Genomic DNA, 108,338 nt, shown 5'->3' with positions numbered 1-108,338 from the left:
GCCCCTGCCCGCCCCCTTGCGCCGGTTGATCGAGTGGACGGCGGACTATTATCTCGCTCCCCCGGCCGCAGTGGTGCGGATGGCGCTGTCCTCGACCTCGGCGCTGGAGGGGACGCGTACCGTCACCGAATATCGCGTGACCGGCCATATCCCCGACCGCCTGACGCCGCAGCGTGCCCAGGCGCTGGAGCGGATCGGCGACCGGCAGGGCCTGATCCGCGAACTGGCGACGATGGCGGATGTCTCCGACGCGGTGATCCGGGGCCTCGTCAAGAACGGCGCGATCGAGGGGGTGGAGGTCGATATCGACAGCCCCTTCCCGCTGCCCGATCCCGACCATCATCGCCCGACCTTGTCGGAGGATCAGCGCGCGGCGGCGGACACGCTGGTCGCGGGCGTCGCGGCGCATGCGTTTCAGCCGGTGCTGCTCGACGGCGTGACCGGCTCGGGCAAGACCGAGGTCTATTTCGAAGCGGTGGCAAAGGCCATCGCGGAGGGGCGGCAGGTGCTGGTCCTGCTGCCCGAAATCGCGCTGACCGAACCGTTCCTTAAGCGCTTCCACGACCGCTTCGGCTGCGAGCCGGTGGCATGGCATTCGGGGCTTCGCTCGTCGCAGCGGCGGCGGGCCTGGCGGGCGATCGCCAGCGGCCAGGGGCTGGTCACGGTCGGCGCACGCTCGGCACTGTTCCTGCCTTATGCCAATCTCGGCCTGATCGTCGTCGACGAGGCGCATGAGACCAGCTTCAAGCAGGAAGACGGCGTCCATTACCACGCCCGCGACGTGGCGGTGATGCGCGGCAAGTTCGAACCCTGCCCCGTCATCCTCGCCTCCGCCACGCCCGCGATCGAGACGCGGCAGCAGGTGGCGCTGGGCCGCTATACCGAGGTCAAGCTGCCCGGCCGCTTCGGCCCGGCGCAGATGCCGACGATCGAGGCGATCGACCTGATCCAGAACCCGCCCGAGCGCGGCCGCTGGATCGCGCCCAAGCTGGTCGCCGCAATGAAGGAGGTGTTGGAGAAGCGCGAACAGTCGCTGCTCTATCTCAACCGGCGCGGCTATGCCCCGCTGACCTTGTGCCGAACCTGCGGGCACCGGTTCCAGTGTCCGAACTGCACCGCCTGGATGGTCGAGCATCGGCTGGTGCGGCGGCTGGCCTGCCATCATTGCGGCCATATCATGCCGACCCCGCGCGCCTGCCCCGAATGCGACGGCGAGGATTCGCTGGTCGCCTGCGGCCCCGGCGTCGAGCGGATCGCGGACGAGGCGACCGCGCTGTTCCCCGAGGCCAAGATCGCGGTCGTGACCTCCGACACCATCTGGTCTCCCGCCAAGGCGGCCGAGTTCGTCGGGCGGATGGAGGCGGGGGATATCGACATCGTCGTCGGCACGCAGCTTATCACCAAGGGCTATCACTTCCCCAACCTGACGCTGGTGGGCGTGATCGACGCGGACCTGGGGCTGGAAGGCGGCGACCTGCGCGCGGCCGAACGCACCTTCCAGCAGATTCGCCAGGTGTCGGGCCGCGCCGGACGCGGGGCCAAGCCAGGCCATGTCTTCATCCAGACGCACAGCCCCAAGGCGCAGGTGATGCAGGCGCTGGTGACGGGCGATGCCGAGGCCTTCTACACCGCCGAAACCGAGGCGCGCCGCGATGCCGATGCGCCGCCCTTCGGCCGCTATGCCGCGATCATCATCTCGTCAGAGGATCAGGGGGCGGCGCAGTCCATCGCCAACGCGATCGCGCGGGCGGCCCCCAAGGTCGACGGGATGCACGTCTTCGGCCCCGCCCCCGCCCCGCTGGCGATGTTGCGCGGGCGGCATCGTTACCGCCTGCTGGTCCATGCCCGGCGGGCACTGGCGGTTCAGGATGTGATCCGTGAGTGGCTGGGCGGAGTCGAATGGACGGCCAAGGTGCGGGTCGCGGTGGACGTGGACCCGTACAGCTTCCTGTAACGGCGTCGCTCAGAGGTCCAGAAAGGCCGGGTCGACCGACTGGTCGAATTTGCGACCGAACCACGCATCGCTTGGGCGGGCTTCCAGATCGGCGCGGGTCAGCGTCTTGGGGCTCCACTCGCCCGGTGCAAAGCGGACCATCCGCCGCGACGGCACGATACGGTCGCCAAAGCCTGCTGCCAGCAAGGCGGTAGGGGCGATATGTTCGTCGCTGGCCTGGGTATAGCGCAGCCGCCCGCTTGCCATCAGGCCGCTGGTAGCATCTCGGACCACAGCCGCAGCGTCCATCGGCAAGGACCACCACGTCCAGCCGGTCGCCCATGGCCCCAGCGGTTCGGGCCGAGGACCGCGCCACCGCTGCATTTGCCGATTGCCCCAGCCCGAGATCCGGCTGCGCGCCACCGCGATCCGCCACGACAGCGGCGTCGGATCGGCGCGCGGCCGCAAATGCCGGTCGATGAAGCACCAGTCGTTCATCCGCCAGGCCAGATCGTCGTCGCGAATATCCATGAAGCACGCCCCCGGCGGAGCCGCCGCGATCGCCGCGACCATCTGCGTGCGCGAGCAGAGCGGCCAGTCGCGACCGCTGATGACATGGACCAGATCGAAGGGCTCGGCCAGCGCAGCGTCGAGCAGGCGGGCGACAGCGACGGTCTGCGACCAGTGCGCCCAATAGACCGCGATGGCAGGGCTCACGATCGTCACGCGCGCCCGAATCGCATCAGATAGCCCGGCCAGGAAATCGGTCGGGGGCGTCACCTTGGCATCGATGTGAAGGCACACCCGGTCTTCGGGTGCATTCGCCAGCAGGCGGTGGATCAGCCGTTCGAGCTGATCGAAGGCATCATGGGCCAGTATTGCATAGACCAACCGCATGATGCCCCCATCATAATGTCATCGGCCGGGTGGCCGGATCAATCGGCCGTCGGATCAGCCCGCATGTTCCGCGAGCACCGTCAGGCCCTTCGGCCCCACCTCGGCAAAGCCGCCGCGGATCTGGATCGATTCCGGCTCGCCCTTGTCGGTGCGGTACACCTGGATCGCGCCGTCGCGGATGGTCGACATGAAGGGCGCATGCCCCTCCAGCACGCCGAAATCGCCCTCGGTGCCGGGAACGACCACCATATGCACCTCCTCCGAGCGGAGGAGCTTTTCGGGCGTGACGAGTTCGAAGTGCAGCATGGTCTATTGTCTCGCATCGCTCTCCCGCTCGGGGAGAGGAAAGAGGGGACGGCCGAAACCGTCCCCCCATATCATCAGGCGTCCTGCGCCATCTTCTCGGCCTTGGCGACGGCTTCGTCGATGCCGCCGACCATGTAGAAGGCCGCTTCCGGCAGATGGTCATATTCGCCGTCGACCACCGCCTTGAACGAGCGGATCGTGTCTTCGATCTGGACGAACTTGCCCGAGATGCCGGTGAAGACTTCCGCGACGTGGAAGGGCTGCGACAGGAAGCGCTGGATCTTGCGGGCGCGCTGGACGGTCAGCTTGTCCTCTTCGGACAGCTCGTCCATGCCCAGGATCGCGATGATGTCCTGCAGCGCCTTGTAGCGCTGGAGCAGCGACTGGACGGCGCGGGCCGTCTCGTAATGTTCTTGGCCGACGATGCGCGGCTCCAGCACGCGGCTGGTCGAGTCGAGCGGGTCGACGGCCGGATAGATGCCCAGCTCCGAGATGGCGCGGTTAAGCACGGTCGTCGCATCGAGGTGGGCGAACGAGGTGGCCGGCGCCGGGTCGGTCAAGTCGTCGGCTGGCACGTACACGGCCTGGACCGAGGTGATCGAGCCCTTGTTGGTCGAGGTGATGCGCTCCTGCAGTGCGCCCATGTCGGTCGACAGGGTCGGCTGATAGCCCACGGCCGACGGGATGCGGCCCAGCAGCGCCGACACTTCCGCACCCGCCTGGGTGAAGCGGAAGATGTTGTCGACGAAGAACAGCACGTCCTGGCCTTCCTGGTCACGGAAATATTCCGCGATGGCGAGGCCCGACAGCGCGACACGCGCACGGGCGCCCGGCGGCTCGTTCATCTGGCCATAAACCAGCGCGACCTTCGAGCCCTCGCTGATCGCGTTGCCCTCGGCGTCCTTGGCGATCACGCCCGCGTCGAGGAATTCGTGATACAGGTCGTTGCCCTCACGGGTCCGCTCACCGACGCCCGCGAAAACGCTCGTGCCGCCATGACCCTTGGCGATGTTGTTGATCAGTTCCTGAATCAGAACCGTCTTGCCGACGCCGGCGCCGCCGAACAGGCCGATCTTGCCGCCCTTGGCGTACGGCGCCAGCAGGTCGATGACCTTGATGCCGGTGACCAGGATCGCGCTCTCGGTCGACTGCTCGATGAACTCGGGCGCCTTGGCGTGGATCGGGGCGCGCAGGTCGGTGGCGACCGGGCCGCGCTCGTCGATCGGCTCGCCGACGACGTTCAGGATGCGGCCAAGCGTCGCGGGCCCGACCGGAACCTGGATCTGGTTGCCGGTGTCGGTCACGGACTGGCCGCGGGTCAGACCCTCGGTCGTGTCCATCGCGATCGTGCGGACGGTGTTCTCGCCCAGATGCTGCGCGACTTCGAGCACCAGACGGTTGCCGTTATTGTCCGTCTCCAGCGCCGACAGAATCGCGGGCAGGTGATCGGGGAAGTGAACGTCGACGACCGCGCCGATGACCTGGGCGATCGTGCCGACATTGTTGGTGGCCGTGGTCGGCCGGATGTCCTCAGCGGCGGTTGCCATCATTGCTTCCTTGGTTCGGTAGAGCCCGACATAGCTTCGGGGCGGGTAAAGGTCACGACCAGACGGCGGCCACCGTCGATCTTGTCACGGGTAACACGGTAATCGGCGCCGGTCAGGTGGCCGGTGGTGGCGCTTTCGGTCTGGATCGCGGCGGTGACCGCATCCTTGCCGTCCAGACCCAGCTGATCCATCGGCTTGGTGACCCAACGGATGAACTGCGCCTTGGCGAACGGGCTGGTGTCGAGATTGACGATGTCGAGCGAGAAGCGAAGTTCGTTCAGCCGCTTCGCATCGCCCTCGACGATCAGATTGCCCATGTTGATCGGCGTCACCGACGGATCGGCCATCGGCGTGGCTTGCGCGACCGCACGATACTGGCCCTGGACGGGCGCATAGCCGCTCATGCGAAAGCCCATCCGGTCGAGCAGGCTGACCGTCTCCGGCGCATCGCCGAACACGGTGGCCCAGCCGCCCGTCACGAACGGCGCGGGCGAGGCCTTGGGCGTCTCCTTCTGGTCGGACGCCCGGCCGCATCCGGCCAGCGCGACCGTCAGGCCCAGAAGGAGCGCGAGACGCATCAGAGCGCCTCGGCGCCCGAGATGATTTCGACCAGCTCGGTGGTGATCGCGGCCTGACGCGTGCGGTTATACTGGATCGACAGACGACGGATCATGTCGCCCGCATTGCGCGTGGCATTGTCCATCGCATTCATCTGCGAACCGTAGAAACCGGCCTGGTTTTCCAGCAGCGCGCGGAAGATCTGCACCGCGACGTTGCGCGGCAGCAATGCTTCGAGGATGTCCTCCTCGCTCGGCTCGAACTCCGCGACCGCCTCGACCGAGGTTTCCGCCTTGCTGGGCGCGGGCATCGGCACCGGGATCAGCTGCTGCGACACCGGGTCCTGCACCAGCGCCGAGACGAACTTCGAGTAGAACAGGTGCGCGACGTCGAACTCGCCGCGCTCGAAGCGGGCGATCAGGTCGTCGGCGATGGTCCGCGCGTCGTCGAACTTCGGCGCCTTGATCGTGCTCATGTCATGATCGGCGAGGATCGCGTTCGGGAAGAAGCGCTTCAGCACGCGCCCCTTCTTGCCCGCGATGTAGAACTTCACCGTCTTGCCCTGCGCGGTCAACTCTTCGGCCTTGCGGCGCGCGGCGCGGACGATGTTGGTGTTGAACGCACCCGCCAGGCCACGCTCCGAGGTGGCGACGACCAGCAACTGGACATCGTCCTTGCCGGTGCCCGCCAGCAGCGGCGACGCACCGACGCCGCCCACGCGCGCGGCCATGCTGGCCATCACCGTTTCCAGCCGCTCGGCATAGGGACGGCCGTTCTGCGCCGACTCCTGCGCGCGGCGCAGCTTGGCGGCGGCGACCATCTTCATCGCCTTGGTGATCTTCTGGGTCGACTTGACCGAGTTGATCCGGATCTTGAGGGCCTTGAGGGACGCCATCTTAGTCCTTCTTCTCCCTCTCCCCACTGGGGAGAGGGCCGGGGTGAGGGGCTGCCACGGGTGAGACGGCCTGTGCGGCGGGGCCCCCCCCCCCCCGCCACGGGTGAGACGGCCTGTGCGGCGCCCCTCACCCAACCCTCTCCCCGGAGGGGAGAGGGCTTGAATGCCGTCTTACGCGAAGATCTTCGCGAACTGGTCGAGCGCGGCCTTGAGCTTGCTCTTGGCCTCGTCGCCCAGATCCTTGGTGTCGCGGATCATCGCCAGCACATCGGCATGATCGTTGCGCAGATAGGCGAGCATCGCCGCTTCGTAGCGGACGACCTGCGCCACCGGCACATTGTCGATGTAACCGTTAGTGCCCGCGAAGATCGACGCCGTCTGCTCCTCGAAGGGCAGCGGGTTGAACTGCGGCTGCTTGAGCAGCTCGGTCAGGCGCGCACCGCGGTTCAGCAGCTTCTGCGTCGAGGCGTCGAGGTCCGAGCCGAACTGCGCGAAGGCCGCCATTTCGCGGTACTGGGCCAGCTCCAGCTTGATCGAGCCGGACACCTTCTTCATCGCCTTGGTCTGCGCGGCCGAGCCGACGCGGCTGACCGACAGGCCGACGTTGATCGCCGGGCGGATGCCCGCGAAGAACAGGTCGGTTTCGAGGAAGATCTGGCCGTCGGTGATCGAGATCACGTTGGTCGGGATGTACGCCGACACGTCGCCCGCCTGGGTCTCGATGATCGGCAGCGCGGTCAGCGAACCGGCACCGTTGGCGTCGTTCATCTTGGCCGCACGCTCGAGCAGACGGCTGTGCAGATAGAAGACGTCGCCCGGATAGGCTTCACGGCCCGGCGGACGGCGCAGCAGCAGCGACATCTGACGGTACGCGACGGCCTGCTTCGACAGATCGTCGAACACGATCAGCGCGTGCATCGCATTGTCGCGGAAATACTCGCCCATCGCGGTGCCGGTGTACGGCGCGAGGAACTGCAGCGGCGCAGGCTCCGACGCGGTCGCGGCGACGACGATGGAATATTCCATCGCGCCGTTTTCTTCGAGCGTCTTGACCAGCTGCGCCACGGTCGAGCGCTTCTGACCCACGGCGACGTAGATGCAGTAAAGCTTCTTCGACTCGTCGGTGCCGGCGTTGACCGTCTTCTGGTTGATGAAGGCGTCGATCGCGACGGCCGACTTGCCGGTCTGACGGTCGCCGATGATCAGCTCGCGCTGGCCACGGCCGACGGGGACGAGGGCGTCGATCGCCTTCAGGCCGGTCTGCACCGGCTCATGCACGCCCTTGCGCGGGATGATGCCGGGCGCCTTCACCTCGACGCGGCGACGCTCGGTCGCCTCGATCGGACCCTTGCCGTCGATCGGGTTGCCCAGGCCGTCCACGACGCGGCCCAGCAGGCCACGGCCGACCGGCACGTCGACGATGGTGCCGGTGCGCTTGACGGTGTCGCCTTCCTTGATCTCGGCGTCCGAGCCGAAGATCACGACGCCGACATTGTCGGCTTCGAGGTTGAGGGCCATGCCCTGCACGCCATTGGCGAACTCGACCATCTCGCCCGCCTGGACATTGTCGAGGCCGTAGATGCGCGCGATGCCGTCACCGACGCTCAGCACCTGGCCGGTCTCGCTGACCTGGGCCTCGGTGCCGAAATTGGCGATCTGGTCCTTGATGACCTTGGAGATTTCTGCGGCGCGGATATCCATGGGAACGTCAGCCTTTCATCGCGCTGGCGAGCGCATTCAAACGGGTGCGGATCGAGCTATCGATCATCTGGGAACCGATGCGGACGACAAGCCCGCCGAGCAGGTCGGGATCGACCGACAGGTCGACCGACACTTCGCGACCGACGCGGGTGCGCAGCTGCTGCTTCAGCTCGGCGACCTGCGCGTCGGTCAGCGGGTGGGCGCTCGTCACCTCGGCCGCGACCTCGCCGCGATGGCGGCTGGCCAGCTGGCGGAACGCGCGGATGATCTGCGGCAGCGCCGAGAGGCGCCGATTCTCGGCGAGGACGCCGAGGAAATTCTTGGTCACCCCGTCGAGGCCCAGCTTGTCCGCGACCGCGAGGATCGCCTTGACCACCTGGCCACGGGCGACGACCGGGCTCTTGGTCAGCGCGACCAGATCCTTGTCAGCGGCCAGCGCATCACGAAGGGTCACGAGGCTCGCCTCGATCGTGTCGATCGAACGGCTCTGTTCGGCCGTTTCAAACAGCGCGAGCGCATAACGACCACCCAGGCTCGCCTGGATGCCGCCTGTGCCGCTTATAGTACCGCCGGACATCTCCACGGATGCGAATTCCTCGAACAACGAACGGGTTGGCCCCATGGGGAACGGGGCGCGAAAAACGCGCCTCCGATGGGTTGGCGGGCGGTTAGCATCGGGAACCTTTGGATGCAAGCTGCGTGGCACATGTTGTGACAGGATGGTGACGCCATTTTAACGGCTTTGGCCGCAAGCCGTGGGATGAAAGCCACAATGGATTTTGCCAGAACGGTCACACCATGACCGACACCCTGACCGAAGCGCTCGACGAGGACGCCGCCTGGGCCGCCTTCATCGCGCGCGACCGCGCCGCCGATGGCCGGTTCGTCGTCGGGGTGAAATCCACCGGCATCTATTGCCGCCCGAGCTGCGCGGCCCGGCGCCCCAAGCGCGAGCATGTCCGTTTTCTGGACAGTCCACAGGCAGCGCGCGCGGCGGGATTTCGCGCCTGCCTACGCTGCCTGCCCGATGACGTGACGCGCGATCGGCAGGCGGTGGCGGCGGCGATCGCCCTGATCGACGCGGCGGAGGCCCCGCCCCCGCTCGACACGCTGGCGGCGGAGGTTGGCTATGCCCCGCATCATTTCCACCGGCTGTTCAAGCGCGCCACCGGCGTGACGCCCGCCGCCTATGCGCGCGCCCGGCGCACCGCCCGCGCCGCACAGGCGCTGGCCGCCGAACCGAGCGTCACCGCCGCACTCTATGGGGCGGGCTATGCCGCGCCCAGCCGCTTCTATGCGGATAGCGACCGGCGACTGGGCATGGCGCCGGGACAATGGCGGCGCGGCGGCGAAGGGGTGGTGATTGCATGGACGGTCGTGCCCTCGCCGCTGGGCGCGCTGTTGGTGGCGATGACCGAACGGGGGCTGGCGCGGGTCGCGTTCGAGGGAGACGAGCGGGCACTGACCCAGACCCTGCCCGCCGCCGACATCCGCCCTGCCGACGAAGCCATGCGCCACCATATCGCCCGGATCGTCGCCGCCACCGACGCCCCCGACCCGCTTCTGGCCGCGCCCGCCCGGCGCATCGCCTTTATCGAAGCGGTGTCATGCGCGCTGCTGTCATGGTCAGGAACCTGACAGCGCCGATCCCGTCATGGCGGGCGGTTTCGAAGCGCCCGGAACGGCCCCCGCTATTCCGCCTGGCCACCGGACGACGCATTGGCCAGCGCCGCCTTCACCTCGTCCGGCTTGCCGCTGTCGAGCAGCGTCAGCAGCGTCGCCGCCGGATTGTCGGACGGCATATGCGGATCATAGGCGAGCGGACGCAGCGTGCGCTTGGCCTGATCGATCTGCCCCGCCGAAATCTGTTGGCTGGCGAGCGTGAAGCGCAGCCCCTTGTCCTGCGGCACCAGTTCGAAGGCGCGTTCCAGCCCCTGCACCGCCGATTCGCGCGGACGCTCGTCGGCCATGACGAAGCTGCGGTAGAAGACGGCGAGCGGTTCGGCCGCATTGGGATCGGCACGATTGGCGCGCACGATCCAGCTGCGCGCCTCGCTCCAGCGGGCCGGGTCCTTGCTTGATGGCTGGGCGGCCCGGCGCAGATGGATCAGGCCCTTGTAGAGCAGCGCCTGCTGCGACGTGGGCGCGACCGCCAGCGCGCGGTCGGCCGCCGCCTCGGCCGCCTGATCCTGACCCGCATCCCTGATCCTGACCCGCATCATAGGCCATTTCGGCGAACCAGCCCTGCGCGACGGCGTCCTGCGGATAGGCAGCGGCCGCCGCCGATGCGCGCGCATAGACCTCGCCCGCCGTCTTGCGATCGACGCCGCGATCCGATTGCATGCGGAACGGGATCATCGCCTGCTCGCCCGCGCTCAGCACGCGCACCGACACCTCGGCCTTGGGCAGCCGTTCGAAGCGGATCAGGAAGCCCGGAATCTTGTTCTGGCTGAGATAGCGCTCCAGCTCTCGGTCGAGCTGTTTCAGCGATCCGAACGCCTCGTTGCCCGCTGCGATGCTGGGCGTGCCGTTGTTCAGCAGGGTGAGATAGCGGTTGAACTTGGCCACCCGCGCGGCATCGAACATCAGATAATGGGTGAGCAGCCAGCCCCGGCCATAAACCTGTTCGGTTTCCATATCGCTCAGCTTGCGCCGCGACGAATCGAACAGCGTCTCGATGGGCAGCTTGCTCGCCGCGAGCAGGCCATAGGCGCGGTGCTGCGCTGCGACGCCGAGCATGATCCCGTCGCGCTCGAACCGGGCGGTGCCGACGAACTCGGCCGCGCCCTCCGAATACCAGGCGGGATAGGCGACCTGCGCATTGCCGATCAGAAAATGATGGGCATATTCGTGGAACAACACCTGCTGCGGCTGCAGGGCATTGGCCCCCTCTCCGTCGCCGCGCATCGGGGTGAAGGCGACCGAACCCGACACGCGCCCGTCGTAGAAACCGGCGATATGGTCGCCGCCCTTGCCATAGAGCCGCCGCACCGCCGCCACGGTCGGCAGGACATAGACGGTGACGGGGTTGCTCTCCTGCCCCTCCACCTCGGGCTTGTGGTAGAGATAGCGCATCGCGCCGTCGAACTGTTCGAGCCGCACCGCCATCGCGCGGATCGCATCCTCCGACATGTTGCCGTAGAGGATGAAATGCTTGGCGCGTGCCTCGCGCCACTCCGCCTCGGCCGGTGCCGCCGCCCCCAGCGCCACCATGATCGTCATCAGCGCGGCCGCCATCCGGCGACGGGCGCGCATCCCCCCCTTGGTCATCTCCGGCCCTCCCAAGCCGCATCGGTCAGGCCGGTTATGTCGTCGAAACGATAGCAGAGGCGCAAGCCCCTCCATGCGCGTCCATGGGGATCAGCGGCCTGAACGGCAGCTATAGACCAGTTTCTCATTGGGCAGCGGCGGTAGCTGCTGGCGGATCTGGGCCTGTTCGCCCTCCAGATTCTGGAGCGCCCTGTCGGTCTTCACACAGGCCTTGGGCGTGCTGGGCTGATGCAGCTTGCGGATCGCGTCCATCGTCGCGGCGGGCAGCATATAGCGGGTCTGGGTATAGGTGCGCGTGACGGGGTCGAAACGGGCGACGGTCACGGTCGGCTCTTCCTCGGGCACGATGATCCGCTGCCAGCCGCCCTCGCTCTCCAGATACTGGACATGGCCATCGGCACAGCCATTGGTGCCCCAGTCCAGCCGGGTCTCGGCGGTGGAGGAGACCGTAATCCGGCTGCGGTCGGGGATCAGCGTGCAGATCATCGGCCCGATCGCGGCACCGGGGGCGGTGGGGCCGGGCGTCGTTGCCCCCATAGCCATCGCCATCGTCTCGCGCGGCAATTTGATCTCGGCCGAGGGGCGCAGCAGGAAGACGACCACCGCCGCGATGATCGCCACGCCGCCTGCGGACACGGTCCAGATCGCCGCGCGCCGGGCGCCGCGCGATTCCAGCAGTCCGGCCCCGCCGACCGCCAGCGCACCGCCGACCAGCAGCAACGCCGCGATCGCCATCACATTCTCGCGCAGCCGCTCGCCCTCGGCGCGTGCGGCGTTCAGCGCTTCCTCGCGACGCAGGGCGGCGGCATTGGCTGCCTCGCGCTTGGCGGCGGCGGCATCGGCGACGGCGCGGGCATCCGCCGCGCTATCCTCGCGCAGCCGCTCCTCGATCGAGGTGCAGGGCACGCCGACCGCGATATAAGGTTGTTTGGCGGCGCGCAGGAACGCCATCAGCTCGGTATCGGCGATCGCGAAGCCGAAGGTCGAATCGCCGTCATCGGCACGGGTCAGCGCGGAGTTGACCCCGATCACCCGCCCACACGGATCGAGCAGCGGCCCGCCCGAATTGCCCCGCGCGATGCTGGCGGTGTGGAGCAGCACCTCGATGCCCGTCAGCGCCCGGCGGCCCGACGCCACCCCCTGCGACCGGACCGGCGACAGCGGGCGGATATAGTCCGCCGCCGACTGCGCCGTCGCCAGATCGACATTGCCCGGATAGCCGAGCGCGATGACCTGATCCCCCTCGGTCACGGGGCCGGTGAAGAGCGCGACGGGCGGCAGCTTGGCCTCGCTCACCTCGATCAGCGCCAGGTCGCGGCGCGCGTCATAGGCGATGACCCGGCCCTGATAGGATTTGCTGCCCTCCGAGGGTACGACACCGATCACGACATTGTCGGGATAGCGCTCGGCCAGTTCGACGACATGCGCGTTGGTCACGATCCGGTTGGGTGCGACCGCAAAGCCCGAGCCATGGCCGAAGCCCGCCACCTGATCGTCGACCATCGCGATGGTGACGACCCGCACGACCCCGCGCGCGGTCGCGGCGATGTCGTCCGCCCGCGCCCGCGTGGGCGACAGTCCGACCAGGGTCAGGAGGACGACAAGGACGAACCGGCTGAACATCGAGACAGGGCCATATCCCGCCCATTCCGTCCCCCGCAACCGCCATCGATTAGGCATATGGTAAATCTTCGCATTTAGGGACGGAGGCCGATGCCATGGGGAATGTCGGGATGAATGCCTTCGGTCGCCGTCAGGGTTTGGGAAGTGCGGCGGGGGGTCGCCCGGCCTTCGGCGTCGCGCGGCCGATGCACGGCCCCGGCCCCGTTACCGGCTCCGTTGCTGGCCCCAACCCCGATTCGCCCGCCACCGGTGGCGCACAATTTCCGCCGCTGAGCGCCCTGGAGGGGGCCGCGCCCGCGCCACCCGGCACCGCCGCCGACGCCATGCAGCGCCTGGCCGAACGCCAGTCCGCCTCGATCGATCCGACGCCGGCGCGCGGCGAGGGATTCGAGGCGTCGATCCACCGGATCAAGGAACAGGTCCTCCCCCGCCTGCTCGAACGCGTCGACCCCGAGGCCGCCGCGACCCTGGGCAAGGACGAGCTGGCCGAGGAATTCCGCCCGATCATCGGCGAGGTGCTGGCCGAACTGAAGCTGACGCTGAACCGGCGCGAGCAGTTCGCGCTGGAAAAGGTGCTGGTCGACGAGCTGCTGGGCCTGGGCCCGCTCGAGGAATTGCTGGCCGATACCGACATCACCGACATCATGGTCAACGGCCCCGAGCAGACCTATGTCGAGCGCAAGGGGCGGCTGGAACTCGCCGCCGTGCGCTTTCGCGACGAGGAGCATCTGTTCCAGGTCGCGCAGCGGATCGTCAATTCGGTCGGCCGCCGCGTCGACCAGACCACGCCGCTGGCCGATGCGCGCCTGAAGGATGGCAGCCGCGTCAACGTGATCGTGCCGCCGCTGTCGCTTCGCGGCACCGCCATCTCGATCCGCAAATTCTCCGCCAAGCCGATCACGCTCGACATGATGGCCAGCGGCGGCTCGATGAGCCAGGACATGGCGACGCTGTTGAAGATCGCGGGCGCGTCGCGGTTCAACATCGTGATCTCGGGCGGCACCGGCTCGGGCAAGACGACGATGCTGAATGCGCTGTCCAAGATGATCGATCCGGGCGAGCGCGTGCTGACCATCGAGGACGCCGCCGAACTCCGCCTGCAGCAGCCGCACTGGCTGCCGCTGGAAACCCGCCCCGCCAATCTGGAGGGCCAGGGCGAGATCAGCATCCGCGACCTCGTCAAGAATGCGCTGCGTATGCGGCCGGACCGGATCATCCTGGGCGAAATTCGCGGCGCCGAGTGTTTCGACATGCTGGCCGCGATGAACACCGGCCATGACGGGTCGATGTGTACGCTCCACTCCAATTCCCCGCGCGAGGCGCTGGCCCGCATGGAGAATATGGTGATGATGTCGGACATCAAGGTGCCCAAGGAGGCGATCAGCCGCCAGATCGCCGACTCGGTCGACATGGTCATCCAGGTCAAGCGCCTGCGCGACGGCAGCCGCCGCGTGACCAACATCACCGAGGTCATCGGCATGGAAGGCCCAGTGATCGTGACGCAGGAGTTGTTCAGCTTCGAATATCTGGACGAAGGCACCGACGGCAAGATCATCGGCGAATATCGCTCGGCGGGCCTGCGCCCCTATACGCTGGACAAGGCCAAGCAGTTCGGTTTCGACAAGGCGCTGCTGGAGGCGTGTCTGTAAGGAATCGGCATGACGTCACCCTTCCCGCCATGTTTCCGATCCTGCGCACGCCACCTCGCGCGCAGCCTCCCGTTCGGTTAGGCGTTGGGGCGTGATGCGTTCGCTGCTCTATTTCGCCCCCATTCCCCTGTTGCTGACCGCCGCGATGATGGCCCCTGCCGCCCATCGCGACCCCAAGCCTGTCCCCGCGCAGGAGGATGTCGTCGCCGCCGCCGCGCGCGATCCGGGAGTCTCGACGCTCGCCGCCGATGCCGAGGATCGCTGGATTCCGTTTCAGCTGACGCCCGGCAACCAAATCCGCTTCGCCATGACCATCGACGGACAGAAAGTCACGGCGATCCTCGACACCGGGGTCAGCTTCACCCTGTTGTCGCAAAGCTCGCCCGTCGCGGCCAAGGCCAAGGTCCGCCCCGGTGGCGAGGCCAGCGCGATCGGTGGGGCGGTGGCGATCGGATGGATGCCGACCCGCACCCTCTCGCTGGGCGGGCTGACCCGCAAGGGCGGCGGCGTGGTGGTCGCGCCGCTGCCTGCGCTGGCGACGGGCGACGCGACGCCCGTCGACCTGCTGGTCGGGCGCGACGTGCTGGCCCCCCATGCGCTCGATATCGATTATGCCGCCAAGCGGTTTCGGCTGATCCCGTCGGGACGCATGCCCTTTACCGGCGCCACCGCGCCGCTGACCGTCTCGACCCAGCGGCGGGTCTATGAAAGCGTGGTCGGCCTGGGCGCGGCGCGACTGTCGCCGATCATCGTCGATACCGGCGACGGGTCCGCGCTGACCGTGACGCAGGCCGGATGGCGCGCGGCCCGGCTGACCGCGCTGCCGACCACCACCGCGATCGGCTTCGGTTTGGCGGGGCCGACCGTCAACGATCTGGCGATCGCGCCGACCGTACGGCTGGGCACACTGACCGCGCATGAGGTGGAGGTGCGGATCGAGCCGCCCCAGGGCTTCAGCGAATCGGTGGGCGCGGCCGGGCGGATCGGGTCTGGCTTCCTGCAACGCTATCGCGTGCTGCTCGACCCCGGCGCGGGGCGGATGATCCTGAAGCCCGGCCCCCATGCCGATGCGCCCGCCCAGCGATCGACCGCGGGCCTGTTGATGGGCGTCGCGGGCGATCGCCTGCGCGTGCTCCACGTCATGCGCGGCGGCCCGGCGGCGGCAAGCGGCTGGCGCGAGGGCGACACGATCTGCGCCATCGACGGACAGGCCATTCCCCGCGACTATGTCGACAGTCCGATCGCCCGCTGGACGGTGGGCAAGCCGGGCACGATCGTCCATTTGCGCACCTGTGACGGACAGGACCGGGCGCTGACGCTCAAGCGCTTCTACTGACGCCGCTTCCCCCATTCTCGCGCGGCGGTATAGCCCAGATAGCCGGTGCCGAAGAGCGCATAGAGCGGCTCGGGGATGGCGTTCAGATATTGCGCCATCCCCCGCACCATCGCCGCCGCCATGGCGGGTCGCACCCCCGCCAGCAGCCCCATCGGAATGCTCCACAGCAGCAATGCGTACATGACATAGAGGAAGGACGGTCGCGCCCGGCGGGTCCAGGCATCGGCGCTATCCGTGCCGCTCATGACAGCCGGTCCGCCAGCCAGCCATAGAGAAACGCCTCATTGGCGGGGCGCCGCTCGGCCAGCGTCAGATAGCGTTCGCCCTGCAACGCCTCGACCGCCTTCAGCAGCACGACCTCGCCCGCAGGGCCACGGTGACGCAGAAAGGCATCGAGTGCAGCCAGCGTCGCCGCGCCGATTTGCCCATCCGCCGCCAGATCGGGATAGTCGCGCGCGCCCCGATTCAGGGCGTTGAGCGCGCGTTGCAGGAACGCCGCCGCCACTGCGGGCCCCATATTGACGCCGGTATCGAACAGCTCTTCCGCCAGTCGCGGCGCGCGGATTGCCACCCGGTCGAAGCCGGGCGCGGTCCAGTAGAGCCGGTGATAGATCGCCTCGGCCCGCGCCAGTGGCAGGCGGCGCATCGGCCCGGTATAGCCGTCCGCCCGCGCCACCGCCTCGGTGATACCGAACCGCGTCGCGCCGCCGCGATCGGCGGGGTGATCGCTATAATCCCCCTCGCGCGCGATGACCTGCGCGATCAGCGCCTCGACCTGTACCTGCCCCATGTCGCTCTCCCCCGTTGACGGGAAAGCATGAACCATATCGGTTCGTTGTAGGACAGCGCTTTTTGGCATTCCTCCCCTTGCAGGGGAGGAATAATGGCTTCAGTCCAACACCGTGCGCGCCAGCGCCAGCGTGCCGAGCGGTCCGGCCTGGTCGCCCAGTTGCGCATGGACGATCCGGTTGGCGACCTCGGCGGTGGTGACGAAGGGCAGATAGCCCGACAGCTTCTCGACCGTCGCGCTGCGGATCATGTCGAGCAACTGCGGCTGGCCGACGCCGACGCCGCCGCCGATCACGATCCGACCGCATGCCAGCGTCAGGAACAGCCCGGCAAAGCTCTCCGCCAGCGCATCGGCGACGAACGCCCAGGCGGGATCGTCCGCCGCCAGCTCCTGCGCGGGCCGACCGGTGCGCGCGGCGATGGCGGGGCCGGCGACCAGCCCTTCCAGGCAGTCGCCATGGAACGGACAGGCCCCCGCAAAATCGTCACCCGCCACCCGGCGGACACGGACATGGCCAGCCTCGGGGTGCATCCGCCCCGAAACCGGCTGACCGTTGACGATAATTCCCATGCCGACGCCGGTGCCGACCGTGACATAGACATGGTCGGACAGGCCACGCGCCGCCCCCCATTGCCCCTCGGCCAGCGCCGCGCCGGTGACGTCGGTATGGATCGCGACCCGCTCGCCAAAGCCTTCGCCCAGCGCGCCGACCACGTCCGCGCCCGCCCAGCCGGGCTTGGGCGTGGCCAGCATATGACCGTAATCCATGCCGGTCTTGTCGAGCGCGATCGGGCCGAAGCTGCCGATGCCGAGCGCCTCGGGCTGATATTGCTCGCGCCATTCGGCCAGACGCTGACGCAGCGCAGCCAGAGTGATGGCGGGGGTAGTGGTCGGCAGGCGTTCGGACACCAGGATGTCGCGGCCACGCCCGATCAGCACGATCGATTTCGTGCCCCCCAGTTCGACCCCTGCGACAATCCGATCCTGTGCCTCGGTCATTCCATTCTCCCGCCAGTCGCTTTGCTTGATCGCAGCGCGCCTGCGCGAAACCGCGCGTCGCGGTCAAGGGGCGCGCCGCAAAAAGACCGGCGGGAGGAAAGGAGTGGCGGCGATCAGAAAATCGGCTGGGCGACCAAGGCCGCTTCGCGCTGGCAGGCGGCGGCATCGGGGCGCGGTGTCGCGGGGTTGCGGCGCAGCGCATCGACTTCGGCCCGCGCGGCGGCGAGGTCGCGCTGGAAGGCCGGGTTTTGCGACAGCGCGGTCAGCGTCACCGTCGCCGACAGCCGCCCCGCCTCCACCGCGCTGGCATTGTGCACGCCACAGACGATCCGGCTTTCACCGAATGCACGCCCACGCGCCAGGATCGGCGTCGCGCGGTCGGGCGCGATCTCGGCCAGCAGCATCGCCCAAGTCCAGCCCGCCGTGGTGTGGCCCGACGGATAGTCATAGCTGCCCTTCAGTTCGCTCGCAGGTTGGCAGATCGGCCCGCGATCGATCAGATAGGGCCGCTGCCGCTTGTAATAATTCTTGGCGATGCCCGATCCGCGCGCGGTGTCCGACCCCGCGCCGTCAATCAGCCGCATCGTCGCGGGCGCGTTCTGCGGGGTCAGGTCGATCCCCAACGCGCAGGAAAAGTCGCGCGCCATGTCCGCATCGTCCAGCTTCACGTCATTGGTCGCCATCGCCCAGCGCGGGCTGCCGACGAACCTGCGCGTCTGGCGAAAGATCGCCCGGTCGGCCCGTCCGCGTGCATCGTCGGGCTTGGGCGCGGGCGGCAGCACCGCGAGCAGGTCGAACCCGTGAGCGGGCAGATAATGCGACGGCTCATCCCCTTCGCGCGCATCCGCCACGACGGCGGTGCAGGCGGCCCCGATCAGGACCGCGACGATGGTGCGGACGACGGCTTTCGACATGGACGCATTCTCCTCGTTTACAGAGACAGTAATCGGTGCAGATTGGTGGCGCGCAGATTGGCGATGTGCGCGACCGCCAGCGTCAGGCCGCCTGCCACGGTCAGCGCGGTTCCCGCCATCTGCCCCTCGAAGGCCAGCCCGACGATCAGCAGGATCAGGCCAACGGCGCCCACCAATACCGGCAGACCCGCGCGATGCCGCCGCCATCCGCCGATCAGCGTCAGTCCGCTGAGCGGCACGGCGATCACCAGCATCACGATATGGAAGGTCTCGCCCAGATCGGCCCATTCGGCGATGGCGGGCAGGAACGCGATCAGCACCGGCAAGAGCAGGCAATGGATCAGGCAGAGGGTCGAGGCGGAGATCGCCAGCGCGTCCATATGCCAGTGTCGGCCAAGATCGCCGCCGGATGCGCCGTCGGCCATGGGGGTTTCGTCGATCATGAATGCCATCGTCCCATCAGGCCCCCTTGGCGCCCCTTTGATACTTTGTATCATTGCTGACAAGCCTTAAGTCGCCGCCCCTTACATTCGTATTCCGTATAATATAACGTGAGCCATCAACGAAGAGATGGAGGACAGGATGAAGACAGGCACCGGGCTATGGTTGAGCGCGAGCATGTCCGTCCTGATCGCCAGCGGCGCGGTGGCGCAGGGCGCGCCTGCCCCCACCCGTCCCGATTGGGAAAATCCCGCCGTCAATCATATCGGCGCGGAACCGATGCACACGACCTTTGCCGGGTTCGAGTCGCGCGCCGCCGCGCTGGGTAACGACACGGCGAAGTCGCGCTATCACCTGTCGCTCGACGGGATGTGGAAAGTACACATGTCGCCCAATCCCGAGGCGCGGCCGGTCGGCTTCGAGGACCCGGCCCGCGACGTCTCGACCTGGCGCACGGTGGCGGTGCCCGGCATCCTCCAGGCGCAGGGCTTGAGCCGCCCGGTCTTTGTCGGCAGCGGCTATCCGTTTCCCCGCAACGAACCGTTCATCGAGCATCGGTTGAACGAGGTCGCCTCCTATCGCCGCGATTTCACGGTGCCCGCCTATTTCGCCGGACGCCGCCTGCTCCTGAACATCGGTGCGGCGGGTGCGGCCTATTATCTCTGGGTCAACGGCCAGAAGATCGGCTATTCCGAGGACTCCAAGCTCCCGACCGAGTTCGACATCAGCCGCGCCGCCAGACCAGGCAGGAACACCATCGCGATCGAACTCTATCGCCATGCGGACGGCAGCTATCTGGAGGATCAGGATTTCTGGCGGGTCAACGGGATCGAGCGATCGATCACCCTGTACGCCGCGCCACAGACGCATATCCGCGACCTGCAAATCGACGCCGGGCTGACCCATGACTATCGCGACGGCACGCTGTCGGCTGAGGTCGATCTGGCGGGGGCGGCGCAGGCGACCAGCGTTCGCGCGACGCTGCTCGACGGCAAGCGGACGGTGCTGACCCGGACCGCGAGACCGACCGGCACCAGCGCGACGATCACCGCCGAGGTGCCGGGCGTGAAGACGTGGAGCGCGGAAGACCCGAACCTCTACACGCTGCTGATCGAACTGCTCGACAACAAGGGCAAGCTGATCGAGGCGACCAGCCGCCGCATTGGCTTCCGCACCGTCGAGGTGGCGGGCGGCGAGGTCCGGGTGAACGGCAAGCGGATCATGATCCGCGGCGTCAACCGCCACGAGCATGATCCGCACACCTTCCGCATCGTGTCCGAAGAGACGATGCGCAAGGACATCGAACTGATGAAGGCCGCCAATATCAACGCGGTGCGCACCTCGCACTATCCCAATGATCCGCGCTGGTACGACCTGGCCGACGAGTACGGCCTGTATGTGATGGACGAGGCCAATATCGAGAGCCACGGCTATCTCAGCCTTACCCAGGAGAAGGGCGATCCCACCCTGAACCTGGGCCACAAGCCCGAGTGGGCCGCCGCGCATCTCGACCGGGTGCAGCGCATGGTCGAGCGGGATCGCAACCACCCCTCGGTCATCTTCTGGTCGCTGGGCAATGAAAGCGGCGTCGGCCCCAATTTCGAGGCGGCGGCCAAATGGGTTCGCGACCATGACAAGACCCGGCTCATCAACTTCCTCGGCTACAGCATGAGCGGGTGGCGACACCCGACCAATTCGTATGTCGACATCTTCGCACCGATGTATGACGATGTGGAGAAACTGGCCGACTATGCCCAGCGGCCCGAATTCACCCAGCCGCTGATCCTGTGCGAATATGCCCATGCGATGGGCAACAGCCTGGGCGACTTCCAGGGCTATTGGGACGTGTTCCGCAAATATCCCAAGCTGCAGGGCGGCTTCGTCTGGGACTGGGTCGACCAGACGATGATCCTGAAGGACAAGCAGGGCCGCCCCTATTGGGGACAGGGCCTGGACTATGATCCAAATCGTGGAGATGACGGGCTGCACGGCGACGACAGCCCGGTCGGCGACGGCGTGATCCAGTCGGACCGCACCCCCGACCCCGAATATTATGAGATGGCGCATGTCCAGTCGCCGATCACCTTCACCCATGACGGCGGCGGCTGGCAGGTGGTCAACCGCCACGACCATATCGACCTGTCGCGCTTCACGCTGGACTGGGCCGTGCTGGAAAATGGCGTCGAGACGGCGCGCGGCAGCATCGCCACCCCGCCCGTGGCGGCCGGAGCCAGCGCGCCCCTCGCCTTCACCCTGCCCCCCGCCAAGGACGCCACCGCCGAACGCTCGCTGATCCTGCGCGCGCGAACCAGGGCAGGCGCGATCCCGCCGCTGCCCGCGGGCCAGGTCATCGGCTGGGAGCAGTTCGCGCTCACCGCCCCCGTCTTCGCCGCCGTCCCCGCCGGATCGGTCGCGCCCGAGGAAAGCGCCGATGCGATGACGCTGAAGGCTGGAAATGCGGTGCTGGCCATCGACCGCACGACCGGCCTCGTCCGCCGCTATGCCCGTGACGGCAAGATTCTGCTGACCGGCGGCGCGCCCAATTTCATGCGCGCGCCGACCGACAATGACGTGGGCGCGGGTGTGCCCAAGAGCCATGCGATGTGGCAATATTTCTCCGACCACCGCCGCCTCGACGATATCCGGCGGGAGGGCGATGCGATCGTGGTGGATCACGACATGGGCGTCGGATCGGTCAAGATGCAGACCCGCTGGACCATGGCACCGGACGGCGCGGCGACCGCGACGGTGCGCTTTACCCCGCTGCGCATGACGCTGCCCGATCCGCTCCGCGTCGGTCTCGCCTTCGCGACGCCGGGGCAGCAATTCACCCAGGTCAGCTGGTTCGGGCGCGGCCCGTGGGAAAGCTATGCCGACCGCAAGACCGGCGCGCTCATCGCCCGCTGGGACGGCAAGCTTGCCGACCAGTATCACGACTATGCCCGGCCGCAGGAGAGCGGCAACAAGACCGATGTCCGCTGGATTCAACTGACCGGCACCGGCGTCGGCCTGCGCGTGACCGGCGCGCAACCGCTGTCGGTCAACGCCCTGCCCTTCCCCTATGGCGACCTCGCGATGAAACCGCCCGCGCAGGCGCATAGTTCGGACATCCGCCCGCATGGCGACGGCACGCTGCTGATCGATGCCGCACAGGCTGGGGTCGGCGGCGATACCGGCTGGAATCTCGATGGCCGGGCGCACATGCCCTATCGCATCACGCTCCAGCCGCTGACCTATAGCTTCACCATCGGAGCCGCGCGTTGAAGCGATTGTTCACCCTTGCCCTGTTGCTGACCACCACCCCGGTCGCGGCGCAGTCGGTGCCCGACCGGATCGCCCAGTCGCTGGCGCTTCGCGAGCAATGGCAATGGCTGACCCGCGATATTGCCTTTCCGGCCGAGTGGGACGCCGATGGGTGGCATTTCCATTATCGCAAGACGGTGGCGGGCGGCTTCGCCTTCATCGATGTCGACGCCGCAACCCGCACGAAAGCCGCCGCCTTCGACGCCGCCGCACTGGCGCCCGCGCTGGCCAAGGTGACGGGCCAGGCCGTCGCGCCGATGCGCCTGCCCTTCGAGCATTTCAGCTACACGCCCGACCGTTCGGCGATCCGCTTCTCGATCGGCTATGACGACACCGTCTATCGCTGCACCCTGGTTCAGCCGGTCTGCGCGATCATCCCGCCGGAAAACCCCAGCCGCCCGCGCGGTTTCGGCGTGGTGCGCGACCTGCGCGTGCCTGCCGACAATCACCCGCGACTGTCACCCGACGGCAGGCTGGAGGCGCTGGTCCTCGACGACAATCTGGTCGTGCGGGCGGCGAAGGACGGCAAGGAGGTCTGGCGCTCTCAGGACGGCAGCCCCGCCAATTTCTACGATCCCGAAACCATCGCCTGGAGCCCGGACGGCCAGCATATCGCGCTCCAGCGCGTCCGTCCCGGCTATGCCCGCATGGTCACCCGCGTCCTCGCCGCGCCGCCGGGCAAGGTCCAGCCAGAGGTCGTCCAGCAACTCTACCCCAAGCCGGGCGATGCGGTGGACCAGGAAGCGCCCGTCCTGTTCCGCATTTCGGACGGCCAGCGAACCGAGATCGACCCGAGCCTTTTCGCGGGCGCCTATACGCTCTCCGCCCCCGAATGGCGTGCCGACGGCAAAAGCTTCGCCTTCAACGACCTGAAGCGCGGTTTCGGCGAGACGAAGATCATCGCGGTCGATGCCGATACCGGCCAAGCCCACGCCGCCGTCACCGAGACGACGAAGACCTTCGTCTTTCGCGACCGTATCTGGTCGCATGACGTGAAGGGGTTGGGCCGCGAAATCCTCTGGGCATCGGAGCGCGACGGCTGGCGGCATCTCTATCTGATCGACGGCGCGACCGGCCGGATCGTGCGCCAGATCACCAAGGGCAACTGGCTGGTCCGCGACATTGCCAAGGTCGACGACGACAAGCGGCAGATCTGGTTCTCGGCCAGCGGCTTCGTGCCGGGCGAAGACCCCTATTACAAGCAGTGGTTCCGGGTCGATTTCGACGGCCGCAACCTGACCCGGCTGACGCGCGAGAATGCGACGCACGAGGTCCGCTTCTCCCCCGATATGACGACCTATGTCGACGTCTTCTCGCGCACCGACCTGCCCGAAACCATGGAACTGCACGACGCGCGCGACGGCCATCTGATCCAGACGCTGGAAAAGGGCGACATCACGGCGCTGACCGCCGCCGGATTCCGCCCGCCCGAACGCTTCACCGCCAAGGGCCGCGACGGCAAGACCGACATTTACGGCCTGGTCGTCCGCCCGCGCGATTACGATCCCGCCAAGCGCTATCCGGTGATCGAGAATATCTACGCCGGACCGCACGACAGTTTCGTGCCCAAGGCCTTCTGGCCGTTCGGCGCTTTCTCCGGCGGCGACAAGGTCATGGGCATGCAGCAGCTTGCCGATCTCGGCTTCGTCGTCGTGATGATCGACGGCATGGGCACCGCCAACCGCTCGAAAGCCTTTCACGACGTCGCCTGGAAGAATCTGGCCGATAGCGGCTTTCCCGACCGAATCGCCTGGATGAAGGCACTGGCGGCCAAGGACCCCGGCGTCGATATCTCCCGCGTCGGCATCTATGGCGGCTCGGCGGGCGGGCAGAGCACGCTGAACGCGCTGCTCTTCCACCCCGATTTCTACAAGGCCGGGGTCGCCTATGCCGGGTGTTTCGACAACCGCATGGACAAGATCGACTGGAACGAACAGTGGCTCGGCTATCCGGTCGACCAGAGCTATCTCGATGCCTCGGGCGTGGTCCATGCGCACCAGCTCCAGGGCAAGCTGATGCTGGTCGTCGGCGAACAGGATTCCAATGTCGACCCCGCCAGCACGACTCAGGTGGTCGATGCGCTCATCAAGGCGGACAAGGATTTCGACCTGCTGGTCATTCCCGGCGGGGAGCATACGGCAGGCCGCAGCACCGGGCCGGTGGCCTATGCCATGCGGCGGCAATATGCCTTTTTCCTGAAGGCGTTGCGCGGGGAGGAGTAGGTCAACACTCATTCCTCCCCTGTAAGGGGAGGGGGACCATGCGCAGCATGGTGGTGGGGTGTCCCGCTCTCGATAGGGTGACACCCCTCCGTCAGGCCTTCGGCCTGCCACCTCCCCTTGCAGGGGAGGAATTATGGGAACCCCTTACTTCTTCCGCTTGAAATCCACCGCGACGACATTGCTGCCGTCCTCGACCGGCTTTGCCACCGGTTCGTCATTTTCGGCCGAGCCGTGCGGATCGGGATCGCTCTGGGGATCGTCGGCGACGTGGAAGCCCAGCTCGAACTGCACTTCCGGGTCCTGGAAGCGGGTGATTGCCGAATAGGGAATCACCAGCTTGGACGGCACCTGGTTGAAGCTGAGGCCGACCGAGAAGCGATTCTCGTCCACCGTCAGGTCCCAGAAGCGATTCTGCAGGACGATGGTCATCTCGTCCGGGAATCGCTCGACCAGCCGCTGCGGGATGTCGACACCCGGCGCCTGTGTCTTGAACGTGATGTAGAAATGGTGCGTGCCGGGCAGGTGCCCCGTCTCCGCCACCGGGCCGAGCACACGCCCCACCACGGCGCGCAGGGCCTCCTGCACGATGTCGTCATAGGGGATGAGGCTGTCGGGCAATCCTTCGGTCATGCGCCATGGACTAGCGGCCTTTGATCGCGGGTCAAGATTGCATGGGACGGATAGGTGTTTATGGGGATGCCATGCGCACCGCCACCGTCCACCGCGCCACCGCGGAAACCGTCATCGACGTCACCGTCAATCTCGACGGCACCGGCGTCTATCAGAACGCCACCGGCATCGGGTTTCTCGACCATATGCTCGACCAGCTGTCGCGGCATTCGCTGATCGACCTGTCGGTCAAGGTTCAGGGCGACCTGCATATCGACGGGCATCACACCACCGAGGACAGCGCGCTGGCGATCGGACAGGCCTTTGCCAAGGCGCTGGGCGACAAGCGCGGCATCCGCCGCTACGGCGAAGCGCTGTCGCCGATGGACGAGGTGCTGACCCGTACCGCGCTCGACATTTCGGGGCGACCCTGGCTGGTGTGGAAGGTGCCGTTCACCAATCCCATGCTGGGCACGCTCCAGACCGAGATGATCGAGCACTGGTTCCACAGCTTCGCGCAGGAAGCGGGGATCACGCTCCATGTCGAGCTGCTGCACGGCCACAACAACCATCACATCGCCGAGAGCATCTTCAAGGGCCTCGCCCGCGCCCTTCGCATGGCGGTCGAGATCGACCCGCGCAAGGCGGACGCGATCCCTTCGACCAAGGGCATGTTGTGACGCTGGCGCTGATCGACATCGAGTCGGGCAATCTCCACTCGGTCGACAATGCCCTGCGTGCGGCGGGGGCGAGCGATGTCGTCATCACCGCCGACCCGGACGTTATCGCCAAGGCCGACCGGATCGTGTTGCCGGGCGTCGGCGCCTTCGGGGCGTGCGCGGCGAATCTGCGCGCGGTCGACGGGCTGGAAGAGGCGCTGCGCGACGCCGCCCTCACCCGTGCGCGGCCCTTCCTGGGCATTTGCGTCGGCATGCAGCTGCTCGCCGAGACAAGCGAGGAAATGGGCGAGCATCGCGGGCTGGGCTGGATTCCCGGCCGAGTCGCGCGGCTAACCCCCAACGATCTTTCGGCGAAGGTGCCGCATATGGGTTGGAACGATGTCCGCCCGACGCGCGAGCATCCGTTGATCGTGCCGGGCGAAGCCTATTTCCTGCACAGCTACGCCTTTACCGGCGAGCATGTGCTGGCGACCACCGACCATGCCGGTCCCGTCACCGCCGCGATCGGCCGCGACACGGTGGTCGGCGCGCAATTCCATCCCGAGAAGAGCCAGCGTTATGGCCTCTCCTTCCTCACCCGTTTCCTGGAGTGGCACCCGTGAGCCTGATCGTCTTCCCCGCCATCGACCTCAAGGGCGGTCAGGTCGTGCGTCTCGCCGAGGGCGATATGGACCGCGCCACCGTGTACGGTGACGATCCCACCCATCAGGCGATGCTCTTTGCCGAAGCGGGGGCGCAGCATTTGCACGTCGTCGACCTCGACGGCGCGTTCGCGGGCGAGTCGGTCAATGGCGAGGCGGTGCAGGCCATCGTCAAAGCCTTTCCCGGCCATGTCCAGCTGGGCGGCGGCATCCGTAAAGCAGAGAATGTCGAGCGCTGGTTAGACCTGGGCGTGTCGCGCGTCGTGATCGGCACGGCGGCGCTGGAAAATCCCGACTTCGTGCGCGACATGGCGAAGGCCTATCCCGGCGGCATCGTCGTCGCGGTCGATGCCAAGGACGGCATGGTCGCCACGCGCGGCTGGGCCGATGTGTCGACCGTGTCGGTCGAGGACCTGGCGCGCCGGTTTGAGGATGCGGGCGTGGCCTCACTGCTCTTTACCGACGTGGGCCGCGACGGGATGCTGAAGGGCTGCAATGTGCCCGCGACCGTCGATCTGGCGCGGGCGGTGCGGATTCCGGTCATCGCCAGCGGCGGCGTCGCGGGGATCGGCGACATCCATATGCTGGCGCTCCATCATCAGGACGGGGTCGAAGGCGTCATCACCGGCCGGGCGCTCTATGACGGGCGGCTGGATCTGGCGGCGGCGCTGTCGGTGGCGGCGGCCGCATGACCGTCCGCGCGCGCGTCATCCCCTGCCTCGACGTTGCCAATGGCCGGGTGGTCAAGGGCGTCAACTTCGTCGACCTGATCGATGCGGGCGATCCGGTCGAACAGGCGCGCGCCTATGACGCGGCGGGCGCGGACGAACTCTGTTTCCTCGACATCACCGCCAGCCATGAGGCGCGCGGGACCATCCTGGACGTGGTGCGGCGGACGGCGGCGGTATGCTTCATGCCGCTGACCGTGGGCGGCGGGGTGCGCACGGCGGAGGATGCGCGCGCGCTGCTGCTGGCGGGGGCGGACAAGGTCGCGGTCAACTCCGCCGCCGTCAGCCGCCCGGAGGTCGTCTCCGACATCGCCGAGCGATTCGGCAGCCAGTGCTGCGTCGCCAGCGTCGACGCGCGGCGCACTAGCGGTGGCTGGGAGGTGTTCACCCATGGCGGGCGGCGCGCGACCGGGATCGACGCGGTCGAACACGCGCTGCGGCTGGCGGACCTGGGCGCGGGCGAGTTGCTGGTCACCTCGATGGACCGCGACGGGACACGGGGCGGCTATGACCTCGACCTGATCCGCACCATCGCCGACCGGACCAGCGTGCCGGTGGTGGCGTCGGGCGGCGTCGGCGGGCTGGACGATCTGGTCGCGGGGGTTCGCGACGGCCATGCTTCGGCGGTGCTGGCGGCGTCGATCTTCCACTTCGGCGATGCGTCGATCGCGGATGCGCATCGCGCGCTGGCGGCAGCGGGGGTGCCGGTTCGGGCGCATTGATTTTCGCGCGAAGCCGCTAAGCCGCAAAGATTTTTTGTTCGCGCGGAGGCGCGGAGATTCTGGTTGTGGGGTTGGCGATTGGCCTTCCACACGGCCTTCGCAGGTCTTCCGCTCGCCACCCGCCCTGCCTTCCATTCACGCCGAGCGAAGTCGAAGCGCACGCCTGGCGCTCTGCCAGTTGGCGGGGTTATCCCTTGGCCTTCGACTTCGCCCAGGCTGAACGGGGGGTTGAATAGTCTGCCCCATCGATCGGAAGACGCTCACCGCCTGATGGTGAAGGCCAGCGCCCGCCCGAAAACAAAACTCTCCGCGCCTCCGCGCGAATCAAAAAATCTTCGCGTCCTCGTGTCTTCGCGTGAACCAAATCCCCCGGATGACCCACGCCCGGACCGCTGCTAAACTCCCCTCATGCCCCTCGCCGTCATGACCGCCGCCAATGGCCACACCGATGTCATCACCCCGCGCACCCATCCGGAGCTGTCGGACATCGCGCTGTTCGTCTTTGCGATCGCGGCGATCTGGCTGCTGCGCAACCTGATGCGCCGTCGTAACCGCAAGGATTGACGCCGCCCGCCGCCTGCGCCACCCACGCCGTCATGGACATGCTCGACCGCCTCGAAGCCACGATCCGCGCGCGCCGGGACGAAGGCGACGCCGCCACCTCCTATGCCGCCAGCCTGTTCGCCAAGGGCCGCCCCAAAATCGCGCAGAAGCTGGGCGAGGAAGCGGTGGAAACCGTGATCGCCGCCATGGCGCAGCCCGACAAGATCGTGTCCGAGGCCGCCGACCTGATGTTCCACCTGATCGTGCTGCTGACCGATAGCGGCCACACGCTGGACGATGTTCGCGCCGAACTGGCCCGGCGCGAAGGCGTGTCGGGGCATGAGGAAAAGGCCGCGCGGCCCCGCTAAACTGACGGAGAGTTTCGATGCCGATCGACGCCACGCTGCCCTATGACGACCAGAATATCTTCGCGAAGATCCTGCGCGACGAAATCCCGTCGAAGCGGGTGTATGAGGATGACTGGGCGATCGCCTTCCACGACATCGCTCCCCACGCGCCGACCCATATCCTGGTGATCCCGCGCGGACCCTATGTGTCGTGGGACGATTTCTCGGCCCGCGCCAGCGAGGCGGAGATTGCCGGGTTCGTCCGCGCGATCGGCCATGTCGCGCGCGAGGCGGGCGCGGTCGAGCCGGGATACCGACTGCTGGCGAATATCGGACCGGATGCAGGACAGGAAGTGCCGCATCTCCACGTCCATATCCTGGCGGGCAGGCCGCTCGGCCCGATGCTCGCGCGCTGACATAGCGGCCAAGCGCGCCCCTTCCGCCTGCGGGAGGGGCTTAAAGAAGAGCGAGGAATCTCCCCTTTCCCCTCCCCATACCGCATCCCGCGCACCTTAGGGATTGCGCGTAATAAAATTGCAGCTAACTTCCCCGACCATTCACCAAACACCGGGCGCGCCCTTGATCGGGCCCGCCTTCCCTCGGGGGGATTGGACATTCATGATTTTCGGGCGCGTTAAGCCTCTGGACGCCATTTTGGCGACCGCCGAGAAGAAGGGGCTGCAACGATCGCTAGGCGCGTTCCAGCTCACCATGCTGGGTATCGGCGCCGTCATCGGCACGGGCATCTTCGTTCTCACCTCCGAAGCCGCGCAAAAGGCGGGGCCGGGGATGATGCTGTCCTTCGTGCTGGCGGGCTTCGTCTGCGCGGTCGCGGCGCTGTGCTATTCCGAACTGGCGTCGATGGTGCCGGTCGCGGGGTCGGCCTATACCTATACCTATGCGGTCATGGGCGAGCTGCTCGCCTGGATGGTCGGCTGGGCGCTGATCCTGGAATATGCGGTCGGCGCGTCGGCCGTCGCGGTCGGCTGGTCGGGCTATGTCGTCGGGCAGATCCGCAATCTGCTGGGCATCGACATACCGATGGAATGGGTCAACGGCCCCTCCTCGGGTGGCTATATCAACCTGCCCGCCGTCATCATCTCGCTGCTGGTCACCTGGCTGCTCGTCGTCGGCACGACCGAGAGCGCGCGCGTCAACGCGATCCTGGTCGGCATCAAGGTCGCCGCCCTCACCCTGTTCATCGCGCTGTCGGTGCCGGTGATGAACGGTGCGCATTTCGAGCCGTTCATGCCCACCGGCCTGACCGGCGTCGCGGGGGCCGCCGCCTCGATCTTCTTCGCCTATGTCGGCTTCGACGCCGTTTCGACCGCGGCCGAGGAGACCAAGAACCCGCAGCGCAACGTGCCGATCGGCCTGATCGCGTCGCTGCTGTTCTGCACCGTCTTCTATCTGCTGGTGTCGGCGGGTGCCATCGGCTCGCCGCTGGGCGCGCAGCCGGTGCGCGACGCCGCCGGTGTCGTCCTGTCGCCGGGCACGTCCGAACTGGCCGCGCAGTGCAAGGCGATCGTCGCCAGCGGCGCGCCCGAGCCGCTGTCCTGCTCGCGCGAGGCGCTGGCGCACGTCCTGCGCACCCTGGGCTGGGAAAAGATCGGCAATCTGATCGGCCTGGCCGCGACGCTGGCGCTGCCCTCCGTCGTCCTCATGATGATGTTCGGCCAGACCCGCGTGTTCTTCACCATGGCACGTGACGGCCTGCTGCCCGAAAAGCTCGCCTCGGTGCATCCGCGTTATCGCACGCCGCATGTCGTGACGATCGTGACCGGCATCGCCGCGACCATCGCCTCGGCCTTCCTGCCGGTGGGCAAGCTGGCGGACTATTCCAACTCGGGCACGCTGTTCGCCTTCTTCATGGTGGCGTTGTCGGTGATGGTGCTGCGCAAGACGGACCCGACCCGCAAGCGTCCGTTCCGCACCCCCGCCGTGTATATCGTGGCGCCCGCCGCGATGCTCGGTTGCGCCTATCTGTATTTCTCGCTGCCGCTGGTCGCGATCCTGGTCCTGCCGGGCTGGGGTGCGGTGGGTCTGGCGATCTACTTCCTGTACAGCCGCAAGCGCAGCCATGTCGGGCGCGGCGTCATCGACGTGGTCGACGATCCCGCAATGCAGCCGGAAGTCGCCAAGCCGCTCGATCGCTGATCGGTTCGGCCAAGACGTGAAAAAGGGCCGGGGGAGCGATCCCCCGGCCCTTTTATTTTGGGGTCTTCGCCCCTCCACCATCCTTCGGATGGTCCCCCTCCCCAAGCACAGCTTGGGGAGGATTGCGCGGTCAGAGGCTGGCGGCCAGCGCCTTCAGGTCGACCTGGGGCCGCGCGCCGAAATGGCTGATGATCTCGGCGGCACAGGCCGCGCCCAGTGTCAGCGAGGCCTTCAGGTCCTGGCCATGGGTCTGGCCGTACAGGAAGCCCGAGGCGAACAGATCGCCCGCGCCCGTGGTGTCGACCACCTTGTCGACCGGATGGGCAGGGACGGTCACGCGCTCGTCCCCGCGCTGCGCCAGGGCGCCCTTTTCGGCGAGGGTGACGACCAGCGTCTCGACCTTGTCCTTCAGCGCGGCGATGGCGGCCTCGACATCCGCCGTCTCGGTCAGTGCGACGATCTCGGTTTCATTGGCGAAGATCACGTCGATCATGCCGCCGTCGATCAGCGCGTGGAAGTCGGCGCGGTGACGGTCGATCACGAACTCGGCCGAGGCAGTAAAGGCGATCTTGCGACCCGCTTCGCGCGCGACCTCGATCGCGGCGCGCATCGCGGCGCGCGGCTCTTCAGGGTCCCAGAGATAGCCCTCGATATACAGATACGCCGCATCCGCGATCAGCGCCTTGTCGAGCGCTTCGGCGGGCAAATAGTGCGACGCGCCCAGGAAGGTGTTCATCGTGCGCTGCCCATCGGGGCTGACGAAGATCATGCAGCGCGCGGTGGTCGGCTGGCCAGCGCGGGCGGGCGTGTCGAACCGGACGCCGGCGGAACGGATGTCATGGCTGAACACCTCGCCCAGCTGATCGTCGGCGACCTGGCCGATAAAGGCAGTCTTGCCGCCCAGCGCCGCCATGCCCGCCAGCGTGTTTGCGGCCGACCCACCCGAAATCTCGCGACCCGGGCCCATCTTGGCATAAAGCGCATCGGCTTCCTCGGGCGAGAAGACGAGCTGCATCGCCCCCTTGGTCATGCCGTTCTCGGCGATGAAATCATCCTCGGCAGAGGCCAGGATGTCGACGATCGCATTGCCGATCGCCACCACGTCATAAGTGGGGTTGGTCAAGGAAGAGGCTCCGGGAAAATAGCTGTGATGCCGCCGCCCTAGTCAGCACGCTATCCCCGCGCAAGGGAGCCGCCCGCCATGCCCCCCGGCGCATTGACTTCGCAACCCAGCCCGCGCCATCGAGGGGCCATGTTCCGCGCCTTTTTCCTGTCGCTGGCCCAGCTTGGCGATCCGGCGATCCGCCGGGTGCTGATCCGTTCGCTGGGCATGACGCTGGCGATTTTCGCGCTGGCGGGGATCGGCCTGTGGTGGGGCGTACGCGCGGCGCTGACCGACTGGCTGGGCGCGCAGGCAGGCGGCTGGTCGGTGGCCTTCACGCTGGTCGTCGAGCTGCTGGCGCTCTGGCTCGCCTTTCGCGCGGTCGCGGTCGCCGTGGTGGGCGTCTTTGCCGACGATATCGTCGCCGCCGTCGAGGCGCGGCATTATCCGGATGCGCTGGCCAGCGGCAGACCCGTGCCCTTCGCGCGCGGACTCGCCATGGGGCTGGGCTCTGCCGCGCGTGTCATCGCGGTCAACCTGATCCTGCTGCCGCTCTATATCGTCCTGCTGGCGACCGGCATCGGGACGGCGGCGGCGTTCCTGCTGGTCAATGGCTGGCTCTTGTCGCGCGACCTGGGCGACATGGTCGCGGCGCGGCATATGGACCGATCCGCCATGCGTCGCTGGCGCAAGGCGACCGGGCCTGGACGCTTCCTGTTGGGGCTTGCCGTCGCCACCCTGTTCGTGGTTCCGGGTCTCAATCTGCTCGCCCCCGTCCTGGGGGCGAGCATGGCGACCCATTTCTTCCATAGGAGACGTCCGGCTTGACCCGCATCTCTGCACTGCCGCTGCTCGCCCTGGTCGTGCTGGCAGGCTGTACCGTGCCACAGACCGCCGCGCCCGTTCGCAGCGGCGGCATGGCGCCGGTTCCGGTGCCCTATACCAGCGTCGGGCTGGAGCGGGTGATCGGGCAGGACGCCGCCGGGCTGACCAAGTTGTTCGGCGCCCCCGATGCCGATGTCCGCGAAGGGACGGCGCGCAAGTTGCAGTTTCAGGGACGGTTCTGCGTCCTCGACGCCTATCTCTATCCCAAGGACGGGGCCGAACCCCGCGTGACCTATCTCGACGCGCGCGAGCCCGACGGCAGTTCGATCGACCGGGCGAGCTGCGTCGCGGCGCTGACCCGGCGCGACGGCGGACGCTGATGCGGCCCGACCTGTGGTTCGCCTTTGTCGCGGCGACCCTGGTCATCGGGCTGATCCCCGGCCCCGGCGTCGCGGCGATCCTCGGCTATGCGATCGGGTCGGGGCGGCGAACCGCCTTCGCCTCGGTCGCAGGCCTGATGCTGGGCAATCTGGCCGCCTCCACCGCCAGCCTGCTCGGCATGGGGGCGGTGCTGGCGGCATCGTCCTTCCTGTTCGGATTACTCAAATGGGCAGGTGCCGCCTATCTGATTGCAATCGGGGTCATCGGGCTGTGGCGGGCGCGCCATGCGGATGCGGTGGCGATCCGCCCGCGCATGATCTCCGCCCGCGCCGCCTTTCTTGGCAATCTGGGCGTCGGCACCTTTCATCCCAAGACCATCCTGTTCCTGGCCGCCTTCGCGCCCCAGTTCATCGATCCGCAGCGTCCCTATTGGGCGCAGGTGCCGGTGCTGGTGGTGACCTTCGTCCTTACCCTCGCGCTGACCGATTCCGGCTATGCCTGGGCGGCCTCCAGCGCGGGCGGACTGCTGCGGTCCCCCCGCGCCCAGATCTGGGCGCAGCGGGCGGGCGGCGGCGCATTAATTTTCGCCGGGCTGGCCACGGCGGCGATCCGTCGCTGATCCAGATGATTTCAATCATTTAGGCACAGAAACGATGGGGCCTTGCGAGCCCATTGCGACATTTGTTCCACGCTTCGCTACAAAAAATGATGCGCTGCGGGAACAAATTTACGCGGCCATGCTTTTGCGCTATCGGGACGATGAACACCACCGCGTCTTGGCGGTCGTTCGCCATGGGAGAAAATATATGATGAAGTTCCTGTCTGCCGTCGCCGCTACGGCCCTGGTTGCTGCTCCGGTCGCCGCTGCGCCGACCAACCCGGCTGCCAGCCTGTCGGTTTCGAAGTCGGTCCGCGCCTCGGCTCCGACCGCCAAGGGCAACAAGCTCGCTGGCGGCGGCATCCTCGCTGCCCTGATCGCTGCTGGCGTCGTCGCCATCGGCGTTGTCGCGATCGTCAAGGACGACAGCGCGGACAGCAACTGATCGTCGCGGGCGGGGATTACCCCGCCCGGACCATCACCGCTCCGGCGGACGGAAAGGGAGCCGGTTTCGGCTCCCTTTTTTGTTGCCCGGTTTACGCGCCCCAGTCGGGGCCTTCGGGATCGGGAAAGAAATCATCCTCGGTCCGCTCAGGCAACGGCTCGGCCAGCTGCGGCAGGGTCGGCGCACCGCCCCCGAAGCGGACCCGGATATAGGCGACCGATCCCCTGATCCCCTGAAGGATCGCCTGTACCTCTTCGCCGCGTCGCATCCGCGCGCCCACCAAGGGCGCTCGCTCGGCGGAGAGATAGCCGACCTGGACGCCGCGCGCGCTGAACACCGCCACCGCGTTCGGATCGTGCCGATTGCGCGGTTCAGGCCGTAACGTGACCGGATCGCCCGCCGCCGAGGCCAGCAGTTCGAACCGCCGGTTGCTCCGCGCCTTGTCCTCGTTGGGAAAGTCGATCCCGACCACCGCCAGCGTCATTTCATCCATGTCGCTTAACTGGTTACGCGACACCGCGACGTCCAGAGCCCTCCCATTCATCGGCAATCCGGCTATGGTGCAATCATCCTGTCCCATTCGGAGTGTCCATGACCGTTGCCGCCCTGGCGATGCTGCTCGCCGCCCAATCCCCCGCACCTGCCCCCGCCGTCGCGCCGGTGCTGACCAGCCCCGATGCCCGCGACGTGCACAGCCATGCCCGGCCGCTCGAGGCGCGGGTCACCCATGTCTCGCTGAACCTCTATGCCGATTTCGACACCCATGTGATGCGGGGCATCGCGACCCTCTCGGTCGATGCCAAGCCTGATGCCAGGCAACTGGTCGTCGACGATAACGGCCTGCGCATCGTCACCGTCACCGACGCGCAGAATCGTCCCCTGCCCTATAGCGTGGGCCAGGCCGACAAGGTCCATGGCGCGCCGCTGACCATCACGCTGAACGGCAATCGTACCGTCAAGATCGCCTATGCCTCGACGCCCGGTGCCAAGGCGCTGCAATGGCTGTCCCCCGAACAGACGGCGGGCAAGAAACAGCCCTATCTGTTCAGCCAGGGCGAGGCGATCCTCAACCGCAGCTGGATTCCGACCCAGGATTCGCCCGGCATCCGCCAGACCTGGGACGCGACCATCAACGCCCCCTGCGCCCTGACCGTGGTGATGAGCGGCGAGCGGACCGGCGAGACGCCCTGCGCCGATGGCCGCCACACCGCCAGCTATCGCATGGACAAGCCGGTCTCCCCCTATCTGATCGCGCTGGCGATCGGCGACTTGAAGTTCAAGCCGCTCAGCAAGAATACCGGCATCTGGACTGAGCCCGCGAAGCTCGACAAATCGGCCTGGGAGTTTGCCGGGCTCGACAAGTTCGTAACCGCCGCCGAGGGGCTGTACGGCCCTTATCGCTGGGGCCGGTACGACGTGCTGGTCCTGCCACCCAGCTTCCCGTTCGGTGGCATGGAAAACCCCATGCTGACCTTCGCCACGCCGACGGTGTTGGCGGGCGACCGCAGCCTCGTCAGCCTGATCGCCCACGAACTGGCGCATAGCTGGTCGGGCAATCTGGTCACCAACGCCACCTGGGACGATTTCTGGCTCAACGAAGGCTTTACCAGCTATTTCGAGAACCGGATCATGGAGTCGATGTACGGCAAGCGCCGCGCCGACATGGAGGCCGACCTCGCCTGGACCGACATGATGAACGCGGTCCGGGAAGCGGGCGGGCCGCAGTCGCCCGACACCAAGCTGCACCTCGATCTCGACGCCAAGCGCGATCCCGACGACGGCATGACCCAGATCGCCTATGACAAGGGCGCGACCTTCCTGCGCACCATCGAGTCGGTCGTCGGCCGCGCGCGCTGGGACGCGTATTTGCGCAGCTATTTCGACCGCCACGCCTTCCAGCCGCAGACGAGCGCCGGTTTCCTCGCCGATCTGCGCAAGAACCTGCTCAAGCCCGGCGAAGCGGAGAAGATCGGCCTCGACCAATGGGTCTATCAGCCCGGCATCCCCGCCAATGCGGTCCATGTCCGCTCCGACGCCTTCCCTGCGATCGACGCGGCGGCCAAGGCCTTTGCGAAGGGCGGCCCGGTATCGGCGGTGCCGGACACGGTCACGACCCAGGAATATGTCCGCTTCCTCGACCAACTGCCGCGCACATTGCCCGCCGAACGCCTGGCGGCGCTGGACGGCCGGTTCCACTGGAACGAGACAGGCAATAGCGAAATCCGCTTCGCCTGGCTTCGCCTGGCGCTCGCCAACCGCTATCCGCCTGCCACCGCCTCGGCCGAGCAGTTCCTGACCGCACAGGGCCGCCGCAAGTTCGTCGCGCCGCTGTTCCAGCAGCTTCAGGGACAGGGTGAATGGGGCCAGGCGCTGGCCAAGCGAATCTACGACAAAGCGCGTCCCGGCTATCATTCGGTAACGCAGGTGACGGTCGATCGCCTGCTCGGACGATAAGCCGAGCCTCTTGAGCGGCGAAACGAGGAACGAAAAACTCGTTTCGCCGCCGAATTTTCAAGTCACCGCCGCCGCAACACCGTTCACCGGATATGGTTCCGGCGGCGCTTTCCAATCGGTTTAGCCCCGGTTAATCGACACTCACACCGACATTCCGACCGGGGGGTCCAGTGAAGTTCAAGGCATTCGCAGTGCGATTCGCGCTGATGGCATCGTGCGGCCTGATGATGGCCACCCCCGCTGCCGCGCAGTTCTGGCAGTGTGCGACTTATGCCCGCGAAGTTTCGGGCATCGACCTTCACGGTAACGCCAACACTTGGTGGAGCCAGGCCGCCGGTCACTATGATCGCGGTCACACCCCGCAGGAAGGCGCCGTCCTCGCCTTCGAAGCCACCCGCCGGATGCGCGTCGGCCATGTCGCCATGGTCAGCAAGGTCGTCAGCGACCGCGAGGTCCTGCTCACCCACGCCAACTGGTCGCGCCGCGGCGGTATCGAGCGCGATGTCCGCGCGGTCGACGTTTCGCCGAACAATGACTGGTCGATGGTCAAGGTCTGGTACGGCCCCAATGGCGGCCTGGGCACCTCGGCCTATCCGACCAAGGGCTTCATCTATGCCAGCCACAACAAGGATGGCGTCGCCGACCTGCCCGCCACCCAGATCGCTTCGAACGACAGCGGCCGGGTCAGCGGTATCCTGACCTTCGCCGCCCCGACCGAGTAAGAACAGTCTGATCTAAGCGGCAGGCCGCATCAGGCCGCCCGGAACGTCATCGCCACGCCGTTCATGCAGTAGCGCTTGCCCGTCGGCTTGGGCCCATCGTCAAAGACATGGCCCAGATGCCCGCCGCAGCGGCTGCAATGCACCTCGACCCGCTCCATCATCAGCGACCGGTCGGAGTCCGTCCCCACCGCATGGGGCAAAGGCGCCCAGAAGCTCGGCCAGCCGGTGCCGCTATCGAATTTCGTCTTGGACGAGAATAACGGCTGCGCGCAGCCCTTGCAGGCGAAGATGCCGCTGCGATGCTCGTCGTTGAGCGGACTGCTATAGGGTCGCTCGGTCCCCTCTTGGCGCAGGACGTGATAGGCCGCCGGTCCCAGCTTCTGCTTCCACGCCGCATCGCTCATCCTGACGGGAAAGTGCTCCGCCGCCTCGGCCTCATGGCCACAGGCGGACAGGCCCACGCCCAAGGCACCCAGCCCGACCAGCGAGAGGAAATGGCGGCGATCGGAAAAGGATACGGTCATGGTGGCAAGATAGGGCGGACAGACCAGCACGATAAGGCCCCACCCTCAATCCTCCCCATCTCCGATGGGGAGGGGGACCGCCGGGCGTCAGCCCGGTGGTGGAGGGGCGGGTCGGCGTCCCCTTGCCCCTCCACCATCGCTGGCGCGATGCTCCCCCTCCCTAAGCATAGCTTGGGGAGGATCAGGCCCCCTTGCGCCGCCAGAAAGGCCGCGTGCTCCCCGATTGCAGTACGCCCCGCCGGAACAGCCGCGCGCCCAGCGTCACGAACAGCGCGACCCACAGCGCCTGCCACGCCAGCGCCACCGCGTGCGGCCAGAGCGAATCGCTCGCCGCCGCGACGCCCGCCATGGCGAAGGGCGAGGACAGCGGAAACACTTCCGCGACCAGCGCCAGCCAGCTGCCGGGCTGCGACAAGCCGCTCAGCGTCAGGGTGAACATGCCGACCTGCACGATGGTGATCGGCAGCGAGAGCATCTGGATCTCGCGCATGGTGGATGCCTGCGCCCCGATCGTCAGGAACACCGAGCCGAGCAGCAGATAGGCCATGGTGAAATAGGTGACGAACAGCAGCGTGAACATCGGCAGGCCAACGGCGGGCGACAATTCGCCGACCATCCCGGCAAAAGCGGGTGGCAGCATGCTCGTCACCTGACCCAGCACCGTGCCCCAGAAGGTGATGAACAGCACCGCCACGCCGAACATGCCGAGCAGCTTGCCCAGGAACACCGCCTCCAGCGGCACGGCGGCGGCCAGCACCTCGATCACCTTGTTGGAGCGTTCCTCGGCCATGGTGCCGACGACCTGCCCCGCGAGGAACAGGGTCAGGAAGAACACGCCGAAGACCGCCAGGAACGCGGTCTGGTTCTGCCCGCCCAGTGTCGCGCGCTGACGCGAGAAGGGCAGTTTTCGGGCTGTGACCTTGGGCAATTCGCCGCCCAACCGCTCGGCCGACAGCGCGCCGCTGGCCAGCACCGCCAGATAGTCCGCCGCCCGCGTACCCCGCGCGCCATAGAGGATCGTCGGCCGATCGAGCGGACCGTATAGCACGGCGGTCGCGTCATAGTCGGGCGACTCGAATGCGGCGCGTGCCTGGGCCGCCGGGTCGCGCGCGGGGGGCAGCGTCACCAGCTCGGGCGGCTCCTCGTCGCGGCGGAAGACGGTGCGCGACTGGCGATCGGCCGCGGCAAAGGCCTTGGCGACCGTATCGGGCACGATCGCGACGATGCGCACCCGGTCGGTGCCATGGTCCGCCGCCTGCGCCGCGCCCATCGCGCCGATGGTGCTGAACGCCACCATGATGAGCGGTGCGAACAGGAACAACAGGAAGATCGGCGTGTAGACGGTCGCGATGAAATCGCGCCGCGCGATGGTCATGGTCTGGCGGATCAATCGGCGGGTCGGGCTCATGCCGCTTTCTCCTCAACGGATTCGCCGACGATCCGGACAAAGGCTTCGTGAAGGCTGGGACGCTCGATCGACAGGTTCAGGATGCCCGCCCCCGCCGCCAGCAGCTGGCCCAGTATCGGCTCGATCCCGTCTTCGGGCAGCGGGAAACGCCAGTCCGCGCCTTCGCGTACCGCATCGGTGGGCAGCAGCGCGGGCGTCACCCGATCCGGGTCACGCGGGCGGTAGCGGACCCGCGCGGTCAGGGTGCTGCGCGCCTCGTCCACCGTCCCCTCGAACCGGCGACGTCCGCCCGCGATGATGGCAAGGCGGTCGCACAGCCGCTCGGCATGGGCCATGACATGGGTGGAGAACAGGATCGTCGCGCCCCGGTCGCGCTCGCCCAGGATCAGCGCCTCCAACCGTTCCTGGTTGACCGGGTCCAACCCCGAAAAGGGCTCGTCCAGCACCAGCAGCTTCGGGCGATGCACCACCGAGCCGAGCAGTTGGACCAGCTGCGCCATCCCCTTGGACAATTTGCGGATCTTGCTGTCTGCGGCATGGCCGAGCCCGGCCTGTTCGAGCAGTTCGACAGCCCGCGCACGGCCCGTCTTCCAGTCCAACCCGCGCAGCGCGCCCATGAAGGCGATCGCCTCGCGGGCCTTCATCGCCGGATACAGACCGCGTTCTTCGGGCAGATAGCCGACCAGATCGCTGGCATCGCGCGGATGGGCCTGACCGAGCAGGCGGCGCTCCCCCTCATCGGGTTCGATGATGCCGAGCAGCATGCGCAGCGTGGTCGTCTTGCCCGCGCCGTTGGGGCCGAGCACCCCATATACCGCGCCGGTCGGGACCGCGATGTCGACGCCGTCGACGACCCGCCGGTCACCGAAGCGTTTGGCGAGGCCCGAGGCGCTGACCGCCCACTGATTATCCACGCGCCCCTGATTATCCACGCGATTGTCCCTCCCTGATCCCCTGTGGTAGCGGGCGTATGTGGCGCAAGACAAGCTGGAAACCCGGATCAAGGCAAAGGCGGCCGAACTGGGCTTTGCCGCGGTCGGCATCACCCATGCCGATGCCGCGCCCCGGACCGTCGAACGGCTGCGCCAATGGCTGGCGGAGGGGCGGCACGGATCGATGATCTGGATGGCCGACCGCGCGCACCAGCGGCAAAGCCCCGCAAGCCTGTGGCCCGAGGTGAAGAGCATCATCTCGCTCGGCGTCAGCTACGCCCCTGCCGAAGACCCGATGCGGCTGGCGGATCGGGGGCGGATCGGGCGCATCTCGGTCTATGCGCAGGGGGCAGACTATCACGATGTCGTGAAGCGCCAGTTGAAGGCGCTGGGCCGCTGGCTGGCGCAGGAGGGGGCCTGCGACCTGAAGGTCTTCGTCGACACCGCGCCGGTGATGGAAAAGCCGCTGGCCGAGGCGGCGGGGCTGGGCTGGCAGGGGAAGCATACCAATCTCGTCAGCCGGGAACATGGCAGCTGGCTGTTCCTGGGCGCGATCTACACCACGCTGGCGCTGGAGCCCGATGCGGTCGCGCGCGATACGTGCGGACGCTGCGATGCGTGTCAGCGCGCCTGCCCGACCGATGCGTTTCCCGCGCCCTATCAACTCGATGCGCGGCGCTGCATCTCCTATCTCACCATCGAACATGCCGGGCCGATCCCGGAGGAATTCCGGGAAGCGATCGGCAACCGTATCTATGGCTGCGACGACTGTCTGGCGGTCTGCCCGTGGAACAAGTTCGCGGCCGCCGCGCAGGCGAACATGGCCTTCCATCCCCGCGCCGAGCTGACCGCGCCGGAGCTGGGGGATTTGCTGTCGCTGGACGATGCGGAATTTCGGCAGGTGTTTTCGGGGTCGCCGATCAAGCGGATCGGGCGCAATCGGATGATCCGCAATGCGGCCATCGCGGCGGGCAATAGCGGCGCGGCGGACCTGGTGCCGGTGTTGCAGCGGTTGTTGGGCGATGCCGATCCGGTGGTGGTGGAGGCCGCGGAATGGGCCTTGGGGCGGTTGAACGCATAACCCTCGTCATTGCGAGCGGAGCGAAGCAATCCAGATGTCCGGGCAAGACGCCCTGGATTGCTTCGTTCCGCTCGCAATGACGGAGGGGGCGTCAATCCACCCAGTCGAGCCCGATATCCTTGTAGACCGAGCGATCCTCGTCCCAGCCCGGCTTGACCTTCACATGCAGGTACAGGTGCACCTTCTGCCCCAGTAGTTCGGACAGCTGCGCCCGCGCCCGCGCGCCGATCTCCTTGATCCGCACGCCGTTCTTGCCCAGCACGATCGCGCGCTGGGTCGGGCGTTCGACCAGGATCTGCTGGTGGATCTCGACCGATCCGTCCTCGCGTTCCTTATACGCCTCGGTCTCGACCGCGCTGGCGTAAGGCAGTTCGGCGTGGAGCTGGAGATAGAGCTGCTCGCGCGTCACTTCGGCGGCCAGCGCGCGCTCGGTCGCGTCGGACACCTGATCCTCGGGATAATGCCACGGCCCCTCGGGCATCAGCGAGGCCAGCCGGGTCTTCAACTGAGGCAGGCCGTCGCCGGTCTGGGCCGAGATGAACCAGGTCTCGTCGAACTTCACGACATCGTTCAGCTTTTCGGCATGGGTCAGCAACCGCGCCTTGTCGGCGATGTCGACCTTGTTGAGGATCAGATGCTTGGGCTCGGGCCGGTGCGCGATCGACTCGGCGATGGCGTGAATCTTCGGGCCAATGCCGCCCTTGCCGTCGACGACCAGCGCCAGGATGTCGGCGCCCTCCGCGCCTTCCCAGGCGGCGGCGACCATCGCCCGGTCCAGACGGCGCTTGGGCTCGAAGATGCCGGGCGTGTCGACCAGCAGAATCTGCGCATCGCCCTCGATCGCGACGCCCAGCAGCTTGGCACGGGTCGTCTGCGCCTTGGGGCTGACGATCGCGACCTTCTGGCCGACCAGCGCATTGACGAGGGTGGATTTGCCGGCATTGGGCGCGCCGACGACGGCAACGAGGCCGCAACGTTGTTCAGTCATGACCGCCAGCGGTACAGGTCCCGCCCCCTTCCCGCAACGGTCCGCCCACATGGACAGAATGTAATGGCCGCATCACGGAACGGCCACCGCCCGTCGCGCATTTTTTCGGCCACGATTTCAACGTCAGGAGAGACGCCATGAAGACCCTTCTCACCGCCCTGTCGGCTGCTGCCCTGTTGACGGTCGCTGGCCCGGCTTCGGCCAAGGGCTGCCTGAAGGGCGCGGCCGTGGGCGGCGTCGGTGGCCATTTCGTCGGCAAGGGCCATGCGGTGCTGGGCGCGGCGGCAGGCTGCGCGATCGGCCATCACCGCGCAAAGGTTCAGGCCAAGAAGCAGGCGGCCGCCGCCAAGGGGCGCTAAGCCACCGCCTGTCGCGAGAGGCCTGAGCGCAAGACTCGGGCCTCTCTATCGAACCCGCCTTACGCCTTCAGCTTCGCCAGCAGCGCCTTGGCAGCGGCCGTTTCGGCCTCCTGCTTGTTGGCCCCCGACGCGCTCGCCTCGGCGGTGCGGCCGATCCGCACCGTCACGGTGAAGCGCGGCGCGTGATGCGGCCCCGACCGGTCGGTCACGACATATTCGGGTGCCTTGCGGTTGTGCGCGGCGGCCCATTCCTGAAGCGCGGACTTGGGATGCTGCGGCGCCTTGCCCTGCGCATGCACCCGGTCGCCCCAGGCCTTGCGGACAAAGATACGCGCCGCCTCCAGCCCCGCCTCGCGATACCAGGCCCCGATCAGCGCCTCCATCACGTCGCCCAGCACATTGTCGCTGTCCGAAGCGCCATCGTCACGCGCCTGCTTGCCCAGCCGCAAATGCTCGCGCACGCCCAGATCGCGGGCGACATCGGCACAGACCGCCCCCGTCACCAGCGAGTTGAGACGCCGCGACAGCTGCCCCTCGGGCTCGGCGGGGAATTGCTCCCACAACCATTCCGCCATGATGAGGCCGAGCACCCGGTCGCCCAGGAACTCCAGCCGCTCGTAATTTTCCGCCGCCTGGCTGCCATGGGTCAGTGCACGGTGGAAGGGCGCGGTGTCGCCGGGCGCGCGGCCGAGGATCTGCGCCAGCCAGTCATCCACGCTGCTCAAAACCCGCCTCCGATCCGATCCCAGCGGGCGGCCGACACCCAGGTCCAGGGCTTGATCCATTCGGCCGAACCATCGGTCGAGAAGAAGACGACGGCGGCACGCCCCTCCAGCCGGTTCATCGGGATCATGCCCATGCCACGCGGCGGCGCGAAGCGGCTGTCCGCCGAGTCGTCGCGATTGTCGCCCATCAGGAAGACATGGTCGGCCGGGACCCGGTACACGCCGGTATCATCGGCCTCGGGGAAATTGCCCTGGTCGAGCACATTGTAGCTCTTGCCATCGGGCAGCGTCTCGCGAAACTGCGGATAGCGGCAGACCGGCTTGCCCGCGATCGTGTCGAGGAACGCCCCGCATTTGTCGGCGGTGAAATTCGGGGTCAGCGGCAGGATGAAGTCGGCGATCCGCTGCTTCGGCACCGGGCGGCCGTTCAGGATGACCTGGCCGTTCGTAACCTGAATGGTATCGCCCGGCAGGCCGATCACCCGCTTAATGACGTCATGATCGTCGGGCTCCGGCGAGCGGAACACCACCACGTCGCCCCGCGCCGGATCGCGGCCCAGGATACGGCCGGGCAGCAGCGGCAGGCCGAAGGGAAAGGACCAGCGCGAATAGCCGTAATTCCACTTCGTCACGAACAGATAGTCGCCGATCAGCAGTCGCGGCAGCATCGATTCCGATGGAATGACGAACGACGTCACGATGAAGCTGCGCAGGATGAAGACGAACAACGCCAGTTTCAGAAAGAAACGCAGCGTATCCTTCGCCTCGGACTTTTGCGGCGATGTCGGAGGAGTGTCGGCCATGGCCAGCGGGTTCGCGCAAGCCGTCCTTTACGTCAAGTAGCGCCGTCGAGCGGCCCGCCCCCTTTCGTGCCGCTTCGGTCGCGGCTAGGGGAACCGCCCCTGTCCTCATCGGTACATCCCTGCACGCATGACCGATTTCATCCTCAACCTCATCGCCTGGGGCGGCTATTTCGGCATCTTCCTGTTGATGGCGCTGGAAAATATCGTGCCCCCTATCCCGTCCGAGGTCATCATGGGCCTGGGCGGCATGGCGGTTGCGCGTGGCGACATGGCAATGATCCCACTGATCCTGTGGGGAACCGCAGGCACGACGATCGGCAATTATGCCTGGTATGCGGTCGGCCGCTATATCGGTTACGAGCGGTTCCGGCCCTTCGTCGACCAATATGGCCGCTGGCTGACCATGGAGTGGCGCGATGTCGAGCGGCTGCACCTGTTCTTCGTGCGGCATGGCGGGTGGGTGGTGTTCGTGTTCCGCTTCATGCCCGCCTTTCGCACGATGATCTCGCTGCCCGCCGGGATCACGCGGATGCCGCTGGGCAAGTTCCTGCTCTGGACCTTTGCGGGCAGCACGATCTGGAACGCGATCCTGGCCTATGCCGGACTGTGGCTGGGTGCCAATTTCGAGGCGATCAACCGCTATGTCGGCCCCGCCGCGATCGTCATGACGGTGGTGATGATCGGCGGCTATCTGTGGCGGGTGTTTACCTGGAAACCGCGCGGGGAACGCTAGTCAGGCGCGCGGATGCGCCGTCCGATAGATGTCGAGCAGATGCGCGGCATCGACCGCCGTATAGATTTGCGTCGAGCTGAGGCTGGCATGGCCGAGCAGTTCCTGAAGCTGGCGCAAGTCCGCCCCGCGCCCCAGCAGATGCGTGGCAAAGCTGTGGCGCAGCGCGTGCGGCGTGGTTCGTGCGCCCAGCCCCAGCCGCTCGCGCGCCGCCTGGACCGAGCGACGGATGATCGCGGGCGATAGCGGCCCGCCCTTCGCCCCCCGGAACAGCGGTTCGTTCGGCGACAGCGGATAGGGGCTCTGGGCAGCATAGGTCTCGATCGCCACCCGCAATTCGGGCAGCAGCGGCACGATGCGGGTCTTGCCCCGCTTGCCGGTCACCCGGATCGTCTCGCCCAGCGGCAGGATGCTGGCGGGCAGCGCCATCGCCTCGCCGATGCGCAGGCCCGCACCATAGAGCAGCAGCAACACCGCCCAGTCACGTGCCGCGATCCAGGGCTCGGCGGCATTCTCGGCGATATCCTCGCCCAGTGCCATGATATCGGCGGGCGCCTGGGGACGCGGGATGCTCCGTTTGCGACGCGGCCCCTTGAGGGCGGGCGGCGCGACCCCGGCCCAGTGCAGGAAGGTCCGCACCGCCGACAATTCGCGTGCCGTGGACGCGGCGGTCAGCCCATCCCCCCGCCGTGCGGCGAGAAAGGCGCGCAGATCGGCAGCCGTCAGGCGGGCGAGCGCCGCGCCGTCGATGACCTCGCCCCAATGCTCGCGAAGGAAACCGCACAGCCGCTCGGCAGTGGCGACATAGGCGCGTACCGTATGGTCGGACCGGCGCAGGTCCACGGTCAGATGGCGGTAATAATCGGCGATCAGCACGGTCATGGCTGCGAAACGATGGCAGGCGGCGGCTTGGCGGCAAAGATAAATCGGTTAGGATTCAGATGAAACGGCCGTCATAAAGTCCATGATTACGCCCATTTCCTCCGCCTCTCCGATCCGCTTCGATCCGCAGTCGAGCCGAGACGCGTCGGCGTCGGCGTCGGCGGCATCGCCATCGCCGTTCGACAAGCCGATCGGACCGACCACCATCTCGATCTCCCGCGAGGCGTTCGAGGCCCTGAAGGCTCTGGAGAAGGGGTATGTCGCGGAACCCGAAGACCCGGTGACCTATGACAAGAAGGTCAAAGCGCTGCTTGCCGCCCGTCAGGAGGTGATCGAGCGTGAGACCGCACCCGACATCGCTGCCCCCGCCGCTCCGCTCTTCGACAATCCCGATACCGCCCCGTTTGCCGCCGATGCCGAGCCGCTTTTCAAGATGCTCCGGGACACCCCCTATGGAAGTCAGGATCTGGCAAACGCGCTCGTCAACACCCTGCCTCGGGACGGACAAGGCAGCGATACGACACGAGCTGCCGACTTCGCGTTGATGCGCGTGAAGTTCGCCACGATCACCGACCGATTGATCGCCCCCGAGAATCGCAAGGCGGCGAGCGCCATCTTCGACAAAATGTATGACATGGCGACCACCGCAAAGACCATCGACCAAGGCCTCCTCGCCAAGACGACGAAGATCGCCACTGGTCCGGGCTCGCCCGATCAGCGGGCCACCGCCATCATCAACGAGGTTCGAAGCGCGATCGGTGGAAATCCCGCCACCGATCGGCGCCATGGCGAATTGATCGACATGGCCCTATCCTGGCAGGTATTCGAGAGCAGCTTCCAGGGTAGCAATAACCCGAAAGCCTGAGCGACCGCACGGAAGACACAAAAAAGGGGGCACCTTCCTATGAAAGCGCCCCCTTTTCATGAATCGTAAAAAGGCTCAGTCGCGATCGAGGATCGCGTCTATGGCCGCGCCGACTTCCTCCATCGCCGCCATGCCGTCGACCCGCGTCACGATACCGCGCGCTTCGTAGATCGGCAGGATCGGTGCGGTCTTGGCGCGGTACTCGGCCATGCGGGTCCGCACGGTCTCGGCATTGTCGTCGGGGCGGCGCTTGAACTCGGTCGAGCCGCACACGTCGCATACACCTTCGACCTGGGGCGTCTTGAAGCTGTCGTGATAACCCGCCCCGCACGAGGCGCAGGTGAAGCGGCCGGTGATGCGCTCGACCAGCGCATCCTCGTCGACCGCCAGCTCGATGACATGATCGAGCGACTTGCCACGCTCGGCGAGCAGCACGTCCAGCGCCTCGGCCTGCGCCTCGGTACGCGGATAGCCGTCGAAGATCGCGCCGCCTTCGGCCTCGGCCTGGTCCAGCCGCTCGCCGATCAGCGCCGAGACGATCGCGTCCGACACCAGCTCGCCCGCGTCCATCACCGCCTTGGCCTGGAGGCCGACGGGGGTGCCCGCCTTGACCGCCGCGCGCAGCATGTCGCCGGTCGACAGCTGCACCATGCCGCGCTTGGCCACCAGCCGCTGCGCCTGGGTCCCCTTGCCCGCGCCCGGCGGACCCAGCAGGATGATGTTCACGCTCACGTCACTCTCCCCTCTTGTCCCTGCGATCCGCCCGCGCGCTTAGCGCAGACGGCCACCCTTCAGCTTGGCCTTTTTGATCAGATCGCCATATTGATGCGCCAGCAAGTGGCTCTGAATCTGGGTCACCGTGTCCATCGTCACGTTGACGACGATGAGCAGGCTGGTGCCACCCAGATAGAAGGGAATTTGCAACGCCGAGACCAGATATTCGGGCAGCAGACAGATGATCGTCAGATAGGCCGCGCCGATCACGGTGATGCGGGTCAGAACATAGTCGAGATAGGTCTCGGTGTTTTTGCCCGGACGGATGCCGGGGATGAACCCGCCATAGCGCTTCAGATTGTCGGCCGTCTCCTCCGGGTTGAACACAACCGCGGTGTAGAAGAACGAGAAGAAGACGATGCCCGCACCATAGAGCAGCATGTACACAGGGCTGCCGTGCTGCAGATACTGGTTCAGGCTGATGATGAAGTCGCCCCAGCGGCTCTCACCCGCGACGCGCTGGCCCGCAAATTGCGAGATGGTCAGCGGCATCAGCAGCAGCGACGAGGCAAAGATCGGAGGGATCACGCCCGCCGTGTTGATCTTCAGCGGCAGGTGGCTGCGATCGGCCTGCATGCCCCGCTGCGTCGCGCGCTTCGGATACTGGATCAGGATGCGGCGCTGCGCGCGCTCCATGAAGCAGATGAACAGGACGAGGACGATGACCGCAACGACGATGCCGATCAGACGGACCGGATCGATGCTGCCGGTGCGGCCGCCTTCGAGCAGGTTGACCAGCGTGGTCGGCAGATGGGCGACGATGCCCGCCATGATGATGAGCGACACGCCATTGCCGATGCCACGGCTGGTGATCTGCTCACCCAGCCACATCAGGAACATCGTACCGCCGATCAGCGAGATGACCGCTGCGATGCGGAAGGTCATGCCCGGCTCGATCACCGCCTGGATGCCCTGGCTGGCACCCAGCGTCTCCAGACCCACGGCAATGAAATAGCCCTGGATCGCGGTCAGTAGCACCGTACCGTAGCGGGTATACTGGTTCAGCTTCTTGCGGCCGCTCTCGCCTTCCTTCTTGATGGCGGCGAGCTGCGGTGACAGCGAGGTCGCGAGCTGCACGACGATCGACGCCGTGATGTACGGCATCACGCCCAGCGCGATCAGCGACATGCGGCTGAGCGAACCGCCCGAAAAGGTGTTGAAGAAGTCGAGCACGCCGCCCGTGGTCTTCTGGCTCAGCAGGCCCAGCGCGGTCGGGTCGACGCCCGGCAGCGGAACATAGCTGAGCAGGCGGAAGACGATCAGCGCGCCGATCGTGAACCACAGCCGCTTCTTGAGGTCGGTGGCCTTGGCGAATTTCGCCAGGCTGATGCTTTGCGCCATCTGGTCGGCTGCGGATGCCATAGCTGTTGCGTTATCCTGGAAACGAAAAACGGCGGGATGCGTTTTGAACCGCCCCGCCGCTCATATAGGCGCGAAGACGCGCTTGTCTAACCCGGATGCAAAATCCGCCGCTGTCATCGTGAGCCAGGGCCCTGTGACAGCGGCGGATCTTATCCGGTTCAGGCCTTGGCGGCGAGCTTCGCGGCGCGGGTCTGGCCCTTCTTCGCGGCAGCCTTTTCGGCGGCGGGCACGACGTGCGGCACGTCGACCGAACCACCGGCCTTCTCGACGGCTTCACGCGCCGAGGCCGACACGCCCTGCACGACGAACGACAGCTTGGTGGTCAGCTCGCCCTTGCCGAGCAGACGCACACCGTCCTTGCCGCCACGGGCCAGGCCAGCGGCCTTCAGCGCGGCGTGATCGATCGTGCCGTCGGTCTTCAGCTTGCCCGAATCGACCGCCTTCTGGATCGCGCCCAGGTTCACCTCGGCATAATCCTTGGCGAAGATGTTGTTGAAGCCGCGCTTCGGCAGACGCATGTGGAGCGGCATCTGACCGCCCTCGAAGCCCGCGATGGACACGCCCTCACGGCTCTTCTGACCCTTGACGCCGCGACCACCGGTCTTGCCCTTACCCGAGCCGATACCGCGACCGACGCGGATCTTGGACTTGCGGGCACCCTGGTTGTCGAAAAGTTCGTTCAGCTTCATGATTTGCACTCGCTTTCGCTTGTTTCGCGCATGGCCGTCATTCGGGAAGAATCACGGTCGCTGGATAAAAGGAAGGGGGCCGCATAGCCCCCTTCCCCGTGTTTGTCACTGTTCAATGTGACGGATATGAGTCTGTCGTGACGACAGGGCTCAGTCCACCACCTGAACCATGTGCTGCACCTTGCGGATCATGCCGCGGACTTCAGGGCTGTCCTGAAGCTCGGAGACCTTGTGCATCTTGTTCAGGCCCAGGCCGACGAGGGTCGCGCGCTGGTCCTTGGTGCGGCGGATCGGCGAACCGGTCTGCTTGATCTTGATGGTAGCCATGGTCGCTTACTCCACGACGGCCGCGGCTTCCGCCTCGGCAGTCTGCTGGGTGGCACCGTGACCGCGACCCAGCAGGTCGGCGATCTTCTTGCCACGACGCTGCGCCACCGCCTTCGGCGAAGTCTGGTCGCCCAGCGCTTCGAAGGTGGCACGGATCATGTTGTACGGGTTCGACGTACCGACCGACTTCGTCACCACGTCAGCGACGCCGAGCGATTCGAAGATGGCGCGCATCGGACCACCGGCGATGATGCCGGTCCCCTGCGGGGCCGAACGCACCGTCACGCGGCCCGCACCGAAATGGCCGTTGCCATCATGATGCAGCGTGCGACCGTCCTTCAGCGGAACGCGGACCATCGCCTTCTTGGCGGCAGCCGTCGCCTTCGAAATGGCTTCCGGCACTTCGCGCGCCTTGCCATGACCGAAGCCCGCACGTCCCTTGCCATCGCCGACCACGACGAGCGCGGCGAAGCCGAAACGCTTACCGCCCTTCACGGTCTTCGAGACGCGGTTGATGTGGACGAGCTTTTCGATCAACTCTTCGCCCTGCTCCTCAGGTCCACCACGACGATCGTCGCGACGACCACGGTTGCCGTCACGGCCACCACGGCCGCGGTCACCGCCGCCCGGACCACGGCCACGGCCGCCCCGGGGACCACGACCCTGGGTCGCGTCCTGCGCGGCGCCTTCGGCACCGGCAACGGCCACGTTGTTCTCGTCAGCCATATTAGAACTCCAATCCCGCTTCGCGTGCCGCCTCGGCCAGCGCCTTGACGCGACCGTGGAACAGGAAGCCGCCACGGTCGAAAACGACCTGCGTGACGCCGGCGGCCTTGGCCTTCTCGGCCACGCGCTTGCCGACTTCGCTCGCCGCTGCGACGTTCGCGCCCGACTGGCCGCGTGCGTCCTTTTCCAGCGTCGAAGCCGAAGCCACGGTACGACCGGCCTCGTCGTCGATCACCTGGGCATAGATATGCTTGCCCGAGCGATGCACCGACAGGCGCGGACGGGTGCCCGCACGCGCACGCAGCGCGGTACGGTTGCGCCGACGGCGCTTCTCGAAAAGAGAGAGACCCTTGGTCATTACTTCTTCTTCCCTTCCTTGCGGAAGATGAACTCGCCGTCGTACTTGATGCCCTTGCCCTTATACGGCTCGGGCTTGCGCCAGCGGCGGATCTCGGCGGCCAGCTGGCCGACCTTCTGCTTGTCCGCACCGCTGATTTCGACGGTGGTGGCGTCCGGCGTCTTCACTTCGAGGCCTTCCGGCACGTCGATGTTGACGTCGTGGCTGTAGCCGAGCTGCAGCTTCAGGGTCTTGCCCTGCGCGGCGGCGCGGTAGCCGACGCCGGTGATGACCAGCTTCTTCGAGAAGCCAGCGGTCACGCCGGTGACGAGGTTCTGCACCATGGTGCGCTGCATGCCCCAGAAGGCGCGGGCGCGCTTCGTGGCGTTGGCAGGCTGCACCGCGATGGCGTCCGCCTGGACGTCATAGGTGATCTCGTCGGCGAGCGGCATGGAGAGGGTGCCCTTGGGACCCTTCACGCTCAGCACCTTGTCGGCGATGGTCGCGGTGACGCCGGCCGGAACCGGGACCGCCTTCTTACCGATGCGGCTCATCAGAACACCTCCGCCAGGACTTCGCCACCGACATTCTGCTCACGCGCTTCGGCGTCCGACAGAACGCCACGCGGCGTCGACACGATGGTGATGCCCAGGCCGTTGCGAACGCGGGGAAGATCCTGCGCGCCCGAATAGATACGGCGGCCGGGCTTCGACACGCGCGCGACATGCTTGATCGCGGGCTGGCCTTCGAAATACTTCAGCTCGATGCGGATGCCGGCCGCGGGGCCCATCTGCTCTTCGCTGTAGCCACGGATATAGCCCTCGCGCTGAAGCACGTCGAGCACGCGGGCCCGCAGCTTCGACGCAGGCGTCAGGACGGAGTCCTTGCGCGCGCGCTGGCCGTTGCGGATGCGGGTGAGCAAGTCACCCAGGGGATCGGTCACTGCCATCTCAAATGGTCCTTACCAGCTCGACTTGGTGACGCCGGGGATCTGGCCCTTGTTGGCCAGTTCACGCAGCATGACGCGAGCGAGACGGAACTTGCGGTAATACGCACGCGGACGACCGGTGATCTCGCAGCGATTGCGGATACGGGTCGGGTTGCCGTTGCGGGGGATCTCGGCCATCTTCAGGCGCGCGATCAGACGCTCGGTCTCATCGAGGCTCTGGTCGTTCGCGATCGCCTTCAGCTTCGCGTACTTGCCCGCATACTTCTTGACGAGAGCGCGACGCTTCTCGTTCTTATTGATTGAACTCAGTTTCGCCATGGACTTAAGCTCTTTCTGTAAGGACCCCCTCCCCGGCGTGGAGAGGGGGCAGTCCGGTTACGCCGCCTTCTTCTCGTCGGCAGCGTCTTCCTTGGGGAACGGGAAGCCGAACAGACGCAGCAGCTCGCGCGCTTCGTCGTCGGTCTTCGCCGAGGTGGTCACGATCACATCCATGCCGCGCACCTTGTCGATGCGGTCATAGTTGATTTCGGGGAAGATGATCTGTTCCTTGATGCCGCAGGCATAGTTGCCGCGACCGTCGAAGGACTTCGGATTCAGGCCGCGGAAGTCGCGAACGCGCGGCAGCGCGATCGTGATGAAGCGGTCCAGGAATTCGTACATGCGCTCGCGACGCAGCGTGACCTTCACACCGATCGGCATGCCTTCACGCAGCTTGAACTGCGCGATCGACTTCTTCGCCTTGGTGATGACGGGCTTCTGACCCGCGATCAGCTCCATCTCGGAGGCGGCCTGGTCGACGCGCTTCTTGTCCTGCGTCGCTTCGCCCACGCCCATGTTGAGCACGATCTTCTCGATCCGGGGGATCTCGTTGACGTTCTTGTAACCGAACTTGTCGGTCATCGCCTTGATGATGCTATCGTCATAGATAGCCTTCATGCGGGGCTTGTAATCAGCCATCGATCTTCTCCCCGGTCTTGACGGCCACGCGGACCTTCTTGCCATCCTGCGTCTCGAAACGGACGCGGGTCGGCTTGCCATCGGCGGTCACGTGCGCAACCTTCGAGATGTGCAGCGGAGCAGCAACGCGCTCCAGGCCACCCTGCGGGTTCGCCTGGGTCGGCTTGCGGTGACGGGTGGCGATGTTGACGCCGTCCACGACGACCTTGCCGTCCTTCGGCATCGCCAGCGACACGGTGCCGGTCTTGCCCTTGTCCTTGCCGGACAGGACGATGACCTTGTCGCCCTTCTTGATGCGTGCAGCGGCCATTACAGAACCTCCGGCGCCAGCGAGATGATCTTCATGTGCTTCTTGCCGCGAAGCTCACGCACGACCGGGCCAAAGATACGGGTGCCGATCGGCTCCTCGTTCTTGTTGACCAGCACGGCGGCGTTACCGTCGAAACGGATCACCGAACCGTCGGCGCGACGGATGTCCTTGGCGGTACGCACGATCACCGCGCGGTGAACGTCGCCCTTCTTCACGCGGCCACGCGGCTGCGCTTCCTTGACGCTGACGACGATGATGTCGCCGACCGATGCCGTGCGGCGCTTCGAGCCGCCCAGCACCTTGATGCACTGCACCCGCTTCGCGCCGCTGTTGTCAGCGACGTCGAGATTGGACTGCATCTGGATCATAGATCCGCTTCCTTCTCTCTATCTGGGGAGGATACCGACCCTACCCCGCCTTAAAAAACGACCCCCGGCGCAGGGTGACCCGCGCCAGGGGGAGAGGCCCCATAGCCACTCCTGGTTCGAAAGGCAAGCGAGTCGCCCCGCCCCTTTCGACCAATCCGCTCTTTGCCCCGAAGGGCGCCTTCACATCCGAACCCCGCCCCTCCGATCCGGAGAAGCGGGGCCCGACGTCAAAGGGTTCAGCCCTCGGCCGAGGCCCGTTCCGGCGTCATGTGGGTATCAACCCGCTCGACGACCTTCCAGGTCTTCAGCTTCGAGATCGGGGCGGTCTCTTCGATCCGCACCGTCTCTCCGGCCTTGTACTCGTTCGCCTCGTCATGGGCGTGGTACTTCTTCGACCGACGGATGATCTTGCCGTAGAGGGGGTGCTTAACCTTCCGCTCCACATTGACGACGACCGTCTTATCGGTCTTGTCCGAGACAATCACCCCGGTCAGCACGCGCTTCGGCATGTGTCTCGGTCCTTACTTGGCAGCCGCAGCGGAGCGCTGCGCCTGGATGGTCTTGATCCGCGCGATGTCGCGACGGACTTCCTTGACCCGGCTGGGCTTTTCGAGCTGGCTCGTGGCCGCCTGGAAGCGCAGGTTGAACTGCTCGCGCTTCAGGTTGCCCAGCGCCTCGACGAGCTGGTCGTCGCTCTGGCCGGTATATTCAGTCTTGGCCATTACTCGCCTCCGAGGTGCGAGGTGTCGCCCAGGCGGGCAACGACCTTGGTCTTGATGGGCAGCTTCATCGCCGCGCGCTCGAATGCCTCAGCGGCCAGCGGGCCGTCGACACCGTCGAGTTCGAACAGGATGCGACCCGGCTTCACGCGGGCGGCCCAGAATTCCGGCGAACCCTTACCCGAGCCCATGCGGACTTCGGCAGGCTTCGACGAGACGGGCACGTCCGGGAAGATGCGAATCCAGAGACGACCCTGGCGCTTGATGTGACGCGTGATCGCCCGGCGAGCCGCCTCGATCTGGCGAGCCGTGATACGCTCCGGCTCCATGGCCTTCAGGCCATAGGAACCGAAGTTCAGGCTGGTGCCGCCCTTCGCATCGCCGTGGATGCGGCCCTTGAAGGCCTTGCGGAACTTGGTGCGCTTTGGTTGCAGCATGGTTTATGTTCCTTAGCGGCGATGATCGTCGCGCGCCGGGCGCACGCCGGAGGTCTGAGCCTCCATCATCAGCCGGTCCTGCGCCATGGGGTCATGGCCCAGGATCTCGCCCTTGAAGATCCACACCTTCACGCCGCACACGCCATAAGCGGTGTGGGCCTGCGCTTCGGCATAGTCGACGTTCGCACGCAGCGTGTGCAGCGGAACGCGGCCTTCACGATACCATTCGGTACGCGCGATTTCCGCGCCGCCCAGACGGCCGCCGCAGGTGATACGGATGCCTTCGGCGCCCAGACGGAGCGCGGACTGCACCGCACGCTTCATGGCGCGACGGAACGCGATACGGCGCTCCAGCTGGTCGGCCACGCCCTGGGCGACGAGCTTGGCGTCGATCTCGGGCTTGCGGATTTCGACGATGTTCAGCGACACGTCGGACGAGGTCATCGAACCCAGCTTCTTGCGAAGCTTTTCGATGTCGGCGCCCTTCTTGCCGATGATGACACCCGGACGCGCCGCGAAGATCGAGATGCGGCACAGCTTGGCCGGACGCTCGATGACGACCTTCGAGATCGCGGCCTGGGGCAGCGTCTTCATGATGAACTGGCGGATCTTCAGATCTTCCAGCAGCAGGCGGCCATAGTCATGGCCTTCGGCGAACCAGCGGCTGTCCCAGGTACGGTTGATCTGGAGACGCAGGCCGATCGGATTGCTCTTCTGACCCATTATGCTTCTTCCTGCTCGCGGACGACGATGCGGAGCCGCGAAAACGGCTTCAGGATGCGGGTGGACTTGCCACGGCCGCGCGTCGCGAAACGCTTCATGGTGATCGACTTGCCGACCGACGCCTCGGCGACGACGAGCGCGTCGACGTCGAGGTTGTGGTTGTTCTCGGCATTGGCGATCGCGGAGGCCAGGACCTTGCGCGCGTCGACGGCCATCGCCTTCGTCGAGAAGGCGAGGATGTTCATCGCGTCGCCGACCTTCTTGCCGCGGATGAGCCCTGCGACCAGGTTCAGCTTCTGCGCCGAACCGCGGATCTGCGTGCCGACCGACAGCGCTTCCTTGTCACCGACCTTGCGGGGGGATGCGGGCTTCGACATCAGCGCTTACCCTTCTTGTCGGCAGCGTGGCCGGGGAAGTAGCGCGTGGGCGCGAATTCACCGAGCTTCATGCCGACCATGTCCTCGTTCACCGAGACGGGAACGAACTTGCGACCATTGTAGACGTTGAAGGTCAGACCGACGAACGACGGCAGGATGGTCGAGCGACGCGACCAGGTCTTGATCGGACCTGCGCGGTTGCCAGCATCCTGCGCCACTTCGGCCTTCTTCAGGAGATGGAGGTCCACGAAAGGACCCTTCCAAACGGAACGAGCCATTGCGTGTTAGCCCTTCTTCTTGGCGTGACGGCTACGGATGATCATCTTGTCCGTCGCCTTGTTGTGACGAGTGCGCGCACCCTTGGTCGGCTTGCCCCACGGGGTGACCGGATGACGGCCGCCCGAGGTCCGGCCTTCACCACCGCCGTGCGGGTGGTCGACCGGGTTCTTCGCAACACCGCGGGTCAGCGGGCGATGGCCCTTCCAACGGTTGCGACCAGCCTTCGCCAGGTTGGTGTTGCCGTTGTCGGGGTTCGACACCGCGCCGACGGTCGCCATGCAGTTCGCATGGATGTAGCGCTGCTCGCCCGAGTTCAGACGGACGATGACCATGCCCTTGTCGCGGCCCACGACCTGCACATAGGTGCCGGCCGAACGTGCGATCTGACCGCCCTTGCCGGGCTTCATCTCGACGTTGTGGACGATGGTGCCGACCGGCATCTGGCCCAGCTCCATCGCGTTGCCCGGCTTCACGTCGGTCTTCTTGCCCGCGATGACCTTGTCACCGACGGCCAGACGCTGCGGCGCGATGATATAGGCAACGTTGTCCTTGCCCTCGGCATCGGCACCGTAGTTGATCAGCGCGATGAAGGCGGTGCGGTTGGGATCATATTCGATCCGCTCCACGGTGCCCTCAACGTCCCACTGACGACGCTTGAAGTCGATGAAGCGATAGCGCTGCTTGTGGCCGCCCGCGATACCGCGGCTGGTCACATGGCCCTTGTTGTTGCGGCCGCCGGTCTTGCGCTTGCCTTCGGTGAGCGCCTTGACGGGCGCGCCCTTCCACAGCGCCGAGCGGTCGACGAGGATCAGGCCGCGGCGGGCCGGGCTCGTCGGGTTATAATGCTTGAGTGCCATCGGCTCAGATCCCCGTCGTCACGTCAATGGACTGACCGTCCTTGAGGGTGACGATCGCCTTCTTCATGTCCGAGCGCTGGTACGGAGCGCCCTTCCACTTCTTGGTCTTGCCCTTCTGGACGATGGTGTTCACGCCGGTGACGTTCACGTCGAACAGCGCTTCCACCGCCGCCTTGATCTCGGGCTTGGTAGCACCGGGGGCGACCTTGAACACCACGGCGTTGTGCTCGCTGAGGAGCGTCGCCTTCTCGGTGATGTGCGGCGCAACGATCACGTCGTAATGACGCGGATCGATCGCCTTCTGCTGCTTAGCCATTGAAACGGGCCTCCAGCTTTTCGACAGCCGAGCGCGTCAGCACCAGGGTGTCATGCTTCAGAATGTCGTAGACATTGGCGCCAGCGGCCGGAAGGACGTTGATTTCCTTCAGGTTGCCTGCGGCCAGTGCGAACGACGTCTCGACGGCGTCGCCATCGATGACCAGCGCGGTCTTGCCGAAGCCGAGCTTCGCCAGATCGCCCTGCAGCGTCTTCGTCTTGTTACCAGCGACCGCCAGATCGTTCATCACGATCAGCGAACCCGCCTTGGCATGGCTCGACAGCGCCATCTTCAGACCCAGGGCGCGAACCTTCTTGTTCAGACCCGGGTTGAAGTCGCGGACGCGGGCGCCGTGCGCCTTACCACCGCCGATGAAGACGGGGGCCCGACGATCGCCGTGACGAGCGACACCGCCGCCCTTCTGGCGACCGAGCTTCTTGCCCGAACGCGCGACATCGGCGCGCTCACGGGTGCCGCGCGCGGTGGCGCGACGCTTTTCCAGCTGCCAGGTCACAACGCGGTGCAGGATGTCGGCGCGCGGATCGAGGCCGAAGACCTCGTCGTTGAGCTCGATGTCCGCGGCGTCGGTGCCGGCGAAGGATTGAACCTTGACCTTCACGACTTAGCCCTCCTGGCTCTCGGTGGCTTCCGGAGCAGGCTCGGCAGAAGCGTTGTTGTTGGCGGCCGCCTTGATGCTGGCGGGGAACGGGGCGTCCGCGTGGCGCGAAACCTTGACCGCGTCCTTGACGATCAGCCAGCCGCCCTTCGAGCCGGGCACCGAGCCCTTGACGAAGATCAGGCCGCGCTCGACGTCGGTCGACACGATTTCGAGGTTCTGCTGCGTGCGGTTCTTGTCGCCCATGTGGCCGGCCATCTTCTTGTTCTTGAAGACGCGGCCCGGGTCCTGACGGTTACCGGTCGAACCATGCGAACGGTGCGAGACCGAGACGCCGTGGGTCGCACGAAGACCACCGAAGTTCCAGCGCTTCATCGCACCGGCAAAGCCCTTACCCTGGGTACGACCCTGGATATCGACATACTGGCCGGGGACGAAATGGTCGGCGGAGATTTCCGCGCCGACGTCCAGCAGGCCGTCTTCGTTCACGCGGAACTCGACCAGCACCTGCTTGGGCTCGACTTCGGCCTTGCCGAAGTGGCCACGCTGCGGCTTGGCAACATTCTTGGTCTTGGCGACACCTGCACCAAGCTGGACGGCGGTGTAGCCGTCACGATCCATCTCGCGGCGAGCGACGACCTGTACGCCTTCAAGCGCCAGGACGGTGACCGGCACGTGCCGACCATCGTCCTGGAACAGGCGGGTCATCCCCAGCTTCTTCGCGATCACGCCGGTACGCATGATCCTGTTCCTTCCTCGACAGAGGCCCCCAAGAACCATTCAAGGGGGGCATATCCAGCCCGATTAAAGCGAAACGAGCCCCCGTCCCGGGCTGGCGACCGGCGAACCGGTCAGACGGGGGACGCTGCCCCGGCACCATCTCGCTTGCGCGAAACCACCGGGCGGTATCCCTTAAGAGTGCCGGATCGCGGGAGCGACCTCGGCGCGTTGACTGGCAGCTTTAGAACCAGGAAACGCCAAAATCCCGTGGGACGGAATCGTCGACCACGGGAACGCTGGCCCTCTTACGCCAGCTTGATCTCGACATCAACACCTGCGGCGAGGTCGAGCTTCATCAGCGCATCGACGGTCTGCGGGGTCGGCTGCACGATGTCCAGCATCCGCTTGTAGGTGCGGACCTCGAACTGCTCGCGCGACTTCTTATCGATGTGCGGACCACGGTTGACCGTGAACTTCTCGATGCGCGTCGGAAGCGGGATCGGACCGCGGATAAGAGCGCCGGTGCGGCGCGCGGTGTCGGCGATGTCGCCGGTCGCCTGATCGAGCACGCGATGGTCGAACGCCTTCAGACGAATGCGGATATTGCTGTCCATGATCCCTACCGATGCGAAAGAGCGGGCTTTCCGGTTGCGATCACGATGGATGGCAAGTGCGATCGGTCTATCCGACCAGGCACTCGACCGTCCGCCGTGAAGGCGACCTTGGGCCGAAACAAACTCTGGGTTACGACAAGGACGGCCAACCGCCCCTGCCCTCACTAAAAGGAAACGGCCGACTCCGGTGTGCCCGGTGCCAGCCGATTCCCTCAAGGCGTGTGCCTATACGCATATGGGCCGGGGGCCGCAAGGGGTGGGTGCGGGTTTTTGTTGGAAGGGATGGAACCCGCCCCGGAACGCCCCGAATCTCACCCGCTGTTCAGTCTGAGCGAAGTCGAAGGCCACGCGAGACGGTGGCTGCAGGGCGCGCACTTCGACTTCGCTCAGTGTGAACGGCGGGTGGGGAGCAAGCCGCCCTCACCCTTCCCACCCGCTATCGCGGGCGGGCCCCTTCCCTCTCCCGGCGGGAGAGGGAGGGAGGCGCTTTAGCGCCGGAAGGGTGAGGGCCGCCAAACACCCACAAACGAAAAAGGCCGCCCCCGTCGCCGGGGCCGGCCTTCCTCGAAAAGTTTCAGGCTTTCGCCCGAGACTTACTTGTCGATCGAGCTGACGACGCCCGCGCCGACGGTACGGCCGCCTTCACGGATCGTGAAGCGCTGACCGATGTCCATAGCGATCGGAGCGATCAGCTTCACGCCCAGAGCGACATTGTCGCCCGGCATGACCATCTCGGTGCCCTCAGGCAGCTCGACGGTGCCGGTGACGTCGGTCGTGCGGAAGTAGAACTGCGGACGATAGTTCGCGAAGAACGGGGTGTGACGGCCGCCTTCTTCCTTCGACAGGACGTACACTTCCGACTGGAAGTCGGTGTGCGGGGTGATCGAACCCGGCTTGGCCAGAACCTGACCACGCTCGACTTCGTCACGGGCAACGCCACGGATCAGCGCGCCGATGTTGTCGCCGGCCTGGCCCGAGTCGAGCAGCTTGCGGAACATTTCGACGCCGGTGACGGTGGTCTTGCGGGTGTCGTTGATGCCGACGATCTCGACTTCTTCACCAACCTTGATGATGCCGGTTTCGACACGGCCGGTGACGACGGTGCCGCGACCCGAGATCGAGAACACGTCTTCGATCGGCATCATGAACGGCTTGTCGAGCGGACGCTCCGGCTGCGGGATGTATTCGTCGACCTGCTTCATCAGCTCGAGAACGGCATCCTTGCCGAACTTGTCGTTCGAACCCGACAGCGCGCAGGTCGCCGAACCCTTGACGACGGGGATGTCGTCGCCCGGGAATTCGTACGAGCTGAGCAGCTCGCGGATTTCCAGCTCGACCAGCTCGAGGATTTCCTCGTCGTCGACCAGGTCGACCTTGTTCATGAACACGACCATCGCGGGCACGCCGACCTGGCGGGCGAGCAGGATGTGCTCGCGGGTCTGCGGCATCGGGCCGTCGGTCGACGACACGACCAGGATCGCGCCGTCCATCTGCGCCGCGCCGGTGATCATGTTCTTCACATAGTCGGCGTGGCCCGGGCAGTCGACGTGCGCATAGTGGCGCGCTTCGGTCTCATACTCGACGTGCGCGGTCGAGATGGTGATGCCGCGCTCACGCTCTTCCGGCGCCTTGTCGATGTTCGCGAAGTCCACCGCCGCGTTGCCAGCGACGTTGTCAGCCAGAACCTTGGTGATCGCTGCGGTCAGCGAGGTCTTGCCATGGTCGACGTGGCCGATGGTGCCGATGTTGAGGTGCGGCTTGTTCCGCTCGAATTTTGCCTTTGCCATTTTCCTACCTTCTGAATCGAATTCGGTGCCGCATCCGAGGCCACGCGAACGCGGCCCCATAGCGGGTGTTGGAAGCGATTGCCAGCCCCTAGCGTTGTCGCGCCCCCAGTTGCCCCGAGGGCGCGACGGACGCGATTAGGCCATCTTCGCCTTGACCTCGTCCGCAACATTCTGCGGCACTTCGTCATAGTGCGAGAACTGCATCGAGTACTGCGCACGGCCCTGGGTGAACGAGCGGAGCGCGTTCACATAGCCGAACATGTTGGCCAGCGGGACCATCGCCTCGACCGTCTGCGCGTTGCCGCGCGTGTCGGTGCCCTGGATCTGGCCACGACGGCTGTTCATGTCGCCGATGACGTCGCCCAGATAGTCTTCCGGGGTCACGACTTCGACCTTCATGACCGGCTCGAGCAGCGTGATGCCCGACTTCTGAGCCGCTTCGCGCATCGCGCCACGGGCACAGATTTCGAACGCCAGCGCCGACGAGTCGACGTCGTGATACGCGCCGTCATACAGCAGGACTTCGAAGTCGATGATCGGGAAGCCGACCAGCGAACCGGTTTCCGCGGTCTCACGGAAGCCCTTCTCGATCGCGGGGATATATTCCTTCGGAATGTTACCGCCCTTGATCTCGTCCTTGAAGACGAAGCCCGAACCACGCTCGCCCGGGGTCAGCTTGACCTTGACGCGGCCGAACTGGCCGGTGCCGCCCGACTGCTTCTTGTGCGTGTAGTCGATGTCGACCGGCTTCTTGAGGTATTCGCGATACGCCACCTGCGGCGCACCGACGTTCGCCTCGACCTTGAACTCGCGCTTCATGCGGTCGACCAGGATCTCGAGATGGAGCTCGCCCATGCCCTTGATGATGGTCTGGCCCGACTCGGCGTCCGAGGTCACGCGGAACGAGGGGTCCTCGCGTGCGAGACGATTGAGCGCGACGCCCATCTTCTCCTGGTCGGCCTTGGTCTTCGGCTCCACCGACAGCTCGATCACGGGCTCGGGGAATTCCATACGCTCGAGGATGATCGGGGCGTTCTGCGCGCAGAGCGTGTCACCCGTGGTGGTGTCCTTGAGGCCCGCCAGAGCGACGATGTCGCCCGCATAGGCTTCCTGGATGTCCTCACGGCTGTTCGCATGCATGAGCAGCATGCGGCCGATCTTTTCCTTCTTGTCCTTGACCGAGTTCAGGACCTGCGAAGAGGTCTCGAGCTTGCCCGAATAGATGCGGGCGAAGGTCAGCGAACCGACGAACGGGTCGTTCATGATCTTGAACGCCAGCGCCGAGAAGGGCTCGGTGTCCGACGAAGGACGCTCGTCCGGCGTCTCGCCGTCGAGCTTCACGCCCTTGATGGCCGGAACGTCGAGCGGCGACGGCAGATAGTCGATGACCGCGTCGAGCAGGGGCTGCACGCCCTTGTTCTTGAACGCCGAACCGCAGACCACAGGCACGAACGCCATGTCCAGCGTGCCCTTGCGGATCAGCTTCTTCAGCTCCTCGACCGACGGCTCGTTGCCTTCCAGGTACGATTCCATCGCGGCATCGTCCTGCTCGACGGCCATTTCGATCAGGTCGCTGCGATACTTGGCGGCCTTTTCCTTCAGGTCATCGGGGATGTCCTGATATTCGAACTTGGCGCCCAGCGACTCTTCGAGCCAGATGATCGCGCGGTTCTCGACCAGGTCGACGAGACCCTTGAAGCCGCCCTCGATGCCGATCGGCAGATACAGGACCGCCGGACGCGCGCCCAGACGCTCGATGATCGAGTTCACGCAGAAATAGAAGTCGGCGCCGGTGCGGTCGAGCTTGTTGACGAAGCACATGCGCGGCACGCCGTACTTGTCGGCCTGACGCCACACGGTTTCCGACTGCGGCTCAACACCCGCCACGCCGTCGAAGCAGGCGACCGCGCCGTCGAGCACGCGGAGCGAACGCTCCACTTCGATGGTGAAGTCGACGTGCCCGGGGGTGTCGATGATGTTGATGCGGTTGTCGTTCCAGAAACAGGTCGTCGCGGCCGACGTGATGGTGATGCCGCGCTCCTGCTCCTGCTCCATCCAGTCCATGGTGGCGGTGCCTTCGTGCACTTCGCCGATCTTGTAGGACTTGCCGGTGTAATAAAGAATGCGCTCGGTCGTGGTCGTCTTGCCGGCATCGATGTGCGCCATGATGCCGATGTTGCGATACTTCTCGAGCGGATGGCTGCGGGCCATGATCGATCTTCCTCAAGCGTAGGGGGGAGCCGGTTGGCCCGGCTCCCCCTTATATAGGCTGTTTGCGTGACCAGCGGAAGACCGCCGGCACCGCACCCTGAAAAGGTTGCGGCAGACCGGAAATAATTCCGGTCCGCCGCAAGGCCCTTACCAGCGGTAGTGCGAGAAGGCGCGATTCGCTTCCGCCATGCGGTGCGTATCTTCGCGCTTCTTGACCGCGTTGCCGCGGTTGTTCGCGGCGTCCATCAGCTCACCCGACAGACGGGCGGCCATCGTGTTCTCCGAACGGGCGCGCGACGCGCCGATCAGCCAACGGATGGCCAGAGCCTGGGCACGCTCCGGACGGACTTCGACCGGAACCTGGTAGGTCGCACCGCCGACGCGGCGCGAACGGACTTCGATGCCCGGCTTGATGTTGTTCAGCGCATCGTGGAACACGCCGATCGGATCGCGCTTGGCGCGCGTCTCGACGGTTTCCAGGGCACCGTACACGATAGCTTCGGCCACGGACTTCTTACCGTCCAGCATGACCGAGTTCATGAACTTCGACAGGACCACATCCCCGAACTTGGGGTCGGGCAGGATTTCCCGCTTTTCGGGACGACGACGACGAGCCATTCTCGTATTTCCTTACAAAACTTCAGCCTTTGATGGTCGAGGAGCCTGATGACAGGCCCGACCGGCTTACTTCGGACGCTTGGCGCCGTACTTCGAGCGGGACTGCTTGCGATCCTTCACGCCCTGCGTGTCGAGGACGCCGCGCAGCACGTGGTAGCGCACGCCGGGAAGGTCGCGCACACGGCCGCCGCGGATGAGCACCACCGAGTGCTCCTGCAGGTTGTGGCCTTCGCCCGGAATGTACGAGATGACTTCGCGGCTGTTGGTCAGACGGACCTTGGCCACCTTGCGAAGTGCCGAGTTCGGCTTCTTCGGGGTCGTCGTGTAGACACGGGTGCAAACGCCGCGCTTCTGCGGGTTCTGCTCCATTGCAGGGACCTTGGACTTGGCCTTCTGCAGTTCGCGGCCCTTGCGGACCAGCTGGTTGATCGTCGGCATTGAAGCCTTCACCTTTCCATGAGGTTACTTTGCTGGAGCCATCACAGCACTTCGGAATACAAAAAGGGGCCATCATGGCTTTCGCCCGGCCCTATTCGCATCCAGCAATGTTCAAGCTTGCCCGACGGACATGTCCCGATTCCCGAGAAATCCCCTTCGTGCAGCGGCGGCCTATACGCGGGAGTCGGGTCATGGTCAATGTTGGCGCGGGAGGACTGGCGAGCAGCCTTTCGACCCGATTTGCGAAAATCGCGATTTTGGTCTTGTCCCGCCCCGCCAGCCGGGCTAATGGCGGCCGCCTCGCAGGAGTGTAGCTCAGTTGGTAGAGCATCGGTCTCCAAAACCGAGGGCCCACGGTTCGAGTCCGTGCACTCCTGCCACTTTTCCCGACATCGCCGAATGTGTGACGCCGCTTTCGCGGTGAGCTTTGTTCCATGCGCGCTTTGCTCCCCTGCAAGGGGCGGGGGACCAGCGAAGCTGGTGGAGGGGTGTAACCAGCTGTGATGACAGCCTTACCCGACCACCGCCGACACCCCTCCGTCAGGCCTCCGGCCTGCCACCTCCTCTTGCAGGGAAGGAATAGGGGTTAGTTCACCGGTCGCGGCCCCACCCCCGGCGGAGTCGCAGGGTCCACCTCGTCGATCTCGTCACCCCGATGGCCGCCACCGGCCCCTGCCCCGCTGCCATGGACTTCCCCGGTCTTCGGATCAACCGAGGCGCGACGACCATTGTCGGGGGACAGATCGTCGTCCGCCCCCGCATCCCCATCAGGCGCTTTGCGGGTCGTCACGGTGCCGGAGGGCTCGGCCCGTCCCATCGCGCCTTCGTCGTCACGGTGATAATCCTGCCCGGAATAACCGCCGTCACGGCCGAAGGGCTGGGGCGGGCGCTTGTCGTTGTCGGCCATGAGAAATCTCCTCGGCCTCTTCAACGGGACAGATCAGACGCCGTTCCCACATGCAAAAAGGGGCGCCCACCCCCAAGGTGGACGCCCCTTTTTCCGATCGGATCGACGCGCTCAGCTGCGGAACAGCGAGTGCGGGTCGATCACGTCGTCATGATGGCCGACCGAGTCGATGTCGCGGCTCTGCTGATCGCGCTCGGCGCGCAGCGAGGCGAGCAGGGCTTCGCGGTCGCCTTCCAGGCGGGTGTCGGTCGGCTGCGCATCGGCATTGCCGCCGGTCGCCTTCGCCGCCTTGGCCACCGCCGAGTCGAGTTCGCGCTGGGTGGTCAAACCCAGCGTCACCGGGTCCTTGGGCGTGATGTTGGCGATGTTCCAGTGGCTGCGGTCGCGGATCGCGGCGATCGTCGTGCGGGTCGTGCCGATCAGGTTCGAGATCGCGCCGTCCGAGATTTCCGGATGATTGCGGATGATCCAGGCGATGCCGTCCGGCTTGTCCTGCCGCTTGCTGACCGGCGTGTAGCGCGGGCCCTTGGTACGGCGGACCTGCTCGGGGCCCTTGGTCATCTTCATGCGGTAATCGGGATTGGCCTGCGCCTTCTCGATCTCGCTCTGGGTCAGTTCGTGGGCGCGGACGGGATCGCGGCCGGTCAGCTTGGTCGCCGCCGTGTCGTCGGCGATCGCCTGCACTTCCAGGATGTGAAGGCCGCAGAAATCCGCGATCTGCTCGAACGAGAGCGACGTGTTGTCGACCAGCCAGGAAGCGGTCGCATGGGGCATGAGCGGCTGGGCCACGGGGATCACTCCAGTCGGAAAATAAAAGGGCCGCCCCTCACCGGAGCGGCCGTAGCTGCGACAAATCTAATGAAAGCCGTCCCCGAGAGCAAGGTGCGCTGCCACAAACTGTCGGGACAGGGCGCGATAGACGCTGGCCGCCGCCACGTCCAGCCGGTCAGTTATCGTCGTCGAACCGGCCGAAGGGCAGCGATTGCGAGGCGAGCGCCCGCGTCTTCTGGACATCCCCGGCCCGCACCGGCGCCAGCACATTGGTCGCCGCGCGCTGCATGATCCGGTCGATCGGCGTGGCAACCTCAGCATGCGCCGCCGCCTCGGCAAGGGCACGGCCGCGCGGATCGCGGGGATCGAGTTCAAGCCGCAACAACGCCGCCAGCCCCGGAAACAGCGCACGGTCGCCGCCCAGCGCGATCGCCCGGTCGAGCGCGGCAAAGCCGACGCCGCGCTGCGCGCCCAAGGCCGCGCGTCCCATGATCGCGCCCAGTTTCTTGATCGCGCCGATATGCCAGGCGCCCAGCGCCAGTTGCGCCTCGGCATCGCGCGGGTTCTGCACGACCAGCGCCTCGAACTGGTGCCGCGCCGCGATCGCATCGGTGCGGTTGCCGGTCAGCTTGGCGCGATATCCGAGCGCGGTCGCGCGCATCAGCAGCGCTTCGTGATCGTCGGGATTGCGGCGCAGCGCATTGACGGCAGCGTTATAGGCACCCGACACCCGCTTGAGCGCGCTGGCCTCGTCGGAATCGCCGAAGGACGCCTGGGTCAGCAACTCGCGCGCCGATTGCGCCTGCGCCGGAGCCGAAACCGTCATCAAACCGATCGTCAGCGCCGCCCCTATAAGGGCGATCCGACCATGACGCTGCAACATCCACATCCCCCCTTGGATTCAGCGCGGGAGAACGGCCGATCCGGTCCTTCGATCCGTTGCAATCTTTTGCATCACGATCAAGACTATCTGTGTGGAAGGTGCCGCGTCAGTCGTCCATCGTCAGCACGATCTTGCCCATATGGTCGCCCCCCTCCATCCGGCGATGCGCCTCGGCAGCATCGGCCAGCGGAAAGCTGCGGTCGATGACGGGGCGCAATCGCCCCTCCTCGACATGCGGCCAGACCAGCCGCGACAGCTCGTCGGCGACCATCGCCTTGAAATCCCGGTCGCGCCCGCGCAGCGTCGAGCCGGTCAGGGTCAGGCGGCGCCGCATGATCTCCCAGATCGGGATTTCCGCCTTGGCCCCGCGCTGCACCGCGATCGAGACGTGGCGGCCATCCTCGGCCAGGCACTTGACGTTGCGCGGCACATAATCGCCGCCCACCATGTCGAGCACGATGTCGACACCGCGCCCGTCGGTGAAGTCCTTCACCGCCTCGACGAAATCGACCGCCTTGTAATTGATCGCCTTGGCCGCGCCGAGCTTTTCAGCCGCCGCGCATTTCTCATCCGAGCCTGCCGTGACGATCACCGTCAGCCCGAAGAGGCGGCCCAGCAGGATCGCCATGGTGCCGATGCCGCTGGTCCCGCCATGCACCAGCAGGGTGTCGCCCTCATCGGCATAGGCGCGTTCGAACACGTTGGTCCACACGGTGAACAGCGTCTCGGGGATGGCGGCGGCCTGGACCATCGACAAGCCGTGCGGCACGGTCAGGCAGTGATCGACGACCGCCACCGCATATTCGGCATAGCCTCCGCCGCCGATCAGCGCGCAGACCGGCTGGCCGAGCATTTCCGGCCCCACGCCCGCGCCGACCGCGACGATATGGCCCGCAATCTCCAGCCCCGGAATGGAGGGCGCGCCTGGCGGCGGCGGATACAGGCCCTGGCGCTGCATGACGTCCGGGCGGTTCACCCCGGCGGCGGCGACGCGGATCAAGACCTCGCCCTCGCCCGGTGTCGGCGTCGGGCGCTGGACGGGAACCAGCACTTCGGGACCGCCCGCATCCTCGGGGTCGATCGCGGTCATCATGGCGGGGATATCTGCAACCGCCATCCCTTCGCTATCCGCGTGCACCGATTACCGCCCCCCCGTCCGTTGGCTCTTTCCGTACCGTTATTGACATCGGAGGCGTTGGGGTCAACGCTGCATCCCGTGATGGACCAGGACGATTCCCCCCTCCGCCTGCCCGACGCGCTCGCCGCGGTGACGAAACAGGACCTCGATCCGCTCTCGGTGGCCGAGCTGGAGACGCGGATCGCGGCGCTGGAGGGCGAGATCGCCCGCACCCGCCGCCACATGGAACGCGCCGCCACCCACCGCGCCAGCGCCGACGCCCTGTTCAAGCGGTGACGGCAAGGGAACCGGCCGGGCTCAGCCTCTTCCGCCGGTCCGCCCGCGCCGCCGCTTTCGTAGAACATGCCCGGCCCACCACACATGCTCAGGCCGCCGAACACGGTTTGTTCAGATCGGGCGTGCCATACCCGCTTGATGCCGGGGCTTCCCATCCCGACATTGGTCGCAACGAAGCGCCCGTCCCCTGCGCTTCGCCAGGAGTATCGTAGATGCCATCTTTCGCCCCCGCGCTTGAGACCACGCTTCACAAGGCGCTCGAAGCCGCGACCGTGCGGCGCCATGAATATGCCACGCTGGAGCACCTCCTCCTCGCGCTGATCGACGACGAACATGCCTCCAAGGTGATGGAAGCATGCCATGTCGACCTGGGCGAGCTGAAGGCGACGGTCGCCCAGTATCTCGACACCGAACTCGACGCGCTGAAGGTCGAGGCGGCGACCGACCCCTCCCCCACCAGCGGGTTCCAGCGCGTGGTCCAGCGCGCGATCCTGCACGTCCAGTCCTCGGGCCGCGACGAAGTGACCGGCGCGAACGTGCTGGTCGCGCTGTTCTCCGAACGTGAATCCTATGCCGTCTATTTCCTGCAGCAGCAGGATATGAGCCGCCTGGATGCCGTCAGCTTTATCAGCCACGGCGTCGGCAAGGGCGGTGCCGCGACCGAATCGACCCCGCCCAAGGGCGTCGAAGAGGAAAAGCCCGCCAAAGCACCTGAGAAGGGCAAGGGCGAGAGCGCGCTCAAGCAGTTCACCGTCGACCTCAATGAAAAGGCCAAGGCGGGCAAGGTCGATCCGCTGATCGGGCGTGGCCCCGAGGTGGACCGCACCGTCCAGATCCTGTGCCGCCGGTCGAAGAACAACCCGCTCTATGTGGGCGATCCCGGCGTCGGCAAGACCGCCATCGCCGAAGGGCTGGCGCGCAAGATCGTCGAGGGCGACGTGCCCGAAGTCCTCCGCCAAGCCGTCATCTACTCGCTCGACATGGGCGCGCTTCTGGCGGGCACCCGCTATCGCGGCGATTTCGAGGAGCGGCTGAAGGCGGTCGTCAACGAGCTGGAGAAGCTGCCCCACGCGGTGCTCTTCATCGACGAGATCCACACCGTCATCGGCGCGGGCGCGACCAGCGGCGGGGCGATGGATGCGTCGAACCTGCTCAAGCCCGCTTTGTCGGGCGGCACGATCCGCTGCATCGGCTCGACCACGTACAAGGAGTTCCGCAACCACTTCGAAAAGGATCGCGCGCTGCTGCGCCGGTTCCAGAAGATCGACGTGAACGAGCCGACGATCGAAGACACGATCAAGATCCTCGCTGGTCTCCGCTCGGCGTTCGAGGATCACCATCAGGTCAAGTACACGCCCGATGCGATCAAGTCGGCGGTCGAACTGTCGGCGCGCTATATCAACGACCGCAAGCTGCCCGACAAGGCGATCGACGTGATCGACGAGGTCGGCGCGATGCAGATGCTGGTGCCGGTCAGCAAGCGCAAGAAGACGATCACGCCCAAGGAGATCGAGGCCGTGATCGCCACCATGGCGCGCATCCCACCGAAGAGCGTGTCGACCGACGACCGCCAGCAGCTGGAAACGCTGGAAACCGACCTCAAGCGCGTGGTGTTCGGCCAGAATGCCGCGATCGAGAATCTGTCCTCGGCGATCAAGCTGAGCCGGGCGGGGCTTCGCGATCCGGACAAGCCGATCGGCAACTATCTGTTCACCGGTCCCACCGGCGTCGGCAAGACCGAAGTGGCGCGCCAGCTGGCGACGATCCTGGGCATTCCGCTCCAGCGGTTCGACATGTCCGAATATATGGAACGCCACTCGGTCAGCCGTCTGATCGGTGCGCCTCCGGGCTATGTCGGCTATGACCAGGGCGGTCTGCTGACCGATGCGGTCGATCAGAACCCGCATTCGGTGCTGCTGCTCGACGAGATCGAGAAGGCGCATCCCGATCTGTTCAACATCCTCCTCCAGGTGATGGACAATGGGAAGCTGACCGATCACCACGGCAAGACGGTCGACTTCCGCAACACGATCCTGATCATGACGACCAATGCGGGCGCCGCCGACATGGCGCGCGAGACGGTCGGGTTCGGCACCCTCACCCGCGAGGGCGAGGATGAGCAGGCGGTGCAGAAGATGTTCACGCCGGAATTCCGCAACCGCCTGGATGCGATCGTGCCCTTCGGTTACCTGCCGCCGGAAGTCGTGGCGCGGGTGGTGGACAAGTTCATCCTCCAGCTCGAACTCCAGCTGGCGGACCGCAACGTCCATATCAGCCTGGACGAGGCGGCGAAGAGCTGGCTCACCGAGAAGGGCTATGATCGCCTGTACGGCGCACGTCCGATGGGCCGCCTGATCCAGGAGAAGATCAAGCAGCCGCTGGCCGAGGAACTGCTGTTCGGCAAGCTGGTGCATGGCGGCGAGGTGACGGTGCGGATGAAGGACGGCGCTTTGTCCTTCGCGATCGAACCCGCCGCGCCCAAGAAGCCGCGCAAGAAGGGCGGCAAGCCTGCCTCGGTCGATGTGAGCTGATCGATCGCACCGGATCGGAGACGATTGGACAGGGCCGGGTGGCGACACCCGGCCTTTTTTCATGTCTTACCGCCGAGCTTTGGTGGGAATGCGTAATCTGTGTTACGACGCCGTTAACCTGATTTTCGCCCTTTCACAGTCAGATGGAATTCATGAGGGGCGCGGGGCCGATCACGATAGGTGCGTTGCTATTGACGCTGCTGGCGGTCTTATGGCCGCTATCGGAGGCGCGCGCCCAGGTCGGGACGAGCCTGACCAGCTGTATCCGCCCGATCCATCCCGGTGACGATCCCCGCACTCTGCTGACCCACCCCCAGGCGTTCGACTGTACGCACGACCAATCCTCCTACGGCGTCGGCGACTATTGGGTCCTGTCGCAACCGCTGCCCATGGTCGCGGGCGACCCGCGCGACCGGCTGGCCGTCAGCTTTGCCAGCACCTGGCAGAATGCGACGACGCTCCACATCCTCTATGCCGATGGACAGATACGCACCATTGCCTTCACCAGCGCGACGACCGCCCCCTATCTGCTGCTGGGTGCGACGATCGCCGTCCCCCTGCACCATCAAGGGACGCGGCCGGTGCGGATTTTGTGGGAAGCGCATGGCGCGGCCAATATGCGGGGCGTCGTACGGGGCGCGCGGATCGGCCATTATGCCGACATGCTGGCGGTCGAGTCGTCGCTCGGGCTGATCTATGGCATCATCATCGGCGTGGTCGTCGGCTTGGGCGTGTACAATCTCGCGCTATGGCCCGCGCTGCGCCAGCCGCTTCAGCCGGTCTATTGCCTGCTACTGTTCTTCATCACCGGCTATGCGCTGTCCTCGTCGGGGCTGATCGGCCAATGGCTGCCCTGGCTCGACAATAACGAGCGGCATCGATGGAACGCGATCATGCTGGGCGGTGTCGCCTTGACCCTGGTCGTCTTCTCCCGCCACTTCTTCGAGCGCAAGGTGTTCGAGGGGTGGCTGGACCGGATGGCGGTCATCTGCTTCGTGCTGATCGCCATCCCCAATGTCGCCTTCGCGCTGCTGGCGCCGCGCTGGATCTTGCCGCTCGATCAGGCGGTGGTGCTGGGCTTCCTTGTCCTGCTCATCTTCCTGATAACCGTGCTGGTCCGCGCGTGGCGGCTGCGGAGCAATTTCCTCTGGGCCTTCGCCATTGCCTGGGGCGCGCCGATCGCATTGGCGATGTTCCGCGTGCTCCATGCCGAGCATCTGATCGCGTGGCGGCCCTGGATCGACCAGTCGACCGTGTTGTCGATGGGGGCCGAGGCGCTGATCGCCAGCCTTGGCGTCGCCTATCGAATCTATCTGCTCAGCCGCGAGCGCGATCTGGCGCGCGCCGACGAACGGGTGGCGCGCCGTCTGGCCGATACCGATCCGCTGACCGGGCTGTTCAACCGCCGCGCCTTCCTGGAACAGGCAATCGGGCGCAGCGGGCCGCAGACGCTGATCCTGGCGGACATCGACCATTTCAAGCGGATCAACGACACGCTGGGCCATGACGAGGGCGATGAGGTGCTGCGCATCTTCACCCGGACGCTGGGCGAGGCGGTCGGCCTCGACATGCTGGTCGCCCGGATCGGCGGCGAGGAGTTCGCGCTGCTCGCCGATGCCGACCGCGCGCCCGACCCCGAGCTGCTGCTCGCCCGGCTGCGCGCCACCAGCTATCCCTCCGGCCTGACGGTCACCGCCAGCCTGGGCCTGTGCACCGGCCCGATCGCTGATGAAGCCGACTGGCGCCGCCTGTACCGGGAGGCCGACCAGGCCCTGTTCGCGGCCAAGGGCGCTGGACGCGACCGCGCCTGCTGGGGCGTGCCCATCGCGCCTGCGCCGCTGCCGGGCGGCCTATTGCCCGTGATCCGCCCCCATCGTAAGAGGTTAGGCAGGGGGACGGGACTTTGCGTGAACGGCGGATCATCACGGCGGAGCTGATGCTGGCGCTGGTCGTGCTGGCCTGGCGCCACCCGACCGCCGATGTCCGCCTCATCACCCATGACCTGACCGACCGTTCGCCGCGCCGGGTGCAGGCGGCGGTCGATCTGGGGCTGTTCGGCGTCTCGTTTCTCTACACCTGGACGGTCAACCGCCTGCGCTGAAGCGGACGGCTGCTTGCGCCTATCCGCCATGTGACGCATAGCGGCGTCATGGATACGCCCATCGAAGAACTGACGTTCGAGGACGCCCTCAAGGAATTGGAGAGGATCGTCGGCCGACTGGAAAGCGGCGAAGCGACGCTCGACGAATCGATCCGCCTCTATGAGCGCGGCGATCGTCTGCGCCAGCGCTGCGCCGAGCGGCTCGACGCCGCCCAGGCCCGGATCGAGGCGATCCGCCTCGACGCCGAGGGCAAGGCCGCGGGCACCCGCCCGTTCCAGGCGGGCTGAGGGTGACACTCGCTGCCACGACCCTGCCTGAGGCCTTGGCCGAGGTCGCAGAGGATATCGACCGTCGCTTTGCCGAGCTGCTCGCCGATCCGGGCGATCCGCGCGCCTCGCTCTATGCCGCGATGCGCCATGCCGCGATCGGCGGCGGCAAGCGGCTGCGCCCGCTGCTGGTCTTCGCCACCGCGCATCTGTTTGCGGTCGACCGCGACTGCGCGGGCTGGGTCGCGACCGCCTTGGAGGCGATCCACGTCTATTCGCTGATCCATGATGATCTGCCCGCGATGGACGATGACGATATGCGGCGCGGCAAGCCGACCGTGCACAAGGCGTTCGACGAGGCGACCGCGATCCTGGCGGGCGACTGCCTCCATGCGCTGGCCTTCGAGATTCTGGCCGATCCGGCGACCCATGCCGATCCCTTTGTCCGGTCCGAGCTGATCCTCGACCTCGCGCGCGCCTCCGGCCCCAGCGGCATGGCAGGCGGGCAGCAGATGGACCTGGAGGCGGAACGGCAGGTGTTCGACCTCGCCACCGTCACCCGGCTTCAGCAGATGAAGACCGGCGCGCTGATCTGTGCGGCGGTCGAGGCGGGCGCGATCCTGGGCCGTGTGCCGCCCGAGGGGCGCACCCATTTGCGCGGCTATGCGCATGATCTGGGCCTCGCCTTCCAGATCGCCGACGACCTGCTCGATGCCGAGGGCGACGAGGCGGCGGCGGGCAAGAAGCTGCGCAAGGATCAGGACGCGGGTAAGGCGACCTTCCTCAGCCTGTTGGGTGTCGAGCGGGCGCGCGAACAATGCCGGATGCTGGTCGACCAGGCGATTGCGCATTTGCGCGATTATGGTCCCGAGGCCGATCTGCTCCGCGCCATCGCGGCTTATGTGGTGGAGCGCGACCGATGACCCGGATCGGCGTCTATCCCGGCACCTTCGATCCCGTCACGCTGGGTCATATGGATATCATCCGGCGCGGCGCGAAGCTGGTCGACCGGCTGGTGATCGGCGTCACCACCAATCCGTCCAAGTCGCCCATGTTCACGCTGGACGAGCGGATGGAGATGGTCCGGCGCGAGGTGGCGGACGTCGCGGGCGAGATTCATGTCGTCGCCTTCGATTCGCTGCTGATGGATTTCGCCGAGCGCGAGGGTGCCAAGGTCATCGTCCGGGGTCTGCGTGCCGTCGCCGACTTCGAATATGAGTATCAGATGGCGGGCATGAACCAGCAGATCAATCCGCGGGTCGAAACCGTCTTCCTGATGGCCGATGTCGCGCTGCAGCCGATCGCCAGCCGGTTGGTCAAGGAAATCGCGATGTACGGCGGCAATATCGCCAAGTTCGTGACGCCTTCGGTCTGCGAGGATGTCGTCGCCCGCGTCGAGGCGATCGGGCGGAAGGGGGCCTGACCCAAGTCCTCCCCTGCAAGGGGAGGGGGACCAGCGAAGCTGGTGGAGGGGGGCCACCCTCTCGATAGCGGGACACCCCTCCGTCAGGGCTTCGCCCTGCCACCTCCCCTTGCAGGGGAGGAAAATGCTTCCGCTCGCCCCCCAAAGGTTCAGATTGGCGCAAGGGGCGATTTGCTCTAAAGCCCCCATTCCTTCCCTTGTCGTAGAGATATGATGCGCGTTCTCGCCGCTCTTGCCATGATGATGGCCAGCCTGGTCGCCGTTCCGGCACAGGCGCAGAAACAGTCCCAGACCCCGCCCAAATTCACCTCCCCCGCCAAGGCCGCGCAGGTTCTGGAGGACAATGTCACCGGTCGCGCGACCCCGCCGCCCGTCACCGACAAGGAGAATCTCTGGCTGCTCGACCTGTCGACCGGCGGCCGGGTGACGATCTGGCTGCGGCCCGACGTCGCGCCCAAGATGGTGGAGCGGATCAAGGTTCTGACCCGGCGTCACTTCTATGACGGCCTGACCTTCCACCGCGTCATCGACGGCTTCATGGCGCAGGGCGGCGATCCCAAGGGCGACGGCACCGGCGGCTCGGACCTGCCCAACGTGCCCGCCGAGTTCAACTATCTGCCGCATGTGCGCGGATCGGTGGCCGCCGCGCGCGCCGACGATCCCAACAGCGCGAACAGCCAGTTCTACATCGTCTTCCAGCCGCGCTTCGCGCTCGACAAGAAGTACACGGTGTTCGGCCGGGTGATCGACGGCATGCAATATGTCGACAAGATCGAACGGGGCGAGCCGCCCGCCAACCCCAGCCGCATCCTCCATGCCTATGTCGCGGCGGACAATCCTCCGGCCTATGTGCCGCCCGCCCCCAGCGCCGCGCCTTCGCTTGGCGCGCCGGTGACCCTGCCGGGTGCCGCGCCCAAGCCCGCTGCGACCACTCCTGCGCGCCGTCCTGCGGCCAAGAAGGCGGCCACGGCGACCAAGTGAACGTCGACCTTTTCGATTTCACCCTGCCGCCCGAGCGGATCGCGCTCTATCCGGCCGCGCCGCGTGACTCGGCGCGGATGCTGGTCCTGGACGGCGACGCCACCCGTGACCAGCGGGTCAGCGACCTGCCCGCCTGCCTTCGTGCGGGTGACCTGCTGGTGTTCAACGACACCCGCGTCATCCCCGCCCAGCTGGAAGGCGTGCGGGGCGAGGCGCGGATCGGCGCGACGCTGCACAAGCGCGAGGGGACGCGGCGCTGGCGCGCGTTCATCCGCAACGCCAAGCGGTTGCGCGACGGCGACGTGATCGACTTCGGCGCGGGCGTCAGCGCCACCGCGCGCGACCGGGCCGAGGATGGCAGCTTCGCGCTGGACTTCGCCGGGGACGAGCCGGTCGAACTGCTGCTGGAGCGGGCGGGCACCATGCCCCTGCCCCCCTATATCGCGCAGAAGCGTGGAGTGACCGAGCAGGACGCCGCCGACTATCAGACGATGTTCGCGCAGGAACCGGGCGCGGTCGCCGCGCCCACGGCGGCGCTGCACTTCACCCCAGGTCTGCTGGACTCGCTGGCGGCGGCGGGGATCGAGCATGCGACGCTGACCCTACATGTCGGCGCGGGCACCTTCCTGCCGGTCAAGGCCGAGGATACCGTCGACCACAAGATGCACGCCGAATGGGGCCGCATCGATGCCGCGACCGCCGACCGGCTGAACGCGGTGAAGGCACGCGGCGGCCGGGTCATCGCGGTCGGCACCACCTCGCTACGTCTGATCGAGAGCGCGGCCGGCGAGGACGGCGTGATCCGTCCGTTCGAGGGCGATACCGCGATCTTCATCACGCCGGGCTATCGCTTTCGCGGGATCGACGGACTGATGACCAATTTCCACCTGCCGCGATCGACCCTGTTCATGCTGGTGTCCGCGCTGATGGGGCTGGACCGGATGCAGGCGGCCTATGCGCATGCGATCGCGAACGACTATCGCTTCTACTCGTACGGCGACGCCTCGCTGCTGCTGCCGGAACGCGGCGCATGATGCTGCTCGCGCTGCTCCTGATGCAAGCCGCGCCCACCGCGCAGGAGCCGGACAACACCGTCGTCGTCACCGCGCGCCCCAAGCCGTTCGCGCAGACGCCCGCGACCATGGTGGTCGAGCCGGTGGCGATGATGATCGCGACGCTCGACGCTGACGGCGACGGCAAGACCACGCGCGCTGAAATGGAGGCGGGGGTCAAGCGTAGCTATGACGCGATCGACACCACCCATCAGGGGTCGATCGGCTATCTCCAGTTCGCCGACTGGGCCGAGCGCTGGCTGGGCGACCGCAACGCGCTGCCCAGTCCGTTCGATGTCGACAAGGACAGCGACAACCGCATCACCTTGGCCGAGCTACAGGCGCATTTCTCGCGCCTGTTCTCGCGCTTCGACCGCGACCATGACGGCGCGATCAGCCGGGCCGAAGCGCTGACCATCCGTACCATCCCCGCCGATGCCAATGGCCCGACCGGCCCGCTTCGGCCCCGAGACCGCAAATGACCGCCCGCTTCTCCTTCGCCATCCACGCCACCGACGGCCGCGCCCGCACCGGCACCATCACCATGAAGCGGGGCGAAATCCGTACCCCCGCCTTCATGCCCGTCGGCACCGCCGCCACCGTCAAGGCGATGAAGCCCGGCGATGTGCGCGCGAGCGGCGCGGACATCATCTTAGGCAATACCTATCACCTGATGCTGCGCCCCGGCGCGGAGCGGGTCGCCCGGCTGGGCGGGCTGCACGACTTCATGGGCTGGGACCGGCCGATCCTGACCGATTCGGGCGGCTATCAGGTGATGAGCCTGGCCGAACTGACCAAGCGGTCGGAGGATGGCGTGGCGTTCAAGAGTCATCTCGACGGCACCCGCCACCTGCTCAGCCCCGAACGCTCGATCGAAATCCAGCGGCTGCTCGGCTCCAACATCGTCATGGCCTTTGACGAGCTGGTCCCGACCACCTCGACCCGCGAAGTGCAGGCCAGCGCCATGGAACGCTCGATGCGCTGGGCCAAGCGCAGCCGCGATGCCTTCGACGCGGGCGGCCAACATGCCGAGGACAATGCGATCTTCGGCATCCAGCAGGGTGCTCTGGACGAGGGCTTCCGCAAATCCTCCGCCGACGCGCTGATCGATATTGGCTTTGACGGTTACGCCATCGGCGGCCTGGCGGTCGGTGAGGGGCAGGAGGCGATGTTCGGCTGCCTCGACTTCGCGCCGGGCCAGTTGCCGGTCGAAAAGCCGCGCTATCTGATGGGCGTGGGCAAGCCGACCGACATCGTTGGCGCGGTCGAGCGCGGCGTCGACATGTTCGACTGCGTGCTGCCGACCCGCTCGGGGCGCACGGGCCAAGCCTTTACCCGACAAGGCCCGATCAACATCCGCAATGCGCGCTTCGCCGAGGATCAGGGGCCGCTCGACCCTGCCTGCGGCTGCCCGGTCTGCGCGACCTGGAGCCGCGCTTACTTGCATCATCTGGTCCGCGCGGGCGAAATCCTGGGCGCGATGCTGATGACCGAGCATAATATCTGGTTCTATCAGCAGATGATGGCCGATCTGCGCGCCGCCATCGCCGAGGGGCGCCTCACGGCCTTTGCGGACGACTTCCGGGCGCGCTACGCTGGTAGCCAGTAGGAGAGTAACCATGACCGATCGTACCGAAGACACCCCCAACGAAATCCTTGCCGCCGCGAAGGAGGCCAAGGACCACGCCGTCGCCGCCGCCGAAGCGACCGCCGCCTCGGTGAAGGACAAGACGCGCAACTGGCCGATGGGCAAGATCGGTCTGGGCGTCGGCATCGGTTCGGCCGCGATCGCCGCCGCCGTGCTCTACGGCACGCGCAACAAGTCCAAGTAACACGTCCAACCAAGAGGGTTTTCATGCGCCTTTTCCGTGCCGCGCTTCTGCTCGGCGTTGCCGCCCTTCCCACGCTGGCCGGGGCGCAGACCGCGCCGACACCGGCGCGCACGGAGAGCGTGAAGCCCATCGATTTCACGACGCGCACCCTGCCCAACGGGTTGCGCGTCTATGCCATTCGCGACACGACGACGCCCAATGTCTCGGTCCAGGTCTGGTATGATGTCGGGTCGAAGGACGATCCCAAGGGCCGCTCGGGCTTTGCGCACATGTTCGAGCATCTGATGTTCAAGGCGACGCGCAACCTCGTCCCCGAACAGATGGATCGCCTGACCGAGGATGTCGGCGGCTATAACAACGCCTCCACCGCCGACGACTATACCAATTATTTCGAGGTGGTGCCCGCCAACCATCTGCAGCGCCTGCTGTTCGCCGAGGCGGATCGCATGGCCGCTTTGGTCGTCGAGCCCAAGAGCTTCGCCAGCGAACGCGACGTGGTGAAGGAGGAACTGCGCCAGCGCACCCTCGCCCGGCCCTATGGCAAGCTGTTCTCCATCTATTACCCCAAGCTCGCCTATTCGGTGCACCCCTATGCGCGGCCGGGCATCGGCAGCCTGGCGGAGCTGGAGTCGGCGGGCATCGACGATGTCCGCGCCTTCCACGCCACCTATTACCGGCCCGACAATGCGGTGCTGGTGGTGTCGGGCAATTTCGATCCCGCGCAGCTGAACCGCTGGGTCGACGAGTATTTCGCGAACATCAAACGCCCCTCGACCGCGATCCCACGCGTCACCGTGCAGGAACCGGCGCGGACGCAGGCGGTGTCCCGGACCGTCTATGAGCCCAACACGCCGCTTCCGGCCGTGCTCATCAGCTATCACATACCCCCCGAGCGCAGCGCCGACACGCCTGCGCTGATGGTGCTGAATGCCATCCTGTCGGCGGGCGAAAGCTCGCGGCTGTACGAGGATCTGGTCTACCGCGACCAGCTGGCGCAGTCGGCTTCGAGCTTCCTCGACACCAAGCAATCGACCGGCAACCTCGTTCTCTATGCGATGATGGCGAGCGGCAAGCCGGTGGCCGAGGGCGAAGCGGCCCTGAAGAAGGAGGTCGCCCGCCTGCGCGACGTGCCGGTTTCCGCCGCAGAACTGGCCGAGGCGAAGAACGAGCTGCTCACCGCCGCGCTCAAGCAGCGCGAAACGGCCGAGGGCAAGGCCAGCCTGATCGCCAACAGCGTCATCGTCGATGGCGATCCCAAGGCCGCCGACCGCCAGATCGCCGCGGTACAGACGGTGACCGCCGCCGATATCCAGCGCGTCGCGCGCGAATATCTGAACGACCGGCAGAGCGCGACCATCCGCTATCTGCCCGACAGCGAGCGGCCCGCGAATGTCCGCGAAATGCCGATCGAGATTGCGCCTACGGTCCAGACGGCGGCGCTGACCCCGCCCGCCCAGATCGAGGTGGTAACGCCCGCCCCAGAGGGCCAGCGCATCCTGCCCCCCGCCCCCGGCGCACCGATCGCACCCACCCTGCCGCAGCCGGTGGTGACGACCCTGCCCAACGGCCTGCGCGTCGTGACGGTGGAGCGGCACGAACTGCCGCTGGTCACGGCTTCGCTGGTCGCGCTGGGCGGGGCCGCGACCGACCCGGCGGGCAAGGCGGGCGCGAGCAGCCTGTCCGCCGAACTGATGACAAAGGGCACTACGACCCGCTCGGCGACCGAGATCGCGCGCGCGGTCGAAAGCCTGGGCGGGTCGATCGCGGCGGGCGCCTCGGACGATGGCGCGACCATCGACATGACGGTCCCCTCCGCGCAGGTCGATACCGCGATGACCATCCTCGCCGATGTCGCGACCCATCCTGCGTTCAAGCAGGAGGAGATCGACCGCGCCCGGACCCAGTCGATCGACAGCCTGAACGTCGCGATGAAGAACCCGGCGCAGCTGTCGGCGATGGTCGCCGACCGGGTCGTCTATGGCAATCGCGCCTATGGCCAGCCGCTGTCCGGCACGCCGGATTCGCTGAAAGGCCTGACCCGTGCCGACCTGACCGCCGCCTACGCCCGCAGCTGGAAACCGGGGCAGGCGACGCTGCTGCTGGTCGGTGACGTCACGCCCGCCCAGGCGCGGCAGATCGCCGAGCGGCATCTGGGCAACTGGCGGGTCGCCGGGGCTGCGACGACCGCGACCAGGGCCCCCGAACCCGCCTTCCCCGCGCCGCGCGTCATCGTGGTCGATATGCCCGATGCGGGACAGGCGGGCGTAGTCGTCGCCCGTTCGGGCATCCGCCGTGCCGATGACCGCTATTATCCGCTGGCGGTCGCCAATACGGTGCTGGGCGGCGGCTTCTCGTCGCGGCTCAACCAGGAAATCCGCATCAAGCGCGGGCTGGCGTACGGCGCGGGCAGTTCGGTGCAGGCGGGCCGCGACATCGGCCTGATCTCGGCGCGCACCCAGACCAAGAACCCCTCGGCCGCCGAGGTCGTCGGGCTGATCGACGAACAGATGCACCAGCTGGGCACCGCGCCCGTACCACAGGACGAACTGGCAACGCGCCAGGCGGTGCTGGTCGGCAGCTTCGGCCGGTCGATCGAGACGACCGACGGCGTGGCCGATATCCTCGCCAACTATACGCTGCAGGGCGTGCCGCTGGAGGAACTGAGCCGCTACATCCCGCGCGTCCAGGCGGTCGATTCGGCCGCAGTGGAATCGGTGTCCGCCACGCTGCTCGATCCCAAGGCAGCCAGCATCGTGGTGGTCGGCGACGCCAAGCAGTTCCTGCCCGCGCTGCGTCAGGCCCATCCGAATGTCGAGGTGATCCCGGCCGGGTCGGTCAACCTCGACACGCCCAAGCTACGCTAAGCGCCCGCCTGGAAACTCGCTTCCAGCGCGTTTGGGACGGCACCAGCCCCAATTCCTCCCCAAGCTTTGCTTGGGGAGGGGGACCATCCGAAGGATGGTGGAGGGGCAAAGCCGAGGCTACGCAAAATCCTTAACCCTCTCCGGTGTAGCGGGAGACGCGCAAGACTGGAGGATAGCCCACATTGCGGGTGGCGAAGCGGACCGTAAGGCGAATGATACAGGTCTGGCTGGGGATGCTCGGCCTGATGCTGACATTCGGCCTGATGCTGGCCGCGCACGGCGCATGGCGGCGGGCCACCCGGCCCGCGGTGGTCGCGCCATCGCCGCCCCGCTCGGTGGCGGCGTCCCCCGCACCTGTCGCCGATGCCTTTCCCGCCATCGACGGCAGTACCGGTACCGTCGCCCTGCCCGCCTTGCCCATCCCGCCGGGGGCCAGCATTGCCGATCGCGGCGTGGTCGCCGCCCCGCCCTTTCGCTGGGGCCGCGCGACCGCGATCGACCGCGCGCGTGCGATGCAGTGCCTGACCGCCGCCATCTATTACGAAGCCAATGGCGAGAGTATCGACGGCCAGCGCGCGGTGGCGCAGGTCGTGTTGAACCGTGCGCGCCATCCGGCCTTTCCCGCGACGATATGCGGCGTCGTCTATCAGGGGGTGGAGCGCGCGCATTGCCAGTTCAGCTTCGCATGCGACGGTGCCCTGTCACGCCCCCCGGCCATGGCGGGCTGGGCACGTGCCGCACGGATCGCAGCGGCGGCGCTGTCGGGCAGCGTCTATGCGCCGGTCGGGCTGGCGACGCATTACCATAGCTTCGCCGTCGCCCCCGCCTGGAACCGGGCGATGGTGATGACCGACATGGTCGGCGCGCACCTGTTTCACCGCTGGAAGGGCTATTGGGGCACGGCGGCGGCGATGAACCGGACCTATGCGGGTGGAGAAGTTCTGCCCCTGCTGACGCCGCCCCCTGCCCCCGAAACGGCCAGCAGGGACATTCTCCCACCCGTCCCGGCGAGCCTGCCGGTGCCGCCCCCGCCCGGCGCGACGCCCGTACCGGCGCGTCCTGCCCCCACGCGCGAAACGCCGCCCCCTGTACCGCCACGCGATACGGGGATCAGCGACCGATTGGCCACATCGGGCCAGATACTCGACAAGTGGAAGGATAGCGGCCGCCCGATCGAGCGGCCCGACACACCGCGCCCGAATAGTCCGAGCGCGGCGGCCGTCACCGATCAGCGGCGATAATGGCGGTCGTGCTTTTCGACGCGGACCTGACGGCTCAGCATCGCATAGCGACGATCCAGATCATTGCGCTCCGAGACGCTCAGGCCGCCGCCGGACCGGCGATAGCGATATTCCAGCTGGTTGAGGTTGCGCAGCTCGGATTGGAGGCGCACCGCCTCCCGCCGGTTCAGCGCGCCGGATCGAACGCCCTGGTCGATCCGCTGCTGCAACTGGCCCTGGCGCTGCGCGATCGGCGTCCAGCGCTGCGCCTCGGCGATGGTCGGAACGGCGAGGGTGGCGAACCCCAGAGCTGCAAGGATCATGGCCTTCATGATAACACTCCCATAAACAAGCGGGCGAATACTGGCCCGATCCGAAATATGGGGAGCGGCAATCGCACAGCTATCCCAATCACTTAGCGAATGTGTCGCCAAGTGCCGCAAGGGCGGGACGTTCGTTCATCGTCATGGCGCCGTCATCCAGCGCCATGAAAAGGGCCGGTCCCCAGCCTTATAAGAAGGCGGAGTGGACCGGCCCGTTCGCTTAGCCTGGGGTCGTCAGCGGCAGCGCAGATTGCGCCCGATCGCCTGCCCGGCCAGCGCACCACCCGCAGCGCCCAGCAGCGTGCCGACGGTCTGCGATCCACCGGCGGTCAGTGCCGCACCGAGCGCGCCGCCCGCCAGACCACCGACGATCAAGCCCGTCGTGCCATCCTGGCGACGGCAATAATAGCGGCCGTCCTGCCCGGCATAGATGCGGTCGTTATAGCCCAGGCGGCGTTCGCGATAGCGCGGCGCATCGACATAATAACGGTCAGCATAATAGCCGCCATAAGCGGGGTCCGGCCGGTTCCAGTCATAGGCATAGCCCGGCGAGGTATAGCCACCCTCACCGTAGGTGGCGCAGCCCGAAAGCAGCGTCGCCGTCGCAACGAGGCCGAGAGTCAGTGCACGCATCATGTCCTCCCTCATGGATGATGCGGCAAAATCGCACGACGCGGACAAAAGTTGCGTTAGGTTAAGTTCATCTCTTCGCCATCTGGCGGCTTGATTTCGAACCAAGCAGCCGGATCAAATATGATCGCAGTCGGGCGGCCACGGCCGTCATCGCCGGACGACGACCGTTTCCCTCTTACTCGGCCGCCTGCGCCTGTCCCTTGTCGAGCAAGGGTTTCAGATACTTGCCGGTGAAGCTGCGCGGCTCGGCCGCGACCACTTCGGGCGTGCCGACTGCGACGATCTCGCCGCCCTTCACGCCGCCTTCGGGGCCCAGATCGACGATCCAGTCGGCGGTTTTGATGACGTCGAGATTATGCTCGATCACCACCACCGTATTGCCCTGCTCGACCAGCGCGTGCAGCACTTCGAGCAGTTTGCGCACATCCTCGAAGTGCAGACCCGTGGTCGGCTCGTCGAGGATGTAAAGCGTGTTGCCCGTCGCCCGGCGCGACAGTTCCTTGGCCAGCTTCACCCGCTGCGCCTCGCCGCCCGACAGGGTGGTCGCCTGCTGACCGACCTTGACGTAACCCAGCCCCACCTCGACCAGCATCGCCATCTTGTCGCGGATCGGCGGCACCGCCTGAAAGAACTCGGCGGCGTCCTCGACGGTCATGTCGAGCACATCGGCGATCGAGTGGCCCTTGAACTTCACCTCCAGCGTCTCGCGATTATAGCGCGCGCCGTGGCACACGTCGCAGGTCACATAGACGTCCGGAAGGAAGTGCATCTCGATCTTGAGCACGCCGTCGCCCTGACATGCCTCGCACCGACCGCCCTTGACGTTGAAGCTGAACCGGCCCGGCTTGTAGCCGCGCGCCTGCGCCTCGGGCAGTCCGGCGAACCAGTCGCGGATCTGGGTGAAGGCGCCGGTATAGGTCGCCGGGTTGGAACGCGGGGTGCGGCCGATCGGCGACTGATCGATGTCGATCACCTTGTCGAGATGCTCGAGCCCGGTGATCTTCTCATGCTTGCCCGCCAATATGCGCGCGCCGTTCAGCGTGCGCGCGGCGGCGGCGTAGAGCGTGTCGATGGTGAAGCTCGACTTGCCCGAGCCCGAGACGCCGGTGATGCAGGTGAAGGTGCCGAGCGGGATGCTGGCGGTGACGCCCTGCAAATTGTTGGCGGTCGCCTTGTGCACGGTCAGCTTCTTGCCCGATCCCTTGCGGCGCTTGGCGGGCACCGCGATCTCGCGTGTGCCGTTCAGATAGTCGGCGGTGACGCTGGTCTTGGACTTGAGCAGCTGCTTGAGCGTGCCGTGCGCAACGATTTGGCCGCCATGCACGCCCGCCCCCGGCCCCATGTCGATGACATAGTCGGCGGTACGGATCGCATCCTCGTCATGCTCGACCACCAGCACCGTGTTGCCCAGGTCGCGCAACCGCCGCAGCGTCGCCAGCAGCATGTCGTTGTCGCGCTGGTGCAAGCCAATCGACGGTTCGTCGAGCACGTAGAGCACGCCCGACAGGCCCGAGCCGATCTGCGATGCCAGGCGAATCCGCTGGCTCTCGCCACCCGACAACGTGCCCGAGGTCCGGTCGAGATTCAGGTAATCCAGCCCGACATTGTTGAGGAAGCCCAGCCGCTCGACGATCTCCTTCAGGATCGGCTGCGCGATGGCGCGCTGCTGGTCGGTCAGATGCTCCGGCAGACCGGTGAAGAAGGCCAGCGCATCGATCACCGACAGGCGCGTCGCGTGGCTGATGTCCTGCATCGCGATCTTCACCGCCCGTGCCTCGGGCTTCAACCGCGCGCCGTGGCAGACTTCGCAGGGCTGCGGCGACTGATAGTTGGACAGTTCCTCGCGCATCCAGGCGCTCTCGGTCTGCAGCATCCGGCGGTTGAGATTGCCGATCACACCCTCGAACGGCTTCTTCACGTCATAGGACTTCTTGCCGTCGATGAAGGTCAGCGTCACCGCCTTGCCCTTGGTCCCGTGCAGGATCGCCTCCTGCGCCTTGGGGTCGAGGTCCTTCCACGGCGTCTCCAGCGAGAAGCCGAACTCGCGCGCGAGACTCCCCAGCACCTGCATATAATAGGGGCTGGGCGGGTTGGACTTGGCCCAGGGGACGACCGCGCCCTTCTTGATCGACAGCTCGTGATTGGGGACGACCAGATCCTCGTCGAAGATCAGCTTCTCGCCGAGACCGTCACAGGCCGGACACGCCCCCTGCGGCGCGTTGAACGAGAACAGGCGCGGCTCGATCTCCGAAATGGTGAAGCCGGAGATCGGGCAGGCGAACTTTTCCGAAAATACGATCCGGCCGTCGGGCGCATTGTTGCCCAGCACCGCCGATTTGGGCGTCGCGGGTTCGACCGGATCGGCGGGGTCGACATAGGCCAGACCGTCCGCCAGCTTCAGCGCCGTCTCGAAACTGTCGGCCAGACGTGTGGCGATATCCTCGCGCACGACCAGACGGTCGACCACCACCTCGATGTCATGCTTGAACTTCTTGTCGAGCGCGGGCGCCTCGTCGATTTCGTAGAGCTGGCCATCGATGCGGACGCGGGTGAAGCCCGCCTTCTGCCATTCGGCCATTTCCTTGCGATACTCGCCCTTGCGGCCGCGCACGACGGGGGCGAGCAGATAGAGGCGCGTGCCCTCGGGCAGCGTCATCACCCGGTCGACCATCTGGCTGACCGTCTGCGCCGCGATCGGCTCGCCGGTCGCGGGCGAATAGGGGATACCGACGCGCGCCCAGAGCAGGCGCATATAGTCGTAGACTTCGGTGACCGTCGCCACGGTCGAGCGTGGATTGCGGCTGGTCGTCTTCTGCTCGATCGAGATGGCGGGCGACAGCCCCTCGATATGGTCGACGTCCGGCTTCTGCATCATCTCCAGGAACTGGCGCGCATAGGCCGACAGCGACTCGACGTAGCGTCGCTGCCCCTCGGCATAGATGGTGTCGAACGCCAGCGAAGACTTGCCCGACCCCGACAGGCCGGTGATGACCGTCAGCGTGTCACGGGGAATGTCGATATCGACATCCTTGAGATTATGCTCGCGCGCGCCGCGGACGGAAATCTTGGTCAGCATGAGGCAGGTTCTACTTCTGTTCCGGGAGGAATGCCAGAGGCGAGATAGGGTGCGGCGTCCCGGGTTTCGAGGGGGCGGGCTTGCGGTAACGTGCGACCTTCGCCCATGATCCGTGCGGGGCGCCAGGATTGTACATCTCGAACGCTCCATGTGATATAGTATCGCATTGCTCGTATGGAGACGTTCCATCTTGTCGAAGACCCTGCACCTGTCCGCATTGCTGCTGCTCGCCGCGGGAACCGCCGCCAGCCCGGCCGCCGCGCAAAAGGCCGAGAAGACCGAGACCAAGACCACCACCGAGACCAAGGACGACGACAGCAAGCGCCCGCCCTTGCCCGCCGACAAGACGATCAGCCAGAGCGCACGGATCGGCGGCCGGATCGTCAACTACAAGGCGACCATCGGCAAGATCGCGGTGCGTGACGACAAGGGCAAGGAGATCGGGCAGGTCGTCTATACCGCCTATACCGTGCCCGGCGGCGATGTCCGGCGCCCGGTCACCTTCGCGTTCAACGGCGGGCCGGGTGCGTCGTCGGTCTATCTCAACATGGGCGCGGTCGGCCCCAAGCGCGTGCCCTTCGGCGCGCAGGGCGATGCGCCGTCCGACGCGCCGATCACGACCGACAATCCCAATAGCTGGCTGGACTTCACCGACCTGGTCTTCATCGACCCCATCGGCACCGGCTTCAGCCGCAGCCTGGTGGACGAGGCGGAGACGAAGAAGGATTTCTACGCCAACGACCCGGACATCAAATATCTGTCCAAGGTCGTCTATGACTGGCTGGTCAAGGAAGGCCGGCTGCGCTCGCCAAAGTACATCATGGGCGAAAGCTATGGCGGCTACCGCGCACCGCGCATCGCCTATGAGCTTCAGTCGCAGATCGGCGTCGGGGTGAACGGGCTGGTGATGGTATCGCCCTATCTCGACCCGGCCTCGGGCGACGATGCCACCGCGCTGTCGCCCTTGCCCTGGATGATCGACCTGCCCTCGATGGCCGCCGCGCAGTTGGAGCGGCAGGGCAAGCTGACCCCGGAGGCGATGGCGGGGGTCGAAGCCTATGCACGCGGCGATTACCTGCGCGACCTGATGCGCGGGCGGTCGGACACCCAGGCGGTCGACCGGATGGTGACGCGCGTGACCGAGCTGACCGGGCTGGACCCCGCCCTTGTCCGCAGGCTGGGCGGGCGAATCGACACGCGCACCTATCTGCGCGAGATTCACCGTAACGACTCGACGATCGGCAGCATCTACGACTCGAACGTCACCGCCTTCGACCCCTTCCCCTGGTCGTCGCAGCAGCGGTCCAACGACCCGCTGCTCGACTCGCTGATCGCGCCGACGACCAGTGCGATGGTCGATTTCGTGACGCGCGAAGTGGGTTGGAAGACCGACGCGCCCTATCACGCGCTGTCCTATGCGGTGAACAGCGCCTGGGATCGCGGCAAGCCCGACGACACCCCCGTCACCGACCTGCGCAAGGCGATCGCCAACGACCCAAAGATGAAGGTGATGATCGTCCATGGCTGGGACGACCTGTCCTGCCCCTATTTCGCGTCGCGGCTGATCGTCGACCAGATGCCGAGTTACGGCGTGGCGCAGCGGGTGAAGCTGAACGTCTATCCGGGCGGGCACATGTTCTACAGCCGCACCGACAGCGGCGCGGCGTTCCGGCGCGATGCGATGGCGATGTACGGCGGTTGAGCATGACGGAGCGCCGCGCTGACTGGCGCAGCGCTCCCACCCACGCTACAGGCCGAACCGTATACGAAATGGAGCTTATGGCATGGCGGGCATGATCGGCGGATCGACGGCGGAGCACGAACTGGCGAACCTTTCGCCTTGGGCGAACCCCGCGCCGGTCATCACCGCCGGTGAGCGGGCCCAGCGTCTGACCCGCGCCCGCGCATTGATGGCGCAGATGGGCGCGGATGCGCTGCTGATCGGCGCGGGCGCCAGCTTGCGCTATTTCACCGGCGTCGCCTGGGGTGCGACCGAGCGGCTGGTGGCGATGCTGCTGCCGATTGCGGGCGAGCCGATCTTCATCTGCCCCGGCTTCGAACTGGGATCGTTCGAGGCGAGCCTGTCCATCCCCGCCACCGACATCCGTCTGTGGGAGGAGGATGAAAGCCCCTCCGCGCTGGTCGCCGATGCGCTGAAGGCGGCAGGGGCCAGGACGCTGGCGATCGACCCCGCCATAGCCTTCCTGTTCGTCGAGCGTATCCGCGCCGCCGCACCCGGCGTCGCGCTGGTCGATGGCGGGCCGGTGGTCGATGGCTGCCGCCGGATCAAGTCGCCTGCCGAAATCGCGCTGATGCAACAGGCGATGGACATCACGCTGGAGGTCCAGCGCCGCGCCGCGCGCATCCTGCACGAGGGCATCCGCGCGTCGGAGGTGATCCGCTTCATCGACGCTGCCCACCGCGCGCTGGGCGCATCGACCGGCAATTATTTCTGCGCGGTGCAGTTCGGCCGCTCGACCGCCTTCCCGCATGGCCTGCCGCAGGACGATGTGCTGCGCGACGGCGACGTGGTGCTGGTGGATACCGGCACGCTGATCGACGGCTATCATAGCGATATCACCCGCACCTATGCGTTCGGCGAGGTCGGCGACGAAGTTCGCCGCATCTGGGACATCGAGAAGGAAGCGCAGGCCGCCGCCTTCGCCGCCGTCCGGCCCGGCGCGCCCTGCGAGGCGGTCGATTACGCCGCGCGCGCGGTGCTGGAGCGTTCGGGGCTCGGCCCCGATTACCGCCTGCCCGGCCTGCCGCACCGCACCGGGCATGGCATCGGCCTGTCCATCCATGAACCCGCCTATCTGGTGCGCGGCGACCGGACGCCGCTGACGCCGGGCATGTGCTTCTCCAACGAACCGATGATCGTCGTGCCGGATCGCTTCGGCGTGCGGCTGGAGGATCATTTCCACGTCACCGAGACGGGTGCCGCCTGGTTCACCGAGCCGCAGCCCGCCATCGACGATCTGGGCTGAGGCCAGCAGTGCGGGCGGAGTCGTCGCTCCGTCCGCCGTTGGAAACAATATTAAATAAAACAACTTACCTATTATAAGTTGACGCTTGCCCGGCGATCGACTTCAAATGCCTCTCAGAGACGGTCAACGATACCGTCCAAGGGAGAGGCGCTGTGAAAGCAGGGCGAACGAACGCGACATCGCGGCCGTCATCGGCGACCGCCGCATCCGCCGTACGATGAGGCCGGGGATCATCCTTCTTGCGGCAGCGGGCTGTTTGGCGCTGGCCGCAGCCACGCTCTGGCATGGCAGGTCGCCGGACATGGCGCGACCTTCCCCCATTACGGTCGTCGCCGGGGACGGCTCTCACCCCCGCGATGTGGCACCACCCGCTGCGAACCCCGCCATCGTCGCTACGCCAGCCGCGACCGCTCCCACGACCAGACAGGCGGAGTCGATCATCACGAGCTTCGTCGCCCATGCTTCCGCCCCGCTTGCGATCGAAGGTTCGTCCTGCACGGGGTCGCGGTGCCGCGTCGCGGTCTATCAGACCGCCGATTACGTCCAGCGGGGTCGCAAATTCTACGAGTCCGACGATTTCACCGCGCTGACCCGCGCAGCCGGGGCGCGGTCGGTCGCGGTCTCGTCCTACGAACGCCCGGATCGAAGCGGCTATCTGATCGACATGATGTTCTGAAGACCAACGATAACAACGACAGGAGAGGAAGTTGATGACACTATACCGGGCGCTCGCGGCGGCGGCGCTGATGGTCGCGCCGCAACTGGCGCCAGGAACCGCAATGGCCCAGTCCTTCTGGGACGGCTTCGACAACAACAGCTACAACCGCAATCTGTGGATCGCGGAGAGCGGCAAGAATGGCGACCCGTTCGGCTGCACCTTCTATCCCGACATGGTGGTGAACGGCCAGGGCGGCAATGTCGCGCTGACGCTGCACAATGGCGCGTGCTCCGAGCTGAAGAGCAAGGCGCTGTATCAGTACGGCACCGTCCAGGCCCGCCTGCAACTCAGCAACATACCCGGCACGGTCGCCAGCCTGTTCACCTATAACAGCTGGTATGACAGCCCCGGCAAGCCGTGGACCGAAATCGACATCGAATATCTGCCATCCTATGGCAACACGCTGCACACCAACGTCATCTTCCAGGCCAGCCAGACCGGCACCTACCGCCAGTGGGAGAAATATATCTCGCTCGACAGTTATGGCATCAACCCGATGAACGGGCCGGTGACGGCGGGCTTCGACTGGACCGCCAGCAAGATCGCCTGGTATGTCATCAACAGCAGCGGCAACAAGATCTATATCCGCACGATCACCAAGAGCGACCAGACCAATTGCGACTGCATTCCCGCCAGCGCCTGGCCGTCCAATCCGGCGCGCATCTTCGCCAATTACTGGCACGGCAACAATTCGAACGCGGACTCGGTGAATTACTTCCCCAAACGCTATAGCGGCGCGTCGGGGCGGGCCGTGTATGACTGGATTCAGTTCATCGACTATTGATCGAACGGCGTGGCGGCTCCCTACAGCCGCCACGCCTTATCATCAGACGACGGTAAACCCGGCCCAGAACGGGTCCTCGCGATCGATCCAGATCGTGTTATAGCCGGTTGCGATCGCCGAGCCTTGGATCGACGGCACGATCGCCGCCTGACCGCCCAGCTCGGTAGCTTCCTCGACCCGGCCGATGAAGCGGCTGCGGATATAGCTTTCGTGGACGAAGCGGTCGCCGACGCGCAACCGCCCCTTGGCCGCCAGATGCGCAAGGCGCGCCGAGGTGCCCGTGCCGCATGGGGAACGGTCGATCGCCCGCTCGCCATAGAAGACCGCATTGCGCCCGTCCGCATCCTCGGCCGAGGGCTTGTCGGCCCACAGCACATGGCTGACCCCCCGGATCGAGGGTTCGAGCGGGTGGACCGGCTCGAACTTCTCGCGCACTAGCTCACGGATCGTGCGGCTGAGTTCGACCAGCTTCGACGCACCCAGATCGTCGAGGCCGGTATAGGCCCCCTGCGGCTCGATGATCGCATAGTAATTGCCGCCATAAGCGACATCCAGCGTCAACGGGCCGAAGCCCGGCACGTCGATCTCAATGCCCTCGGCCGCCAGATAGGCGGGGACGTTGCGGATACGGACGGCGGTGACTTTCGCGCCTTCCTTCTCATATTCGATATGGATCGTACCCGCGGGCACCTCGACCTTCAGCTTGCCCGGTTCGCGCGGGGTGATAAGGCCGTTTTCCAGGCCGAAGGTAATCATCCCGATCGTGCCATGCCCGCACATCGGCAGGCAGCCACTCGTCTCGATGAACAGGATCGCGGCGTCGCTGTCGGGCTCGCACGGCGGATAGAGGAAGCCGCCCGACATCATGTCATGCCCGCGCGGCTCGAAGCAAAGCCCGGTGCGGATCCAGTCGAACCGCTCCAGGAAATTCAGCCGCCGCTCGGCCATGCTGGACCCGCGCAGCAGCGGCGCGCCGCCCGCCACCAGCCGGACGGGATTGCCCGCCGTATGGCCGTCGATGCAGAAAAAGGTATGGCGGATCGTGGGTGACGTCATCGGGATTCCCTTGCTGTAAAATCCGTATACGATATGACGAGGCTTATGCCCAAGCCGGAAAATCACGCCAATCCATCAAACTGTCGCAGCGCCATCGTCGTGGGCGGCGGGGTCATCGGCACGACTACTGCGCTGGCGCTGCAACGCGCCGGTTGGGCCGTCACGCTGATCGAGGCGGAGGACAGCCCGCGTGCCGCATCCTGGGGCAATGCGGGTCATATCGCGACCGAACAGGCCGAACCGATCGCCTCGCCCGCGATGGTGCGCGGCTTTGCCAAGCGGCTATTCTGTCGCGGCGGTGCGCTGGCGCTGCCACCGCGTGAAATCGCGACCTGGCTGCCCTTTTCGCTCCGCCTGCTGAAGGCCGCCCGCCCCGCCCGGTACGAGCGTGCGCACGCGGCGTTGGCAGGACTGCTCGCCCACGCGATGCCTGCGTGGCAGCGGCATGTCGCCGCGCTGGGTGCCCCCGATCTGCTCCGCCCCAACGGCCATGTCGTCCTGTGGGAGACACCGGAGAGCGCCGCGCGCGGCCTCGCCAACTGGCAGGCGGCGGACACCGGCACCGCGCGCTTCCGTGCCTTGACCGAGGCGGAACTGGACGACTGGCGCACCCGCGTCCGCGCGCCCCTCGCGGGCGGCATCCGCTTCGAGGGCAGCGGCCAGATCGCCGACCCGACGCGACTGGCCGAAACCACGACCGCACGCTTCATGGCAGACGGCGGCACCCGCCTCGTCGCGCAGGTCGCAGCGGTCGGCGACGGAGAGGTCCGCCTGACCGACGACCGCCGCCTGACCGCCGACCAGATCGTCGTGACGGCGGGCGTGGCGAGTGCGGCGCTGCTCCGCCCCTTCGGCCTCAAAGCCCCGATCATCGCCGAGCGCGGCTATCACCTCCAGACCGGCCCGGACGTCGACTGGGCCGCCGACCTACCCCCGGTGGTGTTCGAGGACCGCTCGATGATCGTCACCCGCTTTGCCGGAGGCCTGCGCGCCGCCAGCATCGTCGAGTTCGCGCGCGCCCAGGCCAAGCCCGACCCCGCCAAGTGGAACCGCTTACGCCACCACATCGCCGCGCTCGGCCTGCCGATCGGCGAGGACGCCAAGCCGTGGATGGGCGCGCGACCGACCCTGCCGGATTACCTGCCTGCGATCGGCCGGGTGCCGGGGACGCGAGGGCTATCCTATGCGTTCGGGCACAACCACCTGGGGCTGACCCTGGCGCCGATCACGGGGGAGTTGGTGGCGGGGATGTTGGATGGAGGGAAGACGATGATCCAAACAGCGCCGTTTAGACTCGAGCGATTTGGATAAGTGGGAGCCTGCGCAGTCGCCCACAAGGATAGCCGGGTTGGGTGAAAGCGGATGCTCAACGAGGACGCATGGAAACCACCAGAGCAGACGTCAGCAGGCTGATTGGCAGCGAAACGATTGTTAGACCGATAATACCAGCCAGCAGCATGCCGGGTCCGTCGGGCGAGTTTCCGGCAGGGATCAACATGAAGGCTGCGAAGCCCAAGCCGAAGATAAAAGCGGGGACTACCAGCCCCGAACCGATTGCGATCGCAACATTGCGGGCTTTTGGTCGCAAGCGGCATACGGCAAATGCGATGCCTCCGGTAAGAGCGGCTATCACTACGGCGAAGACCAACAAGAAGGGTATGTCTCCGCTGTTTGCAAAACCTGACATACGGTCTCCACGTTGAATGCCGGATGCTAGACTACCGGGCGAACGTCCGCAAACGGGCGGAGGCCGACTACTTGAGTATCTTCTTAGCCTGAACGGCCAAAAAAACGGCGGTTTTCCGCCACTTTAGGGGGCGCTTCGGCGCCCTCTCTCATGCCTAAACGAGATACGCAACGAAACATAATAAACGGCGGGAATCCGCCACTTTTGCCGACGTCACGGCCTGCCCGTGACGCATGGAGTGACGCATGGCTGACGCACAGAATGACGCTCATAGTGACCTGCTATACGGGATGGATGCGGTGGCCGCCCATCTCGCGATAACCAAGCGACAGGCGCTTCATCTGCACGAGAAGGGTGAAATCCCCACCTTCAAAATGGGTCGCACGGTCTGCGCCCGACGCTCGACGCTGGCCAAGCATTTCGCGGCCCAGGAAGCGGCGGCGCGGGCCGCGAATGGAACCGATTGATGCGCTCCCGTGTCCGCCTGCGCCCCGCAGCCCGGATCGCCCGTGCCCGGGCAGAGGCCGCACGAGTCGAACAGAACCTGCGCCACGAGGCGACCGACGAGGCGATCATCACCGCGATGGCATCCGCCAAGCTCCCGATCAGCACCGTTGACCTTGCCACGATGACCGGGCTGACCCGCGCCGCCATCGGCCGCCGATTGCGCGTCCTCCGCGCCGCCGCCCGCGTCCGCTGGGTATCGGGCACGCCATGGCCCGCTGGGTGGGCATTCCCGCGCAATTACTCTGCAGAAACCTCGGCTGGCGTCATTGTCCCGACGGATCGCGCATAATGATCCGCTCGGCCAATCGGTAGCCAGTCGGAGTTGGGTACAGCGCGCCAGCCCTCTCCAAATTGTTGAGGTGGGAGCGAAGATCGGCCTCACCCACCTTGTCCATGAGGTAACCCTCCCGCAGTTCGTCTGCGACATCGAGCATGTCGACAAGGGTAAATGTCCCGTCGGCGCGTGCGATCCGATGCGCCATATGCATGACCAGAGCTTCGTCCCGAGAGATCGGGCGAACGGCCAGCACAGTCACAGCGAGCAGGAACGCCCCAAGACCGCTGGCCGTCAACGCTACAGCGCCACCCGCCAGTCCTGCGGCGGTGATCGCTTCCCTGATTGATCGGGGGTTCATGGGGTTGAGCCCCAAAAGGTTGCGCCATTTTAAAGAGAAGCCGCCGGTCCCGTCCTGACCGGCGAACATCATCTTCGTCATGTAGACGCCGGGTGTCGGCGGCTCACGTCCTTCGACGGAATACGACGTCAGCTGAACCAGCAACGGGTTTTTCAGCTGCATCGCTTCATCGACGGTCAGATCCAAAACGGCGGCCATAGGGGCCACGATTGCATTCATCGGCACATCCTCTCGTTCGGCGGCTCCATGCCGACAGTGCAGCTTGGTGTCGAATCCCCTCCCAAACCTTGGAGATAATCATGACGACGAAAACCCCGCGCCGTGGGCCAGCTGATCCGGCGGCGGACACGACGCGCGCCCGGAAGCCCGGCGCGCATTCCTTCGCTCGGGTGCTGGCTGGCGCTGTCGCGCTGGCGAAAGCGAACGCCGGGAAGAAAACGGGCAAGGCGAAGACTGCGCCGGGTGCTGCCGAGACGAAGCCCGGCGCGGTCGCATCGAAGGGCAAGCATCGCACCCCCGGCGCTACCACCGCAAAGAGCCTCAGTTCGGGATCGTTCGGGCATCTGCGCCCGACCGGCGGCGCGTCAGCGGCCCCGACTCCGGCCGCCAAGCCCAAGCGCGCCGCGACGTTCTCGGACAAGCTGGCATCGGCACGGGCAAACCTCGGGCGCGGGACAGCGAATGCCGGTACGACCGCGCCGCCGCCGCCCACGACGCTTGGCGCGCGCTCCGGCGGCCTGCTCGACAAGCTACGGGCGGCTAAGCGCAAGCTCGGGCGGAAGTAGATCCGATGCTTCCCTATCCCATGCGCCAAGCCCGCCGCGCGCTGATCCGCCGTGCCCTGGCCGCACCGATCGCCGTCGCACCATCGGCCACCGCGCCGACCACGCGCCCGGCGACCGACAAGCCCGCTGACCGGATCGAGCGCCCGTCAGCAACAGTCGAGACTTTTCGGCACCTGAACACCCCGGAGGCGTCGGAGCGGCTGCGCGCCTGGCAGAAAACGCTTCCCAGCGCCCGCCGCTGATCGCGGGTCATCATCAAGGATCATCCCCTATGTCGTCATCCCATCCCCCCGTCGTCTTCCTCCATCCCGGCATCGTGGTGGACAGTGCGCGCGCCGTTCGCGTGGGCCTTGTCCAGCCGGTCACGGGGAACGTCGACATGAACCAGCACCCGGCCCAGGCGATCAATCACCTCTGCGAGCGGCTGGGGGCGGTGATCGTCTGCACCGCATCGCGTGCCCCGTATGACGCCCGCGACCAGCTGCTGATGGACGGGGTACGCGGGCGGTTCGCCGCCGACTGGCGCACCGAATGGTCTATGGCGGATCGCGCCGCAGCTATCGTCGCATGGCATCTGGCGCATGGGTCCCCCAGGGCGGTGGTGATCGAGCGGCCGGGCGTCGACGTGCCGCGCATGGCGGGCATCAGCGTGCCGGATCGCTCGACCCTGACCGTGGCGGCGGTTCAGCAACTGCTCGCGGCGGTGCCCGATGCATGAGCTATCACCTCACCACGGCGGCGCGTCCGCTGGTCATGGACCCCAGCGCCAAGGCGGTGCTGATGGCCTTATGCGACATGGCGCGGGACCCGGACGACCCGGATAGGCCATCCCAGGCATGGCCGCCGATGCGGGGTCAGAACGGCGGCGTGGGCCTGTGTGATTGGACCTGCCTTTCGGAACGGTCAGTGCAGCGAGCCATGAAGATGCTGATCGGCGGCGGTCACGTCACCCGGCGGCAGCTGCGCCATGGGGTCATCTATACCGTTCATCCCGGCGGCGCGGCATCCACACCCGTCATTCTGACGTCCGACAATTTGACGGGCGACAATATGACGCCCGACATATTGGCGGCCACACCCGTCATATTGGCACCCAAAGCACCACAAAGCACCAATAGGAGGAAGAAGACTTCGTCTTCTCCCTCTGCGGGCGCGGATCAAGCCGAGTGGGACGCGCTGCCCGCGTTGCCTGTTGGCGCCTCTGATGGGCAGTGGGCGGACTATGCCGAGATGCGCCGTGAGATGGCGAAGACCGATCGGCGGCAGCGCAGTCAATGGACGCCGACGGTCGCACGGAAGGCAATCCAGAAACTGCACGCCCTGGCGGCGGAAGGCAGCGACCCCGGCGCGGTGCTGGATCAGTCGGTGCTCAACACCTGGCAGGGCCTATTCCCCGTGAAGGATGATCGACATGGCGAACGCAACCAGCCTGGGCGCGGCGGCGCATCGGGCGCTGGCGGTTATCGAGGGCGGCCCGTCGACGGTTTCGCAGCCGCCCTCAACATCGTTGCGTCCGGTGGGCGCGCTGACCACGATGGACGAGGCTGACCAGTTGCGCGAATGGGCGCTGACGACGGCAACCGCGACACCGGCCGCCGCCGCCTCGCCCGAGCAATTGGCCCGCCACCTTGAGTTTCTGCACGCCGCCCTGCCATCGCGCGCGAACGACCTGGAAACCGGCAAGCGGCGCTTCGCCGTGTATGCCAGCCTGTTGACGGGAAAGAGCAACGAGGCCTTGGCGTACATGGCGCGCCGCGCCGCTGAGACGCTGGAATGGTTTCCCTCGCCGAGCCAGTGCCTCGAGATCCTGAAAGGGTATCATCCACCGGATACACCCCAGGCGGCGGCGCTGATCGAGGTGCAGCGGTTCACCGATGCGCAGTTTCCGGCCTGGCTGGACGCCGTTCGCGGCGGCGGCCCGATCGGCAACCCGCCTGAACAGTGGATGCGGATCGCAGTCGAACAGGGCGTGATGCGACGGCTCGCTGATGGCAGCATGGTCAGCCGAGCGCTTTATCACGGGCCGCCGCGTCAGCCGTATCGACCTTCACCCCGCCCCGATCCTGCGCCAGCCAGCGAAACGGTGTCACCGACGCACGATGGGGATGCGGGCGCATCAGCCGGGATCGTGCCATAGCCCGCCGCTGCTAACCTTACGATCGGCGCTGGATCAGCCGGGCAGCCATACGGGCACCCAGCCAGCGGGTGGCGAAACTGTCCGAGATGATCTTCCATCGTCCCGCCGGGCCGCGCGACCCATGGTTCACGCCCATGCACGAACATTGGCATTCCTCGCGTTCAGCGTCCCAGCACGCCGGAGCGCACTTCTCCTGTTCGTTGTGAGGCTGGACGACCCACACCTTGCCGAACCGCTCAAGGCAACGGTTCACCAATTCCGTGAAACGCGCCTGTGGCACCTCCCATTGCTTGTCGGCGGCGATCCACTTCGGGTTCGTCATGCCTGTCGCTCGCAGCCACCCACGATTGCCCTCCGCGAAAGGAAGCTGGAGGCGCGGCCTGTCTCCTTCTCCGCGACGGATCAAAACGGGCACCCGCTTCTGCGCCAACACTGACCCCAAACGATCCCCCGACACCTCATCCATGCCTGTCGCCTCCCTGTCGCGACTCGCTGGCCGCGCGGAATGATCGCGCCAATTCAACCACCTCACTAGCCCCGAAGGAACCGCACATGCCTCCCATTACGAACCAGGAAACCCTGAAGCGGATCGCCGGTCTTAGCGCCGCCGTCGACAAAGCCGCCGCCGCCGTTCAGGAGGCGCAAGCATCGGTGAATGAAGCCGCGACGCGTGACCGCGACCTGCGCACGACACTGGCCAATCATGATCGCGCCGAGCCTGCTCCGAACCCCGACCTGACCGACGAATTGAGCCAAATGCTCGCCGCCAACCCGGCGGCTGCGGCATCGGCGGATTGGGAAGGCCGCCTCCGCGAAGCCCAGGACGTGACCGCCGCCGCGATCACCGCATGGAAGGGCAAGCGCACCATCATCATGCAGGCGCTCGACCGTGTGGCCGGTGAACTGACCGAACGGCGGGAGGCCCTGACGGCTGCCAAGCGCGCGCACGAACTGGCATGGGCCGGGTTCGTCAACGCTGCCCGTGACGCGATGCTGGTGGAGTTGGAGGCGCGCTGGCCTGATTTCTATGCCCAGATCATGGGGCCGATTGACGCGCTTAACCATGCCCGCCGCCTCTATTCGAGCGAGCCGGTCTATGCGGGGCCGCGCCGCTGTATCCTTGGCGAAAGCTCACTGGCCATCGGGAGCCCCGCGTCGGTAGGGCTCAAGCTCGACGTGCAGCTTTACCCTTCGCCGCCATCGGCCGACCTCTCTGAGGTCATGTCGACTTTCCGTGCGGCGTTGGCAGACATCAAGCCCAAGCGCTGACTCCCGCCCGTCAGTCGGGCAGCGACACTTTGACGTGCGCAGCTTGTCCACGAGGCAAATCCAGCGGGAATGCGAAGACCTTCCGGCCCTTCCGGTGCACGATCGTAGGTTCGCCCACCCGTGCCGGGTCGTACCCGCACCGTACGACCTCCGCTTGCACCCGTTCGCGTTCCGCCTTGGCCTGCCACCATCCTCTGGCGGGCGTGTAGATCATCGGTTCGTCCATCGGACGGTGAACGCCGTCGCCGCGATCTTGTGCCCCGCCGACCCGCGCGGCTGACGCCACGCCCCCGATGCAAATGGGTCCCTCCTGGCCCCTTCTGCATCGGGGGTAATTGCGCACCCGACGTAACCCCAGCTACAAACCCCAAAACTTGGTTGCGGGGGCAACCAGTTGCGGACGCGCTCCAAATTGGCGCAAAAAGCCGCAGAAATCTGCCAGTTTTCGGTTGCGCCTCCCCCCGCAACCACCCCGCAACCAGTTGTCAGTCGGTTGCGGGGTGGTTGCCTCCTTCGGCTGCACGCAGTTCCACGCCGAACCCCGCAGAAATCCTAGGCTTTTCCCCGCAAAGGTCGGGACCAATAGCGCCCCGCAACCACCCCGCAACCGCGCAACTGGTTGCCCCCGCAACCAGCCCCCGGTTGCGGGGGCAACCAGTTGCGCGGTTGCGGGGGCAACCTCACACCCTCCGCACGCAATCTTTGGAGCGAGCAATGACCCTCATGTCTCTGACCGCCTATGCCGCCACCCATAACGCAAGCCGACAGGCCGCCAAGAAATGGCAGGACCGTGGATACCTCGTGATGCGGGGCGAACAGGTCGATGGCGAAGCATCAGACGCCAAGATGCAAGCCGCTGGAAAGGGGCGTTTCCGCACCAAGGCGCATGGCGGTCGTCGTGTTGAGGGGGAGCGCGGCCTGATCGATCGTCCGGGTATGGGGTATGTCGCAGGAAAACGCGTCGCGGCCTCACCGGTGCCCCTTCCCTGGGTGGGCTGGCATAGGTTCGACAACCCCAACACGCTGTCGGGGCACCTGCGGGCGTGGATCGAGAGCGGCGACGAAAAAGATCAGGCGGAAGCCCTCGATGCCGCAGATCACGCAGCCTGGGACGAAGCGTGTAAGGATGCGGGGTGGGACCAATGGCCAGCAAGCATAGCAGCGGCGGTCGCAGCTGATCTGGGCATCCCCGAGCGGGCGGGCGCCGTGCAAGCGGTTCTACACCGGCAAGTCCGCGCCCGCTTCGCCTCGCTGGAGATTTTCGAGGACGATCTGCAGGACCCCCGCCTCATTCCCCGGTAGTGCGATCAGGATTCGTAGCCGTTGGTGTAGCTGTCGAGGACCTTGTCGCCGTCGACGACCTCCAATCGGACCCGCGTTCGGTCGGGCCCCATTGCGAACGGCCGGCTGGTATCACGGCAGGTATGCCGCACGCGGATCGTCAGCCCGTCGGCCGTGCCGACGAACGTCTCATCGATTCCCATGTCGCCTTTGTCGCCCTGCGACTGCAAACCGGCGGTTTGCACGGCCGAATTCCAAGCGCTGTCGGTTTCTTCCTCAGCCGATTTGTCGATTGAAGCCTTCAGTGCGGCGATAGTCTGTATAAGTCCCATGATTATTCCTTCTTCAGTTGCAGGACAATCATAGGGGTAGTGGTTCGCAGATTGCATTATTAAAACGATGCGCGTCTATGCTTTCGGCGCGCCCGGCTCCAAGTCCTTTAAACATGCGGAATACAGACGCATTCCTAGCCATGAGGCTGACAGTTCGGGCATGATGATGAGCTCATTCTGGATATCGTCCGCGAGGCGATGGATGGGGTAGCCGGCATCGAGTGTCTGCCAGGTCATGACACTCCCCTCTCGCTTTAGGTGAAACTGCCTCTCGAAGACGCCAAGCACTACGAGGTGTTCGATTGATAATCCGCCCTGTTCCCCGAATTTGTGTTGGGCCGAACTCATGGCGTCCCATTCGTTGATATTCGGATGCTTGGGCGGCGGGCCGGCCGTTGCAAACAGCCATTCCATCACTTGGGCATCAAGGGGCGTCAGCCGGCCAACGATTTCGAGGAGGCGGCGATCGGCTGCGTCGGCATCGCCGGCAACCGCGCGCGCCAGGAGACAAGCGAACAACTCCTGTATCTCCGGCTCGTCCTGTTTCGTCGCTTCCTCGAACCAGGCGATTGCGTAGCGCTCCGGGATCTTCGCGCGGTCGACCTTCAGCCCCAATGCCGCGCATTTCTCCTTCACCTTCACCTGTAACGCGGCGGCGTTTGTGAGCCGCCACGCGGCGATGCGATCCCCAATGACCGCTGCCCATGCCTCGCTCAGCATTCCACCGACGGGGGCCAGCGCGGTCTGAACCGGCTCAATCATCTTCGTCACATCGATCGTCATGACCACAGTCTGCGTGATCGCGGCGGGAAGTAAAGCCCTCCCCCCCGGCCGGACGACCAGGATCATCCCACCAACCGAAAGGCCACCTTATGCCCACCATTACCCCTCCAGCCTTTGCGCTCGACGGAACCGAGACGATTGCGCTCAACGTCGCGGGTCGCGGCGGCACCGTCACCCTGACCCAACTGCAACAGGCGGTGCGCGGTCAGCCGATCGGCAGCGGCGCGCCGAACCCGCCGGTCGGAATGCCCGCGATCACCGCCATCACCGGCACCGAACAGTGCATCATCATGAACGGCGCGACCGGCGGCTGTCGCGTGGCCACTCTTGAACAACTGGTCATGTGGTCGAAGACTGCGTTCGTCCTGGCCTTCGCCCTCCCCACCAATGGGGCCGGGTTCGGGATGCCCCCGGTCGACAATCTCGCCGATGGGGACTGCATCGCTGTCCAGCAGGGCGCGGGCCTGCGCGGCCTGACCCTCGACCGCCTGCGCGCCTGGCTGACCGCCTGATTTATCGGCGCCCGTCGCGGCGCTGCTCCCAACCCCACGAAATCCCCGCGGCGTTCGCCGTGGGCCATCCGCGCGCCTGCGCTTCTCATTCTGGAGACGATCATGGATACCCCATCCGAAAACGCGAGCATCGCGCTCACCGTCCGCGACGACCGCCGCGACGATAACAGCGGCATCAGCATGGCTATCGACGTCAGCGACGACCGCCAGCCATCCCCGCCGATCACCGACGGGTCGCCTCCTTTGTCGGGTGGGGCGCTGCCCGACACGATGTCGCTGACGCTTCGCAAGCCTGTCACCTTCGCCGGTCAGCCGGTCATGGCGCTGGAGTTGCGCGAACCCACCGCCGGTCAGATGAAACAGTGGGCGTCCCTCTCGGGCATGGCCGCCAACATCGCCGCCGTGTCGACGGTTGCCGGGCTGCCGGAGTCGGTCATCGGCGAAATCGTCTCACGCGACCTCTTCGCCGCTGCCACGTTCATAAACTCATTCGGGCTGATCGGTGCCGAGGCTTTCGATGAACCCCCGTCCGAATTGACGATCGACCTTATCCACCCGATCGAACACGCGGACCAGCGCTATGCCCAGATCGTCCTGCACGAGCCGACCGCCGGGCAGCTGATCGAATGGGACCGCGTAGACGGCATCGAGGCTGACCTGACGATCATCAGCGCCGTGTCGGGCGTGCCGCTGATCGCGCTCGACAAGCTGCGCGCCCGCGACCTCGTTCGCGCGGGATCGTACCTCGCAAATTTTCTCGCGCCCGGCCTGTAGGCTGGGGTCCGCTGCTCGACGCCCTGGCGACGCGGTACGGGCAGATGCCCGCGACGATCGCCGGGCATCGATGGTCCGAACTCTGGCGGTGGTGTCAGTGGGCCGGGATCGAAACGCAAGGCGATAGCGACGCCTGATGACCGGCGGCGGGCGGCATGGTGCTGCCCGCCCCTTTCGCCTCCGGCTGCGCGCCCGAGGCCAGCGATAAGGAATAGGGTATGTCCGCACCACGGGTCGGGATCGACATCACCGCCAATGACAAAACGGCGCGCGGCATCGCGTCGGCGGAAAAGCGCTTCTCGGGCGCGACCAAGCGCATCGGCAAGGCCACGGACGGCAATCTCGGCGGCGGCGGACTGCGCGGCATCGGCGGCTGGAGCCGGGGCGTCATCCGATCTTTCACCCAGGTCGAACAGGTCGGCTCCCGCCTGCTCGGCGGCGGCCCGCTGGGCAGCGGCGGCGGGAGCATCATCGGCCGATTGGGTGCGATGCGATCGGCGGCGTCCCTGCTCGGCGGCGGCATGGGAGAGGTCGCGGCAGGCGGCGCGGCGATGGAAGCGGGCCTGATCGGGGTCGGCGGCGCGGCGATGGCGACGGGCGCGATCATTGTCGGCCTGGCGGCCGGGATGGCGAAGCTCGCAGACAGCTGGGCCAAGGGCTCCACCGAACTGGGCAACATGGCGAAGCTCGCCGGGGTCAGCACCAAGGGCCTACAGGAATTTGCGGGGGCGGCCGAACGCGTCGGCGTCGACAAGAACACGGCCATGGGCGCGATCGGTGGCCTGTCCAAAACGCTGAATGATGCGCGATATGGGCGCAACACCGGCGCGCTGGCCGTCCTGACGAAAATGGGCGTGAAGCTCCGGACGAAGGAAGACGGCACCGCCGACACGATGGCGATGCTGCCCGACATCGCGGCGGCCATCTCGCGGCAAAATTCATCGGGCCAGCAGACGGCGGCGAACGCGCTGGGCATCTCCCTCGCGGCCCTCCCCGCCTTCACCCAAGGCTCGAAGGCCCTGACGGCGGACATGGCCGATTATGGCAAGAACGGCGCGGTTGTCAGCGATGACGATGTGAAGCTGTCGCGCGGCATCGTCCACCGTGACGCCGTGGCGACCCAATATGTCGAGAAAGGCGTCCTGGCGGCGAACCGCGCGAACGCGACGGTCGTGAAGGGCGCGGGCGATGCGATCATCACGGGATATGAGGCGATCACGAAGCCGCGCCCCGCTCCTGCGTCCGAACCTCGCCAGCCGGAGGCGTCCGGGACGACCACGCGCCGGATCGGCCGCGCCCGCAACGGGAAGATGGTCTCGCTGACATCGCACGACGTCGAAGACATCATGAAGACCACCCAAACGGAGTGGGATGGGCGCGACACCCAACAGGGGCGAGGCATCATCGACACCATTCTGAACCGGATCGCGGCGGGACGCTGGGGGAAGAACGCGCATTCGGTGGTGAACTCGCGGTCGCAATTCTCCGACATCAATGGCCCGGTGGCCTGGAAAAAGGGCCGTCACTCGGTCGACCAGATACCCATGTCGCGCGTGACGGCGCGAACGAACCGACTGGTCAGCGAATGGCTTCGCCGCCGCGCCGATGGCGCACCGTCGAGCGTCGGAGACAATCTGAACTATGCCAACCCGTACTATTCGGACAGGAAAAACCGCCCCTGGATAGATGCGCTGCCGATGGTGCGCGGCAGCGGGCATTCAGTCCATCGCCACGGGACGGTTCGGGAGTTGCAGAACAGTAGACCCGGTGATTTCGGCGTGTCTATCCCGGTCGACGTCCGCGTGACCGTTGATGACAAGCGGTCAGGCGCCACCGTCACCACTCGGACTGGTAGAGGCGGCTCGCCATCAATCAGTCACGCCTACTCCGCCGACAAACGATAACCCGCGCCTACCTCTTTGCGGCGTACCATTGGCCCAGATATCGACCGACGCCCGCATACGCATAGCACCGCACTTTGCGGACTGCTTGGCTATCACGGGTGATGGCGCATTGCCCGTGCCCAACCGTTTCTGGCTTGCTCCCAGGGGGCTGAACAGTATCGACTTGGAATACGCCATTTGTCGCCGCCAAATCGGCATCGCCCGCGAATCTGGTTTCCTTATGCGCCGGGTCGATGAACGAGATCATCACTCGCCCATCGCCTATATCGTAGATGCCGACGCCGCTACATGGCGCGTAGAAATCGAATGTCGGCGGGCGGCTCCGGTCATAGTTGCATGCACCCCGGAACTCTTTTCCGACCGCATCAGCCGCTCGGGCGGGGTTGGCCACCGGAGCGAGCAGCGCCAGCGACATGAGGGCAATCTTCAACATCTGCGGCGCGGCTCCCGTGATCCTGCCCTAGCTTCCCCAGCCTGGGCTATCGACCTCACATATCACGAACGGGTCCTTTTGATCCCCGGTGACGATCCGCCATTTCGAAAAATATGCGACCATCGTTCGATGGCCCCAATTTTTAACCTCCCCGTCGTCGCCGATGATCGTCGCCGCATGATAGTCGCTTGCCTGCCCGACGGTCGCGCCGAATCCAGTCAACTCCCCTGAACGAAAGGCTTGGCTCCGTGCCAGCGGCTGGCTGGTTCCGTCGACGCAGGTTTCAGGTGCGACCTCCATCCGCCACTCTTCGGTCAGCAATAGGACCATGCGCTGATCGTTTTCCGGCAGAGTGTGAAGGCGGAACGGCCTTTCCCCCGAGAGGGACACCCAGTGGCTCACCTCGTCATCCGCCTGAACGGCGATGAGCCATGCCGAGTCTGTAGGAGAATACGCTAGCGCGCCCGCTGCCAGTCTGCCCAGCGTGGTGGTTTGCAGGTGGTTCTTAGGAAAATAAATAGACATCTTTCGGTCCCCTCTCGTCAACCTTTCCCAGCGTTGCTTACGCTCCCTGGCAGTCGGCTCTTCGTCATTTCCGCATACGCTTGTGTTTCAGCCTCCAGCCAAGGCGCGCCCTGGATTACCTGCCCCGCCGAAAACTCAATCAGCCGCTCCACCGCTTCGCGCGACATCTGTCCCGTGTCGACAGCAATGCTGATCCAATCCATCAGCAGGCGGTTCGTCAGCAGCAACAGCGCCTGTTCTTCCTTGTCCATCGCCATGACCGTACCCCTATGCCTGGACCTGCGAGAACCGCGCGCCAATGCCTTGCCCACGGGCGGCGGCGATCAAGCTGTGATCGGTCGCCACCGCCCCGCGAAGCGTCTCATTCATTCGTGATTGCCAGCCCCGCCCACTGGATCGGAACCGATCGAGAACGTCGTTGTCGACCCGGATCGTGACCGGGGATTTGGTTGAACTGGTCGCGCCCTTCGGTCGGCCGCGCTTCCGGCCGAACGCCGCCAGCACATCGGCGGACAGCACATCAACCGCCGGGCGGGACTTCGCGAAATCCTCTTCCGTCCATTCCGGGTTGTCGCTGTCGAAGCGAACGGGGGGCTTATCAGACGCCATAACGACGCATCTCCTTTTCATGGGCGCGGCGATAACTGATGATCCGCACCACCAAACCACGGACCGCGAAGACCAGACAGCGCGCCTCACCGTCCACCCGACCGAATGCACGATAGCGAGCCTCGCCGTAATCATGCCGATCGTCGGCGACGACCACGGCGGCAGTCAGGTCGAACTCGACGGCATCCGCCAACGATAGGCCGTGCTTTGCGACGTTGGCCTCGTCCTTGGCGGGGTCGAACTCGATGTCCATGGATTTCTTGTACGTACTATTTATTCGTGTTCAAGCATTTTCTCGTATGTACGTAAAAATAAGCTTCGTGTCCGGCGATAGGCCGCTACGGGCCGCGCCGGGCCGCGACCTGCGCTGGCAGCGTGAATATGTATCGAAGGGCCATGTCGACAAACCCCCGCGCATCCTCCAGATCGGGGCGTGAGACGCCATCAACCTCGTGCGCTCCGTCATTCCCGATCAACCGTACCTGCGTCAGCCAAGCGCCAATAGTTGTGGGTAAGTCGTGATCGTCAACCAAGGTGCGAATACGCGCAGCGAGCGACCCCCTAAGGTCCGGGAAGGCAATCTTTAGCGCAAGCTCCAGCGATCGGCGGTACATCAACGCTGCGGCCTCCTCACAGTCAGTCGCTGCAAAATTCGCCTCGGCTTGGCGGAACGCTCGGTCTACGTCGGCCGGGAGATGTTCTGGGATCAGGGCTGCCGTGCCTTCGGGCCATACACTAAGACGCTCTATAGGCCCGATCTCCAGATCTTGCCCATTCTGTGCCATCTGACCCAAGCCCAGTTCCATGTCACGGGCGGTCACAAGGCTGTCCAGTGAGCGAAGTCGAACGACGATGGGCAGTGCGCAACTTCGGCAGCAGGCCGTGAGCTGGCCCCCGTTTTGACCGGACGGATTCAAGCCTAAGAAGGAGGCTTGGGGCTATCCCCTGAGCATAGGCTTATGTCCGTGTCCGAGATCATCACCGACGGCGGTCGGCGTCGTCACTGGGGTTCCACCGAGAAGCTGAGGATCGTTGAGGAAACGCTCGATGGTCGCGAGAGCATATCGGTGGTGGCGCGCCGCAATGGCGTGGCCCCGAACCTGCTGTACCGCTGGCGGCGGCTGATGCTGGAAGGCGGAAGCGTCGCGATCGTCGGCGACGATGACGTAACCAGCAACCGTCAGGTCCGTGAGATGGAAGCCCGCATCCGCGAACTGGAGCGCCAGCTCGGCCGCAAGACGCTGGAGGTCGAGATACTGAAGGAGGCGCTGGAGCGCTCGCGCCCAAAAAAAGCGAGCTTGCTCATGCACTCGCCGCTGCCGGAGACTATCCGGTGAGCCTGGTCGCCAGCACGCTCGGCGTCGGACGCTCGACGGTGTACGACCGCCTGACCGGCAGCACCAAGACGCGCGGGCCATACACGAAGGCCGACGACGCGGACCTGTTGCCCCGCATTCGCCAGATCGCCGCGCAGCGGCCAACATACGGCTACCGCCGCATCGCGGCGGTCCTCAATCGACAGCAGCGCGCCGAAGGACTGGTGCCGGTCAACCACAAACGCGTCTACCGCATCATGGCAGCCAACCGCCTGCTGCTGGCGCGGCGCTATACCGAGCGAACCGATTACGGTCATGACGGCGTCGTGGTGGCGATCCGCTCGAACCTGCGCTGGTGCTCGGACGGGTTCGAGTTCACCTGCTGGAACGGCGAGGTCGTGCGCGGCGCCTTTATCATCGACGCCCACGACCGCGAGATCATCGCCTGGCACGCCGTCACCAATGCCGGCATCAGCGGTTCGGACGTGCGCGACATCATGCTGGAAGCCGTGGAGGCCCGCTTCGGCGGTATGCGCACGGTCGCGCCGGTTGAGATGCTGTCCGATAACGGCTCGGCCTATACCGCCCGCGAAACGCGGACCTTTGCCCGGCAACTCGGGCTCAAACCCTGCTTCACCCCTGTCCGCAGCCCGCAATCCAACGGCATCTCCGAAGCCTTCGTGCATACCCTCAAACGCGATTACGTCCGCGTCTCGTCGCTACCCGATGCACTCACCGCGTTGACATCGCTTGCCGGATGGATCGAAGACTACAACGACAACCACCCTCATTCAGGGCTCAAAATGCGTTCCCCGCGCGAGCATCGCGCAATGGTTTCTGCAACCGCTTGAATCCGTCCGGCCAAACGGGGGCCAGATCA

General features: G+C 66.1%; 127 protein-coding genes and 1 tRNA gene (1 of these 128 running past the window's edge). 57 read left to right on the top strand and 71 right to left on the bottom strand.

The features are described 5' to 3' along the window. Nucleotides 1-1,954 carry the 3' portion of a primosomal protein N' gene (locus U1H82_RS14970; RefSeq protein ID WP_322965735.1) on the top strand. Its footprint begins 218 nt before the window's first position, so 1,954 of the gene's 2,172 nt are visible here — the last part of the coding sequence; its start codon lies beyond the left edge, outside the window; the stop codon is at nucleotides 1,952-1,954. Between the two features lie 9 nt (nucleotides 1,955-1,963). Here U1H82_RS14970 and U1H82_RS14965 read toward each other — a convergent pair whose 3' ends face one another. The 7 genes from U1H82_RS14965 to U1H82_RS14935 all read right to left on the bottom strand — a co-directional run bounded on the left by U1H82_RS14965 (nucleotide 1,964) and on the right by U1H82_RS14935 (nucleotide 8,414). Beyond that, a complete protein-coding gene (locus tag U1H82_RS14965; protein ID WP_322965734.1) occupies nucleotides 1,964-2,830 on the bottom strand; it encodes a beta-1,6-N-acetylglucosaminyltransferase in 867 nt (288 codons plus the stop codon). A gap of 54 nt (nucleotides 2,831-2,884) precedes the next feature. Next, the gene (locus tag U1H82_RS14960) at nucleotides 2,885-3,136 is read right to left on the bottom strand and encodes an ATP synthase F1 subunit epsilon (RefSeq protein WP_007405041.1); all 252 of its coding nucleotides are present in this window, start codon (nucleotides 3,134-3,136) and stop codon (nucleotides 2,885-2,887) included. 74 nt (nucleotides 3,137-3,210) lie between these two features. Further along, nucleotides 3,211-4,683, bottom strand: a complete 1,473-nt coding sequence (atpD, locus tag U1H82_RS14955) for a F0F1 ATP synthase subunit beta (RefSeq protein ID WP_322965733.1) — start codon at nucleotides 4,681-4,683, stop codon at nucleotides 3,211-3,213. After that, entirely contained in the window at nucleotides 4,683-5,261 is a 579-nt protein-coding gene (locus U1H82_RS14950; protein WP_322965731.1) for a hypothetical protein, read from the bottom strand. Before U1H82_RS14950 ends, atpD begins: the two co-directional genes overlap by 1 nt. Then, nucleotides 5,261-6,136, bottom strand: a complete 876-nt coding sequence (locus tag U1H82_RS14945; protein ID WP_322965730.1) for a F0F1 ATP synthase subunit gamma — start codon at nucleotides 6,134-6,136, stop codon at nucleotides 5,261-5,263. Before U1H82_RS14945 ends, U1H82_RS14950 begins: the two co-directional genes overlap by 1 nt. A 171-nt stretch (nucleotides 6,137-6,307) precedes the next feature. After that, nucleotides 6,308-7,837, bottom strand: a complete 1,530-nt coding sequence (atpA, locus tag U1H82_RS14940; protein WP_322965729.1) for a F0F1 ATP synthase subunit alpha — start codon at nucleotides 7,835-7,837, stop codon at nucleotides 6,308-6,310. A 7-nt stretch (nucleotides 7,838-7,844) separates the two neighbouring features. After that, entirely contained in the window at nucleotides 7,845-8,414 is a 570-nt protein-coding gene (locus U1H82_RS14935) for a F0F1 ATP synthase subunit delta (protein WP_322965886.1), read from the bottom strand. Nucleotides 8,415-8,635: 221 nt separating this feature from the next. Here U1H82_RS14935 and U1H82_RS14930 point away from each other — a divergent pair, with 221 nt between their 5' ends. Then, nucleotides 8,636-9,475, top strand: coding sequence for a bifunctional transcriptional activator/DNA repair enzyme AdaA (locus tag U1H82_RS14930; RefSeq protein ID WP_322965727.1), 840 nt, complete (start codon nucleotides 8,636-8,638; stop codon nucleotides 9,473-9,475). 171 nt (nucleotides 9,476-9,646) lie between these two features. On the opposite strand, the gene U1H82_RS14925 is transcribed toward U1H82_RS14930, so the two are convergent. Then, nucleotides 9,647-11,107 carry a hypothetical protein gene (locus tag U1H82_RS14925; protein WP_322965726.1) on the bottom strand — a complete coding sequence of 487 codons (1,461 nt, stop codon included), beginning with the start codon at nucleotides 11,105-11,107 and terminating at the stop codon, nucleotides 9,647-9,649. Between the two features lie 90 nt (nucleotides 11,108-11,197). Further along, on the bottom strand, nucleotides 11,198-12,730 hold the full coding sequence (locus tag U1H82_RS14920; RefSeq protein WP_322965725.1) for a S1C family serine protease: 1,533 nt from the start codon (nucleotides 12,728-12,730) through the stop codon (nucleotides 11,198-11,200). A 110-nt stretch (nucleotides 12,731-12,840) separates the two neighbouring features. Here U1H82_RS14920 and U1H82_RS14915 point away from each other — a divergent pair, with 110 nt between their 5' ends. Further along, nucleotides 12,841-14,379, top strand: a complete 1,539-nt coding sequence (locus U1H82_RS14915) for a TadA family conjugal transfer-associated ATPase (protein WP_322965724.1) — start codon at nucleotides 12,841-12,843, stop codon at nucleotides 14,377-14,379. Nucleotides 14,380-14,473: 94 nt separating this feature from the next. Continuing rightward, nucleotides 14,474-15,715, top strand: coding sequence for an aspartyl protease family protein (locus U1H82_RS14910; protein ID WP_322965885.1), 1,242 nt, complete (start codon nucleotides 14,474-14,476; stop codon nucleotides 15,713-15,715). On the opposite strand, the gene U1H82_RS14905 is transcribed toward U1H82_RS14910, so the two are convergent. The 5 genes from U1H82_RS14905 to U1H82_RS14885 form a co-directional block, all read right to left on the bottom strand. Then, nucleotides 15,709-15,960, bottom strand: coding sequence for a 3TM-type holin (locus tag U1H82_RS14905; protein ID WP_322965723.1), 252 nt, complete (start codon nucleotides 15,958-15,960; stop codon nucleotides 15,709-15,711). The two genes, U1H82_RS14910 and U1H82_RS14905, sit on opposite strands and share 7 nt — an antisense overlap. Then, on the bottom strand, nucleotides 15,957-16,541 hold the full coding sequence (locus U1H82_RS14900; protein ID WP_322965722.1) for a glycoside hydrolase family 108 protein: 585 nt from the start codon (nucleotides 16,539-16,541) through the stop codon (nucleotides 15,957-15,959). The genes U1H82_RS14905 and U1H82_RS14900 overlap by 4 nt, the downstream gene beginning before the upstream one ends. A gap of 63 nt (nucleotides 16,542-16,604) precedes the next feature. Continuing rightward, nucleotides 16,605-17,504 carry an ROK family protein gene (locus U1H82_RS14895; protein ID WP_322965721.1) on the bottom strand — a complete coding sequence of 300 codons (900 nt, stop codon included), beginning with the start codon at nucleotides 17,502-17,504 and terminating at the stop codon, nucleotides 16,605-16,607. 113 nt (nucleotides 17,505-17,617) lie between these two features. After that, nucleotides 17,618-18,418: an acid phosphatase gene (locus tag U1H82_RS14890; RefSeq protein WP_322965720.1), complete on the bottom strand. Its 801-nt coding sequence runs from the start codon at nucleotides 18,416-18,418 to the stop codon at nucleotides 17,618-17,620. Nucleotides 18,419-18,435: 17 nt separating this feature from the next. After that, a complete protein-coding gene (locus tag U1H82_RS14885) occupies nucleotides 18,436-18,861 on the bottom strand; it encodes a MerC domain-containing protein (protein ID WP_322965719.1) in 426 nt (141 codons plus the stop codon). A gap of 139 nt (nucleotides 18,862-19,000) precedes the next feature. Here U1H82_RS14885 and U1H82_RS14880 point away from each other — a divergent pair, with 139 nt between their 5' ends. Further along, nucleotides 19,001-22,123 (top strand): glycoside hydrolase family 2 TIM barrel-domain containing protein, encoded by a 3,123-nt coding sequence (locus U1H82_RS14880; RefSeq protein ID WP_322965718.1) that lies wholly within the window; start codon nucleotides 19,001-19,003, stop codon nucleotides 22,121-22,123. Next, complete coding sequence (locus U1H82_RS14875) at nucleotides 22,120-24,384, top strand: S9 family peptidase (RefSeq protein ID WP_322965717.1); 2,265 nt, start codon at nucleotides 22,120-22,122, stop codon at nucleotides 24,382-24,384. The genes U1H82_RS14880 and U1H82_RS14875 overlap by 4 nt, the downstream gene beginning before the upstream one ends. A 144-nt stretch (nucleotides 24,385-24,528) precedes the next feature. On the opposite strand, the gene U1H82_RS14870 is transcribed toward U1H82_RS14875, so the two are convergent. Further along, nucleotides 24,529-25,014 carry an SspB family protein gene (locus tag U1H82_RS14870; RefSeq protein ID WP_042486441.1) on the bottom strand — a complete coding sequence of 162 codons (486 nt, stop codon included), beginning with the start codon at nucleotides 25,012-25,014 and terminating at the stop codon, nucleotides 24,529-24,531. 71 nt (nucleotides 25,015-25,085) lie between these two features. Between U1H82_RS14870 and hisB the strand changes: the two genes are divergently transcribed. The 8 genes from hisB to U1H82_RS14830 all read left to right on the top strand — a co-directional run bounded on the left by hisB (nucleotide 25,086) and on the right by U1H82_RS14830 (nucleotide 30,811). Beyond that, on the top strand, nucleotides 25,086-25,673 hold the full coding sequence (gene hisB, locus U1H82_RS14865; RefSeq protein ID WP_058715329.1) for an imidazoleglycerol-phosphate dehydratase HisB: 588 nt from the start codon (nucleotides 25,086-25,088) through the stop codon (nucleotides 25,671-25,673). Beyond that, the gene (hisH, locus tag U1H82_RS14860; protein ID WP_322965716.1) at nucleotides 25,670-26,275 is read left to right on the top strand and encodes an imidazole glycerol phosphate synthase subunit HisH; all 606 of its coding nucleotides are present in this window, start codon (nucleotides 25,670-25,672) and stop codon (nucleotides 26,273-26,275) included. The genes hisB and hisH overlap by 4 nt, the downstream gene beginning before the upstream one ends. After that, nucleotides 26,272-27,006, top strand: a complete 735-nt coding sequence (gene hisA / locus U1H82_RS14855) for a 1-(5-phosphoribosyl)-5-[(5-phosphoribosylamino)methylideneamino]imidazole-4-carboxamide isomerase (RefSeq protein ID WP_322965715.1) — start codon at nucleotides 26,272-26,274, stop codon at nucleotides 27,004-27,006. The genes hisH and hisA overlap by 4 nt, the downstream gene beginning before the upstream one ends. Beyond that, a complete protein-coding gene (hisF, locus tag U1H82_RS14850) occupies nucleotides 27,003-27,764 on the top strand; it encodes an imidazole glycerol phosphate synthase subunit HisF (RefSeq protein WP_322965714.1) in 762 nt (253 codons plus the stop codon). The genes hisA and hisF overlap by 4 nt, the downstream gene beginning before the upstream one ends. Before the next feature lie 408 nt (nucleotides 27,765-28,172). Then, nucleotides 28,173-28,328 (top strand): hypothetical protein, encoded by a 156-nt coding sequence (locus U1H82_RS14845; protein ID WP_322965713.1) that lies wholly within the window; start codon nucleotides 28,173-28,175, stop codon nucleotides 28,326-28,328. Nucleotides 28,329-28,360: 32 nt separating this feature from the next. Further along, entirely contained in the window at nucleotides 28,361-28,675 is a 315-nt protein-coding gene (locus U1H82_RS14840) for a phosphoribosyl-ATP diphosphatase (protein WP_322965884.1), read from the top strand. A 17-nt stretch (nucleotides 28,676-28,692) separates the two neighbouring features. After that, nucleotides 28,693-29,070: a histidine triad nucleotide-binding protein gene (locus U1H82_RS14835; protein WP_322965712.1), complete on the top strand. Its 378-nt coding sequence runs from the start codon at nucleotides 28,693-28,695 to the stop codon at nucleotides 29,068-29,070. 202 nt (nucleotides 29,071-29,272) lie between these two features. After that, nucleotides 29,273-30,811, top strand: coding sequence for an amino acid permease (locus tag U1H82_RS14830; protein WP_322965711.1), 1,539 nt, complete (start codon nucleotides 29,273-29,275; stop codon nucleotides 30,809-30,811). Nucleotides 30,812-30,941: 130 nt separating this feature from the next. Here U1H82_RS14830 and U1H82_RS14825 read toward each other — a convergent pair whose 3' ends face one another. Beyond that, entirely contained in the window at nucleotides 30,942-31,934 is a 993-nt protein-coding gene (locus U1H82_RS14825) for an adenosine kinase (RefSeq protein WP_322965710.1), read from the bottom strand. Nucleotides 31,935-32,063: 129 nt separating this feature from the next. Here U1H82_RS14825 and U1H82_RS14820 point away from each other — a divergent pair, with 129 nt between their 5' ends. The 4 genes from U1H82_RS14820 to U1H82_RS14805 all read left to right on the top strand — a co-directional run bounded on the left by U1H82_RS14820 (nucleotide 32,064) and on the right by U1H82_RS14805 (nucleotide 34,162). Continuing rightward, nucleotides 32,064-32,741 (top strand): EI24 domain-containing protein, encoded by a 678-nt coding sequence (locus tag U1H82_RS14820; RefSeq protein WP_322965709.1) that lies wholly within the window; start codon nucleotides 32,064-32,066, stop codon nucleotides 32,739-32,741. Further along, nucleotides 32,738-33,118, top strand: a complete 381-nt coding sequence (locus tag U1H82_RS14815; RefSeq protein ID WP_375339538.1) for a hypothetical protein — start codon at nucleotides 32,738-32,740, stop codon at nucleotides 33,116-33,118. Before U1H82_RS14820 ends, U1H82_RS14815 begins: the two co-directional genes overlap by 4 nt. After that, complete coding sequence (locus U1H82_RS14810) at nucleotides 33,118-33,738, top strand: LysE family translocator (protein ID WP_322965708.1); 621 nt, start codon at nucleotides 33,118-33,120, stop codon at nucleotides 33,736-33,738. Before U1H82_RS14815 ends, U1H82_RS14810 begins: the two co-directional genes overlap by 1 nt. Before the next feature lie 187 nt (nucleotides 33,739-33,925). Continuing rightward, the gene (locus tag U1H82_RS14805; RefSeq protein ID WP_183950469.1) at nucleotides 33,926-34,162 is read left to right on the top strand and encodes a hypothetical protein; all 237 of its coding nucleotides are present in this window, start codon (nucleotides 33,926-33,928) and stop codon (nucleotides 34,160-34,162) included. A 91-nt stretch (nucleotides 34,163-34,253) separates the two neighbouring features. Here U1H82_RS14805 and U1H82_RS14800 read toward each other — a convergent pair whose 3' ends face one another. Beyond that, the gene (locus tag U1H82_RS14800) at nucleotides 34,254-34,706 is read right to left on the bottom strand and encodes an HIRAN domain-containing protein (RefSeq protein ID WP_322965707.1); all 453 of its coding nucleotides are present in this window, start codon (nucleotides 34,704-34,706) and stop codon (nucleotides 34,254-34,256) included. Nucleotides 34,707-34,753: 47 nt separating this feature from the next. Between U1H82_RS14800 and U1H82_RS14795 the strand changes: the two genes are divergently transcribed. Continuing rightward, entirely contained in the window at nucleotides 34,754-36,616 is a 1,863-nt protein-coding gene (locus tag U1H82_RS14795; RefSeq protein ID WP_322965706.1) for a M1 family metallopeptidase, read from the top strand. Between the two features lie 206 nt (nucleotides 36,617-36,822). Beyond that, nucleotides 36,823-37,338 carry a CHAP domain-containing protein gene (locus U1H82_RS14790; protein WP_322965882.1) on the top strand — a complete coding sequence of 172 codons (516 nt, stop codon included), beginning with the start codon at nucleotides 36,823-36,825 and terminating at the stop codon, nucleotides 37,336-37,338. Between the two features lie 29 nt (nucleotides 37,339-37,367). Here the strand turns inward: U1H82_RS14790 and msrB are convergent, their stop codons facing one another. The 3 genes from msrB to U1H82_RS14775 all read right to left on the bottom strand — a co-directional run bounded on the left by msrB (nucleotide 37,368) and on the right by U1H82_RS14775 (nucleotide 40,184). Then, entirely contained in the window at nucleotides 37,368-37,862 is a 495-nt protein-coding gene (gene msrB, locus U1H82_RS14785; RefSeq protein ID WP_322965881.1) for a peptide-methionine (R)-S-oxide reductase MsrB, read from the bottom strand. Nucleotides 37,863-38,043: 181 nt separating this feature from the next. After that, nucleotides 38,044-39,270 (bottom strand): ABC transporter permease, encoded by a 1,227-nt coding sequence (locus U1H82_RS14780; RefSeq protein ID WP_322965705.1) that lies wholly within the window; start codon nucleotides 39,268-39,270, stop codon nucleotides 38,044-38,046. Then, nucleotides 39,267-40,184: an ABC transporter ATP-binding protein gene (locus U1H82_RS14775; protein ID WP_322965880.1), complete on the bottom strand. Its 918-nt coding sequence runs from the start codon at nucleotides 40,182-40,184 to the stop codon at nucleotides 39,267-39,269. The genes U1H82_RS14780 and U1H82_RS14775 overlap by 4 nt, the downstream gene beginning before the upstream one ends. A gap of 58 nt (nucleotides 40,185-40,242) precedes the next feature. Here U1H82_RS14775 and queG point away from each other — a divergent pair, with 58 nt between their 5' ends. Then, nucleotides 40,243-41,283: a tRNA epoxyqueuosine(34) reductase QueG gene (gene queG, locus U1H82_RS14770; RefSeq protein WP_322965704.1), complete on the top strand. Its 1,041-nt coding sequence runs from the start codon at nucleotides 40,243-40,245 to the stop codon at nucleotides 41,281-41,283. 91 nt (nucleotides 41,284-41,374) lie between these two features. Here queG and era read toward each other — a convergent pair whose 3' ends face one another. Continuing rightward, nucleotides 41,375-42,271, bottom strand: a complete 897-nt coding sequence (gene era / locus U1H82_RS14765) for a GTPase Era (protein ID WP_322965703.1) — start codon at nucleotides 42,269-42,271, stop codon at nucleotides 41,375-41,377. Between the two features lie 137 nt (nucleotides 42,272-42,408). Here era and U1H82_RS14760 point away from each other — a divergent pair, with 137 nt between their 5' ends. Further along, entirely contained in the window at nucleotides 42,409-42,630 is a 222-nt protein-coding gene (locus U1H82_RS14760) for a hypothetical protein (protein WP_042486527.1), read from the top strand. Nucleotides 42,631-42,689: 59 nt separating this feature from the next. Here U1H82_RS14760 and rnc read toward each other — a convergent pair whose 3' ends face one another. Further along, entirely contained in the window at nucleotides 42,690-43,415 is a 726-nt protein-coding gene (rnc, locus tag U1H82_RS14755) for a ribonuclease III (RefSeq protein WP_322965702.1), read from the bottom strand. Continuing rightward, the gene (gene lepB, locus U1H82_RS14750; protein WP_322965701.1) at nucleotides 43,352-44,158 is read right to left on the bottom strand and encodes a signal peptidase I; all 807 of its coding nucleotides are present in this window, start codon (nucleotides 44,156-44,158) and stop codon (nucleotides 43,352-43,354) included. The genes rnc and lepB overlap by 64 nt, the downstream gene beginning before the upstream one ends. Before the next feature lie 127 nt (nucleotides 44,159-44,285). Between lepB and U1H82_RS14745 the strand changes: the two genes are divergently transcribed. Then, entirely contained in the window at nucleotides 44,286-44,891 is a 606-nt protein-coding gene (locus U1H82_RS14745) for a DedA family protein (RefSeq protein ID WP_322965700.1), read from the top strand. On the opposite strand, the gene U1H82_RS14740 is transcribed toward U1H82_RS14745, so the two are convergent. After that, entirely contained in the window at nucleotides 44,892-45,770 is an 879-nt protein-coding gene (locus U1H82_RS14740) for a tyrosine recombinase XerC (protein WP_322965699.1), read from the bottom strand. It abuts the gene before it with no gap. Between the two features lie 48 nt (nucleotides 45,771-45,818). Beyond that, nucleotides 45,819-45,977 (bottom strand): hypothetical protein, encoded by a 159-nt coding sequence (locus tag U1H82_RS14735; protein WP_322965698.1) that lies wholly within the window; start codon nucleotides 45,975-45,977, stop codon nucleotides 45,819-45,821. A gap of 73 nt (nucleotides 45,978-46,050) precedes the next feature. Here U1H82_RS14735 and U1H82_RS14730 point away from each other — a divergent pair, with 73 nt between their 5' ends. Beyond that, nucleotides 46,051-46,635, top strand: a complete 585-nt coding sequence (locus U1H82_RS14730; protein ID WP_322965697.1) for a hypothetical protein — start codon at nucleotides 46,051-46,053, stop codon at nucleotides 46,633-46,635. A gap of 75 nt (nucleotides 46,636-46,710) precedes the next feature. Here U1H82_RS14730 and U1H82_RS14725 read toward each other — a convergent pair whose 3' ends face one another. The 27 genes from U1H82_RS14725 to rpsL form a co-directional block, all read right to left on the bottom strand. Beyond that, nucleotides 46,711-47,361, bottom strand: a complete 651-nt coding sequence (locus tag U1H82_RS14725) for an adenylate kinase (protein ID WP_322965879.1) — start codon at nucleotides 47,359-47,361, stop codon at nucleotides 46,711-46,713. Nucleotides 47,362-47,406: 45 nt separating this feature from the next. Next, on the bottom strand, nucleotides 47,407-48,771 hold the full coding sequence (secY, locus tag U1H82_RS14720) for a preprotein translocase subunit SecY (RefSeq protein ID WP_322965696.1): 1,365 nt from the start codon (nucleotides 48,769-48,771) through the stop codon (nucleotides 47,407-47,409). Nucleotides 48,772-48,929: 158 nt separating this feature from the next. Beyond that, nucleotides 48,930-49,460 (bottom strand): 50S ribosomal protein L15, encoded by a 531-nt coding sequence (rplO, locus tag U1H82_RS14715; protein ID WP_042491202.1) that lies wholly within the window; start codon nucleotides 49,458-49,460, stop codon nucleotides 48,930-48,932. Nucleotides 49,461-49,610: 150 nt separating this feature from the next. Then, nucleotides 49,611-49,787: a 50S ribosomal protein L30 gene (gene rpmD, locus U1H82_RS14710; RefSeq protein WP_042491154.1), complete on the bottom strand. Its 177-nt coding sequence runs from the start codon at nucleotides 49,785-49,787 to the stop codon at nucleotides 49,611-49,613. 6 nt (nucleotides 49,788-49,793) lie between these two features. Next, nucleotides 49,794-50,513 (bottom strand): 30S ribosomal protein S5, encoded by a 720-nt coding sequence (gene rpsE / locus U1H82_RS14705; protein ID WP_322540288.1) that lies wholly within the window; start codon nucleotides 50,511-50,513, stop codon nucleotides 49,794-49,796. A gap of 1 nt (nucleotide 50,514) precedes the next feature. Then, nucleotides 50,515-50,871, bottom strand: a complete 357-nt coding sequence (gene rplR / locus U1H82_RS14700) for a 50S ribosomal protein L18 (protein ID WP_007406066.1) — start codon at nucleotides 50,869-50,871, stop codon at nucleotides 50,515-50,517. Next, nucleotides 50,871-51,404, bottom strand: a complete 534-nt coding sequence (gene rplF, locus U1H82_RS14695; RefSeq protein ID WP_042491159.1) for a 50S ribosomal protein L6 — start codon at nucleotides 51,402-51,404, stop codon at nucleotides 50,871-50,873. The genes rplR and rplF overlap by 1 nt, the downstream gene beginning before the upstream one ends. Beyond that, a complete protein-coding gene (gene rpsH / locus U1H82_RS14690) occupies nucleotides 51,404-51,799 on the bottom strand; it encodes a 30S ribosomal protein S8 (RefSeq protein ID WP_058716515.1) in 396 nt (131 codons plus the stop codon). The genes rplF and rpsH overlap by 1 nt, the downstream gene beginning before the upstream one ends. 12 nt (nucleotides 51,800-51,811) lie before the next feature. Beyond that, nucleotides 51,812-52,117 (bottom strand): 30S ribosomal protein S14, encoded by a 306-nt coding sequence (rpsN, locus tag U1H82_RS14685; RefSeq protein ID WP_042491166.1) that lies wholly within the window; start codon nucleotides 52,115-52,117, stop codon nucleotides 51,812-51,814. 57 nt (nucleotides 52,118-52,174) lie between these two features. Continuing rightward, on the bottom strand, nucleotides 52,175-52,756 hold the full coding sequence (gene rplE / locus U1H82_RS14680; protein ID WP_037569379.1) for a 50S ribosomal protein L5: 582 nt from the start codon (nucleotides 52,754-52,756) through the stop codon (nucleotides 52,175-52,177). Beyond that, nucleotides 52,749-53,066, bottom strand: a complete 318-nt coding sequence (gene rplX, locus U1H82_RS14675; protein ID WP_183950453.1) for a 50S ribosomal protein L24 — start codon at nucleotides 53,064-53,066, stop codon at nucleotides 52,749-52,751. The genes rplE and rplX overlap by 8 nt, the downstream gene beginning before the upstream one ends. Next, nucleotides 53,066-53,434 (bottom strand): 50S ribosomal protein L14, encoded by a 369-nt coding sequence (rplN, locus tag U1H82_RS14670; protein ID WP_007406105.1) that lies wholly within the window; start codon nucleotides 53,432-53,434, stop codon nucleotides 53,066-53,068. Before rplN ends, rplX begins: the two co-directional genes overlap by 1 nt. A 236-nt stretch (nucleotides 53,435-53,670) precedes the next feature. Continuing rightward, the gene (gene rpsQ, locus U1H82_RS14665) at nucleotides 53,671-53,943 is read right to left on the bottom strand and encodes a 30S ribosomal protein S17 (RefSeq protein WP_056430742.1); all 273 of its coding nucleotides are present in this window, start codon (nucleotides 53,941-53,943) and stop codon (nucleotides 53,671-53,673) included. Nucleotides 53,944-53,955: 12 nt separating this feature from the next. Continuing rightward, nucleotides 53,956-54,156, bottom strand: a complete 201-nt coding sequence (rpmC, locus tag U1H82_RS14660) for a 50S ribosomal protein L29 (RefSeq protein WP_267435509.1) — start codon at nucleotides 54,154-54,156, stop codon at nucleotides 53,956-53,958. Next, nucleotides 54,156-54,590 (bottom strand): 50S ribosomal protein L16, encoded by a 435-nt coding sequence (gene rplP, locus U1H82_RS14655; RefSeq protein WP_007406071.1) that lies wholly within the window; start codon nucleotides 54,588-54,590, stop codon nucleotides 54,156-54,158. Before rplP ends, rpmC begins: the two co-directional genes overlap by 1 nt. A gap of 12 nt (nucleotides 54,591-54,602) precedes the next feature. After that, nucleotides 54,603-55,313 (bottom strand): 30S ribosomal protein S3, encoded by a 711-nt coding sequence (gene rpsC, locus U1H82_RS14650; RefSeq protein WP_056430744.1) that lies wholly within the window; start codon nucleotides 55,311-55,313, stop codon nucleotides 54,603-54,605. Further along, nucleotides 55,313-55,690, bottom strand: coding sequence for a 50S ribosomal protein L22 (rplV, locus tag U1H82_RS14645; protein ID WP_230481236.1), 378 nt, complete (start codon nucleotides 55,688-55,690; stop codon nucleotides 55,313-55,315). The genes rpsC and rplV overlap by 1 nt, the downstream gene beginning before the upstream one ends. Next, nucleotides 55,690-55,968 carry a 30S ribosomal protein S19 gene (gene rpsS, locus U1H82_RS14640; protein WP_037569384.1) on the bottom strand — a complete coding sequence of 93 codons (279 nt, stop codon included), beginning with the start codon at nucleotides 55,966-55,968 and terminating at the stop codon, nucleotides 55,690-55,692. The genes rplV and rpsS overlap by 1 nt, the downstream gene beginning before the upstream one ends. Nucleotides 55,969-55,974: 6 nt before the next feature. Continuing rightward, nucleotides 55,975-56,826, bottom strand: a complete 852-nt coding sequence (rplB, locus tag U1H82_RS14635; protein WP_261269267.1) for a 50S ribosomal protein L2 — start codon at nucleotides 56,824-56,826, stop codon at nucleotides 55,975-55,977. A gap of 4 nt (nucleotides 56,827-56,830) precedes the next feature. Beyond that, nucleotides 56,831-57,142, bottom strand: coding sequence for a 50S ribosomal protein L23 (locus tag U1H82_RS14630; RefSeq protein WP_322965695.1), 312 nt, complete (start codon nucleotides 57,140-57,142; stop codon nucleotides 56,831-56,833). Then, entirely contained in the window at nucleotides 57,135-57,761 is a 627-nt protein-coding gene (gene rplD / locus U1H82_RS14625; protein ID WP_294196364.1) for a 50S ribosomal protein L4, read from the bottom strand. Before rplD ends, U1H82_RS14630 begins: the two co-directional genes overlap by 8 nt. A 3-nt stretch (nucleotides 57,762-57,764) precedes the next feature. Next, nucleotides 57,765-58,499, bottom strand: coding sequence for a 50S ribosomal protein L3 (gene rplC / locus U1H82_RS14620; RefSeq protein ID WP_056430750.1), 735 nt, complete (start codon nucleotides 58,497-58,499; stop codon nucleotides 57,765-57,767). A 284-nt stretch (nucleotides 58,500-58,783) separates the two neighbouring features. Continuing rightward, on the bottom strand, nucleotides 58,784-59,092 hold the full coding sequence (gene rpsJ / locus U1H82_RS14615; protein WP_007406109.1) for a 30S ribosomal protein S10: 309 nt from the start codon (nucleotides 59,090-59,092) through the stop codon (nucleotides 58,784-58,786). Between the two features lie 593 nt (nucleotides 59,093-59,685). After that, a complete protein-coding gene (gene tuf, locus U1H82_RS14610) occupies nucleotides 59,686-60,879 on the bottom strand; it encodes an elongation factor Tu (protein WP_007406059.1) in 1,194 nt (397 codons plus the stop codon). A 135-nt stretch (nucleotides 60,880-61,014) separates the two neighbouring features. Then, the gene (gene fusA / locus U1H82_RS14605; RefSeq protein WP_175313814.1) at nucleotides 61,015-63,090 is read right to left on the bottom strand and encodes an elongation factor G; all 2,076 of its coding nucleotides are present in this window, start codon (nucleotides 63,088-63,090) and stop codon (nucleotides 61,015-61,017) included. A gap of 147 nt (nucleotides 63,091-63,237) precedes the next feature. Continuing rightward, nucleotides 63,238-63,708: a 30S ribosomal protein S7 gene (rpsG, locus tag U1H82_RS14600; protein WP_007406077.1), complete on the bottom strand. Its 471-nt coding sequence runs from the start codon at nucleotides 63,706-63,708 to the stop codon at nucleotides 63,238-63,240. Nucleotides 63,709-63,774: 66 nt separating this feature from the next. After that, nucleotides 63,775-64,146, bottom strand: coding sequence for a 30S ribosomal protein S12 (gene rpsL / locus U1H82_RS14595; protein WP_007406072.1), 372 nt, complete (start codon nucleotides 64,144-64,146; stop codon nucleotides 63,775-63,777). 304 nt (nucleotides 64,147-64,450) lie between these two features. On the opposite strand from rpsL, the gene U1H82_RS14590 reads away from it, so the two are divergent. Next, a tRNA-Trp gene (locus tag U1H82_RS14590) sits at nucleotides 64,451-64,526 on the top strand. 206 nt (nucleotides 64,527-64,732) lie between these two features. Here the strand turns inward: U1H82_RS14590 and U1H82_RS14585 are convergent. The 4 genes from U1H82_RS14585 to U1H82_RS14570 form a co-directional block, all read right to left on the bottom strand. Continuing rightward, entirely contained in the window at nucleotides 64,733-65,053 is a 321-nt protein-coding gene (locus U1H82_RS14585; RefSeq protein WP_322965694.1) for a hypothetical protein, read from the bottom strand. A 111-nt stretch (nucleotides 65,054-65,164) separates the two neighbouring features. After that, nucleotides 65,165-65,842 carry a DUF1013 domain-containing protein gene (locus tag U1H82_RS14580; RefSeq protein WP_375339537.1) on the bottom strand — a complete coding sequence of 226 codons (678 nt, stop codon included), beginning with the start codon at nucleotides 65,840-65,842 and terminating at the stop codon, nucleotides 65,165-65,167. Between the two features lie 157 nt (nucleotides 65,843-65,999). Continuing rightward, entirely contained in the window at nucleotides 66,000-66,707 is a 708-nt protein-coding gene (locus U1H82_RS14575; RefSeq protein WP_322965693.1) for a hypothetical protein, read from the bottom strand. A 106-nt stretch (nucleotides 66,708-66,813) separates the two neighbouring features. Beyond that, the gene (locus tag U1H82_RS14570) at nucleotides 66,814-67,824 is read right to left on the bottom strand and encodes an NAD(P)H-quinone oxidoreductase (protein WP_322965692.1); all 1,011 of its coding nucleotides are present in this window, start codon (nucleotides 67,822-67,824) and stop codon (nucleotides 66,814-66,816) included. A gap of 102 nt (nucleotides 67,825-67,926) precedes the next feature. Between U1H82_RS14570 and U1H82_RS14565 the strand changes: the two genes are divergently transcribed. From U1H82_RS14565 to U1H82_RS14500, 14 genes are all read left to right on the top strand, one after another. Further along, nucleotides 67,927-68,121, top strand: a complete 195-nt coding sequence (locus U1H82_RS14565) for a DUF1192 domain-containing protein (RefSeq protein ID WP_322965691.1) — start codon at nucleotides 67,927-67,929, stop codon at nucleotides 68,119-68,121. 212 nt (nucleotides 68,122-68,333) lie between these two features. Continuing rightward, nucleotides 68,334-70,652 (top strand): ATP-dependent Clp protease ATP-binding subunit ClpA, encoded by a 2,319-nt coding sequence (clpA, locus tag U1H82_RS14560; RefSeq protein ID WP_322965690.1) that lies wholly within the window; start codon nucleotides 68,334-68,336, stop codon nucleotides 70,650-70,652. A 152-nt stretch (nucleotides 70,653-70,804) separates the two neighbouring features. Beyond that, nucleotides 70,805-72,589: a sensor domain-containing diguanylate cyclase gene (locus U1H82_RS14555; RefSeq protein WP_322965689.1), complete on the top strand. Its 1,785-nt coding sequence runs from the start codon at nucleotides 70,805-70,807 to the stop codon at nucleotides 72,587-72,589. Further along, nucleotides 72,556-72,753 (top strand): hypothetical protein, encoded by a 198-nt coding sequence (locus tag U1H82_RS14550; RefSeq protein WP_322965895.1) that lies wholly within the window; start codon nucleotides 72,556-72,558, stop codon nucleotides 72,751-72,753. The genes U1H82_RS14555 and U1H82_RS14550 overlap by 34 nt, the downstream gene beginning before the upstream one ends. A 48-nt stretch (nucleotides 72,754-72,801) precedes the next feature. Then, the gene (locus U1H82_RS14545; RefSeq protein ID WP_007406073.1) at nucleotides 72,802-73,041 is read left to right on the top strand and encodes an exodeoxyribonuclease VII small subunit; all 240 of its coding nucleotides are present in this window, start codon (nucleotides 72,802-72,804) and stop codon (nucleotides 73,039-73,041) included. A 2-nt stretch (nucleotides 73,042-73,043) separates the two neighbouring features. Beyond that, the gene (locus U1H82_RS14540; RefSeq protein ID WP_322965688.1) at nucleotides 73,044-73,943 is read left to right on the top strand and encodes a polyprenyl synthetase family protein; all 900 of its coding nucleotides are present in this window, start codon (nucleotides 73,044-73,046) and stop codon (nucleotides 73,941-73,943) included. Further along, nucleotides 73,940-74,443, top strand: a complete 504-nt coding sequence (gene coaD / locus U1H82_RS14535; RefSeq protein ID WP_322965687.1) for a pantetheine-phosphate adenylyltransferase — start codon at nucleotides 73,940-73,942, stop codon at nucleotides 74,441-74,443. Before U1H82_RS14540 ends, coaD begins: the two co-directional genes overlap by 4 nt. Nucleotides 74,444-74,656: 213 nt before the next feature. Then, nucleotides 74,657-75,424, top strand: a complete 768-nt coding sequence (locus U1H82_RS14530; protein ID WP_322965686.1) for a peptidylprolyl isomerase — start codon at nucleotides 74,657-74,659, stop codon at nucleotides 75,422-75,424. Further along, nucleotides 75,421-76,458, top strand: a complete 1,038-nt coding sequence (gene queA / locus U1H82_RS14525; protein WP_322965685.1) for a tRNA preQ1(34) S-adenosylmethionine ribosyltransferase-isomerase QueA — start codon at nucleotides 75,421-75,423, stop codon at nucleotides 76,456-76,458. Before U1H82_RS14530 ends, queA begins: the two co-directional genes overlap by 4 nt. After that, nucleotides 76,455-76,958 (top strand): EF-hand domain-containing protein, encoded by a 504-nt coding sequence (locus U1H82_RS14520; protein ID WP_322965684.1) that lies wholly within the window; start codon nucleotides 76,455-76,457, stop codon nucleotides 76,956-76,958. Before queA ends, U1H82_RS14520 begins: the two co-directional genes overlap by 4 nt. Further along, nucleotides 76,955-78,085, top strand: coding sequence for a tRNA guanosine(34) transglycosylase Tgt (gene tgt / locus U1H82_RS14515; RefSeq protein WP_322965683.1), 1,131 nt, complete (start codon nucleotides 76,955-76,957; stop codon nucleotides 78,083-78,085). The genes U1H82_RS14520 and tgt overlap by 4 nt, the downstream gene beginning before the upstream one ends. Nucleotides 78,086-78,095: 10 nt before the next feature. Next, entirely contained in the window at nucleotides 78,096-78,308 is a 213-nt protein-coding gene (locus U1H82_RS14510; RefSeq protein WP_322965682.1) for a hypothetical protein, read from the top strand. 23 nt (nucleotides 78,309-78,331) lie between these two features. Continuing rightward, nucleotides 78,332-81,172: a M16 family metallopeptidase gene (locus U1H82_RS14505; protein WP_322965681.1), complete on the top strand. Its 2,841-nt coding sequence runs from the start codon at nucleotides 78,332-78,334 to the stop codon at nucleotides 81,170-81,172. A 212-nt stretch (nucleotides 81,173-81,384) separates the two neighbouring features. Next, nucleotides 81,385-82,413, top strand: coding sequence for a cell wall hydrolase (locus U1H82_RS14500; protein WP_322965680.1), 1,029 nt, complete (start codon nucleotides 81,385-81,387; stop codon nucleotides 82,411-82,413). Here U1H82_RS14500 and U1H82_RS14495 read toward each other — a convergent pair. The 3 genes from U1H82_RS14495 to uvrA all read right to left on the bottom strand — a co-directional run bounded on the left by U1H82_RS14495 (nucleotide 82,401) and on the right by uvrA (nucleotide 86,424). Further along, nucleotides 82,401-82,724 (bottom strand): hypothetical protein, encoded by a 324-nt coding sequence (locus U1H82_RS14495; RefSeq protein WP_322965679.1) that lies wholly within the window; start codon nucleotides 82,722-82,724, stop codon nucleotides 82,401-82,403. The two genes, U1H82_RS14500 and U1H82_RS14495, sit on opposite strands and share 13 nt — an antisense overlap. A 225-nt stretch (nucleotides 82,725-82,949) precedes the next feature. Then, nucleotides 82,950-83,348, bottom strand: a complete 399-nt coding sequence (locus U1H82_RS14490; protein ID WP_322965678.1) for a hypothetical protein — start codon at nucleotides 83,346-83,348, stop codon at nucleotides 82,950-82,952. Nucleotides 83,349-83,523: 175 nt separating this feature from the next. Further along, nucleotides 83,524-86,424: an excinuclease ABC subunit UvrA gene (gene uvrA / locus U1H82_RS14485; protein WP_322965677.1), complete on the bottom strand. Its 2,901-nt coding sequence runs from the start codon at nucleotides 86,422-86,424 to the stop codon at nucleotides 83,524-83,526. 190 nt (nucleotides 86,425-86,614) lie between these two features. Between uvrA and U1H82_RS14480 the strand changes: the two genes are divergently transcribed. The 4 genes from U1H82_RS14480 (at nucleotide 86,615) to U1H82_RS14465 (ending at nucleotide 90,913) form a co-directional block, all read left to right on the top strand. Next, nucleotides 86,615-88,126: a S10 family peptidase gene (locus tag U1H82_RS14480; protein WP_322965676.1), complete on the top strand. Its 1,512-nt coding sequence runs from the start codon at nucleotides 86,615-86,617 to the stop codon at nucleotides 88,124-88,126. An 82-nt stretch (nucleotides 88,127-88,208) separates the two neighbouring features. After that, complete coding sequence (locus U1H82_RS14475) at nucleotides 88,209-89,411, top strand: M24 family metallopeptidase (protein ID WP_322965675.1); 1,203 nt, start codon at nucleotides 88,209-88,211, stop codon at nucleotides 89,409-89,411. A gap of 301 nt (nucleotides 89,412-89,712) precedes the next feature. Continuing rightward, nucleotides 89,713-90,087 (top strand): hypothetical protein, encoded by a 375-nt coding sequence (locus U1H82_RS14470; RefSeq protein ID WP_322965674.1) that lies wholly within the window; start codon nucleotides 89,713-89,715, stop codon nucleotides 90,085-90,087. Nucleotides 90,088-90,121: 34 nt separating this feature from the next. Next, nucleotides 90,122-90,913, top strand: coding sequence for a family 16 glycosylhydrolase (locus U1H82_RS14465; protein ID WP_322965673.1), 792 nt, complete (start codon nucleotides 90,122-90,124; stop codon nucleotides 90,911-90,913). 42 nt (nucleotides 90,914-90,955) lie between these two features. Here the strand turns inward: U1H82_RS14465 and U1H82_RS14460 are convergent, their stop codons facing one another. Continuing rightward, nucleotides 90,956-91,969, bottom strand: coding sequence for a 4-hydroxyproline epimerase (locus U1H82_RS14460; RefSeq protein ID WP_322965672.1), 1,014 nt, complete (start codon nucleotides 91,967-91,969; stop codon nucleotides 90,956-90,958). 33 nt (nucleotides 91,970-92,002) lie between these two features. Here U1H82_RS14460 and U1H82_RS14455 point away from each other — a divergent pair, with 33 nt between their 5' ends. Next, nucleotides 92,003-93,280 (top strand): NAD(P)/FAD-dependent oxidoreductase, encoded by a 1,278-nt coding sequence (locus U1H82_RS14455; protein WP_322965671.1) that lies wholly within the window; start codon nucleotides 92,003-92,005, stop codon nucleotides 93,278-93,280. 55 nt (nucleotides 93,281-93,335) lie between these two features. On the opposite strand, the gene U1H82_RS14450 is transcribed toward U1H82_RS14455, so the two are convergent. Continuing rightward, nucleotides 93,336-93,656 carry a hypothetical protein gene (locus tag U1H82_RS14450; RefSeq protein ID WP_322965670.1) on the bottom strand — a complete coding sequence of 107 codons (321 nt, stop codon included), beginning with the start codon at nucleotides 93,654-93,656 and terminating at the stop codon, nucleotides 93,336-93,338. A gap of 245 nt (nucleotides 93,657-93,901) precedes the next feature. Between U1H82_RS14450 and U1H82_RS14445 the strand changes: the two genes are divergently transcribed. Both U1H82_RS14445 and U1H82_RS14440 read left to right on the top strand, forming a co-directional pair. Beyond that, nucleotides 93,902-94,123: a hypothetical protein gene (locus tag U1H82_RS14445; RefSeq protein WP_322965669.1), complete on the top strand. Its 222-nt coding sequence runs from the start codon at nucleotides 93,902-93,904 to the stop codon at nucleotides 94,121-94,123. Beyond that, nucleotides 94,123-94,452, top strand: a complete 330-nt coding sequence (locus U1H82_RS14440; protein WP_322965668.1) for a hypothetical protein — start codon at nucleotides 94,123-94,125, stop codon at nucleotides 94,450-94,452. Before U1H82_RS14445 ends, U1H82_RS14440 begins: the two co-directional genes overlap by 1 nt. Here U1H82_RS14440 and U1H82_RS14435 read toward each other — a convergent pair. Further along, complete coding sequence (locus U1H82_RS14435; protein WP_322965667.1) at nucleotides 94,427-95,017, bottom strand: hypothetical protein; 591 nt, start codon at nucleotides 95,015-95,017, stop codon at nucleotides 94,427-94,429. The two genes, U1H82_RS14440 and U1H82_RS14435, sit on opposite strands and share 26 nt — an antisense overlap. An 80-nt stretch (nucleotides 95,018-95,097) precedes the next feature. On the opposite strand from U1H82_RS14435, the gene U1H82_RS14430 reads away from it, so the two are divergent. The 5 genes from U1H82_RS14430 (at nucleotide 95,098) to U1H82_RS14410 (ending at nucleotide 97,720) form a co-directional block, all read left to right on the top strand. Next, nucleotides 95,098-95,583 (top strand): hypothetical protein, encoded by a 486-nt coding sequence (locus U1H82_RS14430; RefSeq protein ID WP_322965666.1) that lies wholly within the window; start codon nucleotides 95,098-95,100, stop codon nucleotides 95,581-95,583. A 5-nt stretch (nucleotides 95,584-95,588) separates the two neighbouring features. Next, entirely contained in the window at nucleotides 95,589-95,825 is a 237-nt protein-coding gene (locus tag U1H82_RS14425; RefSeq protein WP_322965665.1) for a hypothetical protein, read from the top strand. A gap of 29 nt (nucleotides 95,826-95,854) precedes the next feature. Beyond that, nucleotides 95,855-96,301, top strand: coding sequence for a hypothetical protein (locus U1H82_RS14420; protein WP_322965664.1), 447 nt, complete (start codon nucleotides 95,855-95,857; stop codon nucleotides 96,299-96,301). A gap of 200 nt (nucleotides 96,302-96,501) precedes the next feature. Then, complete coding sequence (locus U1H82_RS14415; RefSeq protein ID WP_322965663.1) at nucleotides 96,502-97,131, top strand: phage replication initiator YdaU family protein; 630 nt, start codon at nucleotides 96,502-96,504, stop codon at nucleotides 97,129-97,131. Further along, complete coding sequence (locus U1H82_RS14410; protein ID WP_322965662.1) at nucleotides 97,118-97,720, top strand: hypothetical protein; 603 nt, start codon at nucleotides 97,118-97,120, stop codon at nucleotides 97,718-97,720. Before U1H82_RS14415 ends, U1H82_RS14410 begins: the two co-directional genes overlap by 14 nt. Nucleotides 97,721-97,736: 16 nt before the next feature. Here U1H82_RS14410 and U1H82_RS14405 read toward each other — a convergent pair whose 3' ends face one another. Then, nucleotides 97,737-98,042, bottom strand: coding sequence for a hypothetical protein (locus U1H82_RS14405; protein WP_322965661.1), 306 nt, complete (start codon nucleotides 98,040-98,042; stop codon nucleotides 97,737-97,739). A 230-nt stretch (nucleotides 98,043-98,272) separates the two neighbouring features. Here U1H82_RS14405 and U1H82_RS14400 point away from each other — a divergent pair, with 230 nt between their 5' ends. Both U1H82_RS14400 and U1H82_RS14395 read left to right on the top strand, forming a co-directional pair. Continuing rightward, a complete protein-coding gene (locus tag U1H82_RS14400) occupies nucleotides 98,273-98,989 on the top strand; it encodes a hypothetical protein (protein WP_322965660.1) in 717 nt (238 codons plus the stop codon). Nucleotides 98,990-99,703: 714 nt separating this feature from the next. Further along, complete coding sequence (locus U1H82_RS14395; protein WP_322965659.1) at nucleotides 99,704-100,291, top strand: hypothetical protein; 588 nt, start codon at nucleotides 99,704-99,706, stop codon at nucleotides 100,289-100,291. A 5-nt stretch (nucleotides 100,292-100,296) separates the two neighbouring features. Here U1H82_RS14395 and U1H82_RS14390 read toward each other — a convergent pair whose 3' ends face one another. After that, nucleotides 100,297-100,602: a hypothetical protein gene (locus U1H82_RS14390; protein ID WP_322965658.1), complete on the bottom strand. Its 306-nt coding sequence runs from the start codon at nucleotides 100,600-100,602 to the stop codon at nucleotides 100,297-100,299. Nucleotides 100,603-100,677: 75 nt separating this feature from the next. Then, nucleotides 100,678-101,451, bottom strand: coding sequence for an Abi-alpha family protein (locus U1H82_RS14385; RefSeq protein WP_322965657.1), 774 nt, complete (start codon nucleotides 101,449-101,451; stop codon nucleotides 100,678-100,680). Between the two features lie 23 nt (nucleotides 101,452-101,474). Here U1H82_RS14385 and U1H82_RS14380 point away from each other — a divergent pair, with 23 nt between their 5' ends. From U1H82_RS14380 to U1H82_RS14370, 3 genes are all read left to right on the top strand, one after another. Continuing rightward, a complete protein-coding gene (locus tag U1H82_RS14380; RefSeq protein WP_322965656.1) occupies nucleotides 101,475-101,897 on the top strand; it encodes a hypothetical protein in 423 nt (140 codons plus the stop codon). Nucleotides 101,898-101,999: 102 nt separating this feature from the next. After that, nucleotides 102,000-102,671, top strand: coding sequence for a phage tail assembly protein (locus U1H82_RS14375; protein ID WP_322965655.1), 672 nt, complete (start codon nucleotides 102,000-102,002; stop codon nucleotides 102,669-102,671). A gap of 218 nt (nucleotides 102,672-102,889) precedes the next feature. Next, the gene (locus U1H82_RS14370) at nucleotides 102,890-104,575 is read left to right on the top strand and encodes a hypothetical protein (protein WP_322965654.1); all 1,686 of its coding nucleotides are present in this window, start codon (nucleotides 102,890-102,892) and stop codon (nucleotides 104,573-104,575) included. 7 nt (nucleotides 104,576-104,582) lie between these two features. On the opposite strand, the gene U1H82_RS14365 is transcribed toward U1H82_RS14370, so the two are convergent. The 6 genes from U1H82_RS14365 to U1H82_RS18355 form a co-directional block, all read right to left on the bottom strand. Then, nucleotides 104,583-105,008, bottom strand: a complete 426-nt coding sequence (locus U1H82_RS14365; RefSeq protein ID WP_322965653.1) for a hypothetical protein — start codon at nucleotides 105,006-105,008, stop codon at nucleotides 104,583-104,585. Nucleotides 105,009-105,035: 27 nt separating this feature from the next. Beyond that, nucleotides 105,036-105,533 carry a hypothetical protein gene (locus tag U1H82_RS14360; RefSeq protein ID WP_322965652.1) on the bottom strand — a complete coding sequence of 166 codons (498 nt, stop codon included), beginning with the start codon at nucleotides 105,531-105,533 and terminating at the stop codon, nucleotides 105,036-105,038. Between the two features lie 17 nt (nucleotides 105,534-105,550). Further along, nucleotides 105,551-105,790, bottom strand: a complete 240-nt coding sequence (locus tag U1H82_RS14355; protein ID WP_322965651.1) for a hypothetical protein — start codon at nucleotides 105,788-105,790, stop codon at nucleotides 105,551-105,553. A 10-nt stretch (nucleotides 105,791-105,800) separates the two neighbouring features. Beyond that, complete coding sequence (locus U1H82_RS14350; RefSeq protein WP_322965650.1) at nucleotides 105,801-106,142, bottom strand: BrnA antitoxin family protein; 342 nt, start codon at nucleotides 106,140-106,142, stop codon at nucleotides 105,801-105,803. Then, nucleotides 106,132-106,395, bottom strand: a complete 264-nt coding sequence (locus tag U1H82_RS14345) for a BrnT family toxin (RefSeq protein WP_322965649.1) — start codon at nucleotides 106,393-106,395, stop codon at nucleotides 106,132-106,134. Before U1H82_RS14345 ends, U1H82_RS14350 begins: the two co-directional genes overlap by 11 nt. Before the next feature lie 85 nt (nucleotides 106,396-106,480). Next, complete coding sequence (locus U1H82_RS18355; RefSeq protein ID WP_511073015.1) at nucleotides 106,481-106,756, bottom strand: DUF4145 domain-containing protein; 276 nt, start codon at nucleotides 106,754-106,756, stop codon at nucleotides 106,481-106,483. 345 nt (nucleotides 106,757-107,101) lie between these two features. On the opposite strand from U1H82_RS18355, the gene U1H82_RS14340 reads away from it, so the two are divergent. Beyond that, nucleotides 107,102-108,309 (top strand): IS3 family transposase gene (locus U1H82_RS14340; RefSeq protein WP_322962882.1). Its coding sequence is split into 2 segments (ribosomal slippage): nucleotides 107,102-107,426 and nucleotides 107,426-108,309, totalling 1,209 coding nucleotides; the frame shifts between segments, so codons are not numbered across the junction. Nucleotides 108,310-108,338 lie beyond the last annotated feature (29 nt).

Origin of the sequence: Sphingomonas fuzhouensis, assembly GCF_034659795.1 — a bacterium.
Classification (GTDB): domain Bacteria; phylum Pseudomonadota; class Alphaproteobacteria; order Sphingomonadales; family Sphingomonadaceae; genus Sphingomonas; species Sphingomonas fuzhouensis.
This window is presented reverse-complemented; position numbering and strand designations above follow the sequence as displayed.

Bases quoted from the DNA above. Each gene is read 5' to 3' on its own strand.
- U1H82_RS14965 (WP_322965734.1), bottom strand. From the start codon at position 2,830: ATGCGGTTGGTCTATGCAATACTGGCCCATGATGCCTTCGATCAGCTC.
- U1H82_RS14960 (WP_007405041.1), bottom strand. From the start codon at position 3,136: ATGCTGCACTTCGAACTCGTCACGCCCGAAAAGCTCCTCCGCTCGGAG.
- atpD (WP_322965733.1), bottom strand. From the start codon at position 4,683: ATGGCAACCGCCGCTGAGGACATCCGGCCGACCACGGCCACCAACAAT.
- U1H82_RS14950 (WP_322965731.1), bottom strand. From the start codon at position 5,261: ATGCGTCTCGCGCTCCTTCTGGGCCTGACGGTCGCGCTGGCCGGATGC.
- U1H82_RS14945 (WP_322965730.1), bottom strand. From the start codon at position 6,136: ATGGCGTCCCTCAAGGCCCTCAAGATCCGGATCAACTCGGTCAAGTCG.
- atpA (WP_322965729.1), bottom strand. From the start codon at position 7,837: ATGGATATCCGCGCCGCAGAAATCTCCAAGGTCATCAAGGACCAGATC.
- U1H82_RS14935 (WP_322965886.1), bottom strand. From the start codon at position 8,414: ATGTCCGGCGGTACTATAAGCGGCACAGGCGGCATCCAGGCGAGCCTG.
- U1H82_RS14930 (WP_322965727.1), top strand. From the start codon at position 8,636: ATGACCGACACCCTGACCGAAGCGCTCGACGAGGACGCCGCCTGGGCC.
- U1H82_RS14925 (WP_322965726.1), bottom strand. From the start codon at position 11,107: ATGACCAAGGGGGGGATGCGCGCCCGTCGCCGGATGGCGGCCGCGCTG.
- U1H82_RS14920 (WP_322965725.1), bottom strand. From the start codon at position 12,730: ATGTTCAGCCGGTTCGTCCTTGTCGTCCTCCTGACCCTGGTCGGACTG.
- U1H82_RS14915 (WP_322965724.1), top strand. From the start codon at position 12,841: ATGAATGCCTTCGGTCGCCGTCAGGGTTTGGGAAGTGCGGCGGGGGGT.
- U1H82_RS14910 (WP_322965885.1), top strand. From the start codon at position 14,474: ATGCGTTCGCTGCTCTATTTCGCCCCCATTCCCCTGTTGCTGACCGCC.
- U1H82_RS14905 (WP_322965723.1), bottom strand. From the start codon at position 15,960: ATGAGCGGCACGGATAGCGCCGATGCCTGGACCCGCCGGGCGCGACCG.
- U1H82_RS14900 (WP_322965722.1), bottom strand. From the start codon at position 16,541: ATGGTTCATGCTTTCCCGTCAACGGGGGAGAGCGACATGGGGCAGGTA.
- U1H82_RS14895 (WP_322965721.1), bottom strand. From the start codon at position 17,504: ATGACCGAGGCACAGGATCGGATTGTCGCAGGGGTCGAACTGGGGGGC.
- U1H82_RS14890 (WP_322965720.1), bottom strand. From the start codon at position 18,418: ATGTCGAAAGCCGTCGTCCGCACCATCGTCGCGGTCCTGATCGGGGCC.
- U1H82_RS14885 (WP_322965719.1), bottom strand. From the start codon at position 18,861: ATGATCGACGAAACCCCCATGGCCGACGGCGCATCCGGCGGCGATCTT.
- U1H82_RS14880 (WP_322965718.1), top strand. From the start codon at position 19,001: ATGAAGACAGGCACCGGGCTATGGTTGAGCGCGAGCATGTCCGTCCTG.
- U1H82_RS14870 (WP_042486441.1), bottom strand. From the start codon at position 25,014: ATGACCGAAGGATTGCCCGACAGCCTCATCCCCTATGACGACATCGTG.
- hisB (WP_058715329.1), top strand. From the start codon at position 25,086: ATGCGCACCGCCACCGTCCACCGCGCCACCGCGGAAACCGTCATCGAC.
- hisF (WP_322965714.1), top strand. From the start codon at position 27,003: ATGACCGTCCGCGCGCGCGTCATCCCCTGCCTCGACGTTGCCAATGGC.
- U1H82_RS14845 (WP_322965713.1), top strand. From the start codon at position 28,173: ATGCCCCTCGCCGTCATGACCGCCGCCAATGGCCACACCGATGTCATC.
- U1H82_RS14840 (WP_322965884.1), top strand. From the start codon at position 28,361: ATGGACATGCTCGACCGCCTCGAAGCCACGATCCGCGCGCGCCGGGAC.
- U1H82_RS14835 (WP_322965712.1), top strand. From the start codon at position 28,693: ATGCCGATCGACGCCACGCTGCCCTATGACGACCAGAATATCTTCGCG.
- U1H82_RS14830 (WP_322965711.1), top strand. From the start codon at position 29,273: ATGATTTTCGGGCGCGTTAAGCCTCTGGACGCCATTTTGGCGACCGCC.
- U1H82_RS14820 (WP_322965709.1), top strand. From the start codon at position 32,064: ATGTTCCGCGCCTTTTTCCTGTCGCTGGCCCAGCTTGGCGATCCGGCG.
- U1H82_RS14810 (WP_322965708.1), top strand. From the start codon at position 33,118: ATGCGGCCCGACCTGTGGTTCGCCTTTGTCGCGGCGACCCTGGTCATC.
- U1H82_RS14805 (WP_183950469.1), top strand. From the start codon at position 33,926: ATGATGAAGTTCCTGTCTGCCGTCGCCGCTACGGCCCTGGTTGCTGCT.
- U1H82_RS14800 (WP_322965707.1), bottom strand. From the start codon at position 34,706: ATGAATGGGAGGGCTCTGGACGTCGCGGTGTCGCGTAACCAGTTAAGC.
- U1H82_RS14795 (WP_322965706.1), top strand. From the start codon at position 34,754: ATGACCGTTGCCGCCCTGGCGATGCTGCTCGCCGCCCAATCCCCCGCA.
- U1H82_RS14790 (WP_322965882.1), top strand. From the start codon at position 36,823: ATGGCATCGTGCGGCCTGATGATGGCCACCCCCGCTGCCGCGCAGTTC.
- msrB (WP_322965881.1), bottom strand. From the start codon at position 37,862: ATGACCGTATCCTTTTCCGATCGCCGCCATTTCCTCTCGCTGGTCGGG.
- U1H82_RS14780 (WP_322965705.1), bottom strand. From the start codon at position 39,270: ATGAGCCCGACCCGCCGATTGATCCGCCAGACCATGACCATCGCGCGG.
- era (WP_322965703.1), bottom strand. From the start codon at position 42,271: ATGACTGAACAACGTTGCGGCCTCGTTGCCGTCGTCGGCGCGCCCAAT.
- U1H82_RS14760 (WP_042486527.1), top strand. From the start codon at position 42,409: ATGAAGACCCTTCTCACCGCCCTGTCGGCTGCTGCCCTGTTGACGGTC.
- rnc (WP_322965702.1), bottom strand. From the start codon at position 43,415: ATGGATCAAGCCCTGGACCTGGGTGTCGGCCGCCCGCTGGGATCGGAT.
- lepB (WP_322965701.1), bottom strand. From the start codon at position 44,158: ATGGCCGACACTCCTCCGACATCGCCGCAAAAGTCCGAGGCGAAGGAT.
- U1H82_RS14745 (WP_322965700.1), top strand. From the start codon at position 44,286: ATGACCGATTTCATCCTCAACCTCATCGCCTGGGGCGGCTATTTCGGC.
- U1H82_RS14740 (WP_322965699.1), bottom strand. From the start codon at position 45,770: ATGACCGTGCTGATCGCCGATTATTACCGCCATCTGACCGTGGACCTG.
- U1H82_RS14735 (WP_322965698.1), bottom strand. From the start codon at position 45,977: ATGGTGGTCGGTCCGATCGGCTTGTCGAACGGCGATGGCGATGCCGCC.
- secY (WP_322965696.1), bottom strand. From the start codon at position 48,771: ATGGCATCCGCAGCCGACCAGATGGCGCAAAGCATCAGCCTGGCGAAA.
- rplO (WP_042491202.1), bottom strand. From the start codon at position 49,460: ATGAAGCTGAACGAACTTTTCGACAACCAGGGTGCCCGCAAGTCCAAG.
- rpmD (WP_042491154.1), bottom strand. From the start codon at position 49,787: ATGGCTACCATCAAGATCAAGCAGACCGGTTCGCCGATCCGCCGCACC.
- rpsE (WP_322540288.1), bottom strand. From the start codon at position 50,513: ATGGCTGACGAGAACAACGTGGCCGTTGCCGGTGCCGAAGGCGCCGCG.
- rplR (WP_007406066.1), bottom strand. From the start codon at position 50,871: ATGACCAAGGGTCTCTCTCTTTTCGAGAAGCGCCGTCGGCGCAACCGT.
- rplF (WP_042491159.1), bottom strand. From the start codon at position 51,404: ATGAGCCGCATCGGTAAGAAGGCGGTCCCGGTTCCGGCCGGCGTCACC.
- rpsH (WP_058716515.1), bottom strand. From the start codon at position 51,799: ATGGCAGTGACCGATCCCCTGGGTGACTTGCTCACCCGCATCCGCAAC.
- rpsN (WP_042491166.1), bottom strand. From the start codon at position 52,117: ATGGCGAAACTGAGTTCAATCAATAAGAACGAGAAGCGTCGCGCTCTC.
- rplE (WP_037569379.1), bottom strand. From the start codon at position 52,756: ATGGCTGATTACAAGCCCCGCATGAAGGCTATCTATGACGATAGCATC.
- rplX (WP_183950453.1), bottom strand. From the start codon at position 53,066: ATGGCCGCTGCACGCATCAAGAAGGGCGACAAGGTCATCGTCCTGTCC.
- rplN (WP_007406105.1), bottom strand. From the start codon at position 53,434: ATGATCCAGATGCAGTCCAATCTCGACGTCGCTGACAACAGCGGCGCG.
- rpsQ (WP_056430742.1), bottom strand. From the start codon at position 53,943: ATGCCGAAGCGCGTGCTGACCGGGGTGATTGTCTCGGACAAGACCGAT.
- rpmC (WP_267435509.1), bottom strand. From the start codon at position 54,156: ATGGCCAAGACTGAATATACCGGCCAGAGCGACGACCAGCTCGTCGAG.
- rplP (WP_007406071.1), bottom strand. From the start codon at position 54,590: ATGCTGCAACCAAAGCGCACCAAGTTCCGCAAGGCCTTCAAGGGCCGC.
- rpsC (WP_056430744.1), bottom strand. From the start codon at position 55,313: ATGGGTCAGAAGAGCAATCCGATCGGCCTGCGTCTCCAGATCAACCGT.
- rplV (WP_230481236.1), bottom strand. From the start codon at position 55,690: ATGTCGAAGCCCGCATCCCCCCGCAAGGTCGGTGACAAGGAAGCGCTG.
- rpsS (WP_037569384.1), bottom strand. From the start codon at position 55,968: ATGGCTCGTTCCGTTTGGAAGGGTCCTTTCGTGGACCTCCATCTCCTG.
- rplB (WP_261269267.1), bottom strand. From the start codon at position 56,826: ATGGCACTCAAGCATTATAACCCGACGAGCCCGGCCCGCCGCGGCCTG.
- U1H82_RS14630 (WP_322965695.1), bottom strand. From the start codon at position 57,142: ATGGCTAAGCAGCAGAAGGCGATCGATCCGCGTCATTACGACGTGATC.
- rplC (WP_056430750.1), bottom strand. From the start codon at position 58,499: ATGCGTACCGGCGTGATCGCGAAGAAGCTGGGGATGACCCGCCTGTTC.
- rpsJ (WP_007406109.1), bottom strand. From the start codon at position 59,092: ATGGACAGCAATATCCGCATTCGTCTGAAGGCGTTCGACCATCGCGTG.
- tuf (WP_007406059.1), bottom strand. From the start codon at position 60,879: ATGGCAAAGGCAAAATTCGAGCGGAACAAGCCGCACCTCAACATCGGC.
- fusA (WP_175313814.1), bottom strand. From the start codon at position 63,090: ATGGCCCGCAGCCATCCGCTCGAGAAGTATCGCAACATCGGCATCATG.
- rpsG (WP_007406077.1), bottom strand. From the start codon at position 63,708: ATGGCTCGTCGTCGTCGTCCCGAAAAGCGGGAAATCCTGCCCGACCCC.
- rpsL (WP_007406072.1), bottom strand. From the start codon at position 64,146: ATGCCGACGATCAACCAGCTGGTCCGCAAGGGCCGCGAACTGCAGAAG.
- U1H82_RS14585 (WP_322965694.1), bottom strand. From the start codon at position 65,053: ATGGCCGACAACGACAAGCGCCCGCCCCAGCCCTTCGGCCGTGACGGC.
- U1H82_RS14575 (WP_322965693.1), bottom strand. From the start codon at position 66,707: ATGTTGCAGCGTCATGGTCGGATCGCCCTTATAGGGGCGGCGCTGACG.
- U1H82_RS14570 (WP_322965692.1), bottom strand. From the start codon at position 67,824: ATGGCGGTTGCAGATATCCCCGCCATGATGACCGCGATCGACCCCGAG.
- U1H82_RS14565 (WP_322965691.1), top strand. From the start codon at position 67,927: ATGGACCAGGACGATTCCCCCCTCCGCCTGCCCGACGCGCTCGCCGCG.
- clpA (WP_322965690.1), top strand. From the start codon at position 68,334: ATGCCATCTTTCGCCCCCGCGCTTGAGACCACGCTTCACAAGGCGCTC.
- U1H82_RS14555 (WP_322965689.1), top strand. From the start codon at position 70,805: ATGAGGGGCGCGGGGCCGATCACGATAGGTGCGTTGCTATTGACGCTG.
- U1H82_RS14545 (WP_007406073.1), top strand. From the start codon at position 72,802: ATGGATACGCCCATCGAAGAACTGACGTTCGAGGACGCCCTCAAGGAA.
- coaD (WP_322965687.1), top strand. From the start codon at position 73,940: ATGACCCGGATCGGCGTCTATCCCGGCACCTTCGATCCCGTCACGCTG.
- U1H82_RS14530 (WP_322965686.1), top strand. From the start codon at position 74,657: ATGCGCGTTCTCGCCGCTCTTGCCATGATGATGGCCAGCCTGGTCGCC.
- U1H82_RS14520 (WP_322965684.1), top strand. From the start codon at position 76,455: ATGATGCTGCTCGCGCTGCTCCTGATGCAAGCCGCGCCCACCGCGCAG.
- tgt (WP_322965683.1), top strand. From the start codon at position 76,955: ATGACCGCCCGCTTCTCCTTCGCCATCCACGCCACCGACGGCCGCGCC.
- U1H82_RS14510 (WP_322965682.1), top strand. From the start codon at position 78,096: ATGACCGATCGTACCGAAGACACCCCCAACGAAATCCTTGCCGCCGCG.
- U1H82_RS14505 (WP_322965681.1), top strand. From the start codon at position 78,332: ATGCGCCTTTTCCGTGCCGCGCTTCTGCTCGGCGTTGCCGCCCTTCCC.
- U1H82_RS14500 (WP_322965680.1), top strand. From the start codon at position 81,385: ATGATACAGGTCTGGCTGGGGATGCTCGGCCTGATGCTGACATTCGGC.
- U1H82_RS14495 (WP_322965679.1), bottom strand. From the start codon at position 82,724: ATGAAGGCCATGATCCTTGCAGCTCTGGGGTTCGCCACCCTCGCCGTT.
- U1H82_RS14490 (WP_322965678.1), bottom strand. From the start codon at position 83,348: ATGCGTGCACTGACTCTCGGCCTCGTTGCGACGGCGACGCTGCTTTCG.
- uvrA (WP_322965677.1), bottom strand. From the start codon at position 86,424: ATGCTGACCAAGATTTCCGTCCGCGGCGCGCGCGAGCATAATCTCAAG.
- U1H82_RS14475 (WP_322965675.1), top strand. From the start codon at position 88,209: ATGGCGGGCATGATCGGCGGATCGACGGCGGAGCACGAACTGGCGAAC.
- U1H82_RS14470 (WP_322965674.1), top strand. From the start codon at position 89,713: ATGGCGCGACCTTCCCCCATTACGGTCGTCGCCGGGGACGGCTCTCAC.
- U1H82_RS14465 (WP_322965673.1), top strand. From the start codon at position 90,122: ATGACACTATACCGGGCGCTCGCGGCGGCGGCGCTGATGGTCGCGCCG.
- U1H82_RS14460 (WP_322965672.1), bottom strand. From the start codon at position 91,969: ATGACGTCACCCACGATCCGCCATACCTTTTTCTGCATCGACGGCCAT.
- U1H82_RS14455 (WP_322965671.1), top strand. From the start codon at position 92,003: ATGACGAGGCTTATGCCCAAGCCGGAAAATCACGCCAATCCATCAAAC.
- U1H82_RS14450 (WP_322965670.1), bottom strand. From the start codon at position 93,656: ATGTCAGGTTTTGCAAACAGCGGAGACATACCCTTCTTGTTGGTCTTC.
- U1H82_RS14445 (WP_322965669.1), top strand. From the start codon at position 93,902: ATGGCTGACGCACAGAATGACGCTCATAGTGACCTGCTATACGGGATG.
- U1H82_RS14440 (WP_322965668.1), top strand. From the start codon at position 94,123: ATGCGCTCCCGTGTCCGCCTGCGCCCCGCAGCCCGGATCGCCCGTGCC.
- U1H82_RS14435 (WP_322965667.1), bottom strand. From the start codon at position 95,017: ATGAATGCAATCGTGGCCCCTATGGCCGCCGTTTTGGATCTGACCGTC.
- U1H82_RS14430 (WP_322965666.1), top strand. From the start codon at position 95,098: ATGACGACGAAAACCCCGCGCCGTGGGCCAGCTGATCCGGCGGCGGAC.
- U1H82_RS14425 (WP_322965665.1), top strand. From the start codon at position 95,589: ATGCTTCCCTATCCCATGCGCCAAGCCCGCCGCGCGCTGATCCGCCGT.
- U1H82_RS14420 (WP_322965664.1), top strand. From the start codon at position 95,855: ATGTCGTCATCCCATCCCCCCGTCGTCTTCCTCCATCCCGGCATCGTG.
- U1H82_RS14415 (WP_322965663.1), top strand. From the start codon at position 96,502: ATGAAGATGCTGATCGGCGGCGGTCACGTCACCCGGCGGCAGCTGCGC.
- U1H82_RS14410 (WP_322965662.1), top strand. From the start codon at position 97,118: ATGGACGAGGCTGACCAGTTGCGCGAATGGGCGCTGACGACGGCAACC.
- U1H82_RS14405 (WP_322965661.1), bottom strand. From the start codon at position 98,042: ATGACGAACCCGAAGTGGATCGCCGCCGACAAGCAATGGGAGGTGCCA.
- U1H82_RS14400 (WP_322965660.1), top strand. From the start codon at position 98,273: ATGCCTCCCATTACGAACCAGGAAACCCTGAAGCGGATCGCCGGTCTT.
- U1H82_RS14395 (WP_322965659.1), top strand. From the start codon at position 99,704: ATGACCCTCATGTCTCTGACCGCCTATGCCGCCACCCATAACGCAAGC.
- U1H82_RS14390 (WP_322965658.1), bottom strand. From the start codon at position 100,602: ATGGGACTTATACAGACTATCGCCGCACTGAAGGCTTCAATCGACAAA.
- U1H82_RS14385 (WP_322965657.1), bottom strand. From the start codon at position 101,451: ATGATCCTGGTCGTCCGGCCGGGGGGGAGGGCTTTACTTCCCGCCGCG.
- U1H82_RS14380 (WP_322965656.1), top strand. From the start codon at position 101,475: ATGCCCACCATTACCCCTCCAGCCTTTGCGCTCGACGGAACCGAGACG.
- U1H82_RS14375 (WP_322965655.1), top strand. From the start codon at position 102,000: ATGGATACCCCATCCGAAAACGCGAGCATCGCGCTCACCGTCCGCGAC.
- U1H82_RS14370 (WP_322965654.1), top strand. From the start codon at position 102,890: ATGTCCGCACCACGGGTCGGGATCGACATCACCGCCAATGACAAAACG.
- U1H82_RS14365 (WP_322965653.1), bottom strand. From the start codon at position 105,008: ATGTTGAAGATTGCCCTCATGTCGCTGGCGCTGCTCGCTCCGGTGGCC.
- U1H82_RS14360 (WP_322965652.1), bottom strand. From the start codon at position 105,533: ATGTCTATTTATTTTCCTAAGAACCACCTGCAAACCACCACGCTGGGC.
- U1H82_RS14355 (WP_322965651.1), bottom strand. From the start codon at position 105,790: ATGGCGATGGACAAGGAAGAACAGGCGCTGTTGCTGCTGACGAACCGC.
- U1H82_RS14350 (WP_322965650.1), bottom strand. From the start codon at position 106,142: ATGGCGTCTGATAAGCCCCCCGTTCGCTTCGACAGCGACAACCCGGAA.
- U1H82_RS14345 (WP_322965649.1), bottom strand. From the start codon at position 106,395: ATGGACATCGAGTTCGACCCCGCCAAGGACGAGGCCAACGTCGCAAAG.
- U1H82_RS18355 (WP_511073015.1), bottom strand. From the start codon at position 106,756: ATGTACCGCCGATCGCTGGAGCTTGCGCTAAAGATTGCCTTCCCGGAC.